This is a genomic window from Paenibacillus sp. FSL W8-0919, assembly GCF_038003785.1.
Classification (GTDB): domain Bacteria; phylum Bacillota; class Bacilli; order Paenibacillales; family Paenibacillaceae; genus Paenibacillus_AQ; species Paenibacillus_AQ lactis.
Genome location: NZ_JBBOPV010000001.1, coordinates 5,619,094 through 5,734,436, shown reverse-complemented (window position 1 = coordinate 5,734,436; position 115,343 = coordinate 5,619,094). Strand labels below are relative to the sequence as shown.

The 115,343-nt window shown below is 53.9% G+C and carries 102 protein-coding genes (2 of these 102 only partly in view); 78 read left to right on the top strand and 24 right to left on the bottom strand.

What is annotated here, in order from left to right:
* From priA to spoVM, 10 genes are all read left to right on the top strand, one after another.
* Positions 1 to 1,584 carry the 3' portion of a primosomal protein N' gene (priA, locus tag NST44_RS26055; RefSeq protein WP_007129650.1) on the top strand. Its footprint begins 945 nt before the window's first position, so the window shows 1,584 of its 2,529 coding nt (coding positions 946-2,529); the start codon falls outside the window, past its left edge; the stop codon is at positions 1,582 to 1,584.
* A gap of 43 nt (positions 1,585 to 1,627) precedes the next feature.
* A complete protein-coding gene (gene def / locus NST44_RS26050) occupies positions 1,628 to 2,122 on the top strand; it encodes a peptide deformylase (RefSeq protein WP_007129651.1) in 495 nt (164 codons plus the stop codon).
* On the top strand, positions 2,119 to 3,060 hold the full coding sequence (gene fmt / locus NST44_RS26045) for a methionyl-tRNA formyltransferase (RefSeq protein WP_007129652.1): 942 nt from the start codon (positions 2,119 to 2,121) through the stop codon (positions 3,058 to 3,060). Before def ends, fmt begins: the two co-directional genes overlap by 4 nt.
* Positions 3,057 to 4,421, top strand: a complete 1,365-nt coding sequence (gene rsmB / locus NST44_RS26040) for a 16S rRNA (cytosine(967)-C(5))-methyltransferase RsmB (RefSeq protein WP_007129653.1) — start codon at positions 3,057 to 3,059, stop codon at positions 4,419 to 4,421. Before fmt ends, rsmB begins: the two co-directional genes overlap by 4 nt.
* A 158-nt stretch (positions 4,422 to 4,579) precedes the next feature.
* Positions 4,580 to 5,620: a 23S rRNA (adenine(2503)-C(2))-methyltransferase RlmN gene (rlmN, locus tag NST44_RS26035; RefSeq protein ID WP_007129654.1), complete on the top strand. Its 1,041-nt coding sequence runs from the start codon at positions 4,580 to 4,582 to the stop codon at positions 5,618 to 5,620.
* A 6-nt stretch (positions 5,621 to 5,626) separates the two neighbouring features.
* On the top strand, positions 5,627 to 6,403 hold the full coding sequence (locus NST44_RS26030) for a Stp1/IreP family PP2C-type Ser/Thr phosphatase (RefSeq protein WP_007129655.1): 777 nt from the start codon (positions 5,627 to 5,629) through the stop codon (positions 6,401 to 6,403).
* Positions 6,400 to 8,553 carry a Stk1 family PASTA domain-containing Ser/Thr kinase gene (pknB, locus tag NST44_RS26025; RefSeq protein ID WP_007129656.1) on the top strand — a complete coding sequence of 718 codons (2,154 nt, stop codon included), beginning with the start codon at positions 6,400 to 6,402 and terminating at the stop codon, positions 8,551 to 8,553. Before NST44_RS26030 ends, pknB begins: the two co-directional genes overlap by 4 nt.
* 97 nt (positions 8,554 to 8,650) lie before the next feature.
* Entirely contained in the window at positions 8,651 to 9,559 is a 909-nt protein-coding gene (gene rsgA, locus NST44_RS26020) for a ribosome small subunit-dependent GTPase A (protein ID WP_007129657.1), read from the top strand.
* A 5-nt stretch (positions 9,560 to 9,564) separates the two neighbouring features.
* Positions 9,565 to 10,224, top strand: a complete 660-nt coding sequence (gene rpe / locus NST44_RS26015; protein WP_340901026.1) for a ribulose-phosphate 3-epimerase — start codon at positions 9,565 to 9,567, stop codon at positions 10,222 to 10,224.
* A gap of 161 nt (positions 10,225 to 10,385) precedes the next feature.
* Complete coding sequence (gene spoVM, locus NST44_RS26010; protein ID WP_034273235.1) at positions 10,386 to 10,466, top strand: stage V sporulation protein SpoVM; 81 nt, start codon at positions 10,386 to 10,388, stop codon at positions 10,464 to 10,466.
* Positions 10,467 to 10,998: 532 nt separating this feature from the next.
* Here the strand turns inward: spoVM and rpmB are convergent.
* Positions 10,999 to 11,187, bottom strand: a complete 189-nt coding sequence (gene rpmB, locus NST44_RS26005) for a 50S ribosomal protein L28 (protein ID WP_007129659.1) — start codon at positions 11,185 to 11,187, stop codon at positions 10,999 to 11,001.
* 368 nt (positions 11,188 to 11,555) lie between these two features.
* Here rpmB and NST44_RS26000 point away from each other — a divergent pair, with 368 nt between their 5' ends.
* From NST44_RS26000 to NST44_RS25985, 4 genes are all read left to right on the top strand, one after another.
* Complete coding sequence (locus NST44_RS26000) at positions 11,556 to 13,343, top strand: DAK2 domain-containing protein (RefSeq protein WP_040738474.1); 1,788 nt, start codon at positions 11,556 to 11,558, stop codon at positions 13,341 to 13,343.
* 48 nt (positions 13,344 to 13,391) lie between these two features.
* Positions 13,392 to 14,249, top strand: a complete 858-nt coding sequence (locus tag NST44_RS25995) for a DegV family protein (protein WP_007129661.1) — start codon at positions 13,392 to 13,394, stop codon at positions 14,247 to 14,249.
* 18 nt (positions 14,250 to 14,267) lie between these two features.
* On the top strand, positions 14,268 to 16,319 hold the full coding sequence (gene recG / locus NST44_RS25990) for an ATP-dependent DNA helicase RecG (RefSeq protein ID WP_007129662.1): 2,052 nt from the start codon (positions 14,268 to 14,270) through the stop codon (positions 16,317 to 16,319).
* A gap of 144 nt (positions 16,320 to 16,463) precedes the next feature.
* Positions 16,464 to 16,751: a stage VI sporulation protein F gene (locus NST44_RS25985; RefSeq protein WP_007129663.1), complete on the top strand. Its 288-nt coding sequence runs from the start codon at positions 16,464 to 16,466 to the stop codon at positions 16,749 to 16,751.
* 109 nt (positions 16,752 to 16,860) lie between these two features.
* Here NST44_RS25985 and NST44_RS25980 read toward each other — a convergent pair whose 3' ends face one another.
* On the bottom strand, positions 16,861 to 17,571 hold the full coding sequence (locus NST44_RS25980; RefSeq protein WP_007129664.1) for an SOS response-associated peptidase: 711 nt from the start codon (positions 17,569 to 17,571) through the stop codon (positions 16,861 to 16,863).
* A 125-nt stretch (positions 17,572 to 17,696) separates the two neighbouring features.
* Between NST44_RS25980 and NST44_RS25975 the strand changes: the two genes are divergently transcribed.
* From NST44_RS25975 to NST44_RS25940, 8 genes are all read left to right on the top strand, one after another.
* Complete coding sequence (locus NST44_RS25975; RefSeq protein ID WP_007129665.1) at positions 17,697 to 18,998, top strand: NCS2 family permease; 1,302 nt, start codon at positions 17,697 to 17,699, stop codon at positions 18,996 to 18,998.
* A gap of 219 nt (positions 18,999 to 19,217) precedes the next feature.
* Positions 19,218 to 19,601: a hypothetical protein gene (locus NST44_RS25970; protein ID WP_007129666.1), complete on the top strand. Its 384-nt coding sequence runs from the start codon at positions 19,218 to 19,220 to the stop codon at positions 19,599 to 19,601.
* The gene (locus tag NST44_RS25965; protein WP_007129667.1) at positions 19,598 to 20,869 is read left to right on the top strand and encodes a DNA polymerase IV; all 1,272 of its coding nucleotides are present in this window, start codon (positions 19,598 to 19,600) and stop codon (positions 20,867 to 20,869) included. The genes NST44_RS25970 and NST44_RS25965 overlap by 4 nt, the downstream gene beginning before the upstream one ends.
* Positions 20,866 to 21,204, top strand: a complete 339-nt coding sequence (locus NST44_RS25960) for a YolD-like family protein (RefSeq protein WP_028405243.1) — start codon at positions 20,866 to 20,868, stop codon at positions 21,202 to 21,204. Before NST44_RS25965 ends, NST44_RS25960 begins: the two co-directional genes overlap by 4 nt.
* Before the next feature lie 152 nt (positions 21,205 to 21,356).
* A complete protein-coding gene (locus NST44_RS25955) occupies positions 21,357 to 21,947 on the top strand; it encodes a YdhK family protein (RefSeq protein ID WP_028405244.1) in 591 nt (196 codons plus the stop codon).
* Between the two features lie 426 nt (positions 21,948 to 22,373).
* Positions 22,374 to 23,867, top strand: a complete 1,494-nt coding sequence (locus tag NST44_RS25950; RefSeq protein WP_028405245.1) for an arylsulfatase — start codon at positions 22,374 to 22,376, stop codon at positions 23,865 to 23,867.
* A gap of 161 nt (positions 23,868 to 24,028) precedes the next feature.
* Positions 24,029 to 25,795 carry a dihydroxyacetone kinase subunit DhaK gene (gene dhaK, locus NST44_RS25945; RefSeq protein WP_340901016.1) on the top strand — a complete coding sequence of 589 codons (1,767 nt, stop codon included), beginning with the start codon at positions 24,029 to 24,031 and terminating at the stop codon, positions 25,793 to 25,795.
* Between the two features lie 332 nt (positions 25,796 to 26,127).
* Positions 26,128 to 26,316, top strand: a complete 189-nt coding sequence (locus tag NST44_RS25940) for a hypothetical protein (RefSeq protein WP_007129672.1) — start codon at positions 26,128 to 26,130, stop codon at positions 26,314 to 26,316.
* A 219-nt stretch (positions 26,317 to 26,535) separates the two neighbouring features.
* On the opposite strand, the gene pdxR is transcribed toward NST44_RS25940, so the two are convergent.
* The 4 genes from pdxR to rocF form a co-directional block, all read right to left on the bottom strand.
* Complete coding sequence (gene pdxR / locus NST44_RS25935; protein ID WP_028405247.1) at positions 26,536 to 27,972, bottom strand: MocR-like pyridoxine biosynthesis transcription factor PdxR; 1,437 nt, start codon at positions 27,970 to 27,972, stop codon at positions 26,536 to 26,538.
* Positions 27,973 to 28,149: 177 nt separating this feature from the next.
* Positions 28,150 to 29,070, bottom strand: coding sequence for a TIGR01777 family oxidoreductase (locus tag NST44_RS25930; protein ID WP_210095681.1), 921 nt, complete (start codon positions 29,068 to 29,070; stop codon positions 28,150 to 28,152).
* Positions 29,071 to 29,266: 196 nt separating this feature from the next.
* On the bottom strand, positions 29,267 to 30,469 hold the full coding sequence (locus NST44_RS25925) for an ornithine--oxo-acid transaminase (RefSeq protein ID WP_007129675.1): 1,203 nt from the start codon (positions 30,467 to 30,469) through the stop codon (positions 29,267 to 29,269).
* A 93-nt stretch (positions 30,470 to 30,562) separates the two neighbouring features.
* Positions 30,563 to 31,471 (bottom strand): arginase, encoded by a 909-nt coding sequence (gene rocF, locus NST44_RS25920; RefSeq protein ID WP_340901013.1) that lies wholly within the window; start codon positions 31,469 to 31,471, stop codon positions 30,563 to 30,565.
* Positions 31,472 to 32,171: 700 nt separating this feature from the next.
* Here rocF and NST44_RS25915 point away from each other — a divergent pair.
* From NST44_RS25915 to rbsB, 6 genes are read left to right on the top strand one after another with little or no spacing between them, the layout of a single operon-like run.
* Entirely contained in the window at positions 32,172 to 33,155 is a 984-nt protein-coding gene (locus NST44_RS25915) for a LacI family DNA-binding transcriptional regulator (protein ID WP_007129677.1), read from the top strand.
* On the top strand, positions 33,155 to 34,039 hold the full coding sequence (rbsK, locus tag NST44_RS25910; protein ID WP_028405252.1) for a ribokinase: 885 nt from the start codon (positions 33,155 to 33,157) through the stop codon (positions 34,037 to 34,039). Before NST44_RS25915 ends, rbsK begins: the two co-directional genes overlap by 1 nt.
* Entirely contained in the window at positions 34,036 to 34,434 is a 399-nt protein-coding gene (gene rbsD, locus NST44_RS25905; RefSeq protein WP_007129679.1) for a D-ribose pyranase, read from the top strand. The genes rbsK and rbsD overlap by 4 nt, the downstream gene beginning before the upstream one ends.
* 15 nt (positions 34,435 to 34,449) lie before the next feature.
* Complete coding sequence (locus NST44_RS25900; RefSeq protein ID WP_340901009.1) at positions 34,450 to 35,931, top strand: sugar ABC transporter ATP-binding protein; 1,482 nt, start codon at positions 34,450 to 34,452, stop codon at positions 35,929 to 35,931.
* Between the two features lies 1 nt (position 35,932).
* Positions 35,933 to 36,901 (top strand): ribose ABC transporter permease RbsC, encoded by a 969-nt coding sequence (gene rbsC / locus NST44_RS25895; RefSeq protein WP_007129681.1) that lies wholly within the window; start codon positions 35,933 to 35,935, stop codon positions 36,899 to 36,901.
* Between the two features lie 14 nt (positions 36,902 to 36,915).
* On the top strand, positions 36,916 to 37,833 hold the full coding sequence (gene rbsB, locus NST44_RS25890) for a ribose ABC transporter substrate-binding protein RbsB (protein ID WP_077565260.1): 918 nt from the start codon (positions 36,916 to 36,918) through the stop codon (positions 37,831 to 37,833).
* A 799-nt stretch (positions 37,834 to 38,632) separates the two neighbouring features.
* On the opposite strand, the gene NST44_RS25885 is transcribed toward rbsB, so the two are convergent.
* The 4 genes from NST44_RS25885 to NST44_RS25870 all read right to left on the bottom strand — a co-directional run bounded on the left by NST44_RS25885 (position 38,633) and on the right by NST44_RS25870 (position 43,632).
* Complete coding sequence (locus NST44_RS25885) at positions 38,633 to 39,493, bottom strand: IS3 family transposase (RefSeq protein WP_244152709.1); 861 nt, start codon at positions 39,491 to 39,493, stop codon at positions 38,633 to 38,635.
* 11 nt (positions 39,494 to 39,504) lie between these two features.
* The gene (locus NST44_RS25880) at positions 39,505 to 39,801 is read right to left on the bottom strand and encodes a transposase (RefSeq protein WP_340901007.1); all 297 of its coding nucleotides are present in this window, start codon (positions 39,799 to 39,801) and stop codon (positions 39,505 to 39,507) included.
* Positions 39,802 to 40,276: 475 nt separating this feature from the next.
* The gene (locus tag NST44_RS25875) at positions 40,277 to 41,887 is read right to left on the bottom strand and encodes a helix-turn-helix domain-containing protein (RefSeq protein ID WP_340901006.1); all 1,611 of its coding nucleotides are present in this window, start codon (positions 41,885 to 41,887) and stop codon (positions 40,277 to 40,279) included.
* Positions 41,884 to 43,632: a sensor histidine kinase gene (locus NST44_RS25870; protein WP_251536933.1), complete on the bottom strand. Its 1,749-nt coding sequence runs from the start codon at positions 43,630 to 43,632 to the stop codon at positions 41,884 to 41,886. The genes NST44_RS25875 and NST44_RS25870 overlap by 4 nt, the downstream gene beginning before the upstream one ends.
* Positions 43,633 to 43,948: 316 nt before the next feature.
* On the opposite strand from NST44_RS25870, the gene NST44_RS25865 reads away from it, so the two are divergent.
* The 4 genes from NST44_RS25865 (at position 43,949) to NST44_RS25850 (ending at position 48,643) form a co-directional block, all read left to right on the top strand.
* Positions 43,949 to 44,875, top strand: a complete 927-nt coding sequence (locus tag NST44_RS25865) for an ABC transporter permease (protein WP_007133119.1) — start codon at positions 43,949 to 43,951, stop codon at positions 44,873 to 44,875.
* 16 nt (positions 44,876 to 44,891) lie between these two features.
* A complete protein-coding gene (locus tag NST44_RS25860) occupies positions 44,892 to 45,812 on the top strand; it encodes a carbohydrate ABC transporter permease (RefSeq protein ID WP_340901005.1) in 921 nt (306 codons plus the stop codon).
* 102 nt (positions 45,813 to 45,914) lie between these two features.
* Positions 45,915 to 47,480 carry an extracellular solute-binding protein gene (locus NST44_RS25855; RefSeq protein ID WP_445670731.1) on the top strand — a complete coding sequence of 522 codons (1,566 nt, stop codon included), beginning with the start codon at positions 45,915 to 45,917 and terminating at the stop codon, positions 47,478 to 47,480.
* 104 nt (positions 47,481 to 47,584) lie between these two features.
* A complete protein-coding gene (locus NST44_RS25850) occupies positions 47,585 to 48,643 on the top strand; it encodes a Gfo/Idh/MocA family protein (protein ID WP_340901003.1) in 1,059 nt (352 codons plus the stop codon).
* Positions 48,644 to 48,695: 52 nt separating this feature from the next.
* On the opposite strand, the gene NST44_RS25845 is transcribed toward NST44_RS25850, so the two are convergent.
* A complete protein-coding gene (locus NST44_RS25845; protein WP_340901002.1) occupies positions 48,696 to 49,670 on the bottom strand; it encodes a hypothetical protein in 975 nt (324 codons plus the stop codon).
* A gap of 393 nt (positions 49,671 to 50,063) precedes the next feature.
* Here NST44_RS25845 and NST44_RS25840 point away from each other — a divergent pair, with 393 nt between their 5' ends.
* The 23 genes from NST44_RS25840 to NST44_RS25730 all read left to right on the top strand — a co-directional run bounded on the left by NST44_RS25840 (position 50,064) and on the right by NST44_RS25730 (position 76,822).
* On the top strand, positions 50,064 to 51,641 hold the full coding sequence (locus NST44_RS25840) for a cobyric acid synthase (protein WP_340901460.1): 1,578 nt from the start codon (positions 50,064 to 50,066) through the stop codon (positions 51,639 to 51,641).
* Between the two features lie 201 nt (positions 51,642 to 51,842).
* On the top strand, positions 51,843 to 52,868 hold the full coding sequence (locus NST44_RS25835; protein ID WP_340901000.1) for a hypothetical protein: 1,026 nt from the start codon (positions 51,843 to 51,845) through the stop codon (positions 52,866 to 52,868).
* Between the two features lie 17 nt (positions 52,869 to 52,885).
* Complete coding sequence (locus NST44_RS25830) at positions 52,886 to 53,125, top strand: glutaredoxin family protein (protein ID WP_007133112.1); 240 nt, start codon at positions 52,886 to 52,888, stop codon at positions 53,123 to 53,125.
* 296 nt (positions 53,126 to 53,421) lie between these two features.
* Positions 53,422 to 53,640, top strand: coding sequence for a hypothetical protein (locus NST44_RS25825; protein WP_007133111.1), 219 nt, complete (start codon positions 53,422 to 53,424; stop codon positions 53,638 to 53,640).
* 23 nt (positions 53,641 to 53,663) lie between these two features.
* Complete coding sequence (locus NST44_RS25820; protein WP_007133110.1) at positions 53,664 to 54,353, top strand: hypothetical protein; 690 nt, start codon at positions 53,664 to 53,666, stop codon at positions 54,351 to 54,353.
* On the top strand, positions 54,350 to 55,549 hold the full coding sequence (locus tag NST44_RS25815; protein ID WP_007133109.1) for a glutathionylspermidine synthase family protein: 1,200 nt from the start codon (positions 54,350 to 54,352) through the stop codon (positions 55,547 to 55,549). The genes NST44_RS25820 and NST44_RS25815 overlap by 4 nt, the downstream gene beginning before the upstream one ends.
* Positions 55,550 to 56,227 (top strand): hypothetical protein, encoded by a 678-nt coding sequence (locus NST44_RS25810; protein WP_007133108.1) that lies wholly within the window; start codon positions 55,550 to 55,552, stop codon positions 56,225 to 56,227. It begins immediately after the preceding gene.
* Positions 56,224 to 56,616 carry a DUF350 domain-containing protein gene (locus tag NST44_RS25805; RefSeq protein WP_007133107.1) on the top strand — a complete coding sequence of 131 codons (393 nt, stop codon included), beginning with the start codon at positions 56,224 to 56,226 and terminating at the stop codon, positions 56,614 to 56,616. The genes NST44_RS25810 and NST44_RS25805 overlap by 4 nt, the downstream gene beginning before the upstream one ends.
* A 38-nt stretch (positions 56,617 to 56,654) precedes the next feature.
* Positions 56,655 to 57,674, top strand: coding sequence for a potassium channel protein (locus tag NST44_RS25800; protein WP_007133106.1), 1,020 nt, complete (start codon positions 56,655 to 56,657; stop codon positions 57,672 to 57,674).
* A 251-nt stretch (positions 57,675 to 57,925) separates the two neighbouring features.
* Positions 57,926 to 58,048 carry an HPP family protein gene (locus NST44_RS25795; protein WP_083832690.1) on the top strand — a complete coding sequence of 41 codons (123 nt, stop codon included), beginning with the start codon at positions 57,926 to 57,928 and terminating at the stop codon, positions 58,046 to 58,048.
* Positions 58,049 to 58,830: 782 nt separating this feature from the next.
* Entirely contained in the window at positions 58,831 to 61,065 is a 2,235-nt protein-coding gene (locus tag NST44_RS25790) for a hypothetical protein (RefSeq protein ID WP_007133105.1), read from the top strand.
* Positions 61,066 to 61,113: 48 nt separating this feature from the next.
* Positions 61,114 to 62,307 (top strand): HEAT repeat domain-containing protein, encoded by a 1,194-nt coding sequence (locus tag NST44_RS25785; protein WP_007133104.1) that lies wholly within the window; start codon positions 61,114 to 61,116, stop codon positions 62,305 to 62,307.
* Between the two features lie 43 nt (positions 62,308 to 62,350).
* Positions 62,351 to 63,718 (top strand): glycosyltransferase family 2 protein, encoded by a 1,368-nt coding sequence (locus NST44_RS25780; protein WP_007133103.1) that lies wholly within the window; start codon positions 62,351 to 62,353, stop codon positions 63,716 to 63,718.
* Positions 63,719 to 63,770: 52 nt separating this feature from the next.
* A complete protein-coding gene (locus tag NST44_RS25775; protein WP_007133102.1) occupies positions 63,771 to 64,565 on the top strand; it encodes a response regulator transcription factor in 795 nt (264 codons plus the stop codon).
* A gap of 200 nt (positions 64,566 to 64,765) precedes the next feature.
* A complete protein-coding gene (locus NST44_RS25770) occupies positions 64,766 to 66,127 on the top strand; it encodes a nucleotide sugar dehydrogenase (protein ID WP_040740382.1) in 1,362 nt (453 codons plus the stop codon).
* A 19-nt stretch (positions 66,128 to 66,146) separates the two neighbouring features.
* Complete coding sequence (locus tag NST44_RS25765; protein ID WP_040740381.1) at positions 66,147 to 67,055, top strand: hypothetical protein; 909 nt, start codon at positions 66,147 to 66,149, stop codon at positions 67,053 to 67,055.
* A gap of 629 nt (positions 67,056 to 67,684) precedes the next feature.
* Positions 67,685 to 69,133, top strand: a complete 1,449-nt coding sequence (locus NST44_RS25760; protein WP_007133099.1) for a polysaccharide deacetylase family protein — start codon at positions 67,685 to 67,687, stop codon at positions 69,131 to 69,133.
* Between the two features lie 27 nt (positions 69,134 to 69,160).
* Complete coding sequence (locus tag NST44_RS25755) at positions 69,161 to 70,471, top strand: nucleotide sugar dehydrogenase (RefSeq protein ID WP_007133098.1); 1,311 nt, start codon at positions 69,161 to 69,163, stop codon at positions 70,469 to 70,471.
* Between the two features lie 19 nt (positions 70,472 to 70,490).
* Positions 70,491 to 72,359 carry a glycosyltransferase gene (locus NST44_RS25750; protein ID WP_007133097.1) on the top strand — a complete coding sequence of 623 codons (1,869 nt, stop codon included), beginning with the start codon at positions 70,491 to 70,493 and terminating at the stop codon, positions 72,357 to 72,359.
* Between the two features lie 37 nt (positions 72,360 to 72,396).
* On the top strand, positions 72,397 to 74,154 hold the full coding sequence (locus NST44_RS25745; protein ID WP_007133096.1) for a polysaccharide deacetylase family protein: 1,758 nt from the start codon (positions 72,397 to 72,399) through the stop codon (positions 74,152 to 74,154).
* A 304-nt stretch (positions 74,155 to 74,458) separates the two neighbouring features.
* On the top strand, positions 74,459 to 75,523 hold the full coding sequence (locus tag NST44_RS25740) for a glycosyhydrolase (protein ID WP_007133095.1): 1,065 nt from the start codon (positions 74,459 to 74,461) through the stop codon (positions 75,521 to 75,523).
* A 130-nt stretch (positions 75,524 to 75,653) separates the two neighbouring features.
* Positions 75,654 to 75,950 (top strand): transposase, encoded by a 297-nt coding sequence (locus NST44_RS25735; RefSeq protein WP_007131733.1) that lies wholly within the window; start codon positions 75,654 to 75,656, stop codon positions 75,948 to 75,950.
* A gap of 11 nt (positions 75,951 to 75,961) precedes the next feature.
* Positions 75,962 to 76,822 carry an IS3 family transposase gene (locus NST44_RS25730; RefSeq protein ID WP_244152709.1) on the top strand — a complete coding sequence of 287 codons (861 nt, stop codon included), beginning with the start codon at positions 75,962 to 75,964 and terminating at the stop codon, positions 76,820 to 76,822.
* A 779-nt stretch (positions 76,823 to 77,601) separates the two neighbouring features.
* On the opposite strand, the gene NST44_RS25725 is transcribed toward NST44_RS25730, so the two are convergent.
* Together NST44_RS25725 and NST44_RS25720 are read right to left on the bottom strand one after the other, a co-directional pair.
* On the bottom strand, positions 77,602 to 79,749 hold the full coding sequence (locus tag NST44_RS25725) for a YhgE/Pip domain-containing protein (RefSeq protein WP_007133091.1): 2,148 nt from the start codon (positions 79,747 to 79,749) through the stop codon (positions 77,602 to 77,604).
* A 40-nt stretch (positions 79,750 to 79,789) separates the two neighbouring features.
* Positions 79,790 to 80,161, bottom strand: coding sequence for a hypothetical protein (locus NST44_RS25720; RefSeq protein WP_007133090.1), 372 nt, complete (start codon positions 80,159 to 80,161; stop codon positions 79,790 to 79,792).
* Positions 80,162 to 80,634: 473 nt separating this feature from the next.
* Here NST44_RS25720 and NST44_RS25715 point away from each other — a divergent pair, with 473 nt between their 5' ends.
* Entirely contained in the window at positions 80,635 to 81,324 is a 690-nt protein-coding gene (locus NST44_RS25715) for a YitT family protein (RefSeq protein ID WP_007133089.1), read from the top strand.
* 329 nt (positions 81,325 to 81,653) lie between these two features.
* A complete protein-coding gene (locus tag NST44_RS25710) occupies positions 81,654 to 82,253 on the top strand; it encodes a hypothetical protein (protein WP_007133087.1) in 600 nt (199 codons plus the stop codon).
* A 160-nt stretch (positions 82,254 to 82,413) separates the two neighbouring features.
* Here NST44_RS25710 and NST44_RS25705 read toward each other — a convergent pair whose 3' ends face one another.
* The 3 genes from NST44_RS25705 to NST44_RS25695 all read right to left on the bottom strand — a co-directional run bounded on the left by NST44_RS25705 (position 82,414) and on the right by NST44_RS25695 (position 84,366).
* On the bottom strand, positions 82,414 to 82,596 hold the full coding sequence (locus NST44_RS25705) for a hypothetical protein (RefSeq protein ID WP_007133086.1): 183 nt from the start codon (positions 82,594 to 82,596) through the stop codon (positions 82,414 to 82,416).
* A gap of 88 nt (positions 82,597 to 82,684) precedes the next feature.
* The gene (gene msrA, locus NST44_RS25700; protein ID WP_007133085.1) at positions 82,685 to 83,653 is read right to left on the bottom strand and encodes a peptide-methionine (S)-S-oxide reductase MsrA; all 969 of its coding nucleotides are present in this window, start codon (positions 83,651 to 83,653) and stop codon (positions 82,685 to 82,687) included.
* Positions 83,654 to 83,739: 86 nt separating this feature from the next.
* Entirely contained in the window at positions 83,740 to 84,366 is a 627-nt protein-coding gene (locus NST44_RS25695; RefSeq protein WP_040740378.1) for a TVP38/TMEM64 family protein, read from the bottom strand.
* 280 nt (positions 84,367 to 84,646) lie between these two features.
* On the opposite strand from NST44_RS25695, the gene NST44_RS25690 reads away from it, so the two are divergent.
* The gene (locus NST44_RS25690; protein ID WP_210095757.1) at positions 84,647 to 84,958 is read left to right on the top strand and encodes a hypothetical protein; all 312 of its coding nucleotides are present in this window, start codon (positions 84,647 to 84,649) and stop codon (positions 84,956 to 84,958) included.
* A gap of 117 nt (positions 84,959 to 85,075) precedes the next feature.
* On the opposite strand, the gene NST44_RS25685 is transcribed toward NST44_RS25690, so the two are convergent.
* Complete coding sequence (locus tag NST44_RS25685) at positions 85,076 to 85,894, bottom strand: helix-turn-helix transcriptional regulator (RefSeq protein ID WP_007133082.1); 819 nt, start codon at positions 85,892 to 85,894, stop codon at positions 85,076 to 85,078.
* Positions 85,895 to 86,046: 152 nt separating this feature from the next.
* Here NST44_RS25685 and NST44_RS25680 point away from each other — a divergent pair, with 152 nt between their 5' ends.
* From NST44_RS25680 to NST44_RS25630, 11 genes are all read left to right on the top strand, one after another.
* On the top strand, positions 86,047 to 87,147 hold the full coding sequence (locus NST44_RS25680) for a Gfo/Idh/MocA family protein (protein WP_007133081.1): 1,101 nt from the start codon (positions 86,047 to 86,049) through the stop codon (positions 87,145 to 87,147).
* 250 nt (positions 87,148 to 87,397) lie between these two features.
* Positions 87,398 to 88,483 carry a Gfo/Idh/MocA family protein gene (locus tag NST44_RS25675; protein ID WP_007133080.1) on the top strand — a complete coding sequence of 362 codons (1,086 nt, stop codon included), beginning with the start codon at positions 87,398 to 87,400 and terminating at the stop codon, positions 88,481 to 88,483.
* Positions 88,484 to 88,537: 54 nt separating this feature from the next.
* Positions 88,538 to 89,506 (top strand): sugar phosphate isomerase/epimerase family protein, encoded by a 969-nt coding sequence (locus NST44_RS25670; RefSeq protein WP_007133079.1) that lies wholly within the window; start codon positions 88,538 to 88,540, stop codon positions 89,504 to 89,506.
* Between the two features lie 45 nt (positions 89,507 to 89,551).
* Positions 89,552 to 90,274 (top strand): ThuA domain-containing protein, encoded by a 723-nt coding sequence (locus tag NST44_RS25665; RefSeq protein WP_007133078.1) that lies wholly within the window; start codon positions 89,552 to 89,554, stop codon positions 90,272 to 90,274.
* Positions 90,275 to 90,471: 197 nt separating this feature from the next.
* Positions 90,472 to 91,134: a uracil-DNA glycosylase gene (locus NST44_RS25660; protein ID WP_007133077.1), complete on the top strand. Its 663-nt coding sequence runs from the start codon at positions 90,472 to 90,474 to the stop codon at positions 91,132 to 91,134.
* A 153-nt stretch (positions 91,135 to 91,287) separates the two neighbouring features.
* Entirely contained in the window at positions 91,288 to 91,608 is a 321-nt protein-coding gene (locus NST44_RS25655; protein ID WP_007133076.1) for a winged helix-turn-helix transcriptional regulator, read from the top strand.
* A gap of 309 nt (positions 91,609 to 91,917) precedes the next feature.
* Positions 91,918 to 92,580 carry a hypothetical protein gene (locus NST44_RS25650; protein WP_007133075.1) on the top strand — a complete coding sequence of 221 codons (663 nt, stop codon included), beginning with the start codon at positions 91,918 to 91,920 and terminating at the stop codon, positions 92,578 to 92,580.
* A gap of 177 nt (positions 92,581 to 92,757) precedes the next feature.
* Positions 92,758 to 95,196, top strand: coding sequence for a nitrite reductase large subunit NirB (nirB, locus tag NST44_RS25645; protein WP_007133074.1), 2,439 nt, complete (start codon positions 92,758 to 92,760; stop codon positions 95,194 to 95,196).
* Positions 95,197 to 95,235: 39 nt separating this feature from the next.
* Positions 95,236 to 95,400: a hypothetical protein gene (locus NST44_RS25640; RefSeq protein WP_157462209.1), complete on the top strand. Its 165-nt coding sequence runs from the start codon at positions 95,236 to 95,238 to the stop codon at positions 95,398 to 95,400.
* A 173-nt stretch (positions 95,401 to 95,573) separates the two neighbouring features.
* Positions 95,574 to 95,900, top strand: a complete 327-nt coding sequence (gene nirD, locus NST44_RS25635) for a nitrite reductase small subunit NirD (protein ID WP_007133073.1) — start codon at positions 95,574 to 95,576, stop codon at positions 95,898 to 95,900.
* A gap of 45 nt (positions 95,901 to 95,945) precedes the next feature.
* Complete coding sequence (locus tag NST44_RS25630; RefSeq protein WP_007133072.1) at positions 95,946 to 96,746, top strand: formate/nitrite transporter family protein; 801 nt, start codon at positions 95,946 to 95,948, stop codon at positions 96,744 to 96,746.
* Between the two features lie 298 nt (positions 96,747 to 97,044).
* On the opposite strand, the gene NST44_RS25625 is transcribed toward NST44_RS25630, so the two are convergent.
* The 7 genes from NST44_RS25625 to NST44_RS25595 all read right to left on the bottom strand — a co-directional run bounded on the left by NST44_RS25625 (position 97,045) and on the right by NST44_RS25595 (position 102,702).
* Positions 97,045 to 97,203 (bottom strand): hypothetical protein, encoded by a 159-nt coding sequence (locus tag NST44_RS25625; protein ID WP_007133071.1) that lies wholly within the window; start codon positions 97,201 to 97,203, stop codon positions 97,045 to 97,047.
* Positions 97,204 to 97,466: 263 nt separating this feature from the next.
* Positions 97,467 to 98,327 (bottom strand): IS3 family transposase, encoded by an 861-nt coding sequence (locus tag NST44_RS25620; protein WP_244152709.1) that lies wholly within the window; start codon positions 98,325 to 98,327, stop codon positions 97,467 to 97,469.
* Between the two features lie 11 nt (positions 98,328 to 98,338).
* Entirely contained in the window at positions 98,339 to 98,635 is a 297-nt protein-coding gene (locus NST44_RS25615; protein ID WP_007129247.1) for a transposase, read from the bottom strand.
* Between the two features lie 102 nt (positions 98,636 to 98,737).
* The gene (locus NST44_RS25610; RefSeq protein ID WP_244152709.1) at positions 98,738 to 99,598 is read right to left on the bottom strand and encodes an IS3 family transposase; all 861 of its coding nucleotides are present in this window, start codon (positions 99,596 to 99,598) and stop codon (positions 98,738 to 98,740) included.
* Between the two features lie 11 nt (positions 99,599 to 99,609).
* On the bottom strand, positions 99,610 to 99,906 hold the full coding sequence (locus NST44_RS25605) for a transposase (protein WP_007131733.1): 297 nt from the start codon (positions 99,904 to 99,906) through the stop codon (positions 99,610 to 99,612).
* Positions 99,907 to 100,259: 353 nt separating this feature from the next.
* Positions 100,260 to 101,468: an IS4 family transposase gene (locus tag NST44_RS25600; protein WP_213617303.1), complete on the bottom strand. Its 1,209-nt coding sequence runs from the start codon at positions 101,466 to 101,468 to the stop codon at positions 100,260 to 100,262.
* A gap of 508 nt (positions 101,469 to 101,976) precedes the next feature.
* Complete coding sequence (locus tag NST44_RS25595; RefSeq protein WP_007129684.1) at positions 101,977 to 102,702, bottom strand: Crp/Fnr family transcriptional regulator; 726 nt, start codon at positions 102,700 to 102,702, stop codon at positions 101,977 to 101,979.
* 383 nt (positions 102,703 to 103,085) lie between these two features.
* Between NST44_RS25595 and adhE the strand changes: the two genes are divergently transcribed.
* The 9 genes from adhE to NST44_RS25550 form a co-directional block, all read left to right on the top strand.
* A complete protein-coding gene (adhE, locus tag NST44_RS25590) occupies positions 103,086 to 105,719 on the top strand; it encodes a bifunctional acetaldehyde-CoA/alcohol dehydrogenase (RefSeq protein WP_007129685.1) in 2,634 nt (877 codons plus the stop codon).
* Between the two features lie 387 nt (positions 105,720 to 106,106).
* A complete protein-coding gene (pflB, locus tag NST44_RS25585; RefSeq protein ID WP_007129686.1) occupies positions 106,107 to 108,353 on the top strand; it encodes a formate C-acetyltransferase in 2,247 nt (748 codons plus the stop codon).
* Positions 108,354 to 108,459: 106 nt separating this feature from the next.
* Entirely contained in the window at positions 108,460 to 109,179 is a 720-nt protein-coding gene (gene pflA, locus NST44_RS25580) for a pyruvate formate-lyase-activating protein (RefSeq protein WP_007129687.1), read from the top strand.
* Between the two features lie 217 nt (positions 109,180 to 109,396).
* Positions 109,397 to 110,749: an ABC transporter substrate-binding protein gene (locus tag NST44_RS25575; RefSeq protein WP_028403702.1), complete on the top strand. Its 1,353-nt coding sequence runs from the start codon at positions 109,397 to 109,399 to the stop codon at positions 110,747 to 110,749.
* Between the two features lie 84 nt (positions 110,750 to 110,833).
* Positions 110,834 to 111,718 carry a carbohydrate ABC transporter permease gene (locus NST44_RS25570; RefSeq protein ID WP_007129689.1) on the top strand — a complete coding sequence of 295 codons (885 nt, stop codon included), beginning with the start codon at positions 110,834 to 110,836 and terminating at the stop codon, positions 111,716 to 111,718.
* Complete coding sequence (locus tag NST44_RS25565) at positions 111,719 to 112,546, top strand: carbohydrate ABC transporter permease (protein ID WP_007129690.1); 828 nt, start codon at positions 111,719 to 111,721, stop codon at positions 112,544 to 112,546.
* Between the two features lie 21 nt (positions 112,547 to 112,567).
* Positions 112,568 to 114,427 (top strand): cache domain-containing sensor histidine kinase, encoded by a 1,860-nt coding sequence (locus tag NST44_RS25560; protein ID WP_210094694.1) that lies wholly within the window; start codon positions 112,568 to 112,570, stop codon positions 114,425 to 114,427.
* Positions 114,402 to 115,187 (top strand): response regulator transcription factor, encoded by a 786-nt coding sequence (locus NST44_RS25555; RefSeq protein ID WP_007129692.1) that lies wholly within the window; start codon positions 114,402 to 114,404, stop codon positions 115,185 to 115,187. The genes NST44_RS25560 and NST44_RS25555 overlap by 26 nt, the downstream gene beginning before the upstream one ends.
* A gap of 97 nt (positions 115,188 to 115,284) precedes the next feature.
* On the top strand, positions 115,285 to 115,343 hold the 5' end (the start) of the coding sequence (locus NST44_RS25550; RefSeq protein ID WP_028403700.1) for a glycoside hydrolase family 3 protein. Its footprint extends 1,582 nt past the window's final position; the window shows 59 of its 1,641 coding nt (coding positions 1-59); it begins with the start codon at positions 115,285 to 115,287; the stop codon falls past the right edge of the window.

Genomic DNA, 115,343 nt, shown 5'->3' with positions numbered 1-115,343 from the left:
ACCGGCAGCGGCAAGACGGAAATCTACCTTCAGACGATTGCCAGATGCCTCGATCAGGGGCGCCAGGCGATCGTCCTGGTGCCTGAAATTTCGTTGACGCCGCAGATGGTCGAACGCTTCAAGGGGCGCTTCGGAGACCGCGTAGCCGTCATGCACAGCCGCCTCTCGGACGGGGAGCGCTACGATGAGTGGCGCAAAATCCGGGAAGGCCGGGCTTCGGTCGTGGTCGGGGCAAGATCCGCGGTGTTTTCTCCGTTCGATAATCTCGGACTCATCATCATGGACGAGGAGCACGAAACTTCCTATAAACAGGAGGAAACGCCGAAATACCATGCGAGAGACGTGGCGATCCACAGGGCCCGTCGCACCGGCGCCGCCGTCATTCTGGGCTCGGCGACGCCTTCGCTGGAGAGCTATCATGCGGCGAGATCGCAGGCGCAGGATGAATTTGCCCCGGTTCTGCTGGAAATGCGGGCCCGGGCGCTCGGGAACAAGCTGCCGGCGGTCCGCGTGATCGACATGCGCGAAGAGCTTCGCGAAGGCAATCGCTCCATGTTCAGCCGGCCGCTGCACGAGGCGATTGCCGGTCGGCTTGAACGGGGAGAGCAGACGGTGCTGCTCCTGAACCGGCGGGGATACTCCACCTTCGTGATGTGCCGGAGCTGCGGATATGTGGCGGGCTGTCCGGAGTGCGACATCTCGCTGACGTATCACCAGAAATCGAACAATCTGCGGTGTCATTACTGCGGATATGCCGCCAAGACGCCGGAAGTGTGCCCGGATTGCGGCAGCGAGCATATCCGCTACTTCGGAACGGGCACGCAGCGCGTGGAGGAAGAGCTGGCTAAGCTCTTTCCCGGCATTCGCGTTATCCGCATGGACGTGGACACAACGACCGAGAAAGGCTCGCACGAGAAGCTGCTGAAGCAGTTTAGGGAGAAGAAAGCCGACGTGCTGCTTGGCACCCAAATGGTAGCAAAGGGGCTCGATTTTCCCGATGTGACGCTGGTTGGCGTCATAACCGCCGATTCCGCGCTGAATCTGCCCGATTTCCGGGCGGCGGAGAAAACGTTCCAGCTGCTTACGCAGGTTGCCGGACGCGCGGGTCGGCATCAGCTGCCGGGCGAGGTGGTCATACAGTCCTACACGCCGGAGCATTATTCGATCGTTCATGCAAGCGGTCATGATTATTTATCCTTCGTCAAGGACGAGCTGAAGCACCGCAAAGCGCTTCATTATCCGCCTTACTGCAGGCTTATTCTGGTGACGCTGTCCCATGAGCAGCTGCCGCTGCTCGTGCGCATGGCTGAAAATTTTGCCGCGGGGATCAAGGCCGAAGCCGACCGGCGCGGGTGGTTCGGGAGCCTGGACCGCTTCGACGCAAGCGCGCTCGACATTCTCGGACCGGTGGCTTCGCCGATCCCAAGGCTTAAAAATAGATACCGATTTCAATGTATGATAAAATGGCGGGGAACGATGGACGCCGTCTCGCTGACGCGGTCCGTGGCCGAGCAGCTTCAGGACTCGGCTCGGGACAGTACGCTTCAGATCAGCATTGATGTCGATCCGCAAATGTTAATGTAAACCCGCATATACTGATGAAAAGCACAAGGATGGTGTCGTTGAGATGGCAATTCGCTTGATCGTAAAGGAACCGGATGAGGTTCTTCATAAAAGAGCTAAAGAAATTACGAAAATTACGCCGAACGTTCAGAAGCTGCTGGACGACATGGCCGATACGATGTATGACGCGGACGGCGTCGGCTTGGCAGCTCCCCAGGTCGGCATTCTGAAACGGCTGATCGTTGTGGACGCAGGCGATGAGCATGGATTGATCAAGATGATCAACCCGGAAATCATCGAGAGCGAAGGCGAACAGTTCGGTCCTGAAGGCTGCCTCAGCATTCCGGGCTGGAACGGGGATGTGCGCCGCGCGGAGAAGGTTACCGTCAAAGGACTGGACCGGGAAGGCAATGAGCTCGTCGTGACCGGAACCGGGCTTTTGGCTCGCGCGTTCCAGCATGAGATTGATCATCTGAACGGGGTGTTGTTTACCGATATCGCCGAACGGGTGTATGAATATACGCCGGAGCAGCCGAGAAAAGAGCTGGAAAACCGATGAATATCGTATTTATGGGAACCCCTGCATTTGCCGTACCGAGCCTTGAGATGCTGATCGAGGAAGGGTATAACGTCGCAGCCGTCGTTACCCAGCCGGATCGTCCCCAAGGCCGCAAAAAGGTGCTGACGCCGACGCCGGTCAAGGAAGCCGCGCTTCGCCACGGCATCCCGGTGCTGCAGCCGCAGCGCTTGCGGAACCCTGAGGCTGTAGCGGAGCTGGCGGAGTATAAGCCGGATCTGATCGTTACGGCGGCGTACGGCCAAATTTTGCCGAAATCGGTGCTCGATTTGCCGCCGCTCGGCTGCCTTAACGTGCACGGCTCGCTGCTCCCGGCTTACCGGGGAGGCGCGCCGATTCAGCGCAGCATAATCAACGGCGAGAAGGTTACGGGCATCACGCTGATGTACATGGCTGAAGGGCTGGATACCGGCGATATGATCGCCAAAGTCGAGGTTCCGATCGAGGATGAAGATACGGCCGGGACGATGTTCGACAAGCTGAGCATAGCCGGCGCGAGACTGCTGAAGGAGCAGCTGCCGACTTTGGTTCAAGGCAAGGTTGCGGCCGAGCCGCAGGACGAGTCCAAGGCGACCTATGCACCGAACCTGACCCGGGAGGACGAAAAGATCGATTGGTCGAAAACCTCCCGTCAAATCTATGATCAAATCCGCGGCCTGGTTCCGTATTCGGGCGGCTTCACGCTGTGGAACGGGGACGTGTTCAAGGTGTGGGCCTGCGCCAAGCCGGATAAAGGCGACCAAGGCAAGGGCGATGGAGAGCCTGGAACCGTACTGGAAGTTAGTGAGAACGGCATTGTGGTCAAGACCGGCGACGGCGTGTTGACCCTATTGACGGTGCAGCCAAGCGGCAAGAAGGCGATGGACGCAGCCCAATTCGCGCGGGGGACGAGCCTTGCGCCGGGGACGGTGCTGACGTGAGCGGCAGCCCGAAGGGACGTCCGGCGTCGCCGCGGGAGCTGGCGATGCATGTGCTGACACAGGTTGAGCAGGAGGGAGCGTACAGCAACCTTCTGCTCAACACCGCTTTGCAGAAAGCAGCCCTGTCCAAGAGCGATGCGGGTCTGGCCACAGAGCTGATCTACGGGACGATTTCCCGGCTGAACACGCTGGATTATTTTTTGGACAAGTATGTGAATAAAGGCACCCGCAAGCTCCAGCCTTGGGTGAGGGCCTTGCTGCGGCTGAGCCTGTACCAGATTATCTACCTGGACCGAATCCCGGATCATGCGGTGGTGAGCGAAGCGGTCAATCTGGCGAAGCGCCGGGGGCACCAGGGCATCTCCGGGATGGTCAACGGCGTGCTCAGAAATATACTGCGCCAGAAGGAAAGCTTGGCGATCCCTGCCGATCTGCCGGCCGCGAAGCGGATCTCGCTTCAGCATTCGCACCCGGAGTGGCTGGTCGAGCGCTGGATTTCCCAATATGGCCGGGAGACGGCGGAGGCGATCTGCTCGGCCAACAATGAACCGCCGGCGGTCAGCGTCAGAGTAAATACGACGATGATCAGCCGGGAGGAGATGCTGAAGGAGATGGAGGGCCACGGCTTGCAGGCCGCCCCATCCTCCCTTAGCCCGTACGGCATCGTCGTGAAGGGCGCCGGCAATATGGCCCTGACCGACTGGTATCGTGAAGGCATGATCTCCATCCAGGATGAAAGCTCGATGCTGGTCGCCGAAGCGGTCGGTCCGGAGCCCGGCATGCGGGTGCTGGACTGCTGTGCCGCCCCTGGGGGGAAAAGCGCCCACATGGGGGAATTGATGAAGGACGAAGGCTCCATTGTAGCGAACGACATCCATTCCCACAAAGGCAAGCTGATCGCAGATCAGGCGGCCCGGCTGGGGCTGGACTGCATCCGAACGGTAACGGGCGATGCGATTGAGCTCCCCGCCCGGTTCGAGCCGGCTTCCTTTGACCGGATTCTGCTGGATGCCCCGTGCTCGGGGCTGGGCGTGATCCGCCGGAAGCCCGACCTGAAATGGGGGAAGACGGAGGAGGATATCCGCGAGATCGCGGCGCTGCAGTCAAGGCTGCTGGATTCCGTCTCGGCATTGCTTCGCCCCGGCGGGGTGCTGGTCTACAGCACCTGCACGATCGAGCCGCAGGAGAATGAAGGCGTGGTGACGTCCTTCGTGAACCGTCATCCCGAATTCGAGCTCGATGAAACGGGCAGCCTGTCCCGGCTCAAGGACAACGCGCTTGTCCGCGGCGGCGGCATTCAGATTCTGCCGCAGCACTATCATAGCGACGGCTTCTACATCGCAAGACTGCGAAGACGCTAAAACGAACCCGCGCGCCAGCCCGGCAAGAGGCCCTGCAGCCGTATCCCGCCCGCCGTGCTCTCCGGCGGGTTTTCTCTTTTACCGTCTCTTTTATTTATGGTAAAATAGGAAGAATGAAAAAAGAGTTGCATATGAATGAAATAGACAGGTGTGGTGAAATGAAACCCTTTATATACGATTTTTCGTTGGAAGAGCTTCAGGCATGGGCCCAGGAGCAAGGCGAGCCCGCGTTTCGCGGCTCCCAGATTTACGATTGGCTGTACGTTAAGCGCGTCGATTCCTTCGAGGAGATGACGAATCTCTCCAAGGAGCTTCGCTCGAAGCTGGATGCGTCGTTCAGCTTTGTAACCTTGACGGAGATTACCAAGCTTGAGTCGAAGGACGGCACGGTCAAATTTCTGTTCGGCCTTCATGATGATCATGCGATTGAAACGGTCATCATGAAGCACAACTACGGCAACAGCATTTGTGTTACGACGCAGGTGGGCTGCCGGATCGGCTGCACGTTCTGCGCATCGACGCTGGGCGGCCTGAAGCGGAACCTGACGTCCGGGGAGATCGTCGCCCAGGTGGTTCAGGCGCAGAAAATTCTGGACAAGACGGGCGAGCGCGTCTCCAGCATCGTGATTATGGGCTCGGGCGAGCCGTTCGAGAACTATGATGCAACGATGAAGTTTTTGCGCACGATGATTCACGAGAAAGGACTGAACATCGGACAGCGCCACATTACCGTGTCGACGAGCGGCATCGTGCCGAACATTTATAAATTCGCCGAAGAGGATACGCAGATCAATCTGGCGATTTCGATTCATGCGCCGAACGATAAGCTGCGCTCGAAGCTGATGCCGGTTAACCGCCGCTTCCCGTTCGACGACGTCATTGAAGCGCTGCGCTTCTATCAGGCCAAGACCGGACGGCGCATTACGTTTGAGTACGCGCTGATCGGCGGCGTGAACGACCAGGTCGAGCATGCCGAGGAGCTGGCGGACGTCATCAAGGATATGAACTGCTTCGTCAACCTGATTCCGGTCAACCATGTGCCGGAACGCAAATACGTTCGAACATCGCGCAATGACATTTTCAAGTTTCAACGTGCGTTAGCAGACAAGGGGGTCAATGTGACCATCCGTCGTGAACAAGGCCACGATATCGCTGCCGCTTGCGGACAGCTCCGGGCCAAGCATATGGAGTTGAGGTGAGAAGCTTTGATCAGAACGGTTCATGTCAGCCATGTCGGACGCGTTCGTCCTGTCAATGAAGATTCTGTGTTTGTGAGCACGCTGGAGCACGGTTATACGCTGGGTGTGGTCGCTGACGGCATGGGAGGCCATTTGGCAGGCGACACGGCCAGCCGGCTTGCGGTCGATACGGTAGCCGCGGATTTATCCTCCCTCGAGCCGGGGATTCCTTTGGAAGGGATTCGTGCCGCCCTCGGGGATGCGATTCTGCATGCCAACGAAGTGATCTATCAAGAGGCTTCGTCCGATGAGCGGCTTCACAATATGGGCACGACGATTGTAGCGGTGCTGCTCAGCGGCTCCGAAGGCTATATCGGGCACATCGGGGACAGCAGAGCTTATAAGGTTGCTTCCGGGCAAGTGACGCGCCTTACGGATGATCACACACTGGTGAACGAGCTGTATAAAAGCGGACAGATCACCGAAGATCAGCTGGAGACCCATCCCCGAAAAAATGTGCTGAGCCGTGCGCTCGGAACGGATGAGGATGTGACGGTTGAGCTTACGCCGGTATCCATTTCGGACGGCGAAGTGCTGCTTCTGTGCAGCGATGGACTCAGCAACCGGGTAAGCCGCGACCTGATTGGTCAAATTTCCGGCTCCCTTGACCTTCCTCTGGAGGAACGGGCGGATCGCCTGCTTCAACTGGCGCTTCTCGCCGGCGGCGAGGACAACATTACAGTCGCTATGTTTGAGCATCAAGAAGAGGTTGTCGGGCAACGTAAAAAGGGGTGGGATTCATGATCGGGCATGAATTGGCTGGTCGTTACAAAATTATAGAACGCATCGGCGGAGGCGGCATGGCGCTCGTCTACAAGGCTCAGGATATCCTGCTGAACCGGAATGTAGCGATCAAGGTGCTGCGCCAGCAGTTCGTCCATGACGAGGAATTTATTCGCAGATTCCGGCGCGAGGCGCAATCGGCCGCATCGCTGTCCCATTCCAATGTGGTCAGCATTTACGATGTCGGCCAAGAGGAAGACGTGCACTATATCGTCATGGAATATATCGAAGGTCAGAATTTGAACGAGATCATTAAAGAGCGGGCGCCGCTGCAGGTGGACGAAGCAGTGCGGATCGCCACCCAGATCTGTGATGCGCTGGATCATGCCCATCATAACCAGATTATTCATCGGGACATCAAGCCGCATAACATTCTGATCGGACGGAACGGACGGGTGAAGGTGACCGATTTCGGGATTGCCCGGGCCGTGACGTCGACGACGATTACGCAAACCGGATCGGTTGTCGGATCCGTGCATTATTTTTCGCCCGAGCACGCCAAAGGCGTCGTGACGGGTGAAAAATCGGATTTATATTCCTTAGGTATCGTGTTATATCAAATGCTGACCGCCCGTTTGCCGTTTCTCGGCGAGAGTCCGATCAGCGTTGCGCTGAAGCATCTGCAGGAGGAGTTCGACGAGCCGCGGGAGGTCAATCCGCTCATTCCGCAAAGCGTGGAGAACGTCATTCTGAAATCGATGCGCAAAAATCCGGAGGAGCGCTACCAGTCCGCTCAAGAAATGATGGCTGACCTGGAGACTTGCCTTCTGCCTTCCCGCTTGAACGAGCCGAAGATGGAGTTCGAGGAGGACGAGGATTCCACGCGGGTGATGCCGGCACTCAAGACGATGCAGCGCAGCAGCCATCATCCGGACGATGAGCCGGATGAGGATGACGAAGAGGATGATGATGAGGACCGGACGCCGGGCAAGCCGAAGAAGAAATGGGTGAAGCCGACGGTCATCGTCGCTTCGGTGCTGCTGTTCCTGGGAATCATGGCCGGTGTGGTCATGTATGTGAACAACATGCTTGAGGTTCCGGAGGTTACTGTACCTGGGGTAATTGGCATGACCGAGGAGGAAGCCATCCGGACGCTGGAGGGCGAAGGATTGACGGTGGATCCGGAAGTGATCCGCGAATACAAGCCGAACGTTACGGAAGGCGAAGTATTTGACCAGAGTAAGCCGGAGGGCACGAAGGTGAAGAAAGACTCTCCGATTCAGTTGTCCGTAGGGGCGGCGAAGCCGCTTGAGAAAATGCCGAACCTTAGCGGGAAAACGTATGAGCAAGCCGTCGAGGCTTTGACCGCGTTGGGCATTGCCGCTGAGGCAATAAATAAGTCTGAAGAAAACCATGACGAGATCGAAGCGGGTATGATCATCAGCCAAAATCCATCTCCCGATACGGACCTCGATCCTGATAAGGCCGCAGTCAGTCTGGTCGTCAGCAAAGGCAAAAAATTTGTCAAGATGCCGGCTCTCGTCGGCATGACCGAAGAGCAGGCCAGAGATGCGATCGAATCGCGGGGCCTGGTCGTTGATGCGGTCAAGCAAAAACCGAGCTTCGAAGTCAAACAGGGCATCGTGATGGAGCAGTGGCCTTACGAGGCGAACGCAGAAGTCGCCCCTGGGGAGAAAATTACATTTTTCGTCAGCTCCGGCTATCCGCCCGAGGCGCTGGAATACAATTACAGCGTTCCGATTTCTCCGGCTTACGAAGGGCAGGAGAGCAAAATTCGCATCGTGTTCTCGGACGCGCTGGGCGACAACCAAGAGGCCGTAAACAAAACGATTACGACCTCGGAATGGGTATCGGTGAAGCTGCTGCTCGCACCGGATAAGCACGCAACCGTCCAAATTTTCCGGGATGGCCGTCAGGTGGAAACGTACAGCGTCAGCTACAGCGACGTCAAGAACGGAACCGTGCCGCAGCCGACGATGGAACAGCCGCCTTTACCGCCGGATATGCAGGTTGATACGAATCCGGATGAAGGCACCGAAGGAACCGATGGCGGTGAGGAAGGCTCGGACGCGGAAGACGATTCCGCTTACGAGTGGGAGCCGGGCAACGGCAATGGAAATGGTCATGGCCGGGGCAAGGGCAATGAATGATCAAACGGTTATTCGATAGCAGCCGGTCTGGAATATACCATCGTGAAAACCAAATGAAATACATCCAAATTTCAACAAGAAAGGTGAGGCCTATTTTATGCTCGAGGGACTGATCGTGAAGGCACTAAGCGGATATTACTATGTGAAACCATTGCGAGATAACCAGTTGATATCCGGGGAGGACCAAGCGGTTCAATGCAGAGCCCGCGGCATTTTCAAAAAGAGAGGCATCTCTCCGCTCGTTGGAGACCGCGTCATGTATTCATTGACTGAGAATGGAGAGGGGACCGTGGATGAAATTCTTCCACGGTCTTCCGAATTAATTCGCCCGCCTGTCGCTAATGTCGACTTGGCGGTGCTCTTGTTTTCGGTTAAGGAGCCGGATCTGAACCTGCTCCTGCTGGACAAGTTCCTCGTGCATATTGAGCATGCGGGGCTTGACGCCGTCATCGTTCTGACCAAGCAGGATCTGACGGACGCTTCGGACGAATCCGCGGAAAAGGTGAAGCGGATGTACGAAGAGATCGGCTACGAGGTGATGATCACCAGCTCGCTCCAAGGCATTGGCGTCCAGCAGGTGAAGGATCGCCTGGCAGGCGAGATCAGCGTGTTCTCGGGGCAATCCGGGGTCGGCAAGTCGACTTTGCTCAATGCCCTGATGCCGGGGCTGGCGCTGGAAACGAGCGAAATCAGCCTGCGCCTCGGGCGCGGCCGCCATACGACGCGGCACGTCGAACTGATCGAGCTGGATAACGGCGGGTATGTAGCGGATACGCCGGGCTTTAGCCAGCTGGACTTTCTGGAGCTTGGCGTCGAGGAACTGTCCAGCTGCTTCCGGGAATTCGCTCCGCATGCGGCGGAATGCAAATTCAGAGGCTGCAGCCATCTGCATGAGCCAGGCTGCCGGGTGATCCAGGCCGTAGAGGATGGAACCATCCAAGCCGGCCGCTACGAGCACTATGTGGAGTTTTTTACGGAGATGAAAGACAAGAAGCGGAGGTATTAAGCGATATGATTAAAATAGCGCCATCGATATTGTCGGCCGATTTTGCCAAGCTAGGGTCCGAAATCAGGGAGGCGGAGGCAGCCGGAGCGGACTGGATTCATGTGGACGTCATGGACGGCCATTTTGTTCCCAATATTACGCTCGGGCCACCGATCGTTCAGGCGATCCGGCCGCATACGACGCTGACGCTCGACGTGCATTTGATGATTGAGCAGCCGGAGCGCTACGTTGCCGATTTTGCCAAGGCCGGAGCGGATTTGATCACGGTTCATGCCGAAGCCTGTCCGCATCTTCACCGCGTCGTTCACCTAATCAAGGAGCAGGGGGTAGAAGCTGGGGTTGCCATTAACCCGGCCACACCGGCGCATGTTCTGGAGGAAATTCTTCCGGATCTCGACCTCGTGCTGGTCATGACCGTCAATCCGGGCTTTGGCGGACAAGCCTTTATCGAACGGACGGTAGGCAAAATCTCGCAGCTGCGGGCACGCGCCAATGAACTCGGCCTGTCTTCCCTTCATATCGAAGTGGACGGCGGCATCACGGCGGAGACGGCGCCGCTGGTAGCGGGCGCGGGTGCGGATGTGCTGGTGGCGGGAAGCGCGGTATTCGGCAAGGCCGACCGGGCCGAGGCGATTGCCCGAATCCGGAACAGCGCAACATCTTAATCCGGAAGCGGCAGTCCGAATGTCATAGGGCGGAGAATTTCCGCATAAATATGGTTACATGAGCTGGGTTCTCATGTAGCCTTTTTTGTCTGTGTTCACATCTATGGGCTTGGTGCATAACATAGTCTAGGAAGGCATGAGAATGATGGGGAGGGTGAGACATGAAATTCTATACGTTCAAGCTGCCGAAGTTTCTGGGAGGTTTTGTGAAGGCGATTCTCAACACGTTTCACAAGAGCTGACAGCTTGTCCCGGCGTAACACAAAACCTCCGCCCGGGACGGCCGCGCCATGTCGGTAGGGGAACAGGCAGGATGCAAACCGATGGAAGTGCCCGAGCGAACAAGACATACTGCAGCTTAAGGGGCTGTTCTTGCGCGGCGCAAAGGAGTGCAGGCTTGGCAGCGGGCCGGCCTTAGCTTCTTATGCGCGGTTAAAGAGGCCCAGGACATAATGAACGCCATATGGAGCCCGTACCTAAACTGGAAGTTTTTCTTGCATACAGAACAGAATGCATATCTTTCGGAAGACCCGGCATTAAGGGCATTCGCTTATCTTTGCCGCTGAAGGCTTGCTAACGGGGATTTCGCGATACAGACGGGGAGGAGCTGCTTTCTCCCACTAAAAAAAGCACCTGCGATCCGCTGAAGGTGCTTTTTGTTTAGGAGGATATATGTATCGTAAACGCAAGAAAAACTTCCTTGTCCCGATGCCGCCCATATCTTTGGAGCGCCTTGGAGATTACAGAAGTTTTTCTTCATATAACATGAGATGATTATACGCGAGTCACTTTACCGGATTTCAATGCGCGAGTGCTGACGTATACACGCTTAGGCTTGCCATCCACGAGGATGCGAACCTTCTGAACGTTAACGCCCCAAGTACGCTTGTTGTGGTTATTAGCATGGGAAACATGGTTACCGCTGCTTGGTTTCTTGCCAGTTACATAACATTTGCGAGCCATCAATTACACCTCCTTGTTCCTAAACCCTGCATGAAACAATACTTAAATATAATATCACAGTAAAAATTGCCGCGTCAACTGCCCTAAAAACATTTATTTCTCTTTCTTCTTATAGTACAATGTTGATTAGTCCATAATATTCGAAAGACAGTGTATTGTGGGCTGGTCGGCATGACTCCGTAAGCATCTGGAGACTGCCCGAGACGAGAGGAGACGAGATCAGCCCATCAGCATGTTGCGATCGGTTTAATCATAGAAAGTCTATTATTTATCGCTTTGGGCATTTCGTCGGCTATTAGCTATCAAATAGAGATAACAGTTTTCGTAAGAAGGTTTAAAGGGTATCAAGCCAGGAAGGGGAATTCTCATTGAGTAAGCGTTCTTTGAATGGAACAGAATTTACCGCGATGGTCCTAGCCGGAGCGGAGCAGCTGCAGCAGCATGCGGAACATGTCAACTCGCTGAACGTGTTTCCGGTGCCGGACGGCGACACGGGAACGAACATGAATTTGACCATGACCGCTGGGGTTGCCGAATTAAAGAGCAAGCACTCGGAATCCGTCGGACACAGCGCCGGTGTACTGTCCAAGGGGCTTCTAATGGGCGCGCGGGGGAATTCGGGGGTTATTCTGTCCCAGTTATTTCGCGGCTTCAGCCGGTATGCGGCGCCTTATACAGAGCTGAACGCGCATCAGTTCGCGGCTGCATTACAGACCGGGGTCGAAGCTGCCTATAAAGCCGTAGTCAAACCCGTTGAAGGAACGATCCTTACCGTTGCCAAGGAAGCGGCCAAGCATGCCGTCTATTATTCCCGCCGCAGCAGCGACATCATCGAGCTGATGGAGCAAGTGCTGGCTAAGGCGAAAGAGACGTTGTCGCAAACTCCGGAAATGCTTCCGGTGCTGAAGCAGGTCGGCGTCGTAGATTCGGGCGGACAGGGTCTTGTGTATATTTATGAAGGATTCTTGGAAGCGCTCCGTAGAGAGGATGCACCCGGCACGTTCGCTGCCGCAGGGGGACAAGCCGCAACGGTCGCAGCCAAGGCTGAGCCTATCAGCACCCCGGCTCCGAGCCTGCAGACGGTTACCGCACCTCCGTCATCCGCTCAATCCCAGTTGTCGACGGAAGATATCGAGTTCTTGTATGATATGGAATTTTTCATCAATCGTCAGCTTGGTGATGGAGCACGTGCCGAATTTGATGAGGATCAGTTCCGGAAAGCGCTTGCTGTTAATGGGGATTCGATCATCGTCATCTCCGATGACGAAACGATTAAGGTTCATGTTCACTCCAAAGCTCCAGGTGATGTGCTGAATTTGGCACTGCTTTATGGCGAGATCACCCAGATTCATATTTTGAACATGCGTGAGCAGCATCGCGAGCTGCTGACGACCGGCATGGATATCGCGCCGATGCCGGAGCTGTTTGCCGATATCCCGGCCGAGCCGAAGACTCCGGAAGCTCCGGCCGTGCCGCCGGCGGATGAGATTGCGCCGTACGGATTCATTGCCGTATCCTCGGGGGACGGCATCTCGGACATCTTCAAGAGCTTGGGCGTTGACGTCGTGCTGTCCGGCGGACAGACGATGAATCCGAGCACGGAGGATTTCGTGAACGCGATCTCCTCGATCTCGGCACAGCAAATCTATATTTTGCCGAACAATTCCAATATCGTGCTGGCTGCCCAGCAGGCTCGAGAGCTGCTGGAGGGCGAGCGTCAAGTGACGGTTATTCCAAGCAAGACGATTCCGCAGGGGATTGCGGCCGCGTTTGCTTTCCAAGAGGATGAGAGCACGGACGTGAACACGGACAACATGCTGGATGCGATTTCCCGTGTGCAATCCGGGCAGGTGACTTATGCGGTACGCGACACGACGATCGACGATTTGGAGATTAAGGCGGGACAGTTCATCGGAATCCGCAACTCCAGCATTGTGGCAGCGACCCCTGATCTGATTACGACGTCCCAGGAGTTGCTTGGCAAGATGCTTCAATCCGGAGACGAGATCGTCACGCTGCTTACGGGAGCGGACGCGTCGGAGGAATCAACGAACGCATTGACGAGCTGGCTTGAAGAGCAGTATCCGGATGCGGAGGTTGAGGTGCATTACGGCGGACAGCCGATCTATGCCTATCTGTTCTCCGTAGAATCTTGATCAATTGGACCGGTGTTAATTTAAAGGTATTTTTTAGGAGGGGTTCCGGTGAATAAGACCGTGATTGTGACAGACAGCACAGCGGATATTCCGGCAGACCTGGTGAAGCAGCACAACATTCATATCGTGCCGCTGAGACTGATGTTCGGGGAAGAGACCTATTTGGACGGTGTTGAAATATCGGCAGGGGAATTCTACAAGAAGCTGATACAATCAACGCAGCTGCCGACCACCTCCCAGCCGTCGCCGGCGGATTTCGTTGCCGTGTATGAATCCATTCTGGACCGGTATCCGGGCTGCTCGATTATATCAATACACATTTCATCGGGACTGAGCGGCACCTACCAGTCCGCTTTGCTCGCGACCTCGCTCATTGAGCGGGATGCGGATATAACCGTATGGGATTCCAAGTCCGCCTCCTACGGCTTCGGCCTGTTTGTCGTACATGCGGCAAGGCTTGCCGAAGAGGGAGCGGCGGCGGCGGATATCGTGGCCTCCTTGGAGGAGCTGCGCAGCAAACGGAGACTGTATTTCCTGGTCGATACGCTGGAGTACTTACAGAAGGGCGGAAGGATCGGCAAGGCTTCGGCGGTACTCGGTACGCTGCTTAACATCAAACCGATCCTGTCCATTGATGATGAAGGCATTATTTTTCCGGTAGAGAAGGTTCGCGGACGCAAGAAAGCGACCGCCCGCATGATCGAGCTGTTTCAGCAGGATCTGCCGGGAGTTCGTCATATCAAGGTGGCTGTGGGACATACGGCCGACCGGTCTCTGGTGGAGGATTTCCTGCAGCAGCTATCAGCGGTGTTCACGGTGGAGGATGTCGTATATTCCGAAATCGGCCCCGTGATCGGCACGCATGTCGGGCCGGGAACGATTGCAGCTTATATTTGGCCTGCTTAAGTGAGGTAGATGATAGATATGAGTCTCAAACTCGATTCCATATCCGTCAGACAGATCAACGGCGTGAGCGCTCTGAAAGAAGGGGAGCTTCACGCCTTTGGCGTCTATACGGTTAAGGATTTGCTCGAATATTATCCGTTCCGGTATGAGGATTACCGGCTCCGGAGTTTAAGCGAAGTGAAGGACGGGGATAAAATCACGATCCAGGCGAAAGTCGCCAGCGTTCCCGTTCTGCAGCGTTACGGGCGAAAGTCCCGTCTGACCTGCAAAATGCTGGCTGAGAGCTGGATGTTTACGGCGACCTGGTTCAATCGGCATTTTCTGAAGGACCAGCTGACCGCCGGGCGGGAAATCGTGCTGACCGGGAAGTGGGATCAACGGAGAATGCAGCTGACCGTCTCCGAGTCCGAATTCCCTGATAAAGGGGCATTCCGCAGCGGCACACTGCAGCCCGTCTATTCCATCGGCGGGAAAATTACGCAGTCCTGGATCCGCAAGACGATGGGACAGGCATTGGAGCAGTACGGGGAGATGATCCCTGAAATTTTGCCGAAATCGCTGCTGCAGAAGTACGATCTGATGCCGCGGAAGCGTGCGATTATGACGATCCATCAGCCGGTCGATTCCAGGGAAGGACAGGAAGGCCGGCGCCGGATGGTATATGAGGAGCTGTTTCTGTTCCAGCTGAAGATGCAGGCGTTCCGCGCATTGAACCGCGGCCGGATGGACGGGGTGGTTCATACGGCCGATAATGCCACCATCCGGGAATTCGTGCGCAGTCTGCCGTTCGAGCTGACCGATGCCCAGAAGAAGGTGGAGCTGGAGATTTTGCATGACATGCGCTCTCCTTATTGCATGAACCGTCTTCTTCAAGGAGATGTCGGCTCGGGAAAGACGGTCGTTGCGGCTATCGCCTTGTATACGACCGTGCGATCCGGCTTTCAGGGGGCCTTGATGGTGCCGACCGAAATTTTGGCGGAGCAGCATATGCGCTCCCTGCAGAAGCTGTTCGAGCCGTTCGGCATTACGGTAGGCCTGCTTACCGGAAGCGTGACGGGGAAAAAGCGCAAGGATCTGCTGGCCTCGCTCCAGATGGGATTGACGGATGTCGTTGTCGGCACGCATGCTCTCATCCAGGACGATGTATTTTTCCGGCAGCTGGGTCTTGTCGTCACCGATGAGCAGCACCGGTTTGGGGTCAATCAGCGGAGCATCCTGCGCCGTAAAGGCTACAATCCCGATGTGCTTACGATGACCGCAACGCCGATACCGCGGACGCTGGCTATTACCGCCTTCGGCGATATGGATGTGTCGACGCTGTCGGAGCGTCCGAAAGGGCGTATTCCGATCACCACGTATTGGGTCAAGCATGATCTGATGGACCGTGTGCTTGGCTTTATTTCCAGAGAAGTGGATCAAGGCCGGCAGGCGTATCTGATCGCGCCGTTGATCGAGGAGTCGGATAAGCTGGATGTGCAAAATGCGATCGATCTGCATGTCCAGATGCAGCAGGCGTTCCCGCGCTATCGGGTCGGCTTGCTGCACGGGCGGATGACGCCTGCCGAGAAGGATGAAGTGATGCGCCAGTTCTATGAGAATGAAGTGCAGCTGTTAATTTCGACAACGGTCGTGGAGGTCGGCGTCGATGTGCCGAACGCCACCCTGATGGTCATCATGGACGCCGACCGCTTCGGCTTGTCGCAGCTGCACCAGCTGCGCGGCCGGGTCGGCCGTGGTCAGCATGCGTCGTACTGCGTGCTGGTCGCGGATCCGAAGTCCGAGGTAGGGCAGGAGCGGATGCAGGTGATGACCGAAACGGAGGACGGCTTCGAGGTGTCGCGGCGGGACTTGGAGCTGCGGGGTCCGGGGGATTTCTTCGGGACTAAGCAGAGCGGTCTGCCGGAATTCCGTCTGGCCGACATGGTGGCCGATTTCAAAGTCGTGGAGGAGGCAAGGGATGATGCGGCCGCTCTGGTGAGCGACAGCTCCTTCTGGACCTCCCCCGAGTATGAGCCGCTGCGGGATTATTTGCAGCAGGAGAAGATTTTTCAAGGCGATATTATGGATTAATCCTAAGGGCTTACAAGCTCGAAGAAGAGAAGCAGCCCCGGGCGGGAGCAGGAGCAGGATGCGGGAATCCGTTGGCACAATGGACGGGCCTTCGTCATATACTCAAAAAAGGCGACAGCAATTATTACGGGAGGTGCCTTACCATTGAGTTATCAGCAGTACGGGATTAGTCCGCAGCTGGTGGAACGCATCAAGCTTAAGATGAAAAACCCGCTCGTCAAAGAAAGAATCAAGGGCCTGACGCAGGGCTTGACCAAAGCGGATCTGCAGAACAGCATGAAGGTGCATCAATTGGTGCGAACCGCCAGCGGCATCTTAAATGAAAAGCTGAGCTCCGTACAGGAACAGCAGATCGTTCAATTCGTGCTTGCACAGCGCATCGATCCGAACAATACATTTCATTTAATCAAGCTGTGGGGGATGTTCCGTTAAAAACTGAGCATGCATCGGGAGATTTCAGCATAAGAAGAAGCCCCCGCAGGAGGGTCTCCTCCTGAGCCGGGGGCTTCTTGCGCGTTTGGGTCCATACGCTGCGGGGATGTCAGCTGCTTGTTATCGAGCGGATGCATTCCTCCGTATCATTCTTGACGGAGTTGACGATGGTGCTGACGGGATGGGCCTCCATCTCCTCAGCCGGATAGGGCCTCAGGAGCGCACGAAGCGATTGGAGCGCGGAGGATGCGCCTGCATCGCTTCCCTCCGGGGCGGCGCTCCGGTCAAGCCATAGCGCTTCGTCTTCCGGGCGGAGAATGACAGGCATCCGGTTATGAATGGGCTCCATCAGCGTGTTGGGCTCTGTCGTAATGATGGTGCAGGTGCTTAATTTCTGCCCGTCCGGCGTGATCCACGTGTCGTAGAGCCCGGCCATGCTGAAGATGCGGCCGCTGCGCATGCTGATGCGAAGCGGCTGCTTTCCTTCGCCGGTTTTCTGCCATTCGTAAAATCCGTCGGCAGGGATGAGGCATCTTTTCCGATAAAAGGGTATCCTATAAGCAGGCTTCTCCTCAAGCGTTTCACTCCGCGCATTGATCATCTTGCTGCCGGCGGAGGGGTCCTTCGCCCACGATGGGACGAGCCCCCACTGCAGCTGGCCGATCCGGTTGGACCGCCCGTCATGGATGATGGCCGCTACCATTTGCGCCGGGGCAATATTGTAGCGCGGCATGTGAAAGGGAGAGACGGACTCGGGATCGAGCATATACCTCATCATCAGCTCTTCCCAGGTGACGGTGAGCGTAAAACGTCCGCACATTGGTTATTTCGGCCTCCTCAACTAGCGAATTCATCGGTTTGAGTTGAGTATACCATGCAGGGATCGCATTCCCAAGAAGCTCCGGCTTCTCTCATGTTACGAGCATTAGAAATGGAGGATATTTTGTGTTTGATTTAAAAGCTAACGGCACCTCGGTAAAGACCGAAGTGGTTGCCGGTATTACGACCTTTTTTACAATGGCTTATATTACGGTGGTGAACCCGCTCATATTGTCTGAGGCCGGTGTGCCGTTTGAGCAGAGCTTTACGGCGACGATCATTGCTGCCGTGATCGGTACCCTGCTGATGGGGCTTGTTGCGCGCTATCCGATCGCTGTTGCACCCGGGATGGGGCTGAATGCGTATTTTACATACTCGGTCGTTCAGGGGCATGCGGGACTTGGGTACATCGAAGCGTTCTCGGCGGTGTTCATTGCCGGCATCCTGTTTCTGCTGCTGTCCATGACGACTCTTCGGCGCAGGCTGATCGAGATGATCCCGGCGAATCTGAAGCATGCGATAACCGTCGGAATCGGGTTGTTCATTGCCTTCCTCGGCTTGCGGATGAGCGGTATCATTACAGCGCATCCGGATAATTTGGTGGCGCTCGGTGACCTGCATCAACCCAGCGTGGTGCTCGCACTGGTTGGTTTGGTCGTAACTTTGGTGCTGTTGTCCCGCGATGTGAAGGGCGCTTTGTTTATCGGGATGATTATTACGGGAATCATTGCTTATTTTGCGGAAATGCTGTCGTTTACGAACGGTGTCGTGTCAGCGCCTTCGCTCCCTGAAGGGATTCTCGTATGGAACCCGATCACGGCGGCTTCCGATGTTATTTCCCACAGCCTGTATGCAGTCGTATTCTCCTTCCTGCTCGTCACGCTGTTCGATACGACCGGAACGGTCGTCGGCGTTGCCGAACAGGCCGGCTTTATGAAGGATAACAAGCTGCCCCGTGCCGAGCGTGCGATGTTCTCGGACTCCGTGGCGACCGTTGCCGGCTCGATGGTCGGCACCAGTCCGACAACCGCCTATATCGAGTCGGCTGCAGGCGTTGGCGCAGGCGGGCGGACCGGCCTTACGTCCGTGGTCGTGGCGCTCCTGTTCGTGGTGGCGGCCTTCTTCAGTCCGCTCATCGGTGCCGTCGCCGGCTTGTCCGCGATTACGGCGCCTTCGCTGATCGTGGTCGGATGCCTGATGCTGAGCAATGTCCGCCATATCGATTGGAAGGACTTTGACGAGGCGTTCCCGGCCTTCCTCGTTATTCTCACGATGCCGCTCACGTCCAGCATTGCGACCGGCATTGCGTTCGGGTTCATTTCGTACCCGCTGATGAAAATCGTAAAGGGCAAGTGGAAAGCCGTTCACCCGCTTATGTATATTTTTGCCGTGCTGTTTGTCCTGCAGCTTGTTTTTGTTCCGCATTGACTTCTTGCCCGGCAGGACCGCCTTGCTTGATGGTCCGTTTGTCTTAACCAAGCCCCTTCGGCCATGCGCGCCGGAGGGGCTTCGTTCGTTGCGAAAGTTTAATATATCCCGCTAAAGTTCCGGGGCGCTTCGGGGACAACAGGGTTAAATTTACATTGATAAAAGAACGAATGTTCGCATATAATACAAACAAACGTTCCCGTTACGAGGTGGATAGTGATGTTGAGTATTGGGCTAAAGTCAGACGAAACCAAGCTGGTAAAGGACTACGCTCTATTGCCGTTATTGCTCGATGTGCTGGAACATGACCGGGACATTCTGTTCCGGTCGGATCTAAAGACCTCAGAGCTGACCAAGGTTATGATCGAGCGCATAGAGAGGGCGGCATTGGCCGATTTAACGGCAGCTCGAAGGAATATGCGGGAGATCGGCTTAAAGGTGTACGACAACCGAAAGACCCGACTCGGGATTGAAGTGGAATTTATGTGCAGAGGGTACCGACATAAGCTGTCCATGCTGTGGGGGCTGATCGAGGCGGAAATCGAGGAACGGTCGTACAGCTACCTGGGCTTGAAAATCGCAGACAAGGGGTGTCTGTCATGAAGCCGGCCAAACGGGTTGTCATGTTGGCGGACTGCCAGTCGTTTTACGCGAGCGTGGAGAAGGCGGAGCATCCGGAATATAAAGACCGACCTCTAGTCGTTGCCGGCGATCCGGAAAGACGGTCCGGCATCGTGCTGGCGGCATGCCCGCTTGCTAAGAAGAGAGGCATAACGACAGCCGAGAGGCTCGGGGAGGCGCTCGCGAAATGTCCGGACGTCGTCGTTATCAAGCCGCGGATGCAGAGGTATATCGATGTCTCCATGCAGATCACGGAGATCTATAAGTCCTATACCGATTTGGTCGAGCCGTACAGCATCGACGAGCAGTTCCTTGACGTGACGGGCAGCTTGCATTTATACGGCTGTACGCCGGAGGAGCTTGCCCGAATGATTCAGGATCATGTCCAGGATGCGACAGGGGTGTATACACGCTTTGGAATTTCCGAAACGAAAATCCTCGCCAAGACCGCCTGCGACAATTACGCGAAAAAATCCGCATCCGGAATCTACACCCTGCCTAAAGAAAATCTTGCCGAAACGCTGTGGAAGCTTCCCGTAAACCAGATGTTTATGGCCGGCAGCAGGATGACCCGGCATTTCAATGTCATGGGGCTGCCGACGATCGGCAGCGTTGCCCAGACCCCTCTCCCTAAGCTCAAGCAGATGATGCGGCGGAAGTTCGGGAAAAACTCGGATATCCAGGCTGAATTGTACTGGAGAATTGCCAACGGGATCGATGATAGTCCCGTACGTCCGGGGACGCATCAGGTTGATCCTAAGTCGGTTGGTCATATGATGACCCTGCCCCGCGATTACGGCAGGCTGGAGGAGATTAAGGTCGTGCTGCTCGAGCTGACGGAGCTTGTATGCCAGCGATGCCGCGGACTCGGCTTTATGGGCCATGTCGTAACCGTCGGCTGCATGGGAGCGGACTTTGACCGCCCTACGGGATTTTCGCGGCAAATGAAGATGGAGGATCCCTCCAACATTACGAATCAAGTTTACCGCTGGGCGTGCAGGCTGCTGGAGAAGTATTGGGACGGCCTGCCGATCCGCAGGGTGGGCGTCAGTTTATCGCAGCTTACCCCGGATACGGAATATCAATTGTCCCTGTTCGATATGGGGCGCGAGAAATCGATGGCGCTTGAGCGGGTGACCGATGCCTTAAAGCGCAAGTATGGGGATAGCATCGTCATTCGGGCCGTCTCCAAAACGGAGGCGGGCCAAGCGCTGGATCGTTCAGCTAAGATAGGAGGACACTTTAGATGACAACACGAAAAAAGCTGGAAGGCAACGGGCTGTGGGAATCCAGCCGCATGATGCTGCCCGAGCACAAAGCGACGATTATTCGGCAGCAGCTTGAAGAGGGAAGAAAGGATAAACCGAACCTGGATCCGCAGGAAATGGAGCTGATCGAGCGCATGCTGGCCGAGTCTTTCCATGAGCACCGGACCATTTCGTTACAGCTTTACGATGAATACGAGGATGTTGAGCTCACCGGAGTCGTTACAACCGTGCTGACTCAAAGACGGGAGATCAAGCTGGCCCTCGGACCCGGGGAGTGGGAATGGATAAAGATCGATGAGATCGTATCCGTCAGATAGGTTGGTTTGGGACGGCGGCAGATTACCTTCCGCCGTTTTGGGTATGACTAGAATTATAGCGGGCAGAAATGAAATTGAACGAGCTACACAGGTTCTTCACAACTGGTTGATATGATCGTAAGCATCACGGATCGAAAGGAGTTTTTGGAACCATGTTCAAAAAAGGATTAAAACCGATGATTGTAGGGCTCATTGCCGCTTTCTTGCTCTTGGCCCTGGGAGCTTGCGGCAACGCAAATACGAACGGCGAAACGAGCAATGCAGGAAAGCAAGACCATGCGGGGGAGATGGACCACAGCAAAATGAACCATTCCGGTTCCGGCGAGGTGCCTGAAGGCTTGAAGGAAGCCAAGAATCCGACTTATGGCATAGGAACGCAAGCCGTGATAGACTCCGATCACATGGCGGGCATGAAGGGAGCAACGGCAACGATTGTCGGTGCTTACGACACAACGGTTTATACGATTTCGTACACGCCGACCACCGGCGGAGAAGAAGTCAAGAATCATAAGTGGGTCATTCACGAAGAATTGCAGAACCCGGGAGCGCCACCTTTGCAGCCAGGCACGGAAGTCGTTGTCAATGCAGACCACATGGAAGGGATGAAGGGCGCAACCGCGAAGATCGATTCGGCCGAGCAAACGACGGTGTATATGGTTGACTTCACGCCAACGACAGGCGGCGAGGAAGTGAAGAATCATAAATGGGTGACGGAAAGCGAATTATCGCCGGTCCAATCATGATTTGGCATGCTCAGAAGCATGGCGGAAGTACCGGCACGTGGTGAGGTAATATGTATTCCTGAATGGAAGTCATCGATAGTAAGGGCGTGGCAAATGGGTTGTCATTGCAGTCAATTGCAGTCGTTTGCACGCCCACGCTCTAGGAACGGGCTCGCTGCGGCGTGTCCGTTTTGTTCGTTTACCAGCTCGTTGACACCTCCCGAGTCCGTCACCTTAAAGCCGATTTTTCCGGAGGCCGTTGGAAGCTAGACGCCGGACGAGGATGGAACCAAACCAAACAGCTGCTGCGTCACGAAAAGATCAGGAAGCACCCTAGGTCACGGCAAGATCAGGAATATAGGTTTACTTTTCATCCAAACGAAGGTTTAATGAAGGTGAATGAAATTGAAAGCGTTTTAGAAGTACATACGCGAGGGAGGTAATGGAATGCATTCGAGCCAAAGCCAAGAAAGACCTAATATTTTGTTGATTACGGTAGATCAGATGCGTTTTGATTGTCTTAGCATTGCAGGCCACCCCATCGTCGAGACGCCCAATCTGGACGAGCTCGCCCGAAACGGCGTACGGTTCAGCCGCGCCTATTCCGCTACGCCGACCTGCGTGCCTGCACGTGCAGCCATCTTTACCGGGCAATCGCAGCGAACTCACGGCCGCGTCGGATATCAGGACCGTGTCCCTTGGAATTATGAGAGAACCTTGCCTGGAGAACTGGCGAGAGCGGGTTATCATACGCAGTGCGTCGGTAAAATGCATGTGTATCCTGCGCGCAGCTTGATGGGATTTCATAACGTAGTCCTCCACGACGGGTATCTGCACCATAACCGCAACAATCACAGCATTCCGATGCGGGAGCACTACGATCAAGTCGACGATTATGTTCCGTGGCTTCGCGAGCGGGTACCCGGTGCGGATCTGATCGATCTCGGCCTTGACTGCAACGCATCGACGGTCGCCCGGCCTTGGCATCTGCCCGAAATGCTGCATCCGACCAATTGGACGGTCACGCAATCCATTGATTTCCTCCGGCGCCGGGACCCCGGGAAGCCGTTCTTCCTGTGGATGTCCTTCGTGCGCCCGCATCCGCCATTCGATCCCCCGCAAGCCTATCTGGACCTGTATGAGGAAGCCGAAATACCGGAGCCGCCGGTTGGAGATTGGGCAGAGAAGGAGGATGTCTCTCAGGCGGGGCTTTCCCCGGTCACGGGGCGGGGAATCGTGCCCAAACGGCGCCTGCGTAAAGCAATGGCGGCATATTACGCCCTGATCACGCATTTGGATCATCAGATCGGTCGTTTCCTTCAAGCGCTGCACGAATATGGGGAGCTGAACAATACGGTGATTGTGTTCACCTCCGACCATGGCGAGCTGCTCGGGGACCACCATTTGTTCCGAAAATCTCTGCCGTACGAAGGAAGCGCCCATGTGCCGTTTATCGTAAACGATCCGGGGAACCGGTTGGGATTAAAACGCGGCCTGGTGGCGGATCAACTGGTGGAGCTGCGGGATATCATGCCATCGCTGCTTGAAGCAGCCGGTGCGCCTGTCCCGGATACGGTGGAAGGACAGAGCATCTGGGGGCTCGCATCGGCAGAACAGGGAGGGAAGGAAGGAGCCGTGGCCTGGCGCAGCCACCTGCATGGCGAGCATGCTCAAGGGCTTCAGTCGAGCCACTGGGTCACGGACGGGAAGGAGAAGTTCATCTGGTATTCCCAAACCGGCGAGGAGCAGTTCTTTGATTTGGAGCATGATTCGGAGGAGCTGCACAACGCAATCCGGGATGAACCGTATCAGGAGCGCATCAATCATTGGCGATCCGTCCTGGTTCGGGAGCTGGAAGGGCGCGAAGAGGGCTATACGGATGGCCGGAAGCTCATTGCAGGCCGCCAGCCGAAAGCCGTGCTGTCGCATATCCGGGTGTGAGGTTGAATGCCCGCATGTTTTCGAATCCGTCATCCGAAAATGACGCAAAGTCGTGAAGGGTTCCCTGGGCCTGCACGCACTTCAGGTATACTTTATGTATAATGACAGTATGGTCATGTCGCTTGGAGCAGCTGAATTTCGATAGAAAAGGATGCGATACAATGAAAAAGATCATGAACAAACCGGAGAACCTCGTCAAGGAAATGTGCAGCGGTTTTGTCATGGCTCATCCGGAGCTGGAGTTTGACCCGAAATATACGTTCATTAAGAAAAGGGAGCTTAATCAGGATAAAGTCACCCTGATCAGCGGCGGGGGCAGCGGCCATGAACCGGCGCATGCCGGCTTTGTAGGGAAGGGAATGCTGGACGCGGCCGTCTGCGGCGACGTGTTTGCTTCGCCATCCCAGATTCAGGTATATCAGGCGCTCAAGTCAACGGCAAGCCGCAAGGGAACGCTTATGATCATTAAAAATTACAGCGGAGACATGATGAATTTCAAGAATGCCGCTCATCTGGCCGGCGAGGACGGTCTTCAGGTCGATTACGTCAAGGTTGATGACGACATCGCCGTGGAGGACAGCCTGTATACCGTAGGGCGGCGAGGCGTGGCAGGAACGGTGCTGGTACATAAAATCGCCGGTGCAGCCGCTGAGGCCGGGCTGTCTCTGGAAGAGGTCAAGGCCGCGGCGCAAAGCGCGATTGCCAACGTCAAAAGCATCGGCTTCGCGCTCACCTCATGCACGGTGCCTGCCAAAGGCACTCCGACCTTCTCCATTGGCGGTGAGGAGATGGAATATGGAGTCGGCATCCATGGCGAGCCGGGGATCCGGCGGGAAAAGATGCTGTCCGCCGATGAGCTGGAGAAGCGGATGGTAGCGGAGCTGCTGGAAAGCCTGCAGGCCGGGGGCGCTTCCGTGAAAGAGGTTGCCGTGCTGGTCAACGGATTCGGGGGAACCCCGGTCCAGGAGCTTTACTTGCTGAACCATGCGGTTATGCGGGAATTGCATCGCCTGAATGTGGCGGTATACCGGGTTTTTGTCGGGAACTATATGACCAGCATTGATATGGCAGGCGCTTCGCTATCCATCATGAACTTAAATGATGAACGGAAGCGCTGGCTGAGCGCGGAATGCAGCACGCCGGCCCTCGTCGTCCGGGAGCTGCATGATCATTATCCGGTCCGTTACATCGGAGAAGCGGCGGAGAAGGACAGCACGAAGCCGGTATCGTTCCGGACGATAACCGACGAGGCATATGCGGTGATTCAAGAAGACCGTCTGTCGCTTCACAATCTGATCTATGCAATCGATAAAATGAGCGAAATCATTATTGAGAATGAAGTTCCGTTCTGCGAGCTGGATGCCCATGCAGGTGACGGCGACTTCGGCATGAGCGTGGCCAAAGGCTTCAAGCAGCTCAAAACCGAATGGGACGATCTGCTATCCCAGGCGAAAGATATGGGAAGCTTCTTGGGGGCATGCTCGCTGGTCATTATGGAGCACTGCGGAGGAGCATCCGGTCCGATATGGGGCTCCGCCTTCCGCGCAGCGGGCAAATACGCCGGCAGCCGTACGGAGCTGACCGTATCGGAAATCGCCGATATGCTGGCTGCGGTCGTTCAGGGCATCCAGGAGACGGGGGAACGATCCTTCGGCAGAGGAGCCGTCGTCGGCGACAAGACGCTGATGGATGCCCTGATCCCTTATGCGGAGTCCTGGAAGGCGAGCGCAGGCTCCGGCGAGGATTTGATCGAAGCCGGCGTGAATGCGGCCCGGGCTGCGGTGGAAGGCGCGAAGCGGACGGAAACTTTCGCAGCGCGGATGGGACGGGCCGGCACGGTCGGCGAGCGGAGCATCGGGTATCCCGACGCTGGTGCCCATGCGCTCGGCGTCATATTTACGGCGCTCTCTGAGTCTTTTCGGAAATAGCCCCTTGCAGCTTCTCCCAGGCATGGAAAGACGACCTCGGCTCTTTAATTTCTTGGGGTTGAGCATGTATTCTTCCGGGGCTGGTATTTATCTGCTGCCGGGCCGAAACGAAAAATCCCAAGGAAGCAGAGCGCTGGATGCATGGGGACGGTGAGCACGGTAGGCCGGGCACAATTGGATGGGAGCAACTGCCTGGCAATTGGATGGTGTGCGGGTCCCGTTTGTTCATTATAATGAAACTTGAAAGTAAATCGCCGGATCAACTCATGGAGCCGCTCCATGGGGTGTTAGGTCACAATGAATAATCGAATGGGGTTGTATGGGGATTGGTTATGTACATCATCGTGATCGCCCTGGCAATCATCGGGGGCGTATCCACGCTGCTGGTGGGATTGTCCAAGGAAAACCAGAAAGAAAATCCGAACTATATGCGCAAAACCCGAAAAAATCTAACGAAGCTGCTTATTATCTATCTGGCTTCCATCATTGCGTTCATCGCGATATGGCTGATCTTTAAATGACGATAGGCGCGCAAGGCTCCCGGTCAAGCACCGGGAGCCTTTTGCGTTGGTTACGTCATTGCGTTGGTTACGTCATTGCGTTGGTTACGTCATTGCGTTGGTTACGTCATTGCGTTGGTTACGTCATTGCGTTGGTTACATCATTGCGTGGTTACATCATTGCGTGGTTACATCATTGCGCGGTTACCATAATGCGTGGTCAGCGTAGTAGGCGAGGTCTCAGTTTAAGATGGACCTTAAGGCAGCGGCGAACCGGGAGATGCCCTCCGGGATATCCTCCGTATTCGCCCGGCCGTACGTGAAGCGCACGTGGCCCGAGGCAGATCCGTAGACACTGCCCGGAACGAAAACCATGCCGCGCTGAATACAGGCTTCAAGGAGCTTGCCGTCATTCACCTCGGGCGCGATGGTGCACCACAGATGCAGTCCGCCCTCCGGGTGCCTCCAGCGAATCATGCCGGGGAGCTCACGCTCCAGTGCGGCGATCGTTAAATTGCGTTTATGACGCAATCTGGACCTCAGCCGGTCGATGTGGGGGAGGAAATAGCGGGAGTTCAAAAATTGGGCCGCTACCTGTTGGGGGACGACGCTTAATCCGAAATCCATCTGCTGCCTCGCGTCGGAGAGCCGTTTGACGATCGAATGGGGGGCCACCATCCAGCCGACGCGCAGTCCGGACGCCGCCATTTTCGAGAAGGAGCCGATGTAGAGAACGGAGCCGGCGCGGTCCGCCGATTTCAGTGAAGGTGCCGGCGTTCCGTCATAAGCTGTCATGCTAAACGGATCATCCTCAACGATCGGCAGTCCGAGCTCGCCTGCAATATGCAGCAGACGCTCCCTTCTTTCCGGAGAGAGCAGGGCCCCCGTCGGATTCTGGAAGTTTGGATTGAGAAAAATCATTTTGATGCGGTGTTTATGATACAGCTCGTAAATGTCATCCGGATGGATGCCCTGTTCGTCGACGGGAAGCCGGAACAAGCGCAGCCCGGCCGATTGGAACATAGGCAGGGAGTAGCAGTACGAAGGATCTTCGATAGCAACCGCATCCCCCGGCGACAGCAAGCATTGCGTAATGAGATACAGCGATTGCTGGGACCCTGATGTAATTAAAATGGACGATGCCGCCGTATGGATGCCCCGGTATTCCCGCAAAAATGAAACGAGCGTATCCCGCAGCGGCTCATAGCCCTGCGGGTTGTCGTATCCAAGATACATCACGGGCCATTTCTCGCTCATGATGGCATGAAGCTCCTCGAGCGGCGACAATTCGGCGGCAAGCTCGCCGCCTGCAAAATCGATCATCGAAGGATCGAGCTCAAGCGCCTCGCGGATTCTGCGCAAAAAGGGCGGGCTTGGAAGAAAGCTGCCGCCTTCGGCATAACGGTGCCAATTCGGCGTATGCTTTGGCGTGACGCCCCACTTCGTGACGCTGACTCGCGTGCCGCTGCCTGGACGGCTCTCCAGAATTCCCAGCGAGCGAAGCTCCGAATAGGCCAAGACCACGGTGCTGCGGTTGACACCGAGCTGATCCGCCAGCTTTCGTTCCGACGGAAGCACGCTGCCGGCCGGGAACTCGCCGTAAGCGATTTTTTGCTCCAGTTCATCGGCGATCTGTTTATAGAGAGGTTTGGCACTGGTCCGATCAAGTTCCCACAAATTGTTCATCCTTTCGGTTAAAGATGGTTGCGGCGCTTTTGTTATCATACCATCCTTCGCAAGCCTCATCGCTTTTCAATATGTAACATAATGATGACAAATTCCATATAGGTTGCTGCATATTGGCTGGCCTCATAGGTACGCGCTTGGTAAGTTAGACGATGAGCAGGGAGGAAGCTATTTCTGCGCCTTTAACTGCGTTAGGGCCGCTTTAAGCTCGGGATACCGGAATCGGAAGCCGTGGTTCAGCGCTTTTGCCGGTACGATGCGCTGGCCCTTGAGCAAAATGAGCGACATTTCGCCGAGGGCCCCCTTAAGCAGAACAGCAGGGAGGGGAAACCAATGCGGCCGGCGGTACACGCTGGCGACCGTTCGCCCGAACTGGTCATTCGTGACGGCATGCGGCGAGGCGGCATTAACCGGGCCTGATATATCGTCATGGCGGATGCAGTAATCAATCAAGCCAACCATGTCGTCAATATGAATCCAGGAGAACCACTGCTTGCCGTTTCCGATTTTGCCGCCTGCCCCGAGCTTATAGGGAAGCAGCATCTTCGGAAAAGCGCCGCCTTCATTGCCGAGAACGACGCTGATGCGAAGCTTGATCAAGCGCTCGGCAGGCATGCGGTCCGCTGCTGCTTCCCATTGCTGTACGACACGGGACGGGAAATCCTGAACGGCAGCAGCGCTGGTTTCATCGAATGTCAACGTTTCAGATGTGCCGTAAATGGCCATGGCCGAGGCTTGGACAACGACGGACGGCTTATGCTTCAGGCGGTGCAAAAGTTCAGCCACGGTCAAGACGGTCTGCTGCCGGGAATCCATAATCCGTTTCTTCCCGCGTTCCGTCCAGCGCTGGCTGAGCGATGCTCCGGCCAGATTAATCAGCGCATCCAGATGCTCGAACCGCTCCGGGCTGTCCTTCATATTATCCCAGGTGAGATAAGACAATTGCCCTTGATTGTGCTGAATCGGTAGCTGGCGTCCCGCGTCAGGGAGCGATCTCGTAACGATGATAACCTCATGTCCTTGGCTTAACCAGCGTCTGGATAACGCTTGCCCGATAAAGCCGGTGCCTCCGCATATTGCATAACGCATGAATTTCCGCCTCCTTCATCTGACCCTTATCGATCTGATTTCATCATAGATGACGGCGGGGATGCAATCAACCGCGGCAGGCCCGTCCGCCAGCCCGTTAGGTCGGCGAGGTTACTTGCGAACGGGCTGCATTTTGCAAAGGCAAAAGGCAAAGGCGTGACGCGCTATCGGCAAAGCTTGGCGGTGCGCCTTCAAATTATGGAGTCGTATCCTGAAAGGCCTGTCTGACACATTCAAATGCCTGATCCAGCTCGGACTTTCGTATGATGAGCGGCGGAGCGAAGCGGATGGTATGCTCATGGGTTTCCTTGCACAGAATGCCAAGCTTCATGAGCCGTTCACAGTACGGCCGTGCAGGAACGTTAAGCTCCATGCCGATGAACAGGCCTCTTCCCCGTACTTCCTTTAAATCGGGATGCTGGATTGTGCGCAGCCTGCCGGCAAAATATTCGCCAAGCTCCCGTGACCTTTCCGCGAGCTCTTCCTGTTCAAGGACATCCAGCGCAGCGATCGCCACGGCGCAGCCCAGCGGATTTCCGCCGAAGGTTGAGCCATGGGAGCCGGGCTCAAAGACGCCAAGCACGTCTTGATCCGCTGCAACGGCTGAGACGGGAAACACGCCGCCGCCTAACGCTTTGCCCAGGATGTAAAGATCCGGCTCCACCTGCTCCCAGTCGCAGGCAAACCGCTTGCCCGTCCGGCCGAAGCCGGTCTGGATCTCATCGGCGAGCAGAAGGACGCGATGGCGGCTGCATAGCTCCCGTGCTTCCCTTAAGTAGCCGTCCGGCGGGATGATGATGCCGGATTCGCCCTGGATCGGTTCCACCAGAAATGCGGCGGTATTCGGCGTGATGGCCTGCTCCAAGGCATTCAGGTCGCCGTAGGGTACCGGCTTAAAGCCCGGCGTAAACGGGCCGAACTCCTTCCGGTATTCCTCCGACGAGGAGAAGGAGGTGATGGTGATCGTCCGGCCGTGGAAATTGCCTTCACAGACGATGACCTCGGCCTGATCCTCGGGGATGCCCTTGTTCCGGTACGCGTAACGGCGGGCTGCCTTAAGGGCCGTTTCCACCGCTTCCGCTCCGGTATTCATCGGAAGAATCAAGTCTTTGCCGGTATAGCTAGACAAACGTTCATAGAAGAAGCCGAGCTGATCATTATAAAATGCGCGCGAGGTCAGAGTCACTTGATCCGCTTGGTCCTTAAGCGCCTGAATGATCCGGGGATGGCGGTGACCGGCATTTAGGGCGGAGTATGCGCTAAGCATATCGATATAGGTATTGCCGTCGGCATCGGTGACGTGAACGCCTTCCGCTTTCGTCACGACGACGGGAAGCGGGTGGTAGTTGCGGGCGCCGAACCTTTCGGACCGCTCGATATGGGATATACTGCGGTGCATGCTTTTTCGTCCTCCTTCGGGCCATAAAGAGCATGCAGACGGTCAGTGCCAGCCTGCATACACTTACTTCTCCGGTGTAATACGTCGTAAAGCTTATAGAATTCGTTCCCCCAGCAGGGAGGATATGAGTCCAACCAGGAGCCGGGACGTACGCTGGCCGGAGTCCAGCAGCGGATTGCTCTCCACGAACTCGGCGGAGACGAGGATTCCGGCTTCATGCAGCGTTTCCAGCGCAAGATGTGCCTCCCGGTAGCTGAGGCCGCCCGGCACCGGCGTCCCGGTCCCCGGAGCGATCGATGGGTCGACGCTGTCAATGTCAAAGGAGAGGTGGACGCCATCCGTTCCGGAAGATGCGATGCGAATCGCTTCCTCCATGACACGAAACATGCCCAGACGGTCGATATCCTGCATCGTGTAGCAGGTGATGCCCTCGCGGCGGATCAGCTCCCGCTCGCCCTGGTCAAGAGACCGTGCTCCGATAAGCACAACATGCTCAGGCGATATAAAAGAGCCGTAGCCGCTGATTCCGGTCAGCCGGGCGTCGCCTTTCCCAAGGCCGACAGCCAGCGACATGCCGTGAATATTGCCCGAGGGCGTTGTGTCCGGCGTGTTCAGATCGGAATGCGCATCCATCCAGATGACCCCCAGCTGACGATAGTGCCGGGTTAATCCGGCAAGGGTGCCGATTGCGATGCTGTGGTCGCCGCCGAGCACAAGGGGGAAGTGGCCGGCTTCCGCTGCAGCGTGGATTCTGGCGGTCAGCGCTTCGTTTACGGCGAGGACCTCGTGTAGATTTTTTAGCCGGGCGTCTCGTGCCGTGCCTTTAGCATGCGGCGGCGGAGCAAGCCGTTCGGCGATATATTGGACGCCAAGCGCCTGGAGCTTGCGCGCCAAGCCTGCCCGGAACAGGGCCTCCGGTCCCTGGGCGGCGCCCCTGCGTGCGGCACCCCGGTCGAACGGAACGGAAAAGACGGATACTTGGGAGAATCGATGATTTGTCATTCAATGCTCACCTCCCGTCATGAGTGATACGGTTTTTGGTTTTGGCTGGTTCTGAGGGTCAAGACGCCTTGATCGCTGTTTGCACCCCGCGATGACCAGCCTTGGCAGCGGCATGCTGCGGCCCAACGTCGGGTAGCATACGTATGCTGCACCAAGCCCGCATCCCGCAGCAGAAATTTAAGCGCCCCTGCGTCGTTTGATTCGGTCATCCTCCGGTTCGCTCGAAGCGAATCCGAAAAAATGAGTAAGGTGGTACATGCGAGCAGACGAGCAGTCACGGAAATGGGACGGGGATGCAAGAGCGGGATGGAATGCTGCCTGTCATGCATCATATGCTTTGGCCTAGCTGTATGGCTTGGGCGGTTAGTCAGGCGAAAGGACAAATATGGCGACAGCCTAAAGGACGATCGAAGTTGGCGACATCGCAGATAGGCGACGGTGGGGAGCAAGACAGAAGGCGATGATGAGGGAACAAGACGGAAGGCGACTGCCGGTAATCCATGGAGAGGAAGCAGGACGGGAGATGATTGCAAATAAACAATGGTGAGTGAAGCAATGCGGGAAATAGTACATTTCCAATAGACTGAAATCGCTGTAAAAAAATCCCGGAGTTAAAATGCTTGCGCCATGAAAGCGTTTGTGATAATCTATACCTGTAACCGGTTACACATCGGTTTACATGGATGAGGTGATGACGCAGATGACGACCATTCGAGATGTGGCCAAGCACGCTGGTGTTTCGGTCGCTACCGTTTCACGGGTTTTAAATGGAAACGGTTACGTACATGAGGATACCCGCTCCAAGGTGGAGCAGGCGATCCGCGAGTTGAATTATACGCCCAATGAGGTGGCAAGGTCTTTATATAAACGAAAATCGAAACTAATCGGATTGCTGCTTCCGGATATTATGAACCCGTATTTCCCGCAGCTCGCCCGCGGTGTCGAGGATGAGATGCAGGAGAACGACTACCGGTTGATTTTCGGGAACAGCGATGAAAGCAAGAAGAAGGAAATGGAGTACATCCAGACCTTTATCCAGAACAACGTGGTGGGGGTCATTTCCTCAACCAATGATCCTGACGCCGACATGTATCAGGATTTGAACATACCGGTCGTATTTTTGGACCGGACATCCAATGACCGGCCGTCGGTATATGCCGATGGACGTGAGGGCGGACGGATTGCGGCAAGGGAAATCGTGCGCCGCGGCAGCAAGGCAATCACCTTGATGCAAGGTCCGGCGAACGTGCGGCCGGCGCAGGAGCGCTTTGAGGGGGCAGCCGAAGCATTGGCGGAGCAAGGCGCATCGTTTCAGGTGCTGAAGACGACATCCTTTTCGTTATCCCGCGCAGAAGGCTTTGCCCAGGAAGTGTTCCGGCAGTATCCCGATACGGACGGCGTCATTGCAAGTAATGATATCCTGGCATCCGCCGTATTAAAGGAAGCGCATCGGCTGGGAAAGAGAGTGCCGGAGGACGTGCAGATCATCGGCTTTGACGATATTTTGCTCAGCAGCCTGCTGTATCCTTCGCTGTCGACCATTCATCAGCCTGCTTATGAAATGGGCCGGGAGGCGGCCAAGCTGCTGATCGGACTGATTGAGGGAGAACGGATGGAGCGAAGCAGCGTCGAGTTTTCCGTCACATTTATGGAGCGCCAGACAACGAGAAAGGTGGAATCATAATGGCTAAAATAACGGTAATCGGAAGCGCATCCATGGACCTGGTGGTAACGTCCGCCAAGCGTCCGGGAGCAGGCGAAACCGTGCTCGGGGACAGTTTCAAGACGGTCCCCGGCGGAAAGGGAGCGAATCAAGCGGTTGCTGCAGCAAGGCTTGGCGCCGAGGTGACCATGATCGGCCGCGTAGGCGACGATTCGTTCGGTCAGGTCATTTTGAACAATTTGAAAGCGAACGGTATTGTTGCCGACTATGTGGAACCGGTTACAGATATGGAGAGCGGAACGGCTCACATTATTTTGGCCGAAGGGGATAACAGCATCGTTTTTGTGAAGGCAGCGAATGACTTGGTAACGCCGGACTACGTTGACCGGGCCGCCGAGGTTATTCAAGGATCGGATATCGTGCTGATCCAGCAGGAAATTCCGGAGGAAACGGTCGTGCATGTCAGCGATTTGTGTGCGAAATACGGCGTACCGCTTATCCTTAATCCAGCACCAGCCCGGCCGGTGCCGCAATCGGTCATCGAGAAAGCTGCTTATATTACGCCGAACGAGCACGAAGCGTTGGTTCTGTTTGGCGAAGAGCCTCTCGGCGAGGTGCTGCGGCGTTATCCGAACAAGCTGATTGTGACCGAAGGGAAGAAGGGCGTACGCTATTACGACGGTTCGCAGGAGGTTGTTGTTCCCGGCTACAAGGTCGAAGCGGTCGACACGACGGGCGCGGGCGACACGTTTAACGGGGCGTTCGCGGTGGCCCTTGCCGAAGGCATGAGCCTTTCGGACAGCCTGGATTTTGCCAATCGGGCGGCTGCCTTGTCGGTAACGAAGTTCGGGGCACAGGGCGGCATGCCGACCCGCCGCGAAGTGGAAGGGGGCAGCTTGCGATGAAGAAGAACGGCATGCTGAACAGCCATATTGCGAAGGTGCTGGCCGATCTGGGACATACGGACCGTATCGTTATCGGCGATGTCGGGCTTCCGGTGCCGCCGGGAGTTCCGAAGATCGATCTGGCCTTGCGTCTAGGCACCCCGGGCTTCAAGGAGGTCGTGGATGCCATCGCGGAGGACATGGTCATCGAGAAGGTAGTGATCGCCGAAGAGATGAAGGCTGAAAATAAGGAAACACTGCAATATATACATGATACATTCCGGGATTGCGAGATTGAAGCTTGCCCGCATGAGCGGTTCAAGCAGCTGATGGGAGACGCGAAGGCGGTCATCCGCACGGGTGAAGCGAAGCCGTATGCGAATTGCATTTTACAGGCGGGGGTTCATTTCGGTTAATAAGGAGGTTGCACCATGAACATTGAGATGAAGAATATTCATAAGTCCTTCGGGACAAACCGGGTGCTGGCAGGCGTGGACTTTGATCTCCGGGAAGGAGAAGTCCATGCCCTGATGGGAGAGAATGGTGCGGGTAAATCGACACTAATGAACATCCTGACCGGGCTGCACAGCCGGGACGAAGGCACGATCGTCATCGATGGCCAGGAGACGTACTTCAGCAGCCCGAAGGAAGCGGAAGAGAAGGGCATCGCTTTCATTCATCAGGAGCTGAACATCTGGCCAGAGATGAAGGTGCTGGACAACCTGTTTATCGGCAAGGAGCCGACGTCGGGTCTTGGGTTTTTGAACATGAAGCAAATGAAGGCGCTTGCGAAGGAGCAGTTCGGCAAATTATCCGTAACGATTCCGCTGACCCAGGAGGCCGGTGAATGCTCTGTCGGCCAGCAGCAAATGATCGAGATCGCCAAAGCGCTGATGACCAAGGCGAAAGTCATTATCATGGACGAACCGACGGCGGCGCTGACGGAACGGGAAATCGAGAAGCTGTTCGAGGTCATCCGTTCGCTCAAGAAGGAAGGCGTCTCCATCGTCTATATCTCGCACCGGATGGAAGAGATCTTTACGATATGCGACCGGATTACGGTCATGCGCGACGGCAAATCCGTTGATACGAAGCCGATTCCGGATACGAACTTCGACGAGGTTGTTCGCAAGATGGTCGGACGGGAGCTGACCGAGCGCTATCCGGCCCGACATCCCGTTCCAGGCGATGTGGTGCTGGAAGTGAAAAACATCAGCAGCAAAGGTAAATTCGAGAACGTAAGCTTCTCGGTAAGAGCTGGCGAAATCGTCGGAATGTCGGGACTGATGGGCGCAGGACGCACCGAAATGATGCGGGCCATTTTCGGACTGGATCGGCTTGATAGCGGCGAGATCTGGGTGCGCGGCAAGAAAGTCAATATCCGCAAACCGGATGACGCGGTTAAGCACGGGATCGGTTTTATTACCGAGGACCGAAAGGATGAAGGCCTAGTGCTGGACTTCTCCGTCCGCGAAAATATGGCGCTGACGAATCTGTTCAGCTTCTCGTCCAAGGGGTTCATATCGGCGAAGAAAGAGCTGGATTTTGTGGACACGCTGACCAAGCGCCTACAGATCAAGACCCATACGACCGAGACGCCGGCCCGGAACCTGTCGGGGGGCAATCAGCAGAAGGTCGTCATCGCCAAGTGGATCGGCATTGGTCCGAGCGTGCTCATCCTGGACGAGCCGACACGGGGAGTGGACGTCGGGGCCAAGCGGGAAATATACCAGCTGATGAATGAGTTGACCGAACGCGGCGTAGCCATTCTGATGGTTTCTTCAGAGCTGCCGGAGGTGCTCGGCATGAGCGACCGAATCCTTGTCGTTCACGAGGGCCGGATTTCCGGAGAAGTGAGCGGAGAGAACGCAACGCAGGAACAGATCATGACTCTAGCTACAGGAGGACAATAATATGACAACCATTCATGATGCGAAGGCGGGAAAAGGCTTTAATGTCTCAGGCTTCACGCAAAAGCTCGGGCCGCTGCTCGGACTGATCATTCTCATCGTCATCGTTTCGGTTCTGAATCCGAGTTTTTTGGAACCGCTCAATATACTGAACCTGCTGCGCCAGGTATCCATTAACGCCCTGATTGCATTCGGGATGACGTTCGTCATTCTGACGGGAGGCATCGACTTGTCGGTCGGCTCCATTCTGGCACTGTCCAGCGCATTTGTCGCCAATATGATGGTGGCGGGCTTCGACCCGATTCTGTCGATTATTATCGGGGTGGCACTCGGCGGTGTCATGGGGATGATTAACGGCCTCATGATCACGAAAGGAAAAATGGCTCCGTTCATTGCAACCTTGGCCACCATGACGATTTTCCGGGGGCTGACGCTCGTCTATACCAACGGGAATCCGATCACGGGTCTAGGTGACAGCCTGGCGTTCCAGCTGTTCGGCCGCGGTTATTTGCTGGGCATTCCGGTGCCGGCCATTACCATGATCATCACGTTTGCTGTACTGTGGGTAATTTTGCATAAGACATCGTTCGGACGCAAAACCTATGCGATTGGCGGCAACGAAAAAGCTTCGCTTGTATCCGGTATTAAGGTTTCACGAGTGAAAATTATGATCTATTCCCTGGCAGGCATGCTGTCCGCCCTGGCGGGTGCGATTCTGACGTCCCGTCTGAACTCCGCCCAGCCGACGGCAGGAACATCGTACGAGCTTGATGCCATCGCCGCAGTCGTGCTTGGCGGTACGAGCTTGACCGGCGGACGGGGACGGATCGTCGGCACCCTGATCGGTGTGCTGATCATCGGTATCCTGAATAACGGACTCAATTTGCTCGGTGTCAATTCCTTCTATCAGATGGTCGTGAAGGGCGTCGTCATTGCGATTGCCGTTCTGCTCGACCGGAAGAAATCGGCTTAAGGGAGAGAGGAACTATGAAAAAAATAACGCTATTGCTCATGTCGCTCATGCTGGTCTTCATCACCGGCTGTTCCCTGGAGCCGCCGGAATGGGCGAAGCCGAAGCGGAGTGGAAACATTGAAGATATGAAGATCGGCCTGTCGATCTCCACGTTGAACAATCCGTTCTTCGTATCGTTGAAGGACGGAGTCGTGGAAGAAGCGGCCAAGCAGGGAATCGAGGTCGTTGTCGTGGATGCGCAGAACGACTCCGCCAAGCAGAGCAACGACGTGGACGATTTGATTCAGCAAGGGGTCGACGCGCTGCTGATCAATCCGACGGATTCTTCCGCCATCTCCACGGTGGTGCAGACGGCGAACAGCCTTGACATACCGGTCGTAACGCTGGACCGCTCTGCGGATAAAGGCGAGGTAGCGGCGCTGGTCGCATCCGATAACGTGAAGGGCGGACAGATGGCTGCGGAATTTATCGTGGAGCAGCTGGGCAAGGACGCCAAAGTCATTGAGCTGGAAGGCGTTCCGGGAGCATCGGCAACGCGTGAGCGCGGCAAAGGCTTCCACGACATCGCGGATGAGCAGCTGAACGTAGTTGCGAAGCAGGCGGCTGATTTCGACCGGACGAAAGGTCTGACCGTAACCGAAAACCTGCTGCAGGGCAATCCGGATGCAAAAGCGATTTTCGCCCATAACGACGAGATGGCGCTCGGCGCAATCGAAGCGATCCAAAGCTCCGGCAAGGATATTATGGTCATCGGCTTTGACGGTAACGAGGATGCGTTGAAATCGATCGAGGCCGGCAACATGACGGCAACGGTGGCGCAGCAGCCGGAGCTGATCGGTCAGCTTGCGGTTCAAGCGGCGAAGGATGTGCTGCAAGGCAAAGAGGTGGAGAAAAACATCGCCGCTCCGCTGAAAATGGTCGTGAAGGAGTAGTTGTGCAATACGCGTGGCTGGCTAAAGCTTGGTGTGCGTATAATGCCGCTGTGCTGAAGGATTAGAAGCATGGCCAGCTAAAGTGGGTTTGAAGGCATAAGGAGCGAGGGCCGCAGAAACTGATCTTTAAGAAATTAGGACAGAACGAACGCGGCTCACAAATCTGGCTCAAAGAAGGAATATAGATTTAACGCGGTCCTGGTTGAAAAGCCGGGAGCCGCGTTTTTTTATTGGCTTTTTCCAATGAGAGGCCTTCTGAGCGGATCGTTTGGCCTCAGTTAGGGAGAATCGGTCGGTAAAGTCGCTATGAATGCTCGCTGCAGGGCGAGGGCGAGTCCGGAAGGAGCGAACAAGTCCCGGAAAAGTACTTGTGGAGCGCAAAACGAGCCTGAGAAGGGCGAACAAGTCCCGAAAAGGGACGTGTGAAGCGATAACGAGCGCAAGAAGGGCGAGCAAGTCCCGAAAAGGGACGTGTGGAGCGCAAACGAGCGTAAGAAGGGCGAACAAGTCCCGAAAAAGGACGTGTCGAGCGGAAACGAGCGCAAGAAGGGCGAGGAAGTCCCGAAAAGGGACGTGTGGAGCGCAAACGAGCGTAAGAGGGGCGAACAAGTCCCGAAAAGGGACGTGTGGAGCGCAAACGAGCGTAAGAGGGGCGAACAAGTCCCGGAAAAGTACTTGTGGAGCGGAAACGAGCGCAAGAAGGGCGAGCAAGTCCCGAAAAGGGACGTGTGGAGCGCAAACGAGCGTAAGAAGGGCGAACAAGTCCCGAAATGCTCTTCTGTCAAGAAAGTAGACACCTCTAAGCTATGCACTCGTAATAGCACTGCTCAAAACGCACCGGGGACATATACCCAATCGTACTGTTAGAACGTTTTCGGTTGTAAAAAAATTCAAGGTACCGGTACAGCTTCTGCCCGGCTTCCTCTTTTGTTTTAAACTTAGGTTTGCTGTAAATGAATTCTCGCTTTAGGATACTGTGAAACGCTTCAATACAGGCGTTGTCGTAGCAGTTTCCTTTGCGGCTCATACTGGGCTTCATGTTAAATTGCTTCAACTGTTCACGGTACTCTTTAGCGGCATATTGCGAACCGCGGTCGGAATGGTGAATCAATCCCTTCGGAGGCTTCTTAGCAGCATACGCCATCTTTAGGGCATCGAGGGTAAGGTCTGTGGTCATCCGATCGCTTAGCTTCCAACCGACGATTTGTTTGGTGTACAGATCCAGGATGCTCGCAAGGTAGAGTTTCCCTTGGCGGCAGGGGATGTACGTGATGTCAGCGACCCACTTTTCGTTGGGCTTTGTGGCTTTGAAATTTTGTTCCAACACGTTAGGGGCAATCGGGAGATCATGCTTGGAATCGGTCGTAACCACTCGGAACTTACGGGCCATGCATGAACGAAGGCCATGTTCGCGCATAATGAGGCCCACCGTACGTTCCGATACCGTCCATCCTTCCTTCACCAGCTCGTTTCGTATTCGGGGACTGCCGTAGGTTTCATCGGAGTCATAGAAGTGCCATTTCACACGTTCAGCCAGCGTTGCCTTACGTTTTTCCCGTTCAGAAGCTTCAGAGGTACGCCATTTGTAATAACCGCTCCGAGACACGTGAAAGAGAACGCACATCTTCTCCAATCGAAACTCGGAGCGATGATCTTCGATAAACTGGAACCTTAGTTCTTTTCTTTGCTGAAGATGTGCATGGCCTTTTTTAGAATCGCAATTTCTTCTCTCAAATCATCAATTTCACGTTTCTGATCTTCGATAAGTTGGGTTTGCTGACGTAAGGTTTCTCCATGGTTGACAGGCTCGTGCTCGAATACTCGATACTTTTTGAGCCAGTTACGTAATGTGCCTGGATTAATGTTCAATTCATCGGCAATCTGCTCCACCGTCTTCGACTGTTCTTGCACATACTTTACGGTTTCACGTTTAAATGTCTCGTTGTAATGTTGTCTATTGCCACTCATTTTTTTTTTGACACCCTCTCGTCTGCTTTGTTTCATTATCGTTTTATCACTAAGGGGTGTCCACTTTTTATTCTAGCTGCAAAAAAGGACGTGTCGAGCGGAAACGAGCGCAAGAAGGGCGAGCAAGTCCCGAAAAGGGACATTGAGCTGCCATAAAGTCACTGATCCATCCTTCAATCCCGCAAAAAGGCTTCAACGGAGCAGGCGGAATCATGCCGGAAAAGCGGAGCGTTCTCCTTTGTCCTCTAATTTTAACTACAGATAAGATCATTCCAGAAAATTAGAGGACAACAGAGATTGGAGGCATGATCCGCATGCGGAGTGATGGCACACAGAAGGCGGTATGATCCGCATGAGGAGTAATGGCTCACAGAAGGAGGCATAATCCGCATGCGGAGTGATGACACACGGAAGGAAGCATGACCCGCATACTTTTTATAGGACATGGAGCTGCCGCGCAGCATGCTCTTCGCCCTCACCCCAACACGCGCTGCCCCTCGGCCACCGCCCGGCGGTAGTCGCTCGGCGACCAGCCGGTATCCTGCTTGAACAGCTTCGAGAAATAAGAATAGTTCGAATACCCGACTTTGGCCGCGATCTGATAGACCGAGAGCGAGGTCGTTTCCAGCAGCTGCCGGGCCGCTTTGATGCGGACCTGAATGATGTAGGTGCCGAGCGATACGCCGGTTTCCTTCTTGAATACGCGGGCCAAGTAATCCGGATTCAGATAGACGATTTCCGCGAGGCTGGCGCGTGTCAGATCGTCCCCGTAATGGCGGTGGATGTACTGCCGGATTTCCTCAACGACCGTAGGAGAGGGATCGCCGAAAAAGTGATAGTCCGCCGCGGTTTGCACCAGATACGCGATATATTTCTCCATATCCTCGATCGAGTTCAGCGATTGCAGGAACAGCTGGTCATGCGTCTTGCCGCTGTACAGCTTGTGCGCCTGGATTTCCCGGCTCTTCAGATAGGCGTACACCAGCTGCACGATATCAATCCGGAACTGCCTCAGCACGGAGGCATTGCAGACGCCTTGGCGGGCAAGATTCCGCAAATAACCGCGAATCTCATTCAGAAACGCCGCCGGGTCATTCTGGTGCAGGAGCGCCTCCCATGAAGCCGAATCGGGCGGAGAATAAGCGGTTTCCTCCAGCGGATGATGCGCCAGGAACATGATTTGATTGCGCTTCTTGATCAGATCCTCGTTCATCTGCAGCAGCTCCCGGATGGAGCCTGGAACGCGTCCAAGCTCCGCGGTATCGGCGATGCAGCAGCAGGCATCGCTCTTGAGGAATTTGTTGGCTTGCTGAATGAACGAGAGGAACGCCGACTCGATCGCCGCAGGATCCGAAGCCTGGCTCCATTTCAGCACAAGGATCCAGTTATAATCCCTAAACTCCTGGATCGTCTCCACCGAGAAGCGAGGATCATCCAGCAGCTCGCTAAGCACATTGAGCAGCGCGTAGTCGAACAGATCCTTGTCTTCCTTCCCGAGGCTCCGATCGTACGGGAAAATGGTCAGGTGGACCGGAGTAAACAGATCGGACGTGAGATAAGACACATCATGCTCGGCGGCTGATTCCGCGATGGCGGCGGCGTCCACCGAAGGCCTTTTCTCGTGTATCCATTTGCGCCAGAATTGCTCCTGCAGCTTACGCTGATTTTTTTTCCACAGCTGTCCTTCCTTCAGCGCCTCCTGATAGCTTTGCTGCTCCTTTGCTTTGTATATCGCCTTGGAGATGATCAAGGTGAGCTTATCGAACTCGATCGGCTTCAGGAAATAATCGAAGCTCTGCAGCTCGATCGCTTTCTGCGCGTAGTTGAAGTCCGCGTAATTGGTCAGGAAGATGGTCTGCACGGCGTACCGCTCCTCCCGGATCCAGGCTAACAGCTCAAGGCCGCTGCCCTGCGGCATTTCGATATCGCAGATGAGGATCTGCACGGCATGCTGCTGCAGGATCTCCCGGGCCTGGGCGACATTATAAGCGGTAAACACCCCCTCAATCGAGAGCGCATTCCAATCGATCTTCTGCTGCAGGGCGGCTACGACAAATACATCATCATCCACAAGCAATACGTTCATCGTTCGGCTCCTTTCAGGGTTGCGTCGGAAAGCAGCAGCGGCAGCTCAAGGATGATCCGGGCGCCGCCGTCCTCGCGGTTATCGAAAAACGTCCGGGCCCGGCGCTGGTAGAGGAGCTCCAGGCGCTGCAGGGTGTTCATGATGCCAATGCGTTTTCCGCCAGCTTGCTTAAGCGGCCGCCCGTTCTGAAGCTGCTCGAGGATGTCCGGCGGGAACCCGGGCCCGGTATCGGAAATTTCGATGCAGAGCCGGGGATGCTCTCCCTCCGTTTGCAGAGAAACGTCAAGGCTGATTAACAGCGTCTGGGTGCGGGATACGGCATATTTGACGGCATTTTCAATGAAGGTTTGAAGCAGCAGCGGCGGGATCTTCAGCCCGCTCAAATCATCGGTCATTCCGGCAATCCGGTACATGAACGCGTCCTGGTAACGATGCTTTTGAATTTCCAAATAAATGCGGACATGCTCAATCTCGTCGCCCAGCCTGACCAAGTCATCGCCGCTTTGAAAGATATAGCGGAAGTATTTCGATGTGGACAAGGACATGTACTCGATCTCCTTATGCATCTGCATCTGCGCCATACTGTAAATATTCGTCAAGCAATTCAGGAAAAAATGAGGGTTGATCTGCAGCTTCATATAGTTCAGCTGGATCCGCTGCTTCTCCAGCTCTTGCTCGTACATTTCGATCTTGAATTTCTTGATCTGTTCAATCAGATGCTTGAACTGGGAATTGACCTGTTCCAGCTCGGTGATCTCGCTGCTTCGAAAATCGAGGCTTTCGCTGTCCTCATGAATGCGCCTCAGATTTTCCGAGAAATTCTGAATGGGCTTCAGCACCTTTTTCTTGAAGTACAGCATAACGACGCTGAGCGTGCAGGTCAGTACAACGAACAGCAGCATGATGAGCAGCTGGGCGATCATGATTTTCTCGAACATGCCGAATTGGATCACCAGCTGCACATGAAAGGACGCATTGGAGAACGCTTTGGTCACAGTGGTTGTTGAGGGCGGGAACCTCAGCAAGGAAGCGGCCGCGCCGCTGACGCGGGTACGCGGATCATCGTCCGCTGCCGGGCCCGATATAGCTTCTCCGTTTGATCCGATCAAGGAAACGTAGCCTTCCTCGCCCAGGTTCAGCTCGCGCAAGGGCCGGATCAGGTCGTCGGCGGAAATGAGGCAGATCAAGTAGCGGTTATGATAGGGCACGATATTCACGATGTAGTGGGTATCCCGGACGCGGATCGGCTTCCAATTGGAGTAGAAGGTCTCATAGACGTTTTTGCTATCGGTTAAGGAAACGATCTGCTCCTTGATCTCAAGAAACTCCGAATACGTCACGGACATCGGGGCGTAGTTTTGGAAGAAGTCCTGCTCCTTCAGATAAAAAAAGAAATTGTAGCCCTGGCCGTAATTTTTTTGCAGCTCGTTAAATCGTTTATGAACGCGTTCGCTTGCTTCAATGAAATCGACGTATTCGGTATCCTTGTCGTCCAGCGTCTTCACGCTTTCGTCGTTAGCCAGCGTCCATCCCATGTAATGATTGATATAAGCGAAGTCATGGTTGATCTGCTGGATATACAAATTCGCCGTATCCTGCAAATACCGCGTGGACTGCTGCTTGACGATGAAGATCGATGCGAAGCTGATCACGAGATCGACGACAAGGGCGAAGATCGAGATGAAGAGCATGATTTTGACATAATGCCGAATCGGATAAGGCTTGTTATAAAGCGACTTGACCATCGGAATTCTCCAGTTCCTTTCGCGAATGCCTTGAAATGAAAGCGTTTTAAGGATAGTAAGGCTATTATAAAACGAAAGACGCAAAAAAACATGGCGTTCCTGGAGGCCTCCCGCGATAAAGTCCGGATATTGCCGGTTTAAGTCCGGATAACGGCAGGACATTGCCGAAACCGGGGCCCCAAGTCTCGGTAAGGGTAAAAGAAAGGTCCGATTAGCGTTTCACAAGGTCCGGTTAACGCTGCTCCGCCGGAGTATACTGAAGCTGTTCGATTCAACCTAACGCTTTGGAAGCGGCGGGAGAGAAAGGGGGATTCCATTGAAAGCAGGCCAACTGAACGACTCCCGGCAGCTTATTTCGAGAATCAAGAAAAATTGGGGGCTGTACCTGCTGCTGCTGCCCGCGGTGGTGCTGGTCCTGTTGTTTTCCTACGTGCCGATGTACGGCATCCTGATCGCCTTTAAAGATTACAGTCCTGCGGCAGGCATTATGGACAGCCCGTGGGCGGGGCTGAAATACTTCGAGAAATTTTTCCGCTCCTATCAATTTGAGAGCACGATCAAAAACACGGTCGTCATCAGCCTCTACAGCGTGGCTACGTTTCCGATTCCGATCATGCTCGCATTGATGGTCAACCAGATGCGTCCCAACCGGTTCAAGCGGTTTTTCCAGACGGTGACCTACATGCCGCACTTCATTTCGACGGTGGTCATGGTCGGCCTGATGCTCATCCTGTTCTCGCCCAGCACGGGCTTGATCGGCAACCTGTTCCGCCTCTTCGGTGCCGAGGCGCCGAATCTGATGGGCTCGGCCGGGTGGTTCAGCAGCGTCTATGTGTGGTCCGACGTGTGGCAGCACATGGGCTGGGACAGCATCATTTATATCGCGGCCCTGTCGGCCGTCAATCCCAGCCTGTACGAGGCGGCGACGATGGATGGCGCGAGCCGTTGGCAGAAGATCCGTTACATCGATATCCCGATGCTGATGCCGACCATGATCACGCTATTGATCCTGCGAATCGGAAATCTGCTTGGCGTCGGCTTCGAGAAGGTGTATCTGATGCAAAACAACCTCAATATCACGTCCAGCGAGGTGATCGCGACCTATGTGTACAAAATCGGGATGCTGAGCAGCCAGTACAGCTTTTCCTCGGCCATCAACCTGTTTAACACGGTCATTAATTTCGTGCTCCTAATCATGGTGAACTACATTTCCAAGAAGTACAGCGAGAACAGCTTATGGTAGAGAGAGGAGGGTTTCAATGAGCGGAATGGAAGCAAAAACGAAAAAAGGGGCGCGCGCCGTCTACACCCGTTCCTCTGACCGCATCCTGGAGATTGCCATGTACATCTTCGCCGTCCTCTTGTTGATCGTTCTGATCTATCCGATCTATTTTATCGTCATTGCCTCATTCAGCGATCCGGCAGCCGTTGCGAACGGGCAAGTGTGGCTGTTTCCGAAAGATTTTACGCTGGCGGGCTATCAGGAATTGCTGAAGCATTCTAATATATGGGTGGGGTACCGTAATACGATCCTGTATACCATCGTGGGAACGGTGATCGGCCTGGCGGTCAACATTTCGGCAGCCTACGCGCTGTCCAGACGGGATTTGGTCGGCGGCAAGTACATTTCCCTGCTTTTTATATTCACGATGTTCTTTAACGGCGGCCTGATCCCTACCTTCATGACGATCCGGGATTTCCAGCTGTACGATACGTTTCTCGTCATGGTGCTGCCGTTCTCGGTGGCGGTATTCAACATTATCGTAGCGCGGACGTTCTTCAAGACGAGCATCCCCGAGGATTTATGGGAGGCGGCCCAGATCGACGGATGCGGGAATCTGAGGTATTTTGTCCAGATCGTCATCCCGCTCTCGAAAGCGGTAATCTCGGTCATCGCCTTATGGACGGCCGTCGGCCATTGGAATTCATACTTCAACGCGCTGATTTATTTGAAAGATTCGAATCTGTATCCGCTGCAGCTTATCCTCCGAAACATTCTGGTGACGAACCAGATGCAATCGGCCCTCGGAACGGGGGAAGCCGCAGCCGTCGCGCTGCGCTTGGCTAACCTGATGCGGTATGCGGTCATCATTGTCGCTACGGTTCCGATCATGTGCATTTACCCGTTTGTGCAGAAATATTTCAACCAGGGGGTGATGATCGGAGCCGTAAAGCAATAATGTTCGATTCAGTGCATGTCCTATCATCAAAAAGCTTGGGGGGATTATGGAATGGTAAAGGGCTTGAAGCTTAAGGCATTTCCGGTCAAGACGGCGGTTTCGATGCTGCTGGCTCTGATGCTGGTGTTTAATCTGGCGGGGTGCAGCGGCAGCGGCAAGGAACCGGCGGCGGAGCCGGATGCGGCTTTTAATGAAGAAGGGCTGCCGATCGTGAATGAACCGATCACGCTGGACGTGTTGACCGTTCGATGGGGGAATATGGGGGATACGTTTCTTCAGAATCAATGGCTGAAAGATCTGGAGAAGCAAACCAACGTGAAAATCAACTGGCAGATCATGTCCTCGAACGACTGGGGCGAACAGAAATCGATCATGCTGGCAAGCGGGACGCTCCCGGACATCATTTTCGGGGACATTGTGTTCAGCGATTCCGATATCGTCAACAATCTGTCCTACTTCCGGCCGCTCGACGAATACATCGACCGGTACATGCCGAATTTAAAGGCAGCGATGGAAGAGACGCCGGAGATGAAACAGATGAGCACCTTCCCGGACGGAAAGATCTACTCCCTTCCGGCACGGCTCCCGTCCAGACCGGAATCGTCGATCCAGCCGATCATCAACAAGACCTGGCTTGACAAGCTTGGATTGGACGTACCCGACAATACCGAAGAGCTGTACCAGGTGTTCAAAGCGTTCAAGGAACAGGATCCGAACGGGAACGGAAAAGCCGATGAAATCCCGGTCAGCGGTTCCGGGGATATCAGCGTGGATTTATACAATCCGTTCGGCATTACCGACATCAATGCCAACAGCATGATGGTGGTGGACGGGGAGCCCGTGTACTATCCGATTACGGAAAATTATAAAGAAGCGATAAAATGGGCGCATCAGTTGTACGCCGAAGGTCTGATCGACCAGGAGGTGTTCACCCAGGACAACACCATGCTGACGGCCAAGCAGCAGAATCCCGATGCTCCGCTGATCGGCTTCTCCAATCAGTGGGTACCCGATGCCGTGTTCGGGAAGTGGAAGGATCAATACATCGCCATTCCACCGATCGCCGGTCCTGACGGAAAACGCTATCAGGGCGGAGAGCCGGGCGGCTTGAGCCTGCGGCGGAACCAGCTGCTCATTACGACCTCCAACGAGCATCCGGAAGTATCGGCGCGCTGGGCAGACCAATTCTATACCAATGAAGCCAGCATCCAGAATTTCTGGGGCGCGTTCGGCACCGTCATTAAGAAAAACGACGACGGTACGTACACGCTGATGAATCCGCCGGAGGGAACGAGCGCGGATGCTTGGTACTGGGAGCAGTCGGTTCGCGATTTTGGACCGAAGTACGTCAGCCCGAGCTTTGAGCGCAATATCATCCTGGACGAAACGACAGGAGACGGCTTGAAGCTGGTCATCGATAAGCTGGGCAGCGATTATGTGACCACCCCGTTCCCGAACGTCATGTACAGTGCGGAGGAATTCCAGGAGCTGCCTACGCTGACGACCGATATCGACGGTTATGTCAGCACAACCCGGGCAAAATGGATTACGGAGGGCAACATTGATCAGGAATGGGACGCTTATGTGAATAAGCTGAACGAAATGGGACTGGAGCGGCTGCTCCAGATTCGCAAGGATGCTTATAAACGGTATACCAGCGCAAAGTGATGCCAGTATAAGGCGAATGCGGCCCTGCAGATGCGAATAGGCAGGGCCGCCGCCGTTTTGCGCGGGGCAATCTACATTTTAAGAACAAGAGGAGAGCGTTAGACATGAACAAGTTTCGGATCGGTTTGATTGGACTCGGCGGCATGGCGAAAGAGCATATCCGCTGGATGAAAGCAGAGAATGTGTATGAGTTTGTTGCCGTCAGCGATGTGAACGGGGACGCGATGGCGAGAGTCGGCGATCAGCTCGGCATCGAAGACGGCAAGCGCTACGCGAATTATAAGGGACTGATCGAAGACCCGGATGTGGACGCGGTCGTCTCGGTGACGCCGAATAACGTACATGCCGACATCATGAGTGCATGCCTTCATGCGGGAAAACCCTTTTTGGCGGAGAAGCCGTTTACGCGGATCTTCGAGGAGGCTGTGCCCTTGCTGGAATTGTACGAGAAACATCCGGTCCCGGTCATGATCGGCTTTACGTATCGTTATACGCCGGCATTCCGCTATGCCCGGGAGATCGTGCGTTCCGGGAAACTGGGCACGGTCCGGCATTTCTCCCACCAATATCTCCAGGGCTTTGGCGTCCCGCATCAACAGGTCCCGTATATGTGGAGGTATAACAAGGCCGTCACCGGGACGGGGGCTCTGGGCGATCTCGGCTCGCATATGATCGACATGGCGCGCTTTCTATTCGGAGAGTTCGAGGAGCTGACCGCCCAGCTGCAGACGATCGTTCCGGAACGCCGCGATCCGGTCACGGGAGCGATGGCGAAGATTGAGGTCGATGATTTCGCAAGCTTTCAGGCCCGGATGACAGGGGACGTTATGGGCGTGTTCCAAACGTCGCGCAATGCATTCGGCTCGGGCAACCAGCATGAAGTAACGATCTACGGCGATTTGGGGACGGTTCATGCGGGAACGCTTGACCCCGACCACATCGTGTGGATCCGTGAGGAAGAGGGTGGGCAGCTGGCGAGAGCACTCGTCGAGGTGCCGGCTCATTGCAAGGTCACGCAGTATGCCGATTTTGCCGCCGTTTTAAGAGGGACCCCGGCAGACGGCGTGCCCGGCTTTATGGACGGGTACCGGAACCAGGAGGTGCTGGATGCCGTCGTAAGAGCAAGCGAGTCCAAGTCTGCCGTGCGGCTTAGGGCGGATTGAGCGTATCCCGACCGGTTTAAGCGTGTGTGACTTGTCGTGTGCTGATGCCCGCTCACCAAGCTTTCCCCATCCAGATATACAGCGGCATTAAAACAAACAGGAACAAGCAAAAGTTAACGGTTACAAAAAGGTATCTGAGTATGGGCTTACGGTGGAATTCCACAGGTGTGCGTAAACCTCCGGTGCCCTCGATCACGAACAGGATCAGCAGCGTGTGGATGATCGTATGGCCGATCACCTCGATGTGACCGAATACAAGGCTTGTCATGAAGAAGATTCCGGTGACGAGCAGTGCGGTGAAGCGGTTCATAATTCCCATGATAAAGGCCCATGCCAAGCCGATCTCAACGAAGGCGCTGATCAACACGAATTGCTCGAGGGTAAAACCGAAGGTGGGAAGTCCGTAGCTGCCCATGACGGAGCAGGCAAGCGCTGGCATGGTCAGCTTTTCCATAGCGAGCCAGGACAGCGAGAACCCCATACATATATAGAGGACGGCGGGAGCGGTTCTCATGAAAGGCGTGTCATAAACGAACAGGCAATAAACGATCCCCACATACATCAAATAATCCAAGGCGTGAAAAACCCCGTATTCCAGCGAAGCTTGGATATACAGCAAGAACAGAATGGCACCGCTTACTTTTAACGTTTTCGTATTGGCCAGACAGGCGGCGGCAATGAATAGCCCAAGGACGATCCACATCGATTTGATGGTGAATTCGGGGGCAAGGTAAGACCCGCTGAATAACTGCAGCAGAAGCCCGATGCCAAGGCCGGTTCGCAGGATGAGCTGGGTGTGCTGCTTCATTCGGCACAGCCATGCATGAATTCGCAGGATCGGACGCGCACGGCTGATCGGCCCGGAGACGGCGCAGGCGAGCCAGAGCATCAGGACGGTAAACGCTAGCCAGAACAGGAAGGACGGGGTGACGATGCTGGAGAAAGGCAGGGGGTCCCATTCGAAGCTATCCGTAAACCATTTTACGTGCACATAGAAGTTGCTAATCTTGGAGAAATGCATTACCATTCACTATGTTCCTCCCTTAACCACTCTAATCACCTATCCAAGATAATACAAAATTAACTTAAAAAGTATATTCTGGACGAATATATCCCTCCTTGTGAAAAATTTATCCCATAAAAAGAACGGTCAGACGGACGAACCTATCGTTTCTTCAGACGCGAAAGATGGAGCGATCCTAAACGCTGTTTTGTTATAATGGTCCTAACCTAAGTTTAATAAAGGAAAAGAGTGACGCAGATGAAGCAAAGCGATGTGGGAGGACCTCGACCGTTCGAGGACAAGACTCGCCGTGACTACGATCATCCCGAGACACAGCATGAGAGCGGCGATCTCAAATACATAACGGAAGCAGCGGGTACGCCCTTGAAGGGGCGTGAAGAGCGGGGAGCCGTGCTTATGCTGCAGGGAACGGCCTCGGATGTCGGGAAAAGCATTGTCACGACGGCATTGTGCCGCATTTTTCTCCAGGACGGCTACCGGCCGGCTCCATACAAATCGCAAAACATGGCGCTTAATTCGTACGTAACGCCAGACGGAAAAGAGATTGGGCGGGCACAGGGCGTTCAGGCTGAAGCCTGCGGCATCGCTGCCACGACCGATATGAATCCGATTTTGATCAAGCCGGTGAAGGACATGACGTCCCAAATCGTCATTCATGGCGTGCCTGAAATGCAGATGAGCGCGATGGATTATAGGAATCGGTTCCTGCCGAAAGCAAAGGACATTGTGCTCGAGGCACTTGAACGACTGCGCCGGCAGCATGACATTGTCGTGATGGAGGGAGCTGGGAGTCCGGCAGAGATCAACCTGAAGGACCGGGACATCGTCAATATGAATTTAGCGGGCTGGGCCGACGCCCCGGTAATCCTCGTTGCGGACATCGACCGCGGGGGCGTGTTTGCCTCTATCGTCGGTACGCTCGAGCTGCTGGAGCCCCATGAGGCTGCGCGGGTGAAGGGCTTCATCATCAACAAGTTCCGAGGGGATGTTGCCTTGCTTAAGCCTGGCCTCGATTGGCTCGAAGAGCGCACAGGCATTCCGGTGCTCGGGGTTCTGCCCTACATTCCGGACATGCGCATTGAGGCGGAGGATTCCGTCGTGCTGGAGAAGCTTGCGCTTCGCTCAGGACCCCGGAAAGAGCTCGATATCGCGGTCATCCGGTATCCGCGGATCTCGAATTTTACCGATGCGGATGCATTGGCCGGCGAACAGGACGTCCAAGTCCGCTTTGTAAGCTCGGCGGATGATTTGGGCGAGCCGGATGTCATCATCCTGCCGGGCTCGAAGGATACGATCGGCGATCTGGAATTTTTGAGGGAGCAAGGCTTGGCACAGTGCATTATGGACCGGGCGCGGGAGAGAAATGTACAGATTGTCGGCATTTGCGGCGGCTACCAGATGATGGGCAAGCGTCTATCCGACCCGGATGCGGTGGAAGGAGGCGCACGTGAAGCGGAGGGGCTCGGGCTGCTGCCGCTGACGACGATCTTCAGAAAAGAGAAGAGAACCGTTCGGGTCCGGGGAAAGCTGGCGCAGGGGCATCCCTTAGCACTGGGCACTCCGGTTCCCGCTGCCGATACGCCCATTGAAGCGTACGAGATTCATATGGGGATCAGTGAATGGAGCGGGTCAAGCGAGGATGGAGCGTATGCACCGCTGTTCATCATGGGACCCGGCCCCGATGGGAACGCCGATTCTTATCCGATGGAAGGTCACTCGGAGGGACTGGGCACTGCGGACGGTTCGGTATGGGGCAGTTATTTGCATGGCCTGTTTGACAATGACGAGCTGCGCAGGGCATGGCTGAACGGCATCCGGCTGAAGAAAGGGCTGGCCCCGATCGGGGAAACCTTCAACGCGCGCAGCCGCAAGCTAGAGGAATTCGACCGGGTAGCGGGCATCGTGCGAAGCCATCTGGATATGGACAAAATCTATGCGATGAGCGGATTAAGGGAGCGGGTCATCCAGGAATAAATGGATTTTCAAACGGGAATATAAATAATAAAGTTGGAGTGGCACCATGCCGACGGCATGGTGTTATTTTGCGTCGATTTTCAATTTTTTGCTCACCAAATGAACGTTACCCTTGATTAAATATAGGATAGGGGGGTATACTAATTACAAGCAAAGAAACATTCATGCAAGTGGACACCTACAGGATTGGAGTGATCGCGGATGAGTAAGAAAATGGCTTTTCTAACATTAACAACCCTGCTGGCTTTCGGTTTCTTCACGGGATGTGATGATCCGAAAGGGGGAGACTCAAGTTCCGGAAACCAACGATCCCCGCAGGATAAGGCCGGCCGTGAGGCGCAGCTTGACGGGCAAGGCGAGCATGGAGCGCATGAAGCCGAAGAAGCTTCAGCACATGGCATACAAGATGTGCAAGAGCCGCACGAGGCGCGTGGAAATCATGGAACACAAGAGGCTCATGGAACGCATACGGCAAACGCATCACATGGAGCACATACAGGACATGGAGCACATGCAGAGCATGGGGCAGGGCATGGAGTTTCGTCGGATGACTACAAGGCGGCCTTCCAATTCAATGCGCTGAACGCAGGCAGCGACACGGAGCTGACTATCAAGATTACCAACAAGGATGGGCAGCCGGTGCAGCAATTCGATGTTAATCATGAGAAGCTGATGCATCTGATCATCGTCAACCACGATCTGTCGTACTTTGAGCACATTCATCCCGATTATCTGGAGAACGGCGTCTTTACCGTGAACACAACATTTCCGGCAGGCGGGAAGTATAAGCTGTTCGCGGATTTCGTTCCCCAGGGCGCTCATGGGGCAACACTTAGCGAGTGGGTAACGGTCGCAGGAGAGGAACAGGCGCATGCACCGATCAAGCCGACAAACCTCGTGCAGCAAGTGGACGGCAAGCGGGTCGAGCTATCGCTCAGCAACACGCTTTCGAATGAAGAGGCTGTGCTCGCCTTCGAATTTCAGGATGCGGCAACCAAGCAAGGCATCGATAATTTGGAGCCGTACCTGGGGGCAATCGGCCATGTCGTTATTTTGTCGGCCGATGCGGAGGAATACATTCACGTGCATCCGGTGGATGAAGACGGAACCGGACCCAAGGCGGAGTTCGCTACAATCTTTCCGAATAGCGGCATCTACAAAATCTGGGGACAATTTCAGCATAAGAACGAGGTCTTTACGACTGCGTTTGTGGTAGAAATCCAATAAATCAAGGAGTGATCGATATGTCCGAAGCGGTAAAAATATATACGATACCAACGTGCAGCGACTGCAATTTTGCCAAACGTTATTTGAAGGAACGGAACGTCCCGTATACGGAATACAACTGTGAGGAAAATCCGGCTTACGCCGAGGAAGTACGGGAGCTGACCGGAAAATCAATTGTACCGACGATCGTGATCAACGGCCGGGTGTTTATCGGCTTTGCCGACAACCTGGACGAGATTCGAAAGCTGATTCCATAAAAAAATTGTTTCACCCATGGCTGGTGGGGGAAGAAGCGCAGGCGATCCTACAAGGATTGCCGCGCTTTTTTTCGTGGGCACCGGAGCAGATGGAGCGGTCGCTTTTGTGCTTACCGCCGGGAAAATTTTTCGAAGTTTAATCCAAATTCACAGGTGTCAAAAATCAGTAGGGGTGTTATTATATGGTTTGTGTCTTTCTTAGGAAAACGGCGATTGATCATGGATCGAGAGGAATCATGAAACGATCGGAGATATGTCACGTATCAATATTCACCAAGCTTTGAAGGAGGGAGATTATGTTGGATAACGGCATGAATGTCATTCTGTTCGAGAAGAAGCCGGACGGAGAGCTCCGGCAGATTGAGGAGCGGACATGGACGATGAACATGGTGACGGCGCTCGAACACGTGAATTATATCGTAGCGGGCGGCCAGGAATATGAGACGATTGAAGGCAGGCTGAATGTAGATTCCGGAAAATTGGAGCTGCTGCTCGTTCCGATGCGGAATGTGTGAATCTTTGTCCGAAAGGAGCAATCATGTTGAGTAATGAAAAAGACAAACAGGAATCGCCGGCATCCAAATGGCTGACGCCGGAAGGCAAGCCGATTCGCGTCCTGTCGAGCTCGCTCGGCATCGCGCTGCTCGCCAATGCGTTTCTGGTATCAGGAGCCACTGCAGCCGGCAACCCGAACGAACTGGCCTCGGAAGCCGTATCTTCGGCCGATGAGCCGAAGCTGGTCTCATGGTCGACCGAGGAAGTGAAGAAATATTTCGATAAGCATACCGACTGGAACATCCCGTTCCCGGAAGAGGAGGATTTCCAGAAAGCCGAGGAAGGCTCGACGGGGTCGGGCTCCGGCGGCACGACGGTCATCAATAACTACAGCGGATACAATGCCGGCTTCGGCTGGGACGATCTGCTGCTCTACCATATGCTGTTTAACAACGGGTCCTATTACTCATCCAGAGGCTGGTACGATAATCACCGCGGCTATTATGCCAACACCGGCAAGCCATACAAGCCACGCACGTACACAAGCGGCGCCTTTCAGAACAAGCCGGTGGTCAACTCCAACGTACGTCCTAAGACCTCGACCTCGTCTTCCGGGACGATCGTTCGGCGCTCGACCTCTTCCAAATCCGGAGGAATCGGAGGCAAGTCCAGCGGCTTCAGCTCGTCGTCCAGCTCGAAATCCAGCTCAAGATCGGGCGGGTTCGGCGGATGACCGATTCGGGCGTGTTTGAAGTCGCAGGACAGCAGGCCCATAACCGGAGCGAGCGAGTGAAGCAGCTTGCCGAGCTCGGGTTCACGTGGGCCGATCTGGAAGAGGAGCCGTACTGGATCGACCAGATCGTGACGATGAACGAAGACGTTTACAATGAGCTCGAGGCTGCGGCCTCCATGCTGTGGCGGATCGTGGACAAGACCGTTCGCTATATTCACGGCAATCATCATATTTACCATCTGATCGGCATCCCGGAAATTCTATGGGAAATGCTCGATCGATGCCCCATACCGGAAGAAGGGCTAATCAGCCGCTATGCCCGATTCGATTTTGCGGTTTCGCATGACGGTGCGATCAAGCTGCTCGAGCTGAATGCCGACACGCCTACCGGCTATGTGGAGGCCTCCATTGCCACCCCTTGGCTATGCCGTCAAGCAGGCATCCGATCCGTGAATGACCGGATGGCTGGACTGGTTGCAGAGGCTTGGGGCGTGGAGCGGCCGGATACGGCAGCCTGCATCGGCTATGGCGAGCACCTGGAGGATTCCGGTACGATTGAGGCTTTGGTCCGGCACAGCGGATTGGACGTCCGATTGGTGGATTGCCTGGATCTGTGGGTGGACGAAGGCGTTTTGAAGGACGGCGACAACCGGGAAATCCGCAGGATGTTTGCCTTGTATCCAAAGGAGTGGATGTCCGTCGATGAGGGCGGTGACGCACTGGCCTACGCGATTGAGACCGGAAACCTTGCGCTGTTTAATCCGCCGCACAGCATTCTGATGCAGTCCAAAGGTCTGATGGCCGCGATCTGGGGCATGTTCGAGCTGGGACTGCTGTTCGGTCCGGAGGAACGGGAGGCCATTGAGAAATACATGCTTCCGACCTATAACAAGCCGGTATTCTCCGGCAATTTCGTCTCCAAGTCGATGTTCGGCAGGGAAGGCGGCTCGGTAAAGCTGTACGATAACTCGGGGGAGCTGGAGGTAGAGGATCAGGACGGTTACGACACCAGTGTAATGTTCCCGACGGTCTATCAGCAGCGAGCCGAGCTGGCCCGAATCCGCACAGCGGAGGGCGAGTTTCATCTATTAACAGGCTTGTTCATCCTGAATGGCACGCCTTGCGGGCTGCTGGGACGGGCGGGCGGTCTGATTACGGGAAATACGAGCCATTTTATCGCAATAGGAGTGAAGTAAATGGAATGGAATGAAGGAAAGGAGCACCAAGCTGCGCCTCGCAGGAAACGCAGATTCTCGCTTGCCGCATACGGATGGCTGGCGGCAAGCCTGATGCTTTTATTCGTGCTGAGCGCGTGCTCCAGCAGCCAGACGGTGTTTCATACCGGGAGCTCGGGGGAGGAATCCATTTCTACGGCAAGAGTGCCTTGGGATTACCGGATTGTCGAGGGCACCGTGGGTGATCTGATCGGCGGGGATATGACCGTGCTGCCGGATAATGAGCTGCTGCCCAACGACGGCAACTATGCGACCGGGGACAAGATCTGGACGCTGCAGTTTATGGACGCCGAGCTGACGACCGACGAGAACCAGCGGAATAATATCCGCTTATCCTCTTGGCAGACGATCAAATCCTACAAGGATGAGAAATCGGCCCAGGCAGATCTGACCAACCTCAAAGTCATCGTCAAAACGGATGTGGAGCTGGTGGGCGTGTACGCAACGACGCATAAAAACGAAACAAGACGCTTTGCCGTAATCGAGCTGCCGACGGGGAACCGGATCAAGCAGCCGATCGACGAGAAGCGTTATACAGCAATGGAAAAAGAGAAGACGGTTGATGTTGTATTGGAGGAAGTACATGACTTCGCCGATTACGACTTGGCCTATGCAAAATTTCGGGGGTGGGCGGAGTGACGGTTGTTATCAATATCGCAGTTAGCGTGGTGTGCATGATTCTGCTTCAATTGCTGGGGATGCTAGTATTCAGCTGGATGACCCGGTTTAACGACATGGAAGAGCTGAAGAAGGGGAACGCGGCCGTAGGGCTGGCCTTCGGCGGCAAGTTTATGGGAACGGCGATCATCTTGGGCGTCTCCGCCTATACGAATTCATCGATCTGGCACATGATGCTGTGGTTTGCCGTCGGGTATGTGTGCCTGATCGTCGTCTATTGGGTGTTTGAGCTCGTAACGCCGGGCCTGAATATTTCCGAGCATTTGCAGAAGGGGAATATGGCCATCGGCATTTTGCTTGCGATGGTGTTTATCGGCACGGCTTTTGCTGTAAGCAGCCTGATCATCTAAAGCTTCGTACAGCAAATGCGGGAGAGGAGCAGTAGTGGGTGCATTTTATCCTAAAATGGTCTTTAAAAATGATGCGTCTGCGCAAAACCACCATCACCTGCATCGTGGTGCTGTTTGTCGCATTGAGCGCAACCGCCGCCTATTTGCTGGAGCCGGATACCTATAAAACGTGGTTCAACGCGCTGTACTGGGTGCTGACCACGATGGCAACGGTAGGTTATGGCGATTATTATGCCGTCACCGTACCGGGTAAGGTGCTGACGATATTTTTGTATATTTTCGGCATCGGGCTCCTCAGCCTGGTGATCGGGAAGATCGTAGAAGCTTTCGGCAGCATGCAGCGACAGAGAGGAGCGGGCAGATTGAATTATCGCGGCAAAGATCATGTCATCATTATCAATTGGAGCAAAAAGGCACAGTCCGCCATCGATGAAATATTGTCCTATGATTCGGCACCGGGCATCGTCGTTATCGACGAATCCGGACGTCATCCGGTTGAGCATCTCGAGCAGGTGCATTTTGTTAGCGGGGACCCGGCTGCAGATGATACGTTATCCAGAGCCAATATCCATGAGGCGAAAGCGGCGATCATCTTTGCCGATTCGCGGATTGACGAGGCTTCGCTGATCGATGGGAAGTCGCTTCTCATCGCCTCGAGCATCGAGCGGCTTGCGCCCAAAGTGCATACGACGGTTGAGATCGTGCAGGAGCAGAATGTTCAGAATTTTCGTCATATTGATGTGAATGAATTTGTGCTGTCGCACGATGCCGTTTCCCGGTTAGCGGTCCGCGCCGCGCTGCAGGAAGGCAACTCGGATGTACTGATGCAGCTGCTGAGCCGCTCGTTTGGCGATGACATTTACGAGATTCCGGTGAGCAGCGTCTGGAAGACCTATGGCGATGCTTTCCAGGATTTGCTCCGTCAGGGCGCAACGCTGATCGCCGACCGGAGCGATCTGGGAATCAACCGCAAGCTGGGACAGCCGATTCCCGGGGATGCACGGCTCTATATCGTTTCGGATGAGGCGACATATCGGAGAATCGCAGATAAAGAATAAAGGTAAAGGCTCGTAAGCCCTCGCGCTCAAGATGACAATCTTGCCGGCGTGGGCTTTTTTTTTAGGTCCATTTTCGGGATGAAAAGGACGTCATTGGCCCGAAAGGTCCATGAGCAGATGCTCACTGCTTCTCTCCTGCTTCATAGGAAATCGCTTAGCTTTCTAGGAGAGAGGGCCTCTGCTTCATAGGCCGCCGCCCCGCTCCCGACCGTACGGCCCATCCTTCGGCAAGCGTTGCCCCGCTGGTCGTCATGAAGGCCGGAAGCGGCTGGTCGTTTCTGCTGACCTCGGTGCTGGCCGGAGCAATCATCATTGTGCCGGTTGCCCTTCTGGCCAATCATGCGGTAAAGCAGCGGAGATATCCAGCTTTTTGAGGATACATCCTTTTTTTGCTTTGTAAAATTAATGGATGCACAGGCAATATATATCTTTATATTGGAGGATCAGTTCCATGGACATGCGGCGACCGGGAATGGATCCTTTCTTTGTTGCGGCGGCGATAATTAAGAATTTGTAACTAATACATATACCATAAAAAGCGGATTTCGAAACAGCATCCCGGAAAAATAGGATAGGATTACCACTTGAACCTGAGTTGTAAAACTATAGAATAAAAACCAACCCGGTACGGGACTCTATTCTTATTTTGTAGATATGGATAATATTTACAAACCTTGATGGAATGCGGTTCTCAGCCGTTTTTTTATAAGACTAAGGTATCAATTTTGTAATAACTATGGATAAAGATGTAAAAACGACCGGAACTTTAGCAATTTTTCTGCGTTTATATTAACGATTCACGAAAATTTTCAGAAAACCTTCGTGATTACGCTGAACTCATCTCATGTACTGCTGTATAGGGATTCTTCGGGTTAAACAGCGTCCAATTTTTTAGACACGCAGCGAGCTAACATTCGGATGCAATCTTGTCAAACAGCACGGCTGAGAGAAGAGCAAAGCATGCTTCGGGGGAGAACCACGAATGATTGAAGGTTTTACTTCTTTATGACTACTATTCCAATGGGAAAAGTTAGTAAAGAAGAAATATGGTATCGGGCGTGTATCGGCCGTAGAATGACGAGTAGCAGCTCCGTCTTCACGAACAAGCCGGTACGCAATCATTATGGATTGAAAGGGCAGGTGAACGAAGAAGACGATGAGCAGACGAAAATGGTGGGTTGCCGCAGCACTGTGCACTATAGTGCTTCTGAGCGGTGCCGCTGTAATACTCGGAAACTTCCGTCCGGTCATAACGACGTATGCGGGAGCGGACGGTGTGAAGATGAAATTCAAAACGGAAGGCACTTCTTTCCTTGTGTACGGGGAAGATGAGAGCTGGCGTGAGATATTCGCCAAGGGCGTCAATCTCGGCGCGACCGTTCCGGGACATTTTCCGGGTGCGTTGCCGGCAACCGAAGAAGACTACTTGCGTTGGTTCAAACAGATTGATGATATGGGAGCAAACGTCATTAGGGTCTACACCGTACACAATCCGGTCTTCTACTCGGCCCTGGTGAAGTACAACCGGGACAAGGGTGAGGATCCCCTCTATTTCATGCAGGGGATATGGTCTCCGGAAGAGCAGCTGATCGAGCGTCGGGATGCATACGACGAAGAGATTGTGCAGACGTTTAAAGCCGAGATTTCCAAGGCGGTTGCGGCTGTATACGGCGATATTACCGTAGAGCCGAAGCATGGACAGTCAAGCGGCGAGTATAAGACGAATGCGGGCAAATATTTGATGGCCTGGCATTTGGGAACCGAATGGGATCCGTCCATGGTCGACAACACGAACAGGGTACATAAGGATGCTCCAAGATACGACGGGGCATTCTTCTCCGGCACAAAGGATGCGAGTCCCTTCGAGAACTGGCTGGCCTCATTGCTGGATTATACGGCTCAGCAAGAGCAAAAGTACGGCTGGCAGCATCCGATGACCTTTACGAATTGGGTCACGACCGATGTGCTGGAACATCCGGGTGAGCCGCTGTTTGAAGAGGATCTGGTGTCCGTCGATGCCCGGCATATTGAACCGGTTAATTGGAGTGCCGGATACTTTGCGGCCTATCACGTGTATCCTTACTATCCGGATTTCTTCCGTACCGACAAAACCTTGCAGACGATTCCGGACGGGAATGGAGGATATAACACCTACAAGGCCTACCTCCGCAAGCTGAAAGCGGAGTATGACGATATGCCGATCATGGTTACCGAGTACGGCGTGCCATCATCGATCGGCGTCTCGCACCACGGCCCCGGCGGTCGGGATCAAGGGGGGCATGATGAAGCCGAGCAGGGCGAAATTAATGCCTCACTGACCCAGGAGATATTCGATGAAGGCTATTCCGGGGCGATATTGTTCATGTGGCAGGACGAATGGTTTAAGAAAACATGGAATACGATGCCTTTTGAAATACCGGCAGACCGGCGGGCATTCTGGTTGAATGTGCTGACGAACGAGAAGATGTTCGGCGTTCTCGCCATGCAGCCGGGAAAAGAAGGGCAGATTTCCATTGACGGCGATTTGGCCGATTGGGATAAGCTTCCTGAGGGAGAGGTCAAACAGTGGGAAGGGACGGCCCCGGGCGTTAAGGGAATGAAGCTTACGCATGATGAAGCATACCTGTATATCGGGATGGAGCTTGAGGAAGCCTTCGATCCGGAAGATTCCAAGCTGTTCATCGGAGCGGATACGATTCCCGGCGGGGATATTCCCAAAAAGGAGCTTGCTGGAAGATCGCTTACAGGGGGCGAACTGGAGACGCTCATCCAGCTTGGTCAGGATGACGAATCCCAGGTAAGCATCGCGCCGTCCTATGATTTCCACAGCCGTTTGTACGGCAAGGACGGATATTGGATGCTGCCGGATAAACCGAAAGCCGGGAGCAAGGATGATCCGATCGTCCCAGGCGGCACGTTCCATGCCTGGAAGCTGGCGATCAGTCTGATGATGAACCCGCCGGACACACGGTTTGCACACCCGTTCATTGACGAGACGGTGGGCATGCTCAAGCGGGGCAGCAGTGATCCGGAGTCCCATGATTTCAACTCTCTGACTGCTTGGCAGTCCAAGGACCGATTCGTGGAGATGCGCATTCCTTGGATGCTGCTGGGCTTCGGAGACCCTAGCTCTCTTCAGGTGGTCGATTACAGTCCGCTCAAAAATAAACGGGAGTTTTCGACCGTGACAACCGAAGGAATAAAACTTGCTCCATGGATCGCGAAGCTGTCGGAGCTTGACGGGTCGGCAGACCCTGCGGCGGACACCCGGGAGATCGATCTCGGGAAGATTCAGCCGTACACCTGGGAGCTGTGGGAAACGCCTGTGTACAGTGAGCGCTTGAAGCAAAGCTATTACGATATGCAGGAAATATTCACTCGTCTGCCTTAAGTTCTCGAGGGCGGCCAGATGCTAAATACAAAGAGGAGGCACTCGATTATGTTTTCAAATTTAGCCTTGGCCTACGGATTTATCTATGTTTGCCTTGGCCTGATTGCAGCCGGAATCATTGTGCTGTTCTACATGAAGATCAAGCATAATGCCGAGCAGCGGGAAATGGAGCATTATGCTGCCAAGCATCACGATTACTTTGTTTATGTTCAGGCCCATCTGCATGATGATATCAAGCTTGAGCTGCCGCCAGGGAAGCTGACCCGTGCCGAGCGCAGGGTCATCCAGGCAAAATTCATCGAATGGATCGAGCAGTTCAAGGGAGAAGCGAGGGAGAAGCTCCTTCACCTGTGCAGGGAAGCAGGCTTCGTGGAAGAGGATCTGCGGGCGTTGTCCAACCCGCGCAAAGGACGCCGCATTGAAGCGGCGTACCGGCTTGGGGGCATGCGTGCCGAAGAGGCGGTACCACAGCTTCAGCAGCTGATGAACCGGACCCGTTACGGACCGCAGACCATCATCTTGGCCAGAGCCATTGCCAAGAGCGCGAATGAGCAGCGGCAAATCCGTGAAATGCTGTCGCGGTTGCTGTCGTACGGCAAGGCCATTCATCATATGGCCGCCGACATTTTGCTTGAGACTCGGCTGGACGCTCCAAGCTTGATGCGCAAGCTGCTGGATGATCAGGACCCGGGACTCGTCAAGGTGGCGCTCGTTGCGATGTGGGGACAGGCTGTTCCGGCAGCCGTTCCTACATTGAACCGGCTGGTCGGCTCTGAGGAGAAGGATGTGCGGGCCGAGGCGGTAAAGCTGTATCTGGGCTCCAATCCGGCGCTTAAAGACGATACGATCGCTGCGCTCATGCGCGATCATGCTTGGGAGGTCCGGGCAGCGGCAGCCAAAGCGCTCGGAAGGCTTCATGCGGCCGGAAGCATTCCGCTACTGGCTGAGGCGCTGAAGGACGAGAACTGGCATGTCCGCAACAATAGTGCGGAAAGCTTGGCGATGCTGGGCGAGCAGGGCTTCGAAACGCTGTGCCAGGCCGCTCTTACGGGCACAGGTCCTGCGAGAGAGACGGCGCTGTACCGGATTGAACGGATCATGGCGAAGGAAGGCGACCATGAAGAGGTCGAGCAAATGGTGGCATTCAATAAGAAAAAGCTTGTTTATGACCGTTACTTCGGCATTCAACCAAGTAAACGGATCGGAACAGTTGCAGGAGTAGGAGGGGATTACACTGCTTAGGGATATCCTGCTCACTTACGGCACGGTGGCGATTTACTACGTCATGGCCGTCAGCGCGCTATATTTTGTAATAATTATGCTTTCTTTCAGAAACATCTGGGATATTTACAGACGGGCGTCCTATTCCAAATATAATACGCTCTCGGGGTCGGAGCTCGTCCCGTCGGTTTCGCTGCTGGTTCCTGCATATAACGAGGAGTTGACCATCACGGAGAACGTCCGCTGTCTCATGACGCTCAATTATCCGACCTATGAGGTAATCGTGATCAACGACGGCTCCTCGGACCGGACGCTCGATGTGCTGATTAAGGAATACGAGCTGACGCTGCTGCCTAATCCGGAAGTTCGCGGAAGGCTCGAGACCAAACCAGTGCGAGGGGTCTATTACAACCCGCAGTATCCGCATCTGTACGTCATCGACAAGGAGAACGGCGGCAAGGCCGATTCCTTGAATGCGGGCATTAATCTTTCGCGTTACCCGCTCATTTCCTCGATTGATGCGGATTCCCTGCTGGAGAAGGATGCATTGATCCGAATGGCTCGGATGTTCATGGAGAATCCGGAGGAGACGGTGGCCATCGGCGGCGACGTTCGGATCGCGAACGGCTGCGTGATCGAGAACGGAGCGGTCAAGAACGTATCCCTGCCGCGCAAAATGTGGCCGATGTTCCAATCGATCGAATATATGAAAGCCTTCCTGGGCGGACGGATCGGTTGGAGTCAGATCAATGGCCTGATTATCGTCTCCGGCGCCTTCGGCATGTTCCGCAAAGACTACGTAATCGCTGTAGGCGGCTACCGGGGCGGCTATCCCGGCGAGGATATGAACATCATCATCAAGCTGCACCGCTATATGCTTGAGAATAAAATCCGATACCGCGTCGCTTTTTGTCCGGAAGCGGTGTGCTGGACGCAGGCGCCGGACACGTACAACATTCTGTCCAACCAGCGCAAGCGCTGGGGACGCGGTAACCTGAAGAACATGATTGAGAACCGCGATATGGTATTCAATCCGAAGTACAAAGTCATGGGGCTCCTGACGATGCCCTACAACGTTATTTTTGAAGCGTTAAACCCTTACTTCAGAATTACGGGCCTTCTGGCTCTGCTTGGATATGTCATGCTGGATATGACCAATTGGCACGTGCTGCTGGTATTCGGATTGGTGAATTTCCTGAGTGGTTATCTGCTCAGCATCGGCGCACTCCTGCTTGAGGAAATCGCCTTCCGCCGCTACACGAAGCTGTCCGACCTGGTGAAAATGCTTCTGTTCTCGGCGCTGAAATTCGTCGGTTATCATCAACTGGGTGTGCTGTGGAGAGTACAGGGCCATATCCAATACCTGCAAAACAACAATTCATGGGGGACCATGACGCGGCAGAGCTGGAAAGATAAGAAGGAAGCGGCATGACATCAGGCCCAAAGTTCACATCAAAAAATAAAGAGAGGTGGGACTAGCAGTTATGTCTCAATCCGTAACATTGCAACGTGGACAGGCGGTTGATTTTTACGGCCGTCTGGAGGAGGAAGTGAGAGAACACCAAAGCGGCGCAGCCTTGCTGTTTCTGTACTGCGAAGGCCAGCCCGGAACGGAGTCCTGCGTTCAGCAATTCGTGGATCAGCTGCCGGGCGTGGAAACGGAGGTGCTTCGGGACGAGAGCACGGGCGTGCTTGCCGTCGTTATGCCGGGATTCACGCTCGATGCGGCCCACTATCAGGCGCTGCTGCTGAAGCAGCACTTGCAAAGCCGGCTTCAGCAGGCGGATCCGCGGATTACGCTGGCGGCCATACAGGAGGCGCCGTCGATGCAGACGATGAAGCAGATGGCTGAGACCGCGCGTCTCAGCATATCCTCCGACATTCATATATTCACGGAAGAGGATACAGGCGGCGCTCAAAGCCGCATCCTGATCGTGGATCAGGACAAAGCGGTTAGGGAATTTCTCCAAATTCGGCTTACGATGCAGGGTTATGAAACGCTGGAGGCCGTGGACGGTCTGGAAGCATTGGAGCTCATCCCGAAATGGGAGCCGGATCTGGTGCTGACCGAGCTGAACCTGTATGGGATTGACGGCCTTCCGTTCATTCATCATATCCAGCAGCTTGATATGAAACATCCGCCCAAAATCGTTGTGCTGACGGAGAAGCGCGTCGAGCAAACGATTAGTCAATGCTTCCAGAGCGGGGTGGATGATTATGTGACGAAGCCATTCTCGCCGGTGGAGCTGGATGCCCGCATCCGGCGCTGCCTTCACTAAAGCGGGTGGACTTCAACGGTTCACTCACCGCAGGCGAAATGTTCATGGGAGCGGGAAATCGAGCTTTTTAGGCTGCAAGCTGCATCATTGCCGTGCCTCCCATAAGAAAGAGAGACCTACTGTATTTTTTTGAGATCCTTCAAAATGAAGGATTTCAGGCAGACCGAACAGACTATACATCCGATGGAGGTTGAATGCTTGTGAACGAAGAATACGAAACTTTATTGAACGCCATTGAGAATAAAAAGGCGGTATTAGGTGTTGTGGGACTGGGCTATGTGGGACTGCCGCTGGCTGTAGAAATGGTCAAGCAGGGTTTCACGGTTGTCGGGATCGATCTTGATCCGAACAAGATTGACCGGATTTACCGCGGCGATTCGTATATTACCGACATTTCGTCAGAGGAGCTAGCCGCATGCATGGAGACCGGACGCTTCAAGCCGACGACCGACTACAGCATGATCGCGGTGATCGACGCAGTCAGCATCTGCGTACCGACTCCGCTCAGCGAAAACCAGGACCCGGATACGTCTTATATTACGATGGTGGTCGATCAAATCAAGCGATTCATGAAACCTAATCTGCTCATTACGCTGGAGAGCACAACCTATCCGGGAACGACGGAGGAGCTGATCCAGCATGAGATCGAGAAGCTCGGGTTCAAGGTCGGCAAGGACTTTTACCTGTGCTTCTCGCCGGAGCGGGTGGATCCCTCCAACAGCAAGTTCAATACGCGGAATACCCCGAAGGTGATCGGCGGCACGACCGAAGCTTGCCTTAAGCTGGGCGTTGCGCTTTACCGTCAGTATGTCGAGACGGTGGTTCCGGTCAGCAACCCGAAAGTAGCCGAAATGTCGAAGCTGCTGGAGAATACGTTCCGCAGCGTGAACATTGCCTTCGTGAATGAGATGGCGATGATGTGCGACCGGATGGGGATCGATGTCTGGGAAGTCATCAATGCCGCCGCTACGAAGCCGTTCGGATTCATGCCGTTCTACCCGGGACCGGGCATCGGCGGACACTGCATTCCGCTAGATCCGATGTATCTGTCCTGGAAGGCGAAGGGCTTCCGCTTCTACAGCAAATTCATCGAGCTGGCCCAATCGACCAACGACAATATGCCTTACTACGTCATCAACAAGACGGCAACGATACTGAACGAATATGCGAAATCGGTCAAGCGCTCCAACATTTTGCTGCTGGGAATGGCCTATAAACCGGATATCAGCGACCTGCGGGAGTCACCGGGGCTTGAGGTATATGAGCTGTTCAAGGAAAACGGGGCCAAGGTGGAGTACTACGATCCGTACGCCAGCAGCTTTGTCGACAAGAACGGGGTGACGGTCCGCAGCGTGGAATACGATCTGGCCAGATTCCGCAGCTACGATTGCATCGTGCTGATCACGAATCACAGCAAGCTGGACTACGGCACCATTGCATCCCTTGGTGTTCCGATTCTGGATACGCGAAATGCGTTTAAGGATTACGCGCGTCCGCATATCTATAAAATCGGCCATTCCGTCCAGCATGTGACCGAGCCGGACGAAGCGGTTCTGATCTAAAGACATCGAAAGGAGAGGAATGAGGTTGAACCACGCAAAAGCAAAGTACGGCATCCTTGCGGTCCTCATCGGTCTTTTGCTGCTGATCCTCTTTCTTCCCCATTCCGAGAAGGTGAATCAGAACAAGGCGACCTGGCTGTGGGATGCAAGTCTGATTCGGAACGAGACGGAGGAAATTGTCGCGTTCAGCGTGAATCACGGAATAACGACGATCTTCCTGCAGATCCAGCAGGATGTGCAGGAGGAGGAGTATCGCCGCTTTATATCGGCGGCATCGCGTCAGGGCATCCAGGTTCACGCGCTGGACGGCCACCCGGAGTGGGCTTACGAAAACGGCCGCGAAGAAGGGCTTAAGCTGTTGTCTTGGCTTGAGGCCTACAACCAAGCAGCCTCGCCGGAGGAGCGGTTTCAGGGTGTGCAGCTGGATGTGGAGCCTTACGTGCTGAAGCGTTGGGATCGCGAGCAGGCGCAGGTGGTGAAGGAGTGGAGCGCCAACCTGGAAGCCTGGGTGCAGGAGGCCGAGCGCATCGCCCTTCCCCTTAGCGCGGCGGTTCCTTTCTGGCTGGATTCCGTACCGGGGCCGGAAGGCAACCAAGTGGGCTCTTTCAGTCGCTGGATGATCGAGCGTACGGATTCGATCGCAATCATGGCTTACCGTGACAGCGGCGAGCAGATGTACGAGCTGTCCAAGGAGGAGCTGGAGCAGGCGGATGAGCTTGGCAAATCGGTTTGGATCGGGATGGAGCTTGCCAATACGGATGAAGGAGAGCATCTCACCTTCTATGCCAAGAGCCGGGGAGAAATGGAGGACGAAGCGAAACGGGCCGCCTCGCTCGGAAGCGAGCATCCGTCATTTGCCGGCATCGCGGTCCATCATTATCAGGCTTGGGTGCACAAGAACATGGCGATGGCTGAGGATGAGCAGTAGAGAGGCAACTATCCGGACATTCATCCCTTGCTCCGATCCGTGAATAATAGGCTTTGATTCTCGACGATAAATGATTTGCATCAATGAACCGGAAGCGGTATGTTAATGATAGAGACTTCGTGTTTCGCTAAGACACCTTCGACGTCTATATAGACGGGCGAAGGTGTTTTTTTGTTTCTAATTTTTTTGTTTCTATATTATTTGTTCTCTATAACCAGCTGCGGATGCCGTCAAAATCGATGCGCTACGAAAAAAATCCTGGGGGATTTGAGTCGCTGCCAAAATTTTTCGGAAAAATTTTTTTGAACGGATAAAGTGGGTGGAGACGCGGATTACGGGCCGATAGCGGCTTTCCTTCGACCTATGGCGTCCTTCTGCATATTCCGACTTATTCAGATTTTATTTAGAGTGCCTCTATATACTGATCAATGGCATGCGGCTGGATCGATCAACTATCGCTCGCAAAAGAACAGGTGAAGCGGGATTTTCATGTCGAGTTTCTTTGAAAATGAAAGTAATTGATGAAAAAAATTGAGAAAAGCTGTCGCAATTAGAAAAAATAATCTATATTCTAATTAGGAAATTAGAAGGGAGACTAAGGTCCCGCAATGAATAGAAGGAGTATAAATATGAATGGAATATCTACAAAATCACGGGCCGTGTTACGCAGTATCCTGATCGTCGTCGTTCTGTTGCTGCTGCCTGCGTGCAGCCTCTTCGGAGGATCTGCTGCAACCAAGGAGGAGCCCGGCCCGGTGGAGCCTGCAGCCAAGGTCGAACGGTTCACCGGCGAGAAAAGCCGGGAGATCGATTTCGTGTATACGGCGCGAAAAGAGCTGTCCTTGACCTTTAACGGCATGGGGGACAAACAGACGATGCAGGCACTGCTGAACGAGCTCGACACATACAATATCAAGGCGACCTTTTTTCTTCCCGGGATGAGAGTCGCGGAGGAGCCTGATATCGCGAAGGAGATTTTGGCCAGAGGACATGAGATCGAGAACAATACGCTCAACGCGCTCGATATGAGCAAGCTCGATTATGACGGGGTGTATAAGGAGATTCATCTGGCGAACGATGTGATCCAGCGAGAAACGGGCGTTCAGCCGAAGTATATTCGGACCCGTTCCGGCGACTACCCTGAGGATGTCCCGCTGGCGGCCGCGCATCTGGGGATGAAGGCCGTCGTAAGCTACAACATTAATCCGAAGGATCGCAACATGCAAAGTGCTAAAGAGCTTGGCGAGTATATCGCAAGGTATATGTCCAGGGGCGGAATTATTTCGCTGAACACGGACATCAATCCGGAAGTGGTCGGTTCCGTGAAGTATATTGCCGAGGCTGCCGGCGACATCGGGTATTCGCTTATAACACTGGACGAGCTGGTGAACAACGGCGGCGTGCGGAAGCCACTGGAGCAAATTCCGGGCTACGACGCGGCCAAGATCGATCCTGATTATAAAAATTCGAAGTACGAGCTGGTCTACAAAGCTGATACGAATCGCAAAGAGGTGGCGCTGACGTTTGACGACTTTGGCAGCGACAAAACGGTGACCAAGATTCTGGACATCCTGGAGGAGCATGATGTCAAGGCAACCTTCTTCCTCCGGGCCAAGGGCGTCGAGTCCAACCCGAACCTGGCCCGGGCCATGGTGGAGGGCGGACATGATGTAGCCAACCATTCCTACAGCCATCCTGTTGTAACTACCCTTACTCCAGAGGAACTGCAAGAGGATGTCGTCAAAGCTCACCAAGTCATCACGGAAGCCATTCAGGAGCAGCCTGTCATGCTGTTCCGGCCGCCGACGGGCGTCGTTGACGATATCCGCGCCAAGGCGCTGGCGGCAACCGGATACCCGGTCATCGCCATGTACGATGTCACGACGCTGGATTGGGACGTGAGCAACAGCGCGGACGACATCGTCCACGGGGTCATGACGAAGACGGAGCCGGGAAGCGTCATCCTGCTCCATATGCTCGATGACATCCATACGATCGAAGCACTGCCAAGGGTGCTCGAAGGGCTCAAGGAGAAGGGCTATACGTTCGTGAAGATGGCGGACATGATCCAGGAATAACAATTTGCAAAATGGGGATGGAGTATAATGGAAATTTATCAGAAGATTGCGGACCGTGTTGATAAATTGGCGGTGGTGGGGCTCGGATACGTCGGGCTGCCGCTGGCCGTGGCCTTTGCCAAGAAGGTCGACGTTATCGGCTTCGACCTGAATTCGGAGAAGGTCATGCAGTACCGAAACGGCATCGACGCGACCGGGGAACTGGAGCTTGAGCTGGCTGGATGCACGGCGGAGTTTACATCCGATCCGGATAAACTGAAGGAGGCCCGCTGTTTCATCGTTGCGGTCCCGACACCGGTCAAGAGCGGGAACGTGCCCGATCTGAAATTCGTGCGCGATGCGAGCCGTTTGATCGGCCGCGTGCTGGCACCGGGATCGATCGTTGTGTATGAATCGACCGTCTATCCGGGGGTCACCGAGGACGTGTGCATCCCGATCCTGGAAGAGGAGTCGGGGCTTGCCTTCGGAACGGATTTCAAGGTCGGCTACTCTCCGGAGCGCATCAATCCGGGGGATCGGGTGCATCGGCTGGAGAATATCGTAAAGATCGTGTCGGGCAGCGACCCGGAAGCGCTGGAGACGGTAGCCCGGCTCTACGAGCTGATTATCGAGGCAGGCGTGCACCGGGCCGAGAGCATCAAAGTCGCTGAGGCGGCCAAGGTGATCGAGAATGCCCAGCGGGACATCAACATCGCCTTCATGAACGAGCTGTCGATGCTGTTCAACGAGATGGATATCGATACGAACGCCGTACTGCGGGCAGCCGGGACAAAGTGGAATTTCCTGCCGTTCCGGCCCGGGCTGGTCGGCGGACACTGTATCGGAATCGATCCGTACTACCTGACTTACAAAGCAGAGGATACCGGGTATCATTCAAAGATTATTTTGGCCGGAAGGCATATTAACGACGGCATGGGCAAATACATCGCGCAGCAGGTTATCAAGCTGGCCGTTCAGAAAGGGCTGGACATTAGCCACGCCAAGGTGGCTGTGCTGGGGCTTACCTTTAAAGAGGATTGCCGCGATATCCGCAACTCCAAGGTGATCGATATTATCCGGGAGCTGCAGGACTACGGCGTGCAGCCGCTGGTGGTCGACCCTTGCGCCGATGGCAAGCAAGCCTATAAGGAATACGGGATCGAGCTGACCGCCTTGGAAGAGCTGCAGGATATTCAGGTTGCGATCGTAGCGGTTGCGCACAGCGAGTTCAAGCAGCTTGGAATTACGGAGTACACCGGGATGTTCGGCTCCGGCCAAGCAAACATCATGATTGATGTAAAGGGCATTTATCCGAGAAGTTTATTCGAGAATAACGGCTTCCATTACTGGAGCCTGTGACGATGGATGGGAGAGCTCAATGTTGAAATTTAGAAAAAAAGACAAGAGGATCAAGGAGGTTCTGACGGAACCCCGAGCCGACCGCCGTACCCTGTCCTACGTGCCCGATCCTGAACAGATCCGGATAACCGCCGACCGAAGAGGCAAGCATGCGATGAAGAACGGGAACGAGGGAGCCGATCCGGATTACCTGAACCAGCTGCGAACCCTCAGCCTGCGCTATGTCGCCGAGTTCGATGTGTGGATTTTTCCTGGCGGACAGGGGCGAAAAGCAGCCATTCAAGGGACCTCTTCAGACATATCGGCCACAGGCATGCTGTTGAAGCTGCCTGCAGCTAATCCTGCCGTTAAAGTCGGGGACAAAGTGCGGGCGAAATTCCGAATTCCACCCGGCGCCATGCCCGAAGGGTTTGAATCGGGCGTCCATATCGACGCTACCGTCGTCCGTACCTTCGTAGACACGACTGGCGGGGGCCAAGTCCACATGCTGGCTATCGAATTCGATAAGCCGCTGACGGAATACATGAAGCGCAAGCGCTGGGGCTACTCCGTATACTCAGCCAGCGCGCTGCTGCTGGGAGCCGTGCTCTTCATCATGCTCATGCGGGCGGAGAGCATCATCTATTTCAAATATAATATGGTCCTGTATTTGTACAGCTTGATCGCCGCGCTGTTTCTTCTGACCCGGTATCTGTTCGGCGCGCTTTACCGGGATGTGCCGATCAATCCGGAATATACGCCGGGCGTGTCGATCATCATCCCATGCTTTAACGAGGCGGAATGGATCAAGCGTACGATCCTCAGCTGCATGAATCAGGATTATCCGGTCGATAAGCTGGAGGTCATTGTCGTTGACGACCGGTCGACGGACCAGTCTGTGGAGCAAATCGAGGAGATGATTCAGCTCATCCATAACGAAGCGGAGCGGTACTCGACCCGGGACAGGCTCACGTACACGGTTCTGCCTGAAAATGCTGGTAAGCGGGTCGCGCTGGTGAAGGGCGTGGAGATGGCCAAGCATGATCTGGTCGTGTTCGTCGATTCGGACAGTTTCCTTGACCCGTCGGCGATTCGCCATCTCGTGCAGCCGTTTCAGGATCCGAAGATGGGCGGCGTTGCCGGCCGGACCGACGTCGAGAACAAGTATACGAATGCCATTACCAAGCTGCAAACGGTTCGTTATTATATCGCGTTTCGGATCATGAAGGCAGCGGAGTCGTGGTTTGACAGCGTAACCTGCCTGTCCGGACCGCTGTCCTGTTACCGGAAAGAGCTGATCCTCCAGCATGCGGACGCGTGGCTTAACCAGAAGTTTCTGGGGCGTCCGGCTACGTTCGGGGATGACCGGAGCATGACGAACTTCATTTTGAAGACGCATCGTACGACCTACCAGGATTCGGCGATTTGCTCGACGATCGTGCCTTCCCGGACAAAGGTGTTCCTGAAGCAGCAAATGCGCTGGAAGCGCTCCTGGCTGCGGGAATCGCTGCGGGCCGGAGGATTCATTTGGCGCAAAGAGCCGTTTATGGCCCTGTTCTTTTATATCGGCTTGATCGTGCCGATCGCCGCGCCGGTCGTCGTTGTATATAACCTGATGTATGTTCCGATTGTTCACGGGATTTTCCCGGGGACCTTCCTGATGGGACTCCTGATGATGGCCCTGCTTATGAGCCTCGCGCATCTGCTGCTCCGGAAGAGCAGGCTGTGGGTGTTCGGCTTCGTGTTCTGCTTGTTCTATGAGTTCGTGCTGTTATGGCAAATGCCGGTCGCCTGGTTCACGTTCTGGAAATCGACCTGGGGCACGCGGGAAACGCCGCAGGACGTCGAGGCGAAGCTGAAGAAGGAAGCGCGCAGGCGCAAAGGCAAAAAATTCGGACTGCCGCAGTAAAGGCAGCTGCCGATGTTGAAATGAGGATGGCGCAAAAATGAGTAAGAAGCGTAACCCTGCCCTCAACGTTAAGAGGAAAAATCGCAGGAAAGTCATAAAGGTCATCGGCCAAATCATACTCCTGGCGGTGGCGGCCGTCGTTTTGGTCAACGCGGTCTTCGACCTTCAAACCTACCAGGAGCCGGATAAGTCAAAATGGCGCCAGGACAAAGGCTTCATCGCCTTGTCCTACTTCGGAGTCGGCCGCAGCGGAACGTCCAAGCTGGTGTCGCAAGACCAGCTGGACGCCCAGCTCAAGGCGCTGCACGATCAAGGCTACGAGACGATCTCGCAGCAAGACGTGATCGATTATTACGAGAAAGGCGCGCCGCTGCCGGATAAAGCACTGTTCCTGTCGTTTGAAGACGGACGGAACGATTCCGCGTTGTTCGCGCAGCCGATTTTGGAGAAATACAATTTCAAAGCAACCTTCTTGTCCTATGCGGACAAAATGGGCAACAGCGAACGAAAATTCCTGCAGCCGAAGGACATGCTGAAAATGACCCGGACCGGCTATTGGGAGCTTGGGACGAACGGTTACCGCCTGAGCTATATTAATATTTTCGATGAGGACGGCCGCTACATGGGCGTCAAGGACGAAAAGGCTTTGACCGACAAATCGAACGTGGAGTATTACAACCATTATTTGATGGATTTTATCCGCGACGAGAATATGATTCCGCTCGAGAACCGCGTGGAGATGGAAGCGCGGATCGGCGCCGATTATGCGGCGATGCGCGACGTGTACAGCAGCAAGCTCGGTTACGTGCCGGGCGTCTATATGATCATGCATGCGAATGCCCTTGGCGAAGGGATGAATGCGCTGGTGGACAAGGCGAATACAGAGCAGATCCGGCAAACGTTCACCATGAATTTCAGCCGCGAGGGGACGGCGATGAACGACAAGCAGGGCGATCTGTACAACTTGACGCGTGTCCAGCCGGCGCCTTACTGGTCCACCAACCATCTGATCATGAAGCTGCGCAAGGATTCGGGGCAGGATATGACGTTCGTGACAGGCGACGAAAAAGAGGCAGCCCGCTGGGCATTGGAGAGCGGCGCGGCCGAATTTGACGGCAGCCGCATCACCGTAACCTCTCCTCCGTCCGGTGAGGGACGCATTCGGCTTAGCCAGGATCCCGGCGCTGATACGACCGTAACGGCCAACCTGCTCGGCAACGTGGTCGGGCGGCAATCGATCTATGTTCGTTTGGACGAGCAGGAAGATTCGTTCCTGCGGCTTGTTCTGGAAAATAATGTGCTTCGGGTAGAACAAAAAGCACCCGGCCAAGAGCCGGAAGAGCTGTTCGAGCAGACGCTGCCAGACGTGAAATGGGGCGAAGAGGACTTAAGGTTCGATAAAGCATCCGTATACACGAAGGAGCAGACTTTATCAGGGGATCGGGACGATGATGAAGAATATCCGATCAATATTCTCGGCAACAGGAAGCTTGAGATGACGGCACTGGGCGATACGCTAAAGGTTAGTATTGACGGCCAGGTTATCCTTGACAATCAGACGGTGGACAGCGCAATCCGTGGAGGCGGTGTGGCTCTGGGATCGATGTATCATGAGCAGAACAAAAAGGATGACATTTATGACGGGATCTTCGAGAACGTAACGGTAACTGCCATGGACGCGGATGGCGGCAAGGACGTACGGTATACGAACAAGCCTTCAGGCTTGGAAGGCGTCGTTTGGCGCGTTCGCCGGACATTCGATACGGCTGTGAATTGGGCAATCGAAACTTTCTAAATGGATCGAGCCGTTGAAATCTTCTTAAGTGAGATCCAGGAGGTAGCGACACCCCAGGTGAAGTTTAGGCGGTCGACACACTCTAGATAGAGAGACCAGGTGGTCGGGACATCCTAGGTAAGATCATAGATGGACGAGACACTCTAGATGAGAGATCCAGATGGACGAGACATCCTGTGTGAGACCGGTCGAGGCTTCTTGAGTAAGACCCGGTCTGTTAAGGCACTCAGGTGAGTTTAGATGACCCAGAACATCCTAGATGAGCTCCAGATGGATGGAACATGATCAGAAGGTGGCGGTAATTATGAGCCTCAACAAAAAATGGATCTGGGCGGCGGCCGTCACTGTTCTCGCTGCTGCGTTTTTTCTGTGGCGCGAATGGAGAAGCGGAGCGGATGAACCGCCGCCACAGCCGTCGTCCGGGATTCGCCTGTCCGCGTGGATTGCGGATTGGCAGTGGAAGCCCGGGGTGCTAGATCTGGAGCAGCTTGGCGGGAGCGTCAAGGAGCTTAGCATGTTCGCGGCTTATTTTAATCACCGGGATGAGCTTCATTTTACGGAACAGTACGGGGAGGCGCTGCCTGAAGTCCGAGAGGCTGCGGCAGCAGCCGGCGTGGAGCGCATGCTGCTGACCATCGTCAATGATCGGTTTGGCGAGGATGGAACGGCGATTCAGAAGGACCCGGACCTGGTGTCAAGGCTCGTAGCTACGGACACGGCACGGGAGGCGCATATCAATCAGATCGTCGAGACGGCGAAGGAATCCGGATTCGGCGGGGTAGAGATCGACTACGAGAAGGTTCATAAGCGTGATCTTGGCAAGCTGACTTTGTTCTATGGCGAGCTGTACGAGCGCCTTCAGGCAGAAGGATTGAGCCTTCGCATCGTGATCGAGCCCGGCATGAAGACGGAAGGATTGGATTTTCCGGAGGGGCCATCTTATGTCATGATGGCCTATAATCTGTACGGCGGCCACAGCGGGCCGGGACCGAAGGCCGACCACCGGATGATCCGGAATTTAGCCGACAAGCTGCGCCGGTTTCCCGGAAACACCTCCTTGGCGCTGTCGGTGGGAGGATTCGATTGGCCGGATGGCGGCAAGGTCGTCTCGCTGACCGAGAAACGGGCAGCCGAGCTGGCGGCCTCAAGCTCCGCCGCTCCGCAAAGGGATGCCGATAGCGGCGCTTTGCACTTCGAGTATACGGACGATGCAGGTGTCCGTCATACCGTGTGGTATGCGGACGGGACCACGCTTGCAGGCTGGATGGCAACGGCGATGAGCGCCGGCATTTCGGACATCGCTATATGGCGTCTGGGCGAGCTCGAGCCCGATACGCTGAAGCGGTTGAGGGAGGAGGCGGGCAGTTGATCAGCTTGAAGGAGCCAAAGTAGCAGGTAAAAGCCCGAGCAAGTCCTTTTTTGCAGCTAGAATAAAAAGTGGACACCCCTTAGTGATAAAACGATAATGAAACAAAGCAGACGAGAGGGTGTCAAAAAAAATGAGTGGCAATAGACAACATTACAACGAGACATTTAAGCGTGAAACCGTAAAGTACGTGCAAGAACAGTCGAAGACGCTGGAGCAGATCGCCGATGAGTTGAACATTAATCCAGGCACATTACGCAACTGGGTCAAAAAGTATCGAACATTCGAGCACGAGCCTGTCAATCATGGGGAAACCTTACGTCAGCAAACCCAACTTATCGAAGATCAGAAACGCGAAATTGATGATTTGAGAGAAGAAATTGCGATCCTAAAAAAGGCCATGCACATCTTCAGCAAAGAAAAGAACTAAGGTTCCAGTTTATCGAAGATCATCGCTCCGAGTTTCGATTGGAGAAGATGTGCGTTCTCTTTCACGTGTCTCGGAGCGGTTATTACAAATGGCGTACCTCTGAAGCTTCTGAACGGGAAAAACGTAAGGCAACGCTGGCTGAACGTGTGAAATGGCACTTCTATGACTCCGATGAAACCTACGGCAGTCCCCGAATACGAAACGAGCTGGTGAAGGAAGGATGGACGGTATCGGAACGTACGGTGGGCCTCATTATGCGCGAACATGGCCTTCGTTCATGCATGGCCCGTAAGTTCCGAGTGGTTACGACCGATTCCAAGCATGATCTCCCGATTGCCCCTAACGTGTTGGAACAAAATTTCAAAGCCACAAAGCCCAACGAAAAGTGGGTCGCTGACATCACGTACATCCCCTGCCGCCAAGGGAAACTCTACCTTGCGAGCATCCTGGATCTGTACACCAAACAAATCGTCGGTTGGAAGCTAAGCGATCGGATGACCACAGACCTTACCCTCGATGCCCTAAAGATGGCGTATGCTGCTAAGAAGCCTCCGAAGGGATTGATTCACCATTCCGACCGCGGTTCGCAATATGCCGCTAAAGAGTACCGTGAACAGTTGAAGCAATTTAACATGAAGCCCAGTATGAGCCGCAAAGGAAACTGCTACGACAACGCCTGTATTGAAGCGTTTCACAGTATCCTAAAGCGAGAATTCATTTACAGCAAACCTAAGTTTAAAACAAAAGAGGAAGCCGGGCAGAAGCTGTACCGTTACCTTGAATTTTTTTACAACCGAAAACGTTCTAACAGTACGATTGGGTATATGTCCCCGGTGCGTTTTGAGCAGTGCTATTACGAGTGTATAGCTTAGCTTAGAGGTGTCTACTTTCTTGACAGAAGAGCATTTGAGGACTTGTGGAGCTAAAGTGGCAGGTAAAAGCCTGGACAAGTCCCTTTGGGGGACTTGTGGAGCCGAAGTTGCAGGTAAACGTCAGAACAAGTCCCTTTGGGGGACTTGATGAGCCAAAGTAACTGGTAAACGCTCGAACAAGACCCTTTTGGGGACTTGTAGAGCCAAAGTGGCAGACAAAAGCCCGATCAAGTCCCTTTGGGGGACTTGTGGAGCCGAAGTTGCAGGTAAGAGCCTGAGCAAGTCCCTTTTGAGGACTTGTGGAGCTAAAGTGGCAGGTAAACGTCAGAACAAGTCCCTTTGGGGGACTTGTAGAACCAAAGTAACTGGTAAACGCTCGAACAAGACCCTTTTGGGGACTTGTAGAGCCAAAGTAGCAGGCAAAAGCTCGAGCAAGTCTCTTTAGGGGACTTGTGGAGCAACCGGAGCTCCTCTGTTAAAGGGGCAAAGAGGTTTGGCAAAAATGCGAACTCGGTAGCTACCGTTTAAATTTGCAAATGAACGCGGCAATCGATCAAAAATAAAAGTGGCGGCACACAGATCACATCCCGTGCGCCGCCATTTTTTGTTTTGAATTAGGGAGAAAACGTAAGCTGACCTACTTATGGGGCTGTTTTCTTCTTAATACACGTTAAAGCGCAGATACGCGCATACTTACCAACGTGAGAGTCACAGGCGATAGGCGCGCTTTTTCCATCTGGAGAGTCACAGCTGGTACTGCGCATTTTTGCCATCAAGGATCAATGAATGAGCTTGGATTCCCTAGCCTTGCGGACCAGTCCGCTGCTCGCCCGGTTGATCGGCTTCTTAAGGACGATGCCGATTACAAGGGCAATGGCGGCGAATATTAGCAGCATCAGCAAATCCTGAATGACGACATCCCATAGGATGCCGCCAACGGCTTCACGCATCATGCTGATGGCATAGGTGAATGGCAGATATGGGTGCAGCGCCTGGAAGAAGGGCGGCGTCATCTGGATGGGGAACGTGCCCCCCGCGCCGGCCAGCTGCAGAACGAGCAGCACGATCGCCAGCGCCTTGCCGACATTTCCGAACACTGAAACAAGCGTATAGACGATCAGCATGAATACAGTGCTGACCAGAAGAGCGAATACGATGAACCAGTTCGGATCGGCAACGTAGGTTTTCAGCAGATACAGATCGCCAACCGTGACGAACAGCGCCTGCAAAAGCGCGATGGTGAGAAACGTCAGGTATCGTCCGAAATACACCTCCACACTGCGAGGACTCCTTTCCTCATCATGAACGTCGACCGTGAGCAGCGAAACGAGCAGCAGCGCCCCGACCCACAGCGATAAGGTGGTGAAGAAGGGGGACATGGCCGAGCCGTAATTGGGAATCGGATACAGCCGATTTTCCTTCAAGACAACAGGCTCGGCAAAAAATTGGCTTTCGAGCTCGAAGTTGTTTTGCAACAAATCGATAATCTCCTGAATATCCCCGCCTGCCTCCAGCTCGCGTATTTTATTGGCCAAATTCGTGATGCGCTGCTCCGCCTCCGGGAGCCGGCTTTTCGCGAGCTGTACTTCTTGACCGCCGAGCTTCAGGCCGGCCCCGGCATCCTTTAGAAGCTTCTGGATATCCGGAACGCTTGCCAGCGCCTTATTGAGCTCGCTCTTTACCCGCTTCGCCGTGTCTTCGCCTTTGTTGAAGGCACCTCGAATCGCCGGGCCGATCTCGCTGTCATACCGCGTGAGCAGAGTGCCGGTCACTGTGTGAATGTCATCTGCCAGCTTCTTCAGCTTGTCGATCGACTCTTGCGGCGGCGTGTCTCCTTTCTCAAGCGCCTCTCCGATTACGGTAAGAACGGACTCGGCGGAGGCAAGCCGAGCGGCGATTTCATTCAGCCGTTCCGCCCCCGAGGCGGCTGCAGGGGAGATGCTGCCGAGCCGCTGGAACAATGCGCCGAGTCGCTTGGCTGCCTCTGATCCGACCTTGGCCCGCTCTGTGGCGGCTCGGATCCGGCGTTTGAGCTCTTCGGGATCGATATCGGTCTGCCCGAGCGCATCCGCGGCTTGCGATATGGTACCCGATACTTGCTCGAGCACCTCCAGATCCTGCCGGATCGCGGGATCAAGCGAAGCGGAGGCCTCGGCTGCGCGATCTGCAAATTCAGCCAGCGCCCCAGCCATCTGCTCTCCTGTCTGCGCGATATCCTTGAGGCGTGGCAGCGCGGCATCGGCCTCCTTAACAAGGCGGCTGGCGAGCTTGATATCCTCTTCAGCCGTCTTGACCGCTTGATTCAGCTCAGGGAAACTGTCCTCCAAACGGAACAGCAGGTCCCAGACCCTGTTAATGGTCGGCAGCTCGTTCTTGATTTCGATGCCCAGCCGGTTGAAAATTTCAAAGATGGTTCCGTTGGCCGTTTTGATGAAGTTTTTACTAATCTCCTCCACGACGCCCGATGCGCCCTGTGCGGTCACTTTTGGGGAAATGGCATTGATCTTTTCATTCGTATAATACAGAATTTCGGCTTTGATCGGTTCATCCCCAAGGACGGTTCCAATGCGTGCTGAAAAATTCTCGGGTATGACGATGGCTGCGTAGTCATCGCCGCGGCGCACGCCTTGAACCGCCTTTTCGCTGTCCTCCGTGAACCTCCATCCCAGCTTTTCGTTGGTTTTCAGGGATGCAACGATTTCTTTACCGAGATTAATCGGCTGATCGCGCAATGTGGTGCCTTTATCCAGATTGGCTACGGCAATCGAAATGCCCGATGTCTGGGCGTAGGGATCCCATGAGGCAAGGATGTTAAACCATGCGTACAGCGAGGGAAGGACCGCAAGCCCGAGAATGATGACGGATGCGGCCCAGTTTCGGGTTATTCTCCTGAGATCGGCTGCATAGATATGGAAGATATTCTTCATAAAAGCTCCTGCCTTGTCCGTATTTGGAGCTTAGTATGGCTTATAAACGATTTTGGGATACCGCCCCGATCCGTGAAGCGAGATCCTGAATAAAGGCAGCCGAATCGAATGCCAGCATGCACTCGTATCCTCTGCACAAATACTTGATTTCGAATCCGGCGGCGGTACGGCTGCGGCCCAGGATGCGTATGCCGCGGCGCCGCATCTGCTGTCGGGCCGCCCAGAGCCGGTCCGCGTTGTCTTTGCCGGCATGCCGGAGGAGGAGAGCATACAGGTCAGCCAGCTTGAGCTCGAGGGTTGGCAGCAGACGAATATCGCGTTTAAGCACGGATTCAAGGACCGCATGCAGCATGTAGTCTTGAATGAGGGCTTCGTCCTCCCGGGTGGGAAGGGGGGGAGCCGACCGTTTCATGAGCGACACATCCTCAACAATAGATTCAACAGGGAACATATGTTCTATTATACCCATGGTATGCCAATCGTATGCTTCCTGCAATCCATAATTTTTGCCAGAAGGGAGGGGCGGCATCGAAGGCATCAAAACCGCTTGATTTTTACAAAAGTTTATGTGATTTCCATTAATTGAATGCTGTCTGTTTAGCTTGCTGCTCTTTTGTGTTATAATACTGTTAGCAGTCAACTAAAAGAGAAAGGATCAGGATACCATGAGTCCCCGAAGGACGAATCCCCAAAGGACGATTTGGAAACGTTATGATCTCTCATACACATAGCTTCCTTCGTAGAGCGAAGTCGGACGTCTGAAGACCAGGACGGTCTCTACGAAAGGAATGGGAACTATGGTTCGAAGGATGAACTCCTCACGGTTGCCTCTGCGTAGAGATTGGCCTGTGTCTGACCAATCTACTACGACAAGAGGGATCCTGTATGAGGAAAAATCAAGAGTCGATTATCGCCATGTCGGCGATGATGTTCGGAACGTTTTTAATGGCATTTGCGTATTACCACATTAATTTTTATAATCATTTGACGGAAGGCGGATTTGTTGGCCTGGCGCTGCTCGGCAAGTATGTGCTGGATATTCCGCCTGCGCTCAGCATGATCCTGATGGATATTCCGGTATTGCTGATCGCTTGGTTTGTAAAGGGAAGAAAATTCATCATTCATACGGTTGCGGCAGCGAGCATGTTCACGCTCTTCTACGCGTTGATGGAGCGATACTCGACGCTCGTCATCGATCTTGGGAATAATCTATTGGCAGCTGCGCTGCTGTCCGGGGTGTTGACCGGCTTTGGTGCCGGCATCGTCCTCCGATTCGGCGGAGCTACGGGTGGAGATGACGTGATCTCTGTTCTGTTCAGCGAATGGAGCGGACTGAAGGTAGGAACGGTCTTTTTCCTAATGGATGCGATCGTGCTTCTCCTTTCCCTGTTCTATATGCCGCTGGTTGAAACCTTGTATACCATATTAGCCGTATCCATTGCGGGGCATATCATCACGTTGACGGTAACCTTCGGTACGGAGAGAACCGGCAAGAAGCAAGGCCCGAAGCCAGCGCGCTCCCAGCGAGCCGCCGTTGCGCCGAAACCTGCGCAGCATACGGTAAGCGGCCGGTGATGATCTGGGTGTACGAGAGGAAGGGGCGGTCTATGCTTGAGCCCCAGTGTGAAATGCACTTGTTCAATAAGCGAATCCATCATACAAGCAAAACGGCCTTTTTCCTGAATGTGATCGGGGGGGAGGCCGTTTAACTTGTACTGGCGTTATATTGGCGTCTTAGAGGCAAGGAAAATGCGAATACTGCACCGAATAAGAAACACAACCATGCCGATCGGATCTTGGTCTGCTTACGATAAAAAAGAAGACCGGTCTAAAGCTGCGGCAAACCTGAGCTTCATCCTGAACATCCGATATGGGGCAAAACATTATGGAATAGGAGGACAAATATGAAACGAATGCCATTTGAGCGTCCTACCGAGCATTACGATGAGGGGGTTTATCACATTGATGAACAAATTTGCAAGCTGCTAAAAGAACGTAAGAAGCTCTCAAACCAAAATCCAGGTTATCCGCCATTTGAATACATAGAGAAATGGGCAGCTGATTATGATTTCTATCCGGATTATTTAAAATTGGTGTTTGGTGCATTGTTAAACGAACAATATTTTAAACCCGTCGTAAAGCCGACCGGATTCAGAAAGCATATTCCCGTGCTGAAATCCGTAGAACAAGGGGAATTCTTCTATACCGTGACCTCTGTACGGCAATATGACAATGCAAGCGTAGTCACCTTCAATATGGATTGGGACGTAACAAACGAATCGGAACAATCATATGAACTGAAGCATTTCGAATTATATGTGGGGGATGAATACGACTGCAGCATGGATACCGGACGCAGTACCTCTGGTCATTCCTCGTTTAACTACATCATATCCCCGCCGCTTCCTGATCAAATCCAAGGGATGGAATTCATTTTCAGTGAGTTCAGCAGACCCTTCTCGAATAAACCAACAGGCCAAACAATCACGATACGAGCAGATTAATTTCCATTTCATGAATGAAACCAGTGGCTTGGGTAGTGAGTGTTTAGCTTTTCCTAGAATATTAGCGGGATTCGATAGACACAACCAATATGAAAAAAAACAAGTCCCGTTCTCAGGACTTGTTTTTCTATAAATGATATAGGTAGCGTAAACCATCAGGCTACTCCTTCTCATCCGGATGGTTCTCGTCCCACTCCTGGGCTTTGGCCGTGGCGATGGCAATCGCGCGGCCTTCATCGTAATCTTCCTCCAGCAGGGCGTTCGCGATTTCCACGGCTTTGTTCCGGACCCGGGGCTCGAGGTTTTTCATGGACGTCGGATAGTCATGCTTGCTCCAAGGCATCGTGAAATCCCTCCATTTATATGTTCGATTACTGTCATATTACCCGGTCGGGCCCGATATTAATCGGATGCAAAGACCGAAGACCCGCTTACTTCTCAAACAGCTGCAGGTATTCGCCGTAGCCTTCCTTCTCCAGATCCTCCTTCGGAACGAACCGAAGCGCGGCCGAATTGATGCAGTAGCGAAGGCCGTTCGGCCCTGGACCGTCGTCAAACACATGCCCCAGATGGGAATCGGCTTTCTTGCTTCTTACCTCGGTGCGCACCATCATGTGGCTAAGGTCGAGCTTCTCCTTGATGTTGTGCTCGCGGATCGGCCGCGTGAAGCTCGGCCAGCCGCAGCCGGCATCATATTTGTCGGTCGAGCTGAAAAGCGGCTCGCCGGAGACGATATCCACATAGATGCCTTCGCCGTCATGGTCCCAGAACTCGTTGCGGAACGGCGGCTCGGTCGCGTTATTCTGGGTGACCTCATATTGGATCGGGGTCAAGCGCTGCTTAAGCTCCTCTTTATCGATCGGCTCGGACCAATGGCGCTCGATGAAATCCTCCCTGCCGGAGCCTTTACGATACCGCTTGTAATGGCCCGGATTTTTTTTGTAATAATCCTGATGGTACTCTTCCGCCTCGTAAAACGTGCTGGCCGGAATAATCGGCGTTACGATCGGCTTATCGAATCTACCGCTTGCCGCAAGCGCTGCCTTGGATTGCTCGGCGAGCTCGCGCTGCTCCTCGGTATGATAGAAAATAGCGGTACGGTAGGACGTTCCGCGATCATAGAACTGCCCGCCTTCATCGGTCGGGTCAATCTGCTGCCAGAACAGCTCCAGCAGCTTCTCATATGGGAAGACCTCCGGATCATACGTAATTTGGACGGCCTCGTAATGGCCGGTCGTATCGGAGCAGACCTCCTCGTAGGTCGGGTTCTCGGTGTGGCCGCCGGTATAGCCGGACACCACCTTCAGGATGCCTGGCAGTTCGTCAAACGGAGAGACCATGCACCAAAAGCACCCTCCGGCAAACGTGGCCAGTTGACTTGGGGCTGTACGATTATCCATATTTTATCCCTCCATGCGTTCATTACAAGATGATGAAACCTTATGTTCTATTATAATCTTTTTTACCCGGTGAAACCAAAATTTCGTCAAACGTTCGCACGGCGCCGTTTCATGTATCGGTAAAGAGCCAGACCGGAAGCTGCTGCCAGCATAATGGCTGCTGCTAGCAAGGCGAACAGAAGAGGCCGGTCCGCGAGGCCGCTTCCGAGCCAGGCATACAGAACTATTGCAGGGATCTTGCCGAGCGCCGAAGCGGCCGTAAAGGTCCAGAACGGAACCGAAGCAACCCCGGCGTATAGGTTCACACCCATCTGTGGGATGATCGGAAGCAGCCGTGCCAGGAATACCGCCCGAAAGGGATGCCGCTCCACGGCTTCCGTAAAGGCGTGCAGCATCTTATACTTGCCGAGCAGGCGCCTGCCGGATTCCCGGTACAGCGTCCGAACGCCAAAATAAACGATGCAGGCCGCCGCCGTCGTACCGAGCCATGTAACGATCGATGCCCATACAGGACCATAAGCGTATCCGAGCAAGGCAATGACGGTTTTATAGGGGACGATGGGAATCAGGGCCAAAAGAGCGGCCAGCAGCGTCATGAGCGGGAGGGAACGGTTCTGCTGAAGCCAATCCAGCAGCTCGTGGCGGAACGCAAGACCGGCTGCGAGGATTCCGGCATAAATCGCGGGAATCATCCATCGGCTCCATGTTTTCATAAATGTATAACCTCGCTTTAACAGACAACAGGAATAGGAATATGATAACAAACAAATGGACGGACCGAAAAGCTAATGCCAGTAAAAGAAGAAATCATCTCGGGGACCTTCCTGTCGCGGACGGCTGATCCCTTAAAGTGGCGGCTGGGAAGCATAAGGTAATTACGAAATCGATTTAAACCCCCGCTTTGTTTACATGGCCTTGAAGCGTTATAATGTCCTCATGATGTAGAAGGCGGCCATGGGCATGGCTGCTTCTCGGGTGAGGGGGAGAGAGAGAATGGATGCTGAAGGAAAATCCATGGAAGACCGGATCGTGGAATCCTACCGGCAGGACGAGGATATGATGATCCTTGTGTTTGCGCAGTGGTGCGTCAATCACGGCCTGGATCCGGCGGAGCTGTACCGGAAGGCGTATCCCGGACAGCCGGAGAACGAACGGCTGGGCCGCGTCCTGGAGCTGACGGTGCCGAAGGAGGAGGCTGGGGATATCCCGGACCAGACGGTTCTTGGCGTGCTGTCGATGTACGGCAATGACGATTTGGCAGTGGTCGTTGCCGAAGCGGCGGCCGCGCGGGACGCTCGGCCGTAAATCGCAGCCCTTGAGGGACGATAGCGCGTTTCTCGTCTATGTAACTAAAATGGAAGGACCGGCAAGGAGCAAATCCTTGGCCGGTCCTTTTTGTGTCGCTCGCAATCGATCGCTGCTTTAAGTCGGCGTCCGGCTGTTCATCCGGAACTGCTTCGGCGATTGGCCGAATCGGGAGCGGAACACCCGGTGAAAATAGGTGTAGTTGGCAAAGCCCGACGTTTCAGCGACGTCCTCCAGCGACAGCGGGCTGAATACGATTCTCTCCTTGGCCATGTTCAGGCGGACATCCATCGTATACTGCATGATGGTGGTTCCGAAGGTTTCCTTGAACAGGTGCACGGCTCGGGAAACGCTGATGCCCACATGCGCGGCGACGTCCTCCAGCTTGAACATGGAGGATGCGTTCTCTTCGATATAATTTTTCATGCGGTAGGCCAGATAGGTCTTCGGCGTGGTGGTCGGCTGCTCGGAGAGCAGACGGTCGACCTCCAGGCAGAGAATTCTAGCCGTGTAGTCCGATATTTCCGGATAAGGGTTCGAGACCCGGCGCTGCTCCAGAACGATCTGGCGGAACAGGCTCAAGTACCGCTCTTCGATCGGGACGCGGATTTTGGAAGGACGCTTCTTCGATTTCCACCAGGCATCCGCCCAAGGCCCCTTGAAAAAAATATGATAATCTCCGCTCTCAATCGTCAGCTCTCCCATGGCATTGACTTCATCGTCAATACGGAGCTCGTAGAATTGGCCCGGAGGAAAAATCAGCAAATCGCCGGCTTCGACGAGCGCAAGCTCGTCATCAATGCGGGCCCGGCAGCGGCCGTCGGTCTGCCACCGCATCAGGTAGGTGTCAAATCCGTCCGGCATCGTCATGTTAAAGGGCTTGCGATGAAATGAAAAATCGGCTGCTACGACTTGGTTCGTTAAATTGGAATCCATTGCTTACGTCCCCTTCTGAATCACACAAAGAAATGAAGAAAATAATGACCAGATTGTTCATGTTTCGATCATATTATTCATTTTAAACGAAAGCATTAAAGAATACCATGGTACTAGTCCGGGGCACATCTTACACTCAAGGAGTGACATCGATGAACAAAATGAAAGCAGGCATTATCGGCTGCGGCAACATCAGCGGCATTTACTTCACGAACTTGAAGAACAGCCCGTGGATCGAGATCGTGGCATGTGCCGATTTGATTATGGAGAACGCTAAAGCGAAAGCGGAAGAATTCAACATCCCGAATGTTTATACCGTCGAGGAGATGCTCGCACAGCCCGACATTGAATTTATTATCAATCTGACGATACCGGCCAGCCACGCGAATGTGGATATCGCCGCTTTGGAAGCGGGCAAGCATGTGTACAGCGAGAAACCGCTGGCCATAACGCTGGAGGAAGGCCGGCGGGTTCTGAACCTTGCCGATCAGCGGGGGCTTCGCGTTGGCTGCGCGCCGGACACGTTCCTTGGCTCCGGGGTTCAAACAGCCAAGGCGGCTATTGAGTCCGGAAAGATCGGACGGCCGATCGCCGCTACGGCATTCATGATGGGATCCGGGCCGGAAGCCTGGCACCCGAACCCGGAATTTTTCTATGCTGCGGGCGGAGGCCCGATGATGGATATGGGACCTTATTACGTATCGGCATTGGTCGAGCTGCTTGGTCCTGCACGCCGTGTCAGCGCTTCGACCGGCATCCAAATCCCGGATCGGACGGTTGGCTCGGGCCCGCTTCAAGGCAAGCCTATCCACGTGCAGACGCCGACGCATTTGGCGGGAACGCTTGATTTTGAGAACGGTGCCATCGGCACGATGATCACAAGCTTCGATATCTTCGGCGGTTCTAATCTGCCTTGGATCGAAATTTATGGAACCCAGGGCACGCTCAGCCTTGGCGATCCGAACTTCTTCAATGGCGAAGTGAAGCTGAAGAGACACGGCTCGGACGCATGGGAAGCGCTGGAACCTGTCTTTGAATGCGGCACGAACGAGCGCGGGCTTGGCATCAACGACATGATCCAATCGATTCATGAGCAGAAGGACCATCGCTCCAGCGGCCGTATGGCCTATCATGTGCTGGAGATTATGCAGTCGTTCCAGCAGTCCTCGCTCGAAGGAAGACATATCGTTCTGAAGAGCACGTACCGTTACGGCAGCCTTCCGGCTCCGCAGCAGGCCGAATCCGCCGAATAACGGCCTGAAAGGCTTAGGACCATGATATGGTTTGCTTCATCCAGGAGGGCCGATGGTCCCTTTGTGTCCAATGAGTCCATCGTGAACTGGAATCCCGGCCCATCATCCTGTACACTTGGTCATGAAGCAAGCATATAAGCTTATGAAGGCGCATGCGCGAAAGAGCTTCACCCGCGCAATCACCGAATGTAAGCGTTACACCATCGCTATCATTATTTTCTAAGATGAATTCACAGGGGAGGAAACGGACATGTCGAAAACATTACGAATCGGTATTATCGGCTGCGGCGGGATTGCCAACGGCAAGCATATGCCAAGCTTGAAAAAGCAGGCGCAGGCCGAGATGGTTGCCTTCTGCGACATTCTGGTCGAGCGTGCCGAGAAAGCGGCTGCCGAGTACGGCGCTGAAGGAGCCAAAGTCTATTCCGACTACCGGGAGCTTCTGAAAGACGAAAGCATCGACGTTATTCATGTGTGCACGCCGAATGATTCCCACTCCGAGATCACGGTAGCGTCCCTGGAAGCCGGCAAGCACGTGATGTGCGAGAAGCCGATGGCGAAGACCGTTGCCGAGGCGAAGCTGATGCTGGAGGCCGCGGAGCGTACGGGCAAGAAGCTGACGATCGGTTATAACAACCGTTTCCGCAACGACAGCATGTATCTTAAGGGAATCTGCGAGAATGGCGAGCTTGGCGATATCTATTACGGTAAAGCGCTTGCCCTTCGCCGCCGCGCTGTTCCGACCTGGGGCGTATTCCTTGATGAAGAGAAGCAAGGCGGAGGGCCGCTGATCGATATCGGCACCCATGCGCTTGACTTGACGCTGTGGCTGATGGACAACTACAAGCCGAAGAGCGTGCTCGGTTCGACCTTCCACAAGCTGGGACAGCGCGAGAATGCAGCCAACGCCTTCGGTCCTTGGGATCCGAAGCAATTCACGGTCGAGGACTCCGCATTCGGCTTCATCACCATGGAGAATGGCGCAACCATCCAATTGGAATCCAGCTGGGCGCTCAACGTGGTGGAATTCGGGGAAGCCAAGACGATTCTTGCCGGCACGGAAGGCGGCGCCGATATGCAGGACGGCCTTCGCATTAACGGCGAGAAAATGAGCAGACTGTACGAAACGAAAATCGACCTGAACGCCGGCGGAGTGGCATTCTATTCCGGCACCAGCGAAAGCGATGCCGATCGTGAAGCGAGAATGTGGCTTGAAGCGATCATCGAAGACAAGGATCCTGTCGTTAAGCCGGAGCAAGCCTTCGTGGTCACGCAAATCTTGGAAGCTATCTATGAGTCGGCGAAGACCGGCAAAGCGGTTTACTTCGACAACTAAGTTCTAAATGATCACCACATACTTAATACTTTTTGAAAAACCAGGAGGTATACAATGAAACTAGGCGTATTTATGGTATTGCTGAGCGGACGTAAATTTGAGGATGCACTGGATTACGTGGCTTCCAAAGGCCTGAAGGCGGTTGAGATCGGCACGGGCGGATACCCGGGCAATGCTCACTGCAATCCGGCCGAGCTTCTCGAGAACGAAACTGCGCTGAAAAACTTCAAAAACGCCGTAGAATCCCGCGGCTTGATCATAAGCGCGCTCAGCTGCCACGGCAACCCGCTTCACCCACAGAAAGCGGTAGCAAAGGAGTTCCATGACGTATTCGTTAAAACCGTTGAGCTTGCAGAGAAGCTGGAAGTACCGGTCGTTAACACCTTCTCGGGATGTCCGGGGGACCATGAGGATGCCAAATATCCGAACTGGCCGGTAGCCCCGTGGCCTAATGATTATCAAGAAATTCTGACTTGGCAGTGGGAGAACAAAGTCATTCCATACTGGACCGAGTGGGGCAAATACGCTTCTGACCGCAACGTAAAAATCGGACTCGAGCTTCATGGCGGATTCTCCGTGCATACGCCGGGAACGCTGCTCCGCCTTCGCGAGGCGGCAGGTGAAGTGATCGGGGCGAATCTTGATCCGAGCCATATGTGGTGGCAGGGCATCGATCCTGTTCAAGCGATCCACATTCTGGGACGCGCCGGAGCCATCCATCACTTCCATGCGAAGGATACCAGCATTGATCCGATCAACGTGAACAAACACGGATTGACCGACATGCAGTCCTACGCGAATATGCTGGACCGCGCTTGGCAGTTCCGCAGCGTCGGCTTCGGGCATGATGTGAAGGAATGGGCCGATATGATGAGCGCCCTTCGCCTTGTCGGATATGACTACGTGGTGAGCATTGAGCATGAAGACGGACTGATGTCCGTTGAGGAAGGCTTCTCCAAAGCCGTGCAAAACCTTCAGCAAGTGCTGATCGAAGAGCCGCTTGGAGAAATGTGGTGGGTCTAACATCGTACAGCAGCAAGCGAATACGCAATTAGGGGGAACAGCAGCATGCTTAATGTAACCATTTGGAATGAGTTCGTACACGAGAAAATCCACGATGAGGTCCGCACCGTATACCCAAGCGGGATCCATACGGCTTTGGCGGAGGGTCTGCAAAATCCGGATTTTATCATCCGCACGGCAACGCTGGATCAGCCGCAGCACGGATTGACGGATGATGTACTGGACTCAACCGATGTGCTGTTATGGTGGGGGCATATGGCTCATGACCAGGTCAGCGACGAAATCGTCAGCAAGGTCGTCAAGCGGGTATTGGACGGTATGGGTCTGATCGTCCTGCATTCGGGACATTTTTCGAAGCCGTTCAAAGCCCTGATGGGAACAAGCTGCGATTTGAAGTGGCGCGAGGCGGGAGAGCAGGAAATCATTTGGAGCGTGAATCCGACGCATCCGATCGCTGCGGGCCTTACAGGTCCGATCATCATTGAGCATGAGGAGATGTACGGGGAATTCTTCGATATTCCGGCACCGGATGAGCTGGTCTTTGTCAGCAACTTCGAAGGCGGCGAGGTATTCCGCAGCGGGTGCACGTTCAAGCGCGGCCACGGGAACATTTTCTACTTCCGTCCAGGGCATGAGACGTATCCGACCTACTACAACCCTGAAGTGCTGAAAGTCATTACGAACGCGATCCGTTGGGCTTACTCCACAGCAGGCAAGCAGACATTCGGCAACAGTCAGCCGGTTCGTCCGCTGCCGGTGCTGGCATAAATCCCGATCATCGCAAAACGAGCCGAGCAAGGCATCTGCCTTGAACGGCTCGTTTTCTACTTTATAGCCGAAGTGATGCCATTCATTTTTTTATGGGTAAAGGATACAATATACTGAAGCATGGGGTATTTTAAATACTAGGTAGAATATCGAAATTTCACGCATCGCGGATGAGAGTGCAAGGGAGGGGATGACGGATGAAGGATACCCGAAGCGCGCCTGTAAGTCCGGAGACGATCGCCTTATGCAGATCCAGGCTTGCGCATGAGCCTGTCGAAGGATTTTTGCTGGGGAGTGGGGCCGTGCCGGCCAAAGTCATGTTCGTCGGGGAAGCGCCCGGGGCTACCGAGATTCAGGAAGGCATGCCTTTTACCGGCCAAGCCGGCCGGGAGATGGACGCCTATTTGGAGCGGCTGGGTCTCTCCCGCAGCGAGGTCTATATTACAAGCACGGTAAGGAGCCGACCGTTCAAGGAACGCATCATCACCCGGGCTTCCGGCGAAAGGGTGGTCAGCCGTTCGAACCGAACGCCCACGAAAGCCGAAATCTTGGCCCATGCGCCGATTCTGGACGAGGAAATCCGTTTGGTTCGCCCGCAATTCCTGATCCCGATGGGGAATATTGCGCTGCACCGGTTGATCGGGAGCCATGAAACCGTCACTTCGCTGCACGGGAAAATGATCGAAGGGCCCGTTCAGCAGGCGGCAGAACGTGACAATCCCGCTGCCGGCTATCGATTTTCGCTGGAAACCTATAACATTTTTCCATTGTTCCATCCGGCTGCCGTCCTGTATAACCGAAAATTGTCCCGGACCATCGAATCCGATCTGGATATTTTGGCACGGATATTAACGGAATAAGTGCTGAATTTATGGGAAAAAGGGGCCAGGTGGTTTTCAGCTTCCCGAAAATGTGTTAAAATGAAACATACTAACTAATCGTAAGTTTTTCGATCTCACGATAAACGAATAACTTTTTGAACACAAGGTGACTTCGTAAAGAGGTGAAAGGATATGGAAGTTACAAACATTTCGCTGTGTCCCCGCTTTGAATCCGCGTTTTCTTTTCTGGGTAAACGGTGGAACGGATTGATTATCCAGACGTTGATGAGCGGTCCGAAGCGTTTTAAAGACATCTCCAATCTGATTCCGTCCATGAGTGACAAGATGCTGTCGGAGCGGATGAAGGATCTGGAATGCGAAGGAATTTTGATTCGTCATGTGTACCCCGAAACGCCGGTTCGTATTGAATACGAGCTTACGGAGAAAGGCAAAGCGCTTCGCCCGGTCATGGAGCAGATTGCTTCCTGGGCTGAACAATGGGTCGAGAAATGATCCATCGGCGGCGTTCCCATCACTAGCGGAACCCTGACATGAGAACAACTCATATCAGGGTTCTTTTTTTATTTAATATCAGATCTATAAACGTTCCGGAGGATTTGCTGGCTGATATCACAAGAGAAACGACCGCGAAACGCGGTCTGTCTCCTTTGAGCGTGCGTCGGTAGACGTTATTCTTATGCGGCTAGATGGGGGATTGGAAAGAAAAAAACGGGAAAACCTAACCGGACATGCACCAACCCCGCCGTTCGTTTATATGATGTCAGTAGATCCGCTTGACGCCAGTCGAAGGAGGCGATCTTAATGATGGAACGCGGTTATATTTCCTATTTTCAATATGGACAAGAAGACATCGCCGAGCTTGCAAACGCTTCGCTCAAGGTTAGGCATATTGTGGAGAAGACTCGCCATATGCTGGGCCAGCATGCCGTTGAGGAGCGGTTGACGGTTTTAAAAGGAACAAGCCCAGATCAACCCGGACGGAGCGGAGAGGGTGGAGGCATGTTTCAGAAATGGGTGAAGGGTCCGCGCGGCTGGAAATTTATCGATTATGAGAAGTACGGCGTGCAGATCGGAGACAGACTGGAAGGCAGCGGGGCGAGGCGATTGCTGCAGATGCTCATCTGGTCGCATTATGAAAATATCCTCATGCTGCATCCGTTTATAGGCGGGGAGCCCTTTTATGACGGAGAGGAGCTTGAAGTGATCGGCAAGTATTTCGTGCCTACGTACAGCAGTGCAATTCCCTTCTTGCAGAGCGGGAAAGCATTTAAGGCGATCCGGGCGGGGATTCCGCTGTATCAGGAGCTGATTCCCGCACCGGTGGTCATCGCCGGGGCCCAGGGGGAAGAGCTTGCAGGCAATTGGGTGACCGGAGTGAACCTGAACGCTGCCGGATATGCGGGGATTATGCCCTATTTGAAAACGAACGGAAGACGGGAGTTCATGGAAGCCCGCATGATATAGGCATTCGAAAGGATGAAACCTTGCCTTCCTGTTGAGGCGGGGTTATTTTTGCTGAGTATTAAAAATTTTAACTAAGAGTGTGAAATATATCACAAATAATTCGGGCATAAGACGATATAATCAATTTGAAAGGATTGGATGGGGATAACGCAACAATACAGTGTGGGAGGAATAACCATGCCAGCAGCAAAAAAACAAAAGCTAGTGGTCATCGGCAACGGGATCGCAGGAATCAGCACGGTCGAGCAAATTTTAAAGCTTAGCGGGGCATTCGATATTACCGTGATCGGCCAGGAGCCGCACCCGAATTACAACCGGATTATGCTCTCTTATGTGCTTGAAGGCAGCAAAACGCTGGATGACATCGTCTTGAATGATTGGAAATGGTATGAAGATAACGGAATTACGCTGCATACGGGAACAAGCGCGCAGCGGATTGATGAAGCCGCCAAGGTTGTCATGACGGACAACGGGATGGCTGTTCCCTATGATCATGTCATAATCGCAACGGGATCCAAGCCCTTCATATTGCCGGTACCCGGCAGCGACAAAGAAGGCGTTATCGGCTTTCGAAATATCGCCGACTGCACCCGGATGCTTCAGGCAGCGAAAACGTACCGGAAAGCTGCGGTCATCGGAGGGGGATTACTGGGATTGGAGGCTGCCAAAGGCCTCGTGAGTCTCGGCATGGACGTGACCGTTGTGCATCTGATGAACGATCTTATGGAGAGCCAGCTCGATTCCGTGGCGGCGCAGATGCTGCAGCATGAGCTTGAGCAGCAGGGCATCCGCTTTTTATTAGGAAAACAGACGGTTGAGGTATTGGGGGATACGCGGGTAACCGGTCTTCGTTTCAAGGACGGCGATGAGCTGGACGCGGATTTGGTCGTCATGGCTGTCGGCATCCGTGCCAATACGGAGGTAGCGCAGGCGAGCGGGATCGAGGTCCGGCGGGGCATCGTCGTGGACGACCATCTGCGAACTTCGATGCAGGATGTGTACGCCGTCGGCGAATGCTGCGAGCACCGCGGCGTATGCTACGGGCTTGTTGCGCCGTTATTCGAGCAAGGACAAGTGCTGGCCAAGCGGTTATGCGGCGTGGACACCCCTCCTTATGAAGGGTCGATTGTGTCGACCAAATTAAAGGTTAGCGGAGTAGACGTATTCTCGGCCGGGGAATTTATCGAGCAGCCGGAGCATGACGTTGTTCTCGCCAAGGATGATTGGAAGAAAACCTATAAGAAAATCCTGCTCAGGGACGGAATGATCGTTGGTGCCATTTTGTTCGGGGATGTGAGCGAATCAGCCAATCTGCAGTCTTTGATACGAAAAAAGGCGCAGATGACCGACGACATCTATCACTCGATTATGGGCGGCGGCTGTGCCGGAAAAGGGGCGGACGCGGCGACGCGCATCGCGCAAATGCCTGACGACGAAATCGTGTGCGGCTGCAACGGCGTGACAAAGAAAGCGATCGTGGACGCCATCACGGTTCAGGGAATGACCACCGTGGATGAGATCAAGGCATGCACCGGGGCGACGCGGTCTTGCGGCGGTTGTAAGCCTGTGGTAGAGCAGATTCTCCAGAGCGTATTGGGAGACGGCTTTACGACGGCAGCCAAGCAGGGAATCTGCCCGTGCACGACGCTCGACCGGGATACCATCGTTGCGGAGATCCGGGCCAAAGGCTTGACCACCACGAAAGAGGTCATGCATGTTCTGGATTGGAGCAATCCGGAAGGGTGCTCGAAATGCCGTCCGGCGCTAAACTACTACCTGACCATGCTGAACCCGCTGACGCACCGGGAGGAGCGCGAGTCGAGGTTTGTGAATGAGCGGATGAACGCCAACATCCAGAAGGACGGCACGTATACGGTTGTCCCTCGTATGTACGGCGGCGTGACAACTCCGGAGGCGCTGAAGAAAATTGCGGACGTATCCTTAAAGTATAATGTCAAGGTCGTCAAGGTGACGGGAGGACAGCGTCTGGACTTGGTCGGCGTCAAGAAAGAGGACTTGCCGAAGGTGTGGGAGGAGCTGGATATGCCTTCCGGTTATGCCTATGCCAAATCGCTCCGGACCGTCAAGACCTGCGTCGGCTCGCAATTTTGCCGATTCGGCACGCAGGACTCGATGGGAATGGGCGCTTACCTCGAACGGAAGTTCGAGCGGCTGGACTTTCCGGCCAAATTCAAAATGGCGGTGAACGGATGTCCCCGCAACTGTGCCGAAGCTTGCACGAAGGACATCGGCATTGTAGGCAATGACGGCGGCTGGGAAATCTTTGTCGGCGGCAACGGGGGAACGAAGGCGCGGCTCGCTGATTCGTTCTGCAAGGTGAAGACCGATGAAGAGCTGATCGAAATATGCGCAGCCCTCATGCAGTATTACCGAGAGACGGGAAATTATCTGGAGCGGACTTCGGAATGGGTCGAACGGCTTGGTCTTGAGGCGATTCGCGAGGCGGTCCTTCATAACACGGAACAGCGCAAGGAGCTCGTGGAGCGAATCGAGCTGGCGTTGTCGCAGCTGTCGGATCCTTGGAAAAAAGTGCTGGAAGATGACAAGCTTCGGGATGTATTGTACCGCGACGTGCAGCCGGTCGTCACGACATAGCCGCTGCGATTCGGGCGAGTCCGGCATGGGGCGAGTAACTTGAGTACACTAGCGCTTATCGCCCCAGACATTCCCGTTGAACCCTTGGTTCGGTATCCGGGTGAGCAGGGCCGTGCAAGCAGGTCTATACCGCTGCCTGCACTCGGCCAAACGCCGGATCAGCGTCATGGCCTCGTGCTCGATCAGACCTGGGGGATGGGTTAATCGCAGTTGAAGCACCGGATTGACGTAAGAAACGCGTCGCATGTTCCGGCGCAGCAGAATGTTATAAGTTTTTTATAGAGATGTTTCACAGTTGCATGGGTCTTCGGAATATTGGTCCGGCTATTCGTGCTCATGCATACATGGCAAACGTTGTACATGGAGGTTGATCCTATATGGAAAGTGGTCAATACGTAGTTATCGGGCAGGCTGAGGATTTCCTGCCCCAGATCGGCAGAGTCGTTAAGTTCGGAGATCAGGAGATCGCTGTCTTCCGGACCTCGGATCATCGCTGGTTCGCGCTGGACAACCATAATCCGCACCCGAAAGGGGGCCCGCTGGCGGAGGCAATACTGTCCGGGCATTATATTTACGACCCGCTGTACGATTGGAAAATCGAGCTGGCGACAGGTAACGTTCAGGCGCCCGATTCAGGGAACGTGCGAACCTATCCTGTCCGGGAACGGGAAGGAAGGGTCGAGCTTTGCCTCACGAAGCGGTAATTCTCCATCGCATCATCAAACCGACAGAATAAGAGGTGTTGTCCCATGTTCGCAAGCGACGTGGAAGCCGTCGTCCAGACAGCGGTAAAGAAGAAAGAAATGATGAATGAAAGCCTGCTGCGCTATATCGTCTCAACCATGCTTGCCGGCGCCTATGTCGGCATCGGCATTGTGCTGATATTTAAGCTGGGGGCTCCGCTCGCCGCGGAAGGCTCGCCGTTTCAATCTCTCGTTATGGGGGCTGCGTTCGGCATCGCGCTGACGCTGGTCGTATTCGCCGGATCGGAGCTTTTTACCGGCAATCATATGGTATTCACCATGAGCACGTTATCCGGAAAAACAACCACCCTGGATACGCTTAAAAACTGGGGGATCGTGTTCATCGGTAATATAGCAGGGGCAGTGCTGCTTAGTTATCTGGTTGCGGCCACCGGTCTTTTCAAGGGCATTCCGGCCGATCACCTCATCTTTACGGCGGCAGCTAAGAAAATGAACGACCCGTTCTTGGAGCTGTTTTTCCGGGGAATCCTGTGCAACTGGCTGGTTTGCTTGGCCATCTGGACGGGCATGAGAGCGAAAAACGAGGTTGCCAGACTGATCTTGATCTGGTGGTGCTTGTTTGCCTTTATTGCTACGGGCTACGAGCACAGCGTTGCAAACATGACGCTGCTTACACTTGCCAATATTCTGCCGGGACATCCGGAGACGGTGTCCGTCGCCGGCTGGATCAGCAACATGGTTCCGGTAACGCTCGGCAATATTGTTGGGGGCGGGCTGTTTGTCGGCAGCGCGTATTGGTTTATTTCGACTCCGAAAGGAAGCAAGAAGCAGCAAGCTTCAGGCTAAACGAAAATACCGGGTTTTTAAAAAGTAGCCTCAAGTATTTCAAACAGTCACTTGTAGTATAACAAAAGTAGAAGTAATCAAAGTGCACCAAGGGTTTAAAGCAGGCCGAATCTGATATCTTTTCTATTGCGTCTCATATAAACATCCGGTAACGAAAAAAAGCGGACTCTACGCCAAAGGGCGGGGTCCGCTTTTGTATGCAGTGCAAAGTGCGCAGCCCTGCCCGTCTCTTGCCTTGAAGTCCCTCGCGGCAGAAGATGTCAGGCAGGATTGCTGCGCGTAATGTCCTCCAAAATCCTTACCGGTGTTCCACCAGGTCAATCGCACCCAGCACGACATGGGCCAGTCCGAAGCCAAGAATACCGGTTGCGGCAAGTTTATACTTGCTGCAAAGCAGAGCGGCGCCTGAAGCAGAAACTACAGTTCCGAGAACAGCAGGAATCAAACCTTCACGCATGCGTTACACTCCCTTTGAAATGGTTTTGGAAAGACAGGGATTATTGTGGGCAAAGACAGGCAGATTATGCACGGCGGTGGGGATGGGAGGATCGAAGAGGGGGGAGCGCCAGTGAACAAGTCCCGAAAGGGGACTTGGGGGAGCGTAAAGCGCGCCACAGGCGCAAACAAGTCCCGAAAAGGGACTTGTGGAGGTGAAATGCGCGCCACAGGCGCAAACAAGTCCCGAAATGCTCTTCTGTCAAGAAAGTAGACACCTCTAAGCTAAGCTATGCACTCGTAATAGCACTGCTCAAAACGCACCGGGGACATATACCCAATCGTACTGTTAGAACGTTTTCGGTTGTAAAAAAATTCAAGGTAACGGTACAGCTTCTGCCCGGCTTCCTCTTTTGTTTTAAACTTAGGTTTGCTGTAAATGAATTCTCGCTTTAGGATACTGTGAAACGCTTCAATACAGGCGTTGTCGTAGCAGTTTCCTTTGCGGCTCATACTGGGCTTCATGTTAAATTGCTTCAACTGTTCACGGTACTCTTTAGCGGCATATTGCGAACCGCGGTCGGAATGGTGAATCAATCCCTTCGGAGGCTTCTTAGCAGCATACGCCATCTTTAGGGCATCGAGGGTAAGGTCTGTGGTCATCCGATCGCTTAGCTTCCAACCGACGATTTGTTTGGTGTACAGATCCAGGATGCTCGCAAGGTAGAGTTTCCCTTGGCGGCAGGGGATGTACGTGATGTCAGCGACCCACTTTTCGTTGGGCTTTGTGGCTTTGAAATTTTGTTCCAACACGTTAGGGGCAATCGGGAGATCATGCTTGGAATCGGTCGTAACCACTCGGAACTTACGGGCCATGCATGAACGAAGGCCATGTTCGCGCATAATGAGGCCCACCGTACGTTCCGATACCGTCCATCCTTCCTTCACCAGCTCGTTTCGTATTCGGGGACTGCCGTAGGTTTCATCGGAGTCATAGAAGTGCCATTTCACACGTTCAGCCAGCGTTGCCTTACGTTTTTCCCGTTCAGAAGCTTCAGAGGTACGCCATTTGTAATAACCGCTCCGAGACACGTGAAAGAGAACGCACATCTTCTCCAATCGAAACTCGGAGCGATGATCTTCGATAAACTGGAACCTTAGTTCTTTTCTTTGCTGAAGATGTGCATGGCCTTTTTTAGAATCGCAATTTCTTCTCTCAAATCATCAATTTCGCGTTTTTGGTCTTCGATAAGTTGGGTTTGCTGACGTAAGGTTTCCCCATGATTGACAGGCTCGTGCTCGAATGCTCGATACTTTTTGACCCAGTTGCGTAATGTGCCTGGATTAATGTTCAACTCATCGGCGATCTGCTCCAGCGTCTTCGACTGTTCTTGCACGTACTTTACGGTTTCACGCTTAAATGTCTCGTTGTAATGTTGTCTATTGCCACTCATTTTTTTTTGACACCCTCTCGTCTGCTTTGTTTCATTATCGTTTTATCACTAAGGGGTGTCCACTTTTTATGCTCTTCTGTCAAGAAAGTAGACACCTCTAAGCTAAGCTATACACTCGTAATAGCACTGCTCAAAACGCACCGGGGACATATACCCAATCGTACTGTTAGAACGTTTTCGGTTGTAAAAAAATTCAAGGTAACGGTACAGCTTCTGCCCGGCTTCCTCTTTTGTTTTAAACTTAGGTTTGCTGTAAATGAATTCTCGCTTTAGGATACTGTGAAACGCTTCAATACAGGCGTTGTCGTAGCAGTTTCCTTTGCGGCTCATACTGGGCTTCATGTTAAATTGCTTCAACTGTTCACGGTACTCTTTAGCGGCATATTGCGAACCGCGGTCGGAATGGTGAATCAATCCCTTCGGAGGCTTCTTAGCAGCATACGCCATCTTTAGGGCATCGAGGGTAAGGTCTGTGGTCATCCGATCGCTTAGCTTCCAACCGACGATTTGTTTGGTGTACAGATCCAGGATGCTCGCAAGGTAGAGTTTCCCTTGGCGGCAGGGGATGTACGTGATGTCAGCGACCCACTTTTCGTTGGGCTTTGTGGCTTTGAAATTTTGTTCCAACACGTTAGGGGCAATCGGGAGATCATGCTTGGAATCGGTCGTAACCACTCGGAACTTACGGGCCATGCATGAACGAAGGCCATGTTCGCGCATAATGAGGCCCACCGTACGTTCCGATACCGTCCATCCTTCCTTCACCAGCTCGTTTCGTATTCGGGGACTGCCGTAGGTTTCATCGGAGTCATAGAAGTGCCATTTCACACGTTCAGCCAGCGTTGCCTTACGTTTTTCCCGTTCAGAAGCTTCAGAGGTACGCCATTTGTAATAACCGCTCCGAGACACGTGAAAGAGAACGCACATCTTCTCCAATCGAAACTCGGAGCGATGATCTTCGATAAACTGGAACCTTAGTTCTTTTCTTTGCTGAAGATGTGCATGGCCTTTTTTAGGATCGCAATTTCTTCTCTCAAATCATCAATTTCGCGTTTCTGATCTTCGATAAGTTGGGTTTGCTGACGTAAGGTTTCCCCATGATTGACAGGCTCGTGCTCGAATGTTCGATACTTTTTGACCCAGTTGCGTAATGTGCCTGGATTAATGTTCAACTCATCGGCGATCTGCTCCAGCGTCTTCGACTGTTCTTGCACGTACTTTACGGTTTCACGCTTAAATGTCTCGTTGTAATGTTGTCTATTGCCACTCATTTTTTTTGACACCCTCTCGTCTGCTTTGTTTCATTATCGTTTTATCACTAAGGGGTGTCCACTTTTTATTCTAGCTGCAAAAAGGGACTTGTGAAGGCGCAATGCGCGCCACAGAAGCAAACAAGTCCCGAAAAGGGACTTGTAGTGGCGCAATGCGCGCCAGAGAAGCAAACAAGTCCCCAAAAGGCATGAGCGTTGCATAAATCTTTACATCAGCAATCACTTGGATGAAATCTGAATAAGAACAATTAATTTACAGTTGTTTTTTCGAGAATTACACCAAAAGATCCAACACTTTCTTAAATGTAGCTACGTTTTCCTATAAAATGTATTTTGTGCAAGATTTTTGTTTCCTAAGTCACTTTGCTTGTTTTAAAAATGCCAATGCTCGTTCGTAATTCAGGTACCTTCCTTGGTGCACCGCGTGGCTTTCCAGAAGTTGTTCGCGTAGGTGCTCGAAACAGAGCATTCAAGAACTGGGACCACGGATGATACATGTGAATTCGAAACAATTCAAGGACACGCCAAACGCTTTTCTTGGTTTCTAGACGTAGCTGCATATACTGTGCCAGCACGTAAGCGATCAGCGCAAGGTAAATCTGGTTCCATATCGCTTGCGGCTTATAGCTGTGCAGTTTTTTTAGGCGCAGATGCTGCTTTATCCATTTAAAGAAAAGTTCAATAAGCCATCGGCATTTGTAGATATGAGCTACTTCTTCGGCCGTTATGTCCTGTCGAGAGGTAAGTAGGCGATAAAAGCGCCCCTGCTCATCATAAAACTCTACGAGCCGGACTCGTTCCTTCATCTTGCGCCAACCGCTACCTACGTTCACAAGAGCATCTCGTGTGATCGGACTTCCTGGAGGGATTTCTCGTTCCTCCACAACATGGATTGAGGTGCGATCTCTCATTCGCATGACAAATTGAATGCCGCGCTCCATCCAGTTATCCATGTTTTTGTAGCTATCATAACCACGGTCCATGACATAAGTTGCCGCCTGCTCGGTGACCAGTTCGACCGCCCCGGCTCGGTCGCCTACGTTTAAAGTCGATGGGATGACAGCGTCCGGATATACCACTTCGGGTGAAGCGGCTACGAGCCGCACATGCAGCTTTACCCCGCTGGAGGTATGCGAAACTCTGGCCCAATCCCCAAGTACCAAGGGGAGTGTGATTTTCGACGAATCAATGAGTGCCAGAGGTCCAATGGTTGAAGAAATGCCCTGCTGGTGAGCCGTCAGCTTCTGGACACGGGCAACGCTATGGAGAAAAAGCATGTGCAAGATTTCCGTCGGGATTTCGCTGAGTTTCCGTGACAATTGGGCTGCGCTGATGCTGGGCAGATCGAGGATGGACCGAATGTCAGAATGTGCATAAATTTGTTCTTCCATCTCGATATAGCTTTGCCAATGGTTGAGCTGAGCCAGAATGAAAATGAGAATGCTTTTGTTGATGGTGAGCTTCTTGGCGTAGCGATCGGCATGAAGGAGTCGATCGTGTACATCCAAAGGCAGTAAAGAAAGCAGTTGACGAACGACAGTGTTTTGGGTTACGTTATCCATGGTTTGGACTCCTTTTTAGAGGTCGTGGACAACGTGCTACGTCTTCTAAATTAGGAGCCTTTTTTTGTTTTGTCCATGAAAAAGATACAGGTAGTTACAGAAATAGTAACTTCAGCAAAAGTTGTGATAGGTTTTATGCAACGCTCATGCCCAAAAGGGACTTGTAGCGGTGGAATGCGCGCCAGAGGAGCAAACAAGTCCCCAAAAGGGACTTGTAGTGGCGCAATGCGCGCCAGAGGAGCAAACAAGTCCCCAAAAGGGACTTGTAGTGGCGCAATGCGCCAGAGAAGCAAACAAGTCCCCAAAAGGGACTTGTAGTGGCGCAATGCGCGCCAGAGGAGCAAACAAGTCCCCAAAAGGGACTTGTAGTGGCGCAATGAGCGCCAGATGAGCAAACAAGTCCCCAAAAGGGACTTGTAGTGGCGCAATGCGCGCCAGAGGAGCAAACAAGTCCCTAAAAGGGACTTGTGAAGGCGCAGCGCATGCCACGCAGGGTGACCAAGTCACCCTAGATCCGGCAGATTTCCTTCGGACACAGCTCGCAGTGGCAGATTTCCTGCAGCATCGACAAGTCTTTAATGACGATCAGCCCGCCTGCATACTCGATCGCTTCTTTTTTGCGGAGATCGCTTAGCATGCGGTTGACACTCTCGCGCGTGGCTCCGATCATGTTCGATAGGTCCGTATGGGTAATTTTTTTGTTGATCAAGGTGCTTCCGTCAGCCTGCTCCTGCCCGTACGTATTGCCAAGACGGATCAGCGTCGAGCACAGCGCCCCTGGTTTGCCGTACATCATCAGATCCCGAAATTTGGTCTGGGTAATCCGGTGGTGGACGCCCATCCACTTCATGAAATCAATCGCGAAGTCGCAATGCTGGCAAACCAGCAGCTCCAGATCCTTGTTCTCGATGACGCCGACCACGCTGCTTTCCAGCACTTCAGCCGAGTAGCTGTGGTTGCTGCTGATGAATGGATCGGCATGCCCGATCAGATCACCCGGATGATACATATATAGAATAAGCTCTTTGCCTTCATCGGTCGTTTTCGTTAATTTGATCCGTCCCTGCTTTACATAGTAAAGCTTGTCGGCCAAGTCGCCTTCCCAGAACAAATGCGAGCCTTCAGGGAGGGCGCGTTCCTTCATGGTAACCAGCAGACGGTTTCGATTTTGTTCCGAGAAGCACTGGATATTCCCTAAGCTTTCTAGTTCTAAAACGTTGTCTACAGTATTCATGTCGGTATCTCCTAACATCTTTAAATTTGATCAGTTCAATCTTGAATGATTTGTTACCTCCATTATAACGTGAAAAAAATCACTTGAAAGGGTATTTGGGAGGAAAATAGTGGCGAATTTTCAAACTTTGTGATCTAGTTCACGTATAGGGAGGATCCTCTTAACCTTTTCTCGGCCTTGCGCCACTCCGGTCGCGACAGATATCGGATAGCCAATTCCGAAGAGGATGTCATGAATCATAAAAATATATAGCCGAACCAATATTATGTGAAATAATTCACATAATATTATGAGACGCTATGTTACGATCGAACCGTAGACAACAGAAACCAATAAACAACCGCGAAAGCAACCAAACAGAAAATCATGGGAGGATGAGAGAGATGGCTGTAAGCAAAGCATCTGGAGAAACCAAAGCATCCGCAGAAACCAAAGTCAAAGAACAAACGGCTGAACAATACGTACAGGGCTTAATCGACCGGGCGAACCGGGCTCAAGCGCAGTTTATGGAGCTGGACCAAGAACAGGTCGACCGAATCGTGCATGCGATGGCGATGGCCGGGCTCGAGAAGCATATGCAGCTGGCAAAAATGGCGGTCGAAGAAACCGGACGCGGCGTATACGAAGATAAGATCATCAAAAACCTGTTTGCAACAGAGTACATCCATAACAATATTAAATACGACAAAACGGTGGGCGTGATAGAGGATAACCCGTACGACCAGTTCCAAAAGATCGCCGAGCCGATCGGGATCATCATGGGGATCACCCCCGTAACGAACCCTACCTCAACCACCATCTTCAAAGCACTGATTTCGATCAAGACGCGCAACCCGATCATTTTCGGATTCCATCCGTCGGCACAGGCTTGCAGCCGGGAGGCTGCTGCCATTTTGCTGGAGGCCGCGCGTAAGCATGGAGCCCCGGCGGATTGCATTCAATGGATTGAGGAGCCGTCCATGGAGAAGACCAATGCTTTAATGCATCATCCGGACGTGGCGTGCATATTGGCAACCGGCGGTTCCGCCATGGTAAAAGCGGCTTACAGCTGCGGCAAGCCGGCACTCGGCGTCGGTCCGGGAAACGTGCCGTGCTTTATCGAGAAGTCGGCGGATCTCGACCAGGCCGTGAATGACCTGATTTTATCGAAGACGTTCGACAACGGGATGATTTGCGCGTCGGAGCAGGCTGTCATTATCGAGGAGCCCGTGTTTGAGCAAGTGAAGAAGAAAATGATGGCGGCCGGCTGCTATTTTATGAACAAGGAAGAAACCGTGAAGCTGTCGGCTAAGGCCATGATATCCGACAAATGCGCGGTCAATTCTGCGATCGTCGGTCAGCCGGCGGTTAAGATTGCCGAGCAATGCGGCCTTGATGTCCCGGCAGGCACCAAGATTCTGGTAGCCGAGCTGGACGGCGTCGGGCCGGGCTATCCCCTGTCCGCGGAGAAGCTGAGCCCTGTGCTGGCGTGCTACCGTGTCAAAAACGCGCAGGAAGGCATCAAACGTTCGGAGGAAATGGTCGCCTTCGGAGGGATGGGACATACGTCCGTCATTCATTCGCATAATGAGGATGTGATCCGGGCGTTCTCGAGCCGCATGAAAACCTGCCGCATTCTGGTGAACCAGCCGTCCTCGCAGGGCGGAATCGGGGATATCTACAATACGAATCTTCCATCCCTGACGCTGGGGTGCGGATCGTATGGCCGCAACGCAACCTCTTCCAACGTAACGGCCGTTAATCTGATCAACGTGAAAAGGGTGAACCGCAGAACCGTGAATATGCAGTGGTTTAAAGTCCCGGATAAAATATACTTCGAAAAAGGCTCCACCCAGTATCTTGCCAAAATGCCGGGCATATCGCGCATTGCCATTATCACCGACCCGATGATGGTGAAGCTCGGGTACGTGGAGCGGGTTGAGCATTACTTGCGGCAGCGAAGAGCGCCCGTAGCGATCGAGGTGTTCTCGGAGGTCGAACCGGATCCTTCAACGACTACGGTTGAACGGGGAACCGAAATGCTGAACAGGTTCCAGCCGGACTGCATCATTGCTCTCGGCGGCGGTTCGCCGATGGATGCGGCGAAAGCGATGTGGCTGTTCTATGAGCACCCGGATGCCGATTTCAAAGATCTGAAGCAGAAATTTATGGATATCCGCAAACGGGTGTATAAGTATCCGAAGCTTGGCCAGAAAGCGAAGTTCGTTGCCATTCCCACCACATCGGGCACAGGCTCGGAGGTCACGAGCTTCGCCGTAATCACGGATAAAGTTTCCGGGCACACCAAATACCCGCTAGCCGATTACGAGCTGACGCCGGATGTGGCGATCATTGATCCGGAATTTGTCTACACGCTGCCGAAGACCGCCGTCGCCGACACCGGCATGGACGTGCTGACGCATGCCATCGAAGCCTATGTCTCGATCATGGCGAACGATTATACGGATGGGCTTGCCATCAAGGCCATTCAGCTCGTATTCCAGTATCTGGAGCAATCGGCGCTTACCGGCGACAAGCTGGCCCGGGAAAAAATGCATAATGCCTCGACGCTGGCCGGCATGGCCTTCGCCAATGCGTTCCTGGGCATCAACCACAGCCTTGCGCATAAATGGGGCGGTCAGTACCATACCGCACATGGCCGGACGAATGCGATCCTTATGCCGCACGTCATCCGCTACAATGCGAAGAAGCCGACAAAATTCGCCGCTTGGCCGAAATATACCCATTTTGTGGCTGATCAGCGGTATGCCGAGATCGCTCGGATTCTCGGTCTGCCGGCTAGGACGACGGAGGAGGGCGTCAATAGTCTGATCCTTGCGATTCGGGAATTGAATGCCAAGCTCGGCATCGAAGAATCGTTCCAGCAGCTTGGCATTGATCCACAGGATTTCGAGAATCGCGTCGACGAGCTAGCCGACCGTGCGTTTGAGGACCAGTGTACGACGAGCAATCCGAAGCTGCCGCTCGTGTCGGAGCTTGCGGATGTATATCGCAACGCGTTCTATGGACGGTTTTAACCATACGAGACGAAGGGTAAGTAAACCCTAGAGGGATGGATGCAGCCTTCTGCCGGCCACGTCAGCCGATAGCAGAAGGCTGCATATTTGTTTCCAACCCCGGCCTGCAAATTCGGGTGATAAAAGTCACGAAAAGCTGCATCCTTGTGACTTATATCACAGATGTAAAGATCCACCAGGGTTACAATAAGGGTGTACAAAATAAGCGAGATGAATCTCGGATCTTTACAAATGCAGCTTGCGGGCAAAAGACGGAACCGGCGCGCCTCAATTAGTGAAATAAATCACATTTAAGGGTTTGAATCTGAAAGCCAGAGACTTCCCGCGGTGCGGAGGGTTCCCGCCGTATTGCCGCAGGCCGCAGCTTAAAACTAGGAGGGATTCGAAATGTCGGTGATGGAGCAGTATGCAGGCTGGAGAGGTTTTAAGTCAGGGAAATGGAATAGGAGAGTCGACGTCAACGATTTTATTGCCAGAAACATAACGCCTTATGAGGGGAACGAGGAGTTTCTTGCCGGGCCGACGGATAACACAAAGGCTCTCTGGGACATCGTATCCGATTTAACCCGCAGGGAACGTGAGGCCGGAGGGGTGCTGGACGTTGATGTGAATACGCCGTCGACGATCACCTCCCATCAGCCGGGATATTTGGACAAAGAGAAGGAGAAGATCGTCGGACTTCAGACCGATGAGCCGTTCAAGCGCTCGATTCAGCCGTTCGGCGGCATCCGGATGATGATTGACGCATGTAATGCGTACGGCTTTGAAATGCCGCAGGGCATCGTGGATATGTTTACCCATATCCGCAAAACCCATAACCAGGGTGTGTTCGATGCATACACTTCCGAAATGCGGGCAGCGCGCAAAGCCGGAATCATCACCGGCCTTCCGGATGCTTACGGACGCGGACGCATTATTGGGGACTACCGCCGAGTGGCCTTGTACGGAGTCGACGCGCTTGTGCAGGATAAGCTTAGGGAGCTGGCCGAGCTTGAAGTGGACGCGATGGATGAGCCGGTTATCCGTCTGCGCGAAGAGCTGTCGGAGCAGATCCGGGCGCTGAAAGAGCTGAAGGAAATGGCGGCCATGCACGGTTATGACATCTCCAAACCGGCCAATACGGCGAAGGAAGCGTTCCAGTGGCTGTATTTCGGCTATCTGGCGGCGATCAAGGAACAGAACGGGGCCGCGATGTCGCTTGGCAGGGTATCTTCCTTCCTTGATATTTACATCGAGCGCGATCTCGCCGAGGGCAAGCTGACGGAAGAGACGGCTCAGGAGCTGGTGGACCATTTTGTCATGAAGCTGCGTATCGTAAAATTCCTGCGTACGCCGGACTACAACGAACTGTTCAGCGGAGATCCGACTTGGGTGACGGAATCGATCGGCGGCATGTCCGTAAACGGCGTTACCCGCGTGACGAAGAACAGCTTCCGCTTCCTGCATACCCTGTATAATCTGGGACCTGCTCCGGAACCGAACCTGACTGTCCTATGGTCCGAGAAGCTGCCGGAAGCCTTCAAGAAATATTGCGCCAAGGTTTCGATCGAAACCAGCTCGATCCAATACGAGAACGATGATCTGATGCGCCCGATTTACGGGGATGACTACGGGATCGCCTGCTGCGTTTCGGCGATGCGAATCGGCAAGCAAATGCAATTCTTCGGCGCAAGGGCGAACTTGGCCAAAGCGCTGCTATATGCCATTAACGGCGGCAAGGACGAGAAGAGCGGCGCCCAGGTCGGCCCGGAATATCCGGCGATCACGGCCGAGGTTCTCAGCTACGACGAGGTCATGAAGCGGTTCAAGCCGATGATGGAATGGCTGGCGAAGCTTTATATGAATACGCTGAACGTCATCCACTATATGCATGACAAATACAGCTATGAACGGATCGAGATGGCGCTGCATGACCGGGATATTTTACGGACGATGGCATGCGGGATCGCCGGCCTGTCCGTAGCGGCGGATTCGCTGAGCGCCATCAAGCACGCGAAGGTTAAGCCGATTCGAAATGAGCAGGGGATTGCCGTGGATTTCGAGATCGAGGGGGACTTCCCTTGCTACGGCAACAACGATGACCGGGTGGACAGCATCGCGGTGGAGCTGGTGGAATCGTTTATGAGCATGATCCGCAAGCACAAAGCATACCGGGATGCCATGCCGACGCAGTCGGTGCTGACCATTACGTCGAACGTCGTCTACGGGAAGAAAACGGGAACGACGCCGGACGGTCGCAAAGCGGGCGAACCGTTCGCGCCAGGGGCGAATCCGATGCACGGCCGCGACAAGAAGGGAGCGCTCGCCTCGCTGACGTCGGTTGCAAAGCTCCCGTACGAGGACAGCCTCGACGGTATCTCGAATACGTTCTCGATCGTGCCGAAGGCGCTGGGCAAGGACGCCGATACCCGCATTCGCAATCTCGTAGCGATGCTGGACGGATACTTTGGCGATGACGCCCACCACTTGAACGTCAACGTATTCGACAGAGAGCAGCTGATCGACGCGATGGAGCATCCGGAGAACTACCCGCAGCTGACGGTGCGCGTATCCGGATATGCGGTCAACTTCGTCAAGCTTACCCGCGAGCAGCAGCTGGATGTCATCAACCGGACCTTCCACGGTTCGATGTGATGATAGGCGATAAAGGCATAATACGAAACTTGGCCGGTAGAGCCGGAATACGAGCAGCGGGAGAAAGTCCCGGATGACTAAGCGGATACAGAAAGGATGATGCCCCATGCTGAAAGGCCATGTACACTCCATAGAAACGTTCGGAACGGTGGACGGTCCGGGTATCCGCTTCGTGCTCTTCATGCAGGGCTGCCTGTTAAAATGCCAATACTGCCATAACCCGGACACGTGGGGGTTGCACGAAGGTCAGGAGATGACGGTGGAGGAGGTATGCCGGGAGATCGAGCCGTATTTAAGCTATTACCGCGGTTCAGGCGGAGGGCTGACGGTTTCCGGCGGGGAGCCGACGCTGCAATACCCGTTCGTGGCCGAATTGTTCAAGGAAGTGAAGAAACGCTGGAACTTGCATACGGCCTTGGACAGTAACGGGTACAACGAACCGGATAAAATTGCGGAGCTGCTGGATTATACAGACCTTGTGCTGCTGGACCTTAAGCATATTCGCGACGACAAGCATATCGCGCTTACAGGCAAATCCAATGAGCGCACGCTGAAGATGGCCAGATGGTTGTCGGACCACGGAAAAAAGATGTGGATCAGGCATGTATTCGTTCCGGGCATCCACGACGAAGAGGAAGATCTTGCCGATCTGGGGCAGTTTATACGCACGCTTAAGGGCGTGGATAAATTCGAAATCCTGCCGTATCACCAAATGGGCGTGTACAAGTGGAAGGAGCTTGGGATGGCCTATCCGCTGGAAGGCGTGCCTTCGCCGACAGAGGAGGAAGTGGCGCGCGCATACCGGTTGATTGGAGAAGTTATCTGAGGTACTGCTTAGTACGGTATCCCTTTATAGCAGAATTAATGCCACATAATGTGTTAAGATAAATGACAGTGACCTTTCCTGAATATGGAAGGGTCACTGTTTTTTGTGGAAGATTTTATCCCTAAGATAGAATAATGTCGACCTATCGGAGAATGGAATCGCTTTCTATAATGAAGATGTAACAAAAACAAACAAACCTTTTGGAGGGTCAAAGACAATGAAGAAAAAGGGTCTGGCATTACTCATGTCGCTTCTATTCGTCTCGTCTGCGCTGTTGTCCGCTTGCGGAGGCAAGGGAGCCGAGAAGCCGTCAGGCGGTACGGGCGGTGCAGCGGGCAACGAACCGTTTGAGATTACGATCCGCCACACGCAAGTGGGCGAATCCAAGAAATTCCGTCTTGCGCTGCTGAACGACGTCGTCAGCAAAACCGAGGCGGCGGTGCCTGGCCTGAAGATCAAGCTGGATGCCGTCGACTCGGAGGTGAACCGCAAAGAGAAGCTTAGAGGCGAGATGGCCGCCGGCAAGCCGCCGGAAGTGTTCGATGTGTTCGGAAGCCCGGACGCAGGCGTATATGCAAAGGAAGGGCTGATGCTCGATCTGACGCCAATCCTTGACGAGCTTGGCATTAAAGACAAATTTACGACGCTGGATCCTTTCACCCACGACGGCAAAATCTACGGATTGCCAATCGGCGGCTCCATCGAAGGTATTTTCTATAACAAAGAATATTTCGAGCAGAAAGGCCTCTCCGTTCCGAAATCGCTGGCCGAGCTGGAGCAAATCGCGGAAGCGATCAAGGCGGACGGCAAAATCCCGTTTGCGCAATCCTCGAAGGACGCATGGATTCCGCTGATGACTACCAACAACCTGTGGAGCTACTACGCAGGACCGGAAGTGACGTACGGCTTCAAGACCGGCGAAACGAAGTGGACCGATCCGAAAGTGGTCGAAGGCGTGAAGAAGCATCAGGAATGGGTGGAGAAAGGTTATTTCAAGAAGGGCGAGCTCGGATTCGAGTATGCGGACATGAGAAACCAGATTCTCTCCGGCGAAGCTATCATGATGATGGACGGCTCATGGGCCAACTCGGTATTCCGTGATCCGGAGCAGGCTGGCGATATGGTCGGCAAGATCGGTTATTTCAACCTGCCGCCTGTAAATGCGGGCGACCCTGTCGTCGTCATGCAGGATGCGAATAACGGTTACGGCTTCTCGGCCGAAGTGGCCAATGATCCGCGTAAGCTGCAGGCCGTCAAGGAATTTATCAAGAACATGTGGACCGATGAAATGCAGCTGCGCGGTCTGAAGGAAGACGGTGTGCTTCCGGCAATGAAGATGGATCTGGAAACGATGAACTCGACGTCCGACGATCCGCTTATGCAGGATATTTTCAAAGGGGTCAGCGAGATCGGCAAATCCTTCCCTGCCTTTGACGCGCTCGTGCAGGCTGACGTGAACACCGCGCTGAGCATGGGCATCCAGCAGGTAATCGGCGGCGAGCTTGACGCTCAGAAGATGCTGGAGAACGTTCAAGCGGCGCAAGAAGCAGCCAACGCTACGGAGGAATAATCAAGTGCAGGCGAGTCAAGGCACTACCCGCTGTCATGGGGGTGCCTTTTCGCCTAAACGACAGACATCAATACGGAGGTTACTATGAATAAAGCGCTGAGAAATCCTCTGATCTACATCTTGTTCGTCCTGCCGGCATTCATCCTGTTCCTGGCTTTTTTCATTTACCCGATCTATACGGCGATTGACAACAGCTTTACGAGCTGGAACGGCATTTCCAAGGACGTGAAGTATATTGGATTCGATAACTATGCTACGGCCATGTCGGACGTCGCGTTCTGGAAATCGGTTAAGAACAATGTCTATTTCATTCTTTTCTCATGTTTGGTCCAGGTTCCGCTGATCGTCATCTTCTCGCTCCTTATCGCCAATGTGAAGCGGTTGAAAGGACTGTACAAAACCGCCGTATTCGCTCCGTCGATCATGTCGACGGCCGTCATCGGCATTCTGTGGGGCTTCATTTATAATCCGGACTTCGGCTTGATGAATCAACTCCTCGGGCTGTTTGGCGTGGAGCCGATCTACTGGCTGTCCGACAAAAACTGGGCGATGCTCTCGATCTTGATCACTAACGCTTGGCAATGGACCGGCTTCTACATTGTGATGGTGCTGGCCGCAATCATCTCCATTCCCAAGGAGCTGGATGAGGCGGCGGCAATCGACGGGGCCACCGGCTGGCAGCGAGCCATGAAAATTACGCTCCCTTTGGTAATGCCGATCATCTCCGTTGTCATCATGCTGTCGATCGCCGGGGCGATGAAAGCAGCCGATATTATCCTGGTAATGACCAAGGGCGGGCCGGCCGGCTCGACGGACGTCATGGCAACCTATATGATCCGTTATGCCATTACGAGCTTTAAGCACGGCTTCGGCAATTCGATTGCCGTTCTGATCTTCGTCTTTACGATGATCATTACCGCGCTCTATCAGGTACTGATCGCACGCCGCAACGAAAGGATTGAATACTAAATGAGAGCGATGAAGAAACTGATCCCGCATATTTTCCTGATGGCTTACCTGCTCGTCATTTTGTATCCGTTCCTGTTCGTACTGTTCTCGTCGGTAAAGACGGATAACCAGTCGATCGCGGCCAATCCGTTCGGGCTGCCCGACACCTTCGTGCTCGACAATTATGTCAATGCTTGGGTGAACGCGAAGATCAGCACTTATTTCTGGAACAGCTTGTATATCGGCGTGCTGTCCGCATGCTTGTCGATCCTGTTCGCGGCGATGCTGGCCTTTGCCATTACGCGTATGCGTTACAACCGGATCAGCGCCATCCTCTTCCAGTGCATCCTGCTGGGCATGCTTATTCCGAACAACTCCTTGATGCTGCCGATCTATGGCATCATGCGTCAATTGGACATTCTGAATACGCATATGGCGCTCATTCTGCCTTACGTGGCGAATGCGATTCCCTTCTCCGTAATCATTCTTGCTGCCTTCATGCGCTCGCTGCCCGGAGAAATCGAGGAAGCCGCCGTCATCGATGGATTGAGGTCTGGGGGCTTGTTTGCTAGAATTATCTTGCCTCTGACCGTTCCGGCTATCGTAACCGTGTTTATCATTAATTTCTTGGGGAATTGGAACGAATTTTTGCTTGCTAACTATTTCTTGTCCAATGACGAGTTGCGAACACTTCCAGTCGGGATGGTCGGTTTCAGGGACGCTTACAATATGAACTACGCCCAAATGTCGGCGGGGATCGTGTTCAGTGTTCTGCCGGTTCTGATCATCTATGCGATTCTTCAAGAGAAGATCATTGAAGGGGTCACCGCGGGAAGCGTGAAGGGGTAATGCGAAAGCGGGAGCATGCGTATGAATCTGCGGAACAAATTGTTTACGGCTTTTTTGGGACTCATTATCATTCCGTTGTTTTTGCTGGGCCTATTTACTTTTTTTATTACCTATAACTCGATTGAGGAAAAATACAGCCAGCAAGCCGAATATTCGCTTAAGGCGATCAGCTACAGCATTCTGAATGTATTCAAGGAGATGGAATACGTCACGGACAACGGGATTGCCACCTCCGTGTTCGCAATGGCGCTGAATGCGAAGGATCCGAACGATCAGAACCTGATTAAGGAGTCCAATGCGGAGCAGCTTAAATTGAATGACCGGCAGCGCAGCTTCCGAAATCTACTATATAACCACCCTGCGATCAGCTATGCCTTTTTGTATCATTTCAACCGGGAGTCGCCCCCGATTCCGATCTTCAGCAAAGAGAATTTCCGAACGCTTCCATATGACCAGTTTAAGAGCAGCCCGTTATATGATGAAGTGGTGGCGCTGAATGGAAGACCCATGTGGCTAGCCCCGCATGAATTTCAGGAGCTGACAGGCGAAGAGCCGGTATTTACCCAGATTCGGCTGATCAAAGATGTGACGACGCTGCGCAAGCTCGGCATATTGGTCGTCCAGATCAAGAAGTGGGAGTTCGAGGAAATCTTTCGCAATTTAACGATACCTAACAATCTGCAAAACACCTCGTTCATGCTCGTGAATAATGAAGGACTGGTTCTGTTTGATCCGGAGAACAGCATGGACGGACAAAATATCAAGCAATACATGAAGCATAAGGTCGAGTTCAAGCAAGGCTACCAGAGCTTTAAGGCCAAGTTCAACGGGAAGGAGCACATCGTTTCCATTTACCACCTGAATGATTACGGCTGGAATCTGGTCTCCTTCACCGATTGGAACTCGTTGTCCCAGGAAGTAACGTCGTTTGCCAAGTGGTTCTTCGTGATTATGGGCGTCTGCCTTGTCACCGCAATCGTCTTTAACCGGCTGTTCATGAACCGGATTACCGGGACAATTGCCGTCATTGTCCGGTTTATGCGCCGGGTCGAGGACGGAGACCTGAATGCGAGAGTCGAGGAGAAGGGCGAGGATGAGCTTCTGCTGCTCTCCAAAGGCTTTAACAATCTGATGAACCGGATCAACGATCTGTTCGTGCAGGTGAAGAAGGAGCAGCGGCAGAAGACGGAAGCGGAGATGCGGGTGCTGCAGGCGCAGATCAAGCCGCATTTCCTGTTCAACACCCTGGAGTCCATCAATGTGCTTGCCATCCAAAACGAAGGCCGCAAAGTGAGCGAGATGGTATACCGGCTGGCGAGCATCCTGCGCATCAGCATACAAGGCAAGGAAGAAATTACTTTGGAGGAAGAGATCAAGCATCTGCAGAGCTATCTGGAGATCCAGAAGTTCAGGTTCGAGGATGTGTTCGACTATGAAATCGACATTCCGAAGGAGCTGATGCACAGCCGCATCCTCAAGCTGACGCTGCAGCCGCTGGTGGAGAACAGCATCCAGCACGGATTTGAAGGAATCTCGTACAAGGGACTCATCCGGATATCGGCATGGAAGGAACTCGGCAATGTTATCATCCGGGTGGAGGACAACGGGCTTGGAATGACCCCGGAGCAGCTGTCGATGTTTGAATATATGGTGCATGACGATTCGATGTCGCAGCAGGCGAAGCTGCAGAATTTGAAGGTGAATCAGGAACGCCGCGGGCTTGGACTGCGAAGCGTAGCAGACCGCATACGCATTCAGTACGGCGATTATTACGGTCTGTTTATCTGCTCGAGCCGTCCCGGCGGCACCGTTATACAATGTGTCATACCCAATTATGATAGGGGGGAAGGGCAGCGTGTTGAAGGTATTATTGGTCGATGACGAGGCTCCGATCTTGAACAATCTGAACAGGGTGCTCCCGTGGGAGGAGATGGGCATGAAGGTGATCGGTTTGGCCCGCAGCGGGACGGAAGCATTGGAAATCGCCGAACAGTATACGCCGGATCTGATTTTGTCGGACATTCGGATGCCCGTGATGGACGGCCTGACATTCATTTCGAAAATTCGGGAAGAGGGGAGCCGCGCGGAAATCATACTGCTTACCGGCTATCAGGAATTCGAGTATGCCAGGGAAGCGATTAAGCTCGGCGTCAAGGATTATATCAGCAAACCGATCCATTATGGCGAGCTGGAGAATAAGGTGCGCGAGATCGGGGAGGAAATCCGTAAGAAGAGGGCGAAAGAGAAGTATTACAGCACCGTTTCGCTGATCGACGATGTTCCGGGGCCGGAGACCGCCAAGAAGACGCCCGAGCAGCTGGTCGCTTCCGCCCTGGAGTATATCAATACCAATATGGGGCAGGACCTGGGCATTGAAGAGCTCTCGGAGCATTTGGGCATCAGCTCGAGTTACTTTTGCCTGCTGTTCAAGAATCACGTGGGGCTGACCTTTGTCGAATATTTGACGAAGCAGCGGATGGAGGCGGCCAAGTTCCTCCTCGTGAACAGTGATAAGAACATTGCCCAGATCGGCTCCTTTGTCGGTTATCATGAGCGGCGCTATTTCACGAAGGTGTTTCAGAAAGCGACCGGCATGACCCCGTCCGAATTCCGGGAAATGTCCGGCAAAGCAACGGTATGAACTTATTCTGGACGCTGCAGGCAGCTCATGCATCATGCGCTCGATTTCATCTTAGCCTGCGAAGTCCCTAATATGAGAGAAAGTAGGTACGTAATCGATGAAGTGGACTGCAGCAGATTTAACCTTGGAGCAAAAAGTTGGACAAATGTTCATTTG

Coding starts and splice junctions, on each gene's coding strand:
- NST44_RS25795 (WP_083832690.1), top strand. CDS start 57,926: ATGAAGGCCGGAAGCGGCTGGTCGTTTCTGCTGACCTCGGTGCTGGCC.
- NST44_RS25720 (WP_007133090.1), bottom strand. CDS start 80,161: ATGAAACGGTCGGCTCCCCCCCTTCCCACCCGGGAGGACGAAGCCCTC.
- NST44_RS25710 (WP_007133087.1), top strand. CDS start 81,654: ATGAAACGAATGCCATTTGAGCGTCCTACCGAGCATTACGATGAGGGG.
- nirB (WP_007133074.1), top strand. CDS start 92,758: ATGCCAGCAGCAAAAAAACAAAAGCTAGTGGTCATCGGCAACGGGATC.
- rocF (WP_340901013.1), bottom strand. CDS start 31,471: ATGACAAATCATCGATTCTCCCAAGTATCCGTCTTTTCCGTTCCGTTC.
- adhE (WP_007129685.1), top strand. CDS start 103,086: ATGGCTGTAAGCAAAGCATCTGGAGAAACCAAAGCATCCGCAGAAACC.
- NST44_RS25600 (WP_213617303.1), bottom strand. CDS start 101,468: ATGGATAACGTAACCCAAAACACTGTCGTTCGTCAACTGCTTTCTTTA.
- NST44_RS25765 (WP_040740381.1), top strand. CDS start 66,147: ATGAGGTTGAACCACGCAAAAGCAAAGTACGGCATCCTTGCGGTCCTC.
- rpmB (WP_007129659.1), bottom strand. CDS start 11,187: ATGGCTCGCAAATGTTATGTAACTGGCAAGAAACCAAGCAGCGGTAAC.
- pflB (WP_007129686.1), top strand. CDS start 106,107: ATGTCGGTGATGGAGCAGTATGCAGGCTGGAGAGGTTTTAAGTCAGGG.
- NST44_RS25950 (WP_028405245.1), top strand. CDS start 22,374: ATGCATTCGAGCCAAAGCCAAGAAAGACCTAATATTTTGTTGATTACG.
- NST44_RS25690 (WP_210095757.1), top strand. CDS start 84,647: ATGGATGCTGAAGGAAAATCCATGGAAGACCGGATCGTGGAATCCTAC.
- NST44_RS25850 (WP_340901003.1), top strand. CDS start 47,585: ATGAACAAGTTTCGGATCGGTTTGATTGGACTCGGCGGCATGGCGAAA.
- NST44_RS25715 (WP_007133089.1), top strand. CDS start 80,635: ATGAGGAAAAATCAAGAGTCGATTATCGCCATGTCGGCGATGATGTTC.
- NST44_RS25815 (WP_007133109.1), top strand. CDS start 54,350: ATGACCGATTCGGGCGTGTTTGAAGTCGCAGGACAGCAGGCCCATAAC.
- NST44_RS25735 (WP_007131733.1), top strand. CDS start 75,654: ATGAGTGGCAATAGACAACATTACAACGAGACATTTAAGCGTGAAACC.
- nirD (WP_007133073.1), top strand. CDS start 95,574: ATGGAAAGTGGTCAATACGTAGTTATCGGGCAGGCTGAGGATTTCCTG.
- NST44_RS25810 (WP_007133108.1), top strand. CDS start 55,550: ATGGAATGGAATGAAGGAAAGGAGCACCAAGCTGCGCCTCGCAGGAAA.
- NST44_RS25695 (WP_040740378.1), bottom strand. CDS start 84,366: ATGAAAACATGGAGCCGATGGATGATTCCCGCGATTTATGCCGGAATC.
- NST44_RS25970 (WP_007129666.1), top strand. CDS start 19,218: ATGTTGAGTATTGGGCTAAAGTCAGACGAAACCAAGCTGGTAAAGGAC.
- NST44_RS25595 (WP_007129684.1), bottom strand. CDS start 102,702: ATGAATACTGTAGACAACGTTTTAGAACTAGAAAGCTTAGGGAATATC.
- NST44_RS25745 (WP_007133096.1), top strand. CDS start 72,397: ATGAGTAAGAAGCGTAACCCTGCCCTCAACGTTAAGAGGAAAAATCGC.
- NST44_RS25980 (WP_007129664.1), bottom strand. CDS start 17,571: ATGTGCGGACGTTTTACGCTCACCGTCACCTGGGAAGAGCTGATGATG.
- NST44_RS25685 (WP_007133082.1), bottom strand. CDS start 85,894: ATGGATTCCAATTTAACGAACCAAGTCGTAGCAGCCGATTTTTCATTT.
- rlmN (WP_007129654.1), top strand. CDS start 4,580: ATGAAACCCTTTATATACGATTTTTCGTTGGAAGAGCTTCAGGCATGG.
- dhaK (WP_340901016.1), top strand. CDS start 24,029: ATGAAAAAGATCATGAACAAACCGGAGAACCTCGTCAAGGAAATGTGC.
- NST44_RS25675 (WP_007133080.1), top strand. CDS start 87,398: ATGTCGAAAACATTACGAATCGGTATTATCGGCTGCGGCGGGATTGCC.
- NST44_RS25835 (WP_340901000.1), top strand. CDS start 51,843: ATGAGTAAGAAAATGGCTTTTCTAACATTAACAACCCTGCTGGCTTTC.
- NST44_RS25875 (WP_340901006.1), bottom strand. CDS start 41,887: ATGAACGTATTGCTTGTGGATGATGATGTATTTGTCGTAGCCGCCCTG.
- NST44_RS25655 (WP_007133076.1), top strand. CDS start 91,288: ATGGAAGTTACAAACATTTCGCTGTGTCCCCGCTTTGAATCCGCGTTT.
- NST44_RS25740 (WP_007133095.1), top strand. CDS start 74,459: ATGAGCCTCAACAAAAAATGGATCTGGGCGGCGGCCGTCACTGTTCTC.
- NST44_RS25755 (WP_007133098.1), top strand. CDS start 69,161: ATGGAAATTTATCAGAAGATTGCGGACCGTGTTGATAAATTGGCGGTG.
- pknB (WP_007129656.1), top strand. CDS start 6,400: ATGATCGGGCATGAATTGGCTGGTCGTTACAAAATTATAGAACGCATC.
- NST44_RS25560 (WP_210094694.1), top strand. CDS start 112,568: ATGAATCTGCGGAACAAATTGTTTACGGCTTTTTTGGGACTCATTATC.
- NST44_RS25570 (WP_007129689.1), top strand. CDS start 110,834: ATGAATAAAGCGCTGAGAAATCCTCTGATCTACATCTTGTTCGTCCTG.
- rbsB (WP_077565260.1), top strand. CDS start 36,916: ATGAAAAAAATAACGCTATTGCTCATGTCGCTCATGCTGGTCTTCATC.
- NST44_RS25830 (WP_007133112.1), top strand. CDS start 52,886: ATGTCCGAAGCGGTAAAAATATATACGATACCAACGTGCAGCGACTGC.
- rbsD (WP_007129679.1), top strand. CDS start 34,036: ATGAAGAAGAACGGCATGCTGAACAGCCATATTGCGAAGGTGCTGGCC.
- NST44_RS25760 (WP_007133099.1), top strand. CDS start 67,685: ATGAATGGAATATCTACAAAATCACGGGCCGTGTTACGCAGTATCCTG.
- NST44_RS25820 (WP_007133110.1), top strand. CDS start 53,664: ATGTTGAGTAATGAAAAAGACAAACAGGAATCGCCGGCATCCAAATGG.
- NST44_RS25790 (WP_007133105.1), top strand. CDS start 58,831: ATGAGCAGACGAAAATGGTGGGTTGCCGCAGCACTGTGCACTATAGTG.
- NST44_RS25665 (WP_007133078.1), top strand. CDS start 89,552: ATGCTTAATGTAACCATTTGGAATGAGTTCGTACACGAGAAAATCCAC.
- rsgA (WP_007129657.1), top strand. CDS start 8,651: ATGCTCGAGGGACTGATCGTGAAGGCACTAAGCGGATATTACTATGTG.
- NST44_RS25915 (WP_007129677.1), top strand. CDS start 32,172: ATGACGACCATTCGAGATGTGGCCAAGCACGCTGGTGTTTCGGTCGCT.
- NST44_RS25855 (WP_445670731.1), top strand. CDS start 45,915: ATGCTGCTGGCTCTGATGCTGGTGTTTAATCTGGCGGGGTGCAGCGGC.
- NST44_RS25955 (WP_028405244.1), top strand. CDS start 21,357: ATGTTCAAAAAAGGATTAAAACCGATGATTGTAGGGCTCATTGCCGCT.
- NST44_RS25575 (WP_028403702.1), top strand. CDS start 109,397: ATGAAGAAAAAGGGTCTGGCATTACTCATGTCGCTTCTATTCGTCTCG.
- NST44_RS25840 (WP_340901460.1), top strand. CDS start 50,064: ATGCTGCAGGGAACGGCCTCGGATGTCGGGAAAAGCATTGTCACGACG.
- NST44_RS25650 (WP_007133075.1), top strand. CDS start 91,918: ATGATGGAACGCGGTTATATTTCCTATTTTCAATATGGACAAGAAGAC.
- NST44_RS25605 (WP_007131733.1), bottom strand. CDS start 99,906: ATGAGTGGCAATAGACAACATTACAACGAGACATTTAAGCGTGAAACC.
- NST44_RS25625 (WP_007133071.1), bottom strand. CDS start 97,203: ATGCGTGAAGGTTTGATTCCTGCTGTTCTCGGAACTGTAGTTTCTGCT.
- def (WP_007129651.1), top strand. CDS start 1,628: ATGGCAATTCGCTTGATCGTAAAGGAACCGGATGAGGTTCTTCATAAA.
- NST44_RS25615 (WP_007129247.1), bottom strand. CDS start 98,635: ATGAGTGGCAATAGACAACATTACAACGAGACATTTAAGCGTGAAACC.
- NST44_RS25845 (WP_340901002.1), bottom strand. CDS start 49,670: ATGGTAATGCATTTCTCCAAGATTAGCAACTTCTATGTGCACGTAAAA.
- NST44_RS25825 (WP_007133111.1), top strand. CDS start 53,422: ATGTTGGATAACGGCATGAATGTCATTCTGTTCGAGAAGAAGCCGGAC.
- NST44_RS25630 (WP_007133072.1), top strand. CDS start 95,946: ATGTTCGCAAGCGACGTGGAAGCCGTCGTCCAGACAGCGGTAAAGAAG.
- spoVM (WP_034273235.1), top strand. CDS start 10,386: ATGAAATTCTATACGTTCAAGCTGCCGAAGTTTCTGGGAGGTTTTGTG.
- NST44_RS25900 (WP_340901009.1), top strand. CDS start 34,450: ATGAACATTGAGATGAAGAATATTCATAAGTCCTTCGGGACAAACCGG.
- NST44_RS25960 (WP_028405243.1), top strand. CDS start 20,866: ATGACAACACGAAAAAAGCTGGAAGGCAACGGGCTGTGGGAATCCAGC.
- rbsK (WP_028405252.1), top strand. CDS start 33,155: ATGGCTAAAATAACGGTAATCGGAAGCGCATCCATGGACCTGGTGGTA.
- NST44_RS25785 (WP_007133104.1), top strand. CDS start 61,114: ATGTTTTCAAATTTAGCCTTGGCCTACGGATTTATCTATGTTTGCCTT.
- NST44_RS25670 (WP_007133079.1), top strand. CDS start 88,538: ATGAAACTAGGCGTATTTATGGTATTGCTGAGCGGACGTAAATTTGAG.
- NST44_RS25750 (WP_007133097.1), top strand. CDS start 70,491: ATGTTGAAATTTAGAAAAAAAGACAAGAGGATCAAGGAGGTTCTGACG.
- NST44_RS25930 (WP_210095681.1), bottom strand. CDS start 29,070: ATGCGTTATGCAATATGCGGAGGCACCGGCTTTATCGGGCAAGCGTTA.
- NST44_RS25940 (WP_007129672.1), top strand. CDS start 26,128: ATGTACATCATCGTGATCGCCCTGGCAATCATCGGGGGCGTATCCACG.
- NST44_RS25925 (WP_007129675.1), bottom strand. CDS start 30,469: ATGCACCGCAGTATATCCCATATCGAGCGGTCCGAAAGGTTCGGCGCC.
- NST44_RS25775 (WP_007133102.1), top strand. CDS start 63,771: ATGTCTCAATCCGTAACATTGCAACGTGGACAGGCGGTTGATTTTTAC.
- NST44_RS25780 (WP_007133103.1), top strand. CDS start 62,351: ATGGCCGTCAGCGCGCTATATTTTGTAATAATTATGCTTTCTTTCAGA.
- NST44_RS25880 (WP_340901007.1), bottom strand. CDS start 39,801: ATGAGTGGCAATAGACAACATTACAACGAGACATTTAAACGTGAAACC.
- rpe (WP_340901026.1), top strand. CDS start 9,565: ATGATTAAAATAGCGCCATCGATATTGTCGGCCGATTTTGCCAAGCTA.
- NST44_RS25705 (WP_007133086.1), bottom strand. CDS start 82,596: ATGCCTTGGAGCAAGCATGACTATCCGACGTCCATGAAAAACCTCGAG.
- NST44_RS25965 (WP_007129667.1), top strand. CDS start 19,598: ATGAAGCCGGCCAAACGGGTTGTCATGTTGGCGGACTGCCAGTCGTTT.
- recG (WP_007129662.1), top strand. CDS start 14,268: ATGAGTCTCAAACTCGATTCCATATCCGTCAGACAGATCAACGGCGTG.
- pflA (WP_007129687.1), top strand. CDS start 108,460: ATGCTGAAAGGCCATGTACACTCCATAGAAACGTTCGGAACGGTGGAC.
- rbsC (WP_007129681.1), top strand. CDS start 35,933: ATGACAACCATTCATGATGCGAAGGCGGGAAAAGGCTTTAATGTCTCA.
- NST44_RS25860 (WP_340901005.1), top strand. CDS start 44,892: ATGAGCGGAATGGAAGCAAAAACGAAAAAAGGGGCGCGCGCCGTCTAC.
- NST44_RS25725 (WP_007133091.1), bottom strand. CDS start 79,749: ATGAAGAATATCTTCCATATCTATGCAGCCGATCTCAGGAGAATAACC.
- fmt (WP_007129652.1), top strand. CDS start 2,119: ATGAATATCGTATTTATGGGAACCCCTGCATTTGCCGTACCGAGCCTT.
- NST44_RS25660 (WP_007133077.1), top strand. CDS start 90,472: ATGAAGGATACCCGAAGCGCGCCTGTAAGTCCGGAGACGATCGCCTTA.
- NST44_RS25680 (WP_007133081.1), top strand. CDS start 86,047: ATGAACAAAATGAAAGCAGGCATTATCGGCTGCGGCAACATCAGCGGC.
- NST44_RS25565 (WP_007129690.1), top strand. CDS start 111,719: ATGAGAGCGATGAAGAAACTGATCCCGCATATTTTCCTGATGGCTTAC.
- msrA (WP_007133085.1), bottom strand. CDS start 83,653: ATGGATAATCGTACAGCCCCAAGTCAACTGGCCACGTTTGCCGGAGGG.
- NST44_RS25870 (WP_251536933.1), bottom strand. CDS start 43,632: ATGGTCAAGTCGCTTTATAACAAGCCTTATCCGATTCGGCATTATGTC.